The sequence below is a fragment of the Streptomyces sp. NPDC046197 genome (assembly GCF_040646295.1).
GTDB lineage: Bacteria > Actinomycetota > Actinomycetes > Streptomycetales > Streptomycetaceae > Streptomyces.
Genome location: NZ_JBEYZY010000026.1, coordinates 1 through 104680, shown reverse-complemented (window position 1 = coordinate 104680; position 104680 = coordinate 1). Strand labels below are relative to the sequence as shown.

The window sequence follows — 104680 nt, the reverse complement described above, 5'->3', positions numbered from 1 at the left end:
TCGCTGCTGCACTGGACCCGGCGCATGATCGAGATCCGCAAGCAGAACCCCGCCTTCGGCCTCGGCTCCTACACCGAACTGCAGTCCTCCAACCCGACGGTCATCGCCTTCCTGCGCGAGTACAAGGACGATCTCGTGCTCTGCGTGAACAACTTCTCCCGGTTCGCCCAGCCCACCGAGCTGGACCTGGGGGAGTTCCAGGGACGGCATCCGGTGGAGCTCTTCGGCGGGGTCCGCTTTCCGGCCATCGGGGAACTTCCCTACCTGCTGACCCTGGCGGGACACGGCTTCTACTGGTTCCGGCTCCGCAAGGACGCCGCCTAGTTACCCCGGGGCGGGTCGGTTTCTTGAGGCCCGCCCCGGGGCACGCGTCAGTCACACCCGACCAGCGATTGGACGCGACGCCATGTCGGAAGCCGTCACACGCTCTGTCACCACAGGCCCCGGCCTCCTCGCGTCACTGGATCCCCTGCTGCACGAGTGGCTGCCGCGACAGCGCTGGTTCGCGGGCAAGGGCCGCCCGGTCACGGGATTCTCCCTGGTGGCGGAGACCGAGCTGCTCCCGCTGGAGGGGAAGCTGGGCCTGTACCACCTGATGGTGCGCGCCCACCAGCCGCTCGCCTCCGTCCAGGGCACCGTCCCGCACCCCGGCGACTGCTACCAGCTGCTCATAGGCGTGCGCGAGGCGCTGCCGCCACGGCTGGCGCCCGCGCTGATCGGCCACGTACAGCGGGGGCCACTCGCCGGACACACGGTGTACGACGCCCTGTACGACTCCCGGCCCGCCGAGGTGATCCTGGAGGCGCTGCGCACCCAGGCACGCATCGGCGGGCTGCGCTTCGAACGGCGGGAAGAGATACGCCCGGACCTGGTGCCGCGCGTGGTGACCGCCGAGCAGTCCAATTCGTCGGTCGTCTACGGCGATACGTTCATCCTCAAACTCCTGCGCCGCGTCCTGCCCGGGATCAACCCCGACCTGGAGCTTCCCCTTGCCCTGGCCCGGGAGGGCTGCTCCCGGGTGCCCCCGCCGACCGCGTGGATCATGGCCGACCCCGACCTGGGCGCCGACGAGTCGTACCTGCTCGGCGTGCTGCAGCCCTTTGTGCAGGGCGCCTGCGACGGCTGGGAGCTGGCGCTGCGCGAGCTGGCCAAGGGCGAGGACTTCAGCGCCGGGGCGCGGGCGCTCGGCCGCGCCACGGCCGAGGTGCACACCGCGCTGGCTCGCGCGCTGCCCACCGTCACGCTGGGGCACACGCAGATGCAGTCGCTGGTGGCCGGCATGGCCGAGCGGCTGGAGGCGGCCGCGCAGGCGGTGCCCTCGCTGGGTCCCTACGTCCCCGGGCTGCGCTCCGCGTTCGAGGCGCTGGCCGACCTGGCCGCCGAGGGCCAGACCTGGACCGCGCAGCGCATCCACGGCGACCTGCACCTCGGCCAGTGCCTGCGCTCCCCGTCCGGGGAGTGGTGGCTGATCGACTTCGAGGGCGAGCCGGCCAAACCGCTGGCGGAGCGGCGGATGGCGCAGCCGGTGGAACGCGACGTCGCCGGGATGCTGCGCTCCTTCGACTACGCGGCGCACTCGGCCGGCGGTCCACCGGCGCCGGAATGGGCCGCGGCCTGCCGGGCCGCCTACTGCACCGGATACGCCGAGGTCAGCGAGTACGACCCGCGGACCGACCCGGTGCTTCTGCGGGCCTACGAGACGGACAAGGCGATCTACGAGGTCCTCTACGAGGCCCGGCACCGGCCCGACTGGCTCCCGGTGCCGCTGTCCGCGGTGCGCCGCCTGGCCGGCTCCGAACCGGCCTGACCCCTCTCCACCTCACCTGACCTGCGCCGAGGAGGCTCCACCCGTGACCCCCCGCCCCCCGTCCAGCGGTTCGGATCCGAAGAAGACGCCCGAGAACCCGGGCGCCGGGCAGCCGACGGCCCCGCAGCAGAAGAGCGCCGCGAGGAATACGGCGAAGAAGGCGGCCGAGAAGACCATGGAGAAGGCGGCGGCGAAGGCCGCGAAAGCCGCCAGGAGCGCGAAGAAGGCCGCGAAGAAGGCGGCACCCGCGGACCAGCCGGCCGCCGGGGAAACGGCCGCGAAGTCGGCCATGAAGCGCTCCGCGGCCAAGGCGGCCGTGACGAGGAAGGCGACCACGAAGACCGCCGACGCGCCGAAGGCGACCGCGAAGAAGGCCGTCGCGAAGAAGACGACCGCCAAGAAGGCACCGGCGAGGAAGGCCGCCGCCGAGAAGGCCGCACCGCCCCCAACTGCCGCCGAGAAGGCAGTGGCACCCTCGACCGCCGCCGACATGCCCGCACCGGCGTCCGCCGAGGCAACCGCGCCCGAGGTGGCGGCCGCGTCCAGGGCTGCCGCCTTCTCGGCGCCCGAACCGGTCACGCCCGCAGCGGGGAGTGCGGCCGAGGTGTTCCCATCGTCCGGCGCCGAGGTGGTCGCAGCCGAGCCGGCGGCCGCGTCCGGGACCGCCGGGCCCGCGGCGTCCGGGCCGACGGCCCCATTCGAAACACTCGTAACCCCCGCCCCCGAACCGACGCCCGCGGCCGAAACACCCGCACCCCCCGCCCCCGAGCCGGTCACGGCCGGGACGCTGGAGGTGGCCGTCTCGCCCGCTGCCGACGCCGGTGATCGTGAGCGGCTGCTCAACGGCACGCACCACGAGCCGCACTCCGTGCTGGGTGCGCATCCCGTGCCCGGCGGTGTCGCCTTCCGCGCCTTCCGGCCGTACGCGCTGTCCGTCACCGTCTTCACCGGGAACCTGCGGGCCGAGCTGCACGACGACGGGGAGGGTTTCTTCTCGGGACTGCTGCCGCTGCGCGAGGTCCCGGCGTACCGGCTTCAGGTGGCGTACGAGGGGACGGAGCAGCACACCGAGGACGCCTACCGCTTCCTGCCCACGCTCGGCGAGCTGGACCTGCATCTGATCGGCGAGGGCCGGCACGAGCGGCTGTGGCAGGCGCTGGGCGCCCATCCGATGACCCACCAGGGCGTGCGGGGCACCCGTTTCGCGGTGTGGGCGCCCAACGCCCGGGGCGTGCGCGTGGCGGGCACCTTCAACTTCTGGGACGGCACCGGTTTCCCGATGCGCTCGCTCGGCTCCTCCGGGGTGTGGGAGCTGTTCGTGCCCGGCATCGGCGAGGGCGAGCTGTACAAGTTCGACATCACCCGCCCGGACGGGTCCAGGACCCTGCGCGCCGACCCGATGGCCCGGCGCACCGAGGCGCCGCCCGCAACGTCCTCCGTCATCGACGCCTCCCACCACGCATGGCACGACGAGGAGTGGCTGGCCCGCCGGGCAAAGAGGCCGGCGCACGAGGCGCCGTTCTCGGTGTACGAGGTCCATCTGCCGTCCTGGCGACCGGGACTGACCTACCGTCAGCTGGCCGAGCAGCTCCCGGCCTACGTCAAGGAGCTCGGTTTCACCCACGTGGAGCTGATGCCGGTCGCGGAGCACCCCTTCGGTGGCTCCTGGGGCTACCAGGTCACCGGCTTCTACGCGCCCACGGCCCGGCTGGGCACTCCGGACGACTTCAAGTACCTCGTCGACGCCCTGCACCGGGCCGGGATCGGCGTGCTGATGGACTGGGTGCCGGCGCACTTCCCGCGCGACGAGTGGGCGCTGGCCGAGTTCGACGGTCGTCCCCTGTACGAGCACGCGGACCCGCTGCGCGCCGCGCATCCGGACTGGGGCACGCTGGAGTTCGACTTCGGCCGGCCGGAGGTGCGCAACTTCCTGGTCGCCAACGCCCTGTACTGGTGCGAGGAGTTCCACATCGACGGCCTGCGGGTGGACGCCGTGGCCTCCATGCTCTACCTCGACTACTCGCGCGAGCCGGGCCAGTGGACCCCGAACGAGTACGGCGGCCGGGAGAACCTGGACGCGGTGGCGTTTCTGCAGGAGATGAACGCGACCCTGTACCGCCGGGTGCCGGGCGTGGTGACCGTCGCCGAGGAGTCGACGGCCTGGGACGGGGTCACCCGCGCCACCCACCACCGGGGGCCGAGCGGCTTCGGCGGTCTCGGCTTCGGACTGAAGTGGAACATGGGCTGGATGCACGACTCGCTGCAGTACATGAGCCACGAGCCCGTTCACCGCTCCTACCACCACCACGAGATGACCTTCTCGATGGTGTACGCCTACAGCGAGAACTACGTCCTGCCCATCTCCCACGACGAGGTGGTGCACGGCAAGGGCTCGCTGGTGTCGAAGATGCCCGGCGACTGGTGGCAGCAGCGCGCCAACCTGCGCGCCTACCTCGGCTTCATGTGGTCCCACCCGGGCAAGCAACTGCTCTTCATGGGTCAGGAGTTCGCCCAGGGGGCCGAGTGGTCCGAGGCGCACGGTCCGGACTGGTGGCTGCTCGACCCGGCGTACGGGGCGGCGGCCGACCACCGGGGCGTGCGGAACCTGGTCGGTGACCTCAACGCCGTCTACCGGGCCACCCCGGCCCTGTGGGCGCGCGACATCCACCCCGACGGCTTCCAGTGGATCGTGGGGGACGCGGCGGACGACAACGTCTTCGCGTTCCTGCGCTTCGACGCCGAGGGCACCCCGCTGCTGGCGGTCTCCCACTTCTCCCCCGTCGTCCGCCACGACTACCGCCTCGGCGTCCCCGCCGACGTCCCGGCCTGGCTGGAGGTCCTCAACACCGACGATGCCCGCTACGGCGGCAGCGACGTGGTGCACCCGCACCCGGTCAAGCCGGAGCCCCAGGGCTGGCACGGCCGCCCGGCGAGCATCCGGCTGACCCTGCCGCCCCTGGCCACGGTCTGGCTGCGACCGGCCTAGGGAGCGTCGCGGACCCGGGGTGATCCGAACGACACTCCCTGGGCGACACTCCCTAGGACAGACCCTGGGCGAGGGTGTCCGCCAGCGCCTTCGGGAGGTCCCCGCAGTGGAGCACGCCCAGCCGCTGCGTGGCGCGGGTCAGGGCCACGTAGAGGTCGCTGGTGCCGTAGCGGCCGGGCTCGACCACGAGGACGGAGTCGAACTCCAGGCCCTTGGCCTGGCGCGGGTCCAGGAGGACGACCGCGCGGGTGAGGTCGGGCTCCGCTCCGGCCGTGACCCCGTCCAGCCGGGCCGCCAGGCGTCGGTGCAGGTCGCGCGGGGCGATCACCGCGAGGCGGCCCTCGGCCGGGGTGAGCTCCTGCACCGCCTCGGCCACGGCGCCGGGGAGGTCGTCGGTGGCGCGCGCCCAGGGCTTCACGCCCGTCGAGCGGACCGAGCTCGGCGGCTCGAACGCGGGGTGCTCGGCACGGACCACGGCCGCCGCCACGTCCATGATCTCCGCCGGGGTGCGGTAGTTGACGCCGAGGCGGGTGTGCTCCCAGCGGTCCTCCACGTACGGCTGGAGGATGTCCGCCCAGGAACCGACACCGGCCGCTTCCGCGGTCTGCGCGGGGTCGCCGACCAGGGTCATCGAGCGGGTCGGGCTGCGCCGCATCAGCAGCCGCCACGCCATCGGCGACAGCTCCTGCGCCTCGTCGACGATGATGTGCCCGAACGCCCAGCTGCGGTCCGCGGCCGCCCGTTCGGCCGCGCTGCGGTGGTCCGCCTCCTCGTGACGCTCGGCGAACCGCTCGGCGTCGATGATGTCGTGCGCGGACAACACCTCCGAGGCCTCCGGGTCGTCCTCCTCCTTGTCCTCGAACTCGTAGGTCCGCGAGGCGAAGGACACCTCCAGCACGCCCTGCGCGTACGACACCTGTTCCGCGCGTTCGCGTTCCGCGCGGGCGCGGGCCGTCCGGTCGTCCTCGCCGAGCAGTTCGGCCGCCTCGTCGAGCAGGGGCACGTCGGCCGTGGTCCACGCCCGTGTCACCGGGCGGCGGATGGCGGCCGCGTCCTCGTCGGACACGTACCCCGCCGGATCGGCGAGGAAGTCGGCGACCAGCCGCTGCGGGGTGAGCCGGGGCCACAACTGGTCGATGGCGGACCAGACTTCACGGTTCTCGGCGAGCTCGTCGCGGATCTGGGTGATGTCGCTCGCGTCGAGCAGGTTCGAGCCGTCGTAGGGGTCGGTGCCGATGCGCTCGGCGAACAGGTCGGTGAGCGTGTTCAGGATGTGGCCCTCGAAGTGTTCGCGGGCCGCGTTGTGCGGCAGCCCGGCCGCGCGCGTGCGCTCCCGGGCGACGTTGACCAGGCCGTCGTCGAGCATGAGGACCTCGCGGTCGTGCTCGATGGCGATCACCGGGTCGGGCAGCGCCTGCCGGTCGCGTACGACGGCGGCGAGCACGTCGGCCATCTCCGCGCGGCCCTTCACGGCGGCCGCCTCGGGGGTGTCGGCGGCGGTGGCCCGCACACCGGGATACAGCTCGCCGACGGTCGCCAGCAGTACGCCGGTCTCGCCGAGGGAGGGCAGCACCTCGCCGATGTAGCCGAGGAAGGCCGGGTTGGGGCCGACGATGAGGACGGCGCGCTTGGCGAGCAGTTCGCGGTACTCGTAGAGGAGGTAGGCCGCCCGGTGCAGGGCGACCGCGGTCTTGCCGGTGCCGGGGCCGCCCTCGACCACCAGTACGCCGCGGTACGGCGCCCGGATGATGCGGTCCTGGTCGGCCTGGATGGTCTGCACGATGTCGCTCATGCGGCCGGTGCGGGCGGAGTTCAGCGCGGCGAGCAGCACCGCGTCGCCGGTCGGGTCCTCGTGGCCGGTCCGGGTGGCGTCGCCGAGGTCGAGGATCTCGTCGTGCAGGTGGGTGACCCGGCGGCCGTCGGTCGAGATGTGCCGGCGCCGCCGCAGCCCCATCGGTGTGTGGCCGGTGGCCAGGTAGAAGGGGCGGGCGACGTCGGCCCGCCAGTCGATGAGGATCGGCGTGCGGTTGGGATCGTCGGCGCGCAGGCCGATGCGGCCGATGTGGTGACTCGACCCGGAGGTGAGGTCGATGCGGCCGAAGCAGAGCGAGCCGTCCACGGCGTTCAGCGCGGCGAGCAGCCCCGAGCGCTCGGCGACGAGGATGTCCCGCTCCAGCCTGGCCTGCATGGGCTTGTCGCCCTGCGCGAGCGCGTCCGCGACGGACGCCTCGGTGTCCCCGCGCAACGCGTCCACGCGCCGGTACAGCCCGTCGAAGAATTCCTGTTCCTGACGCAATTCACCGTCTGGAAAATCGGTGTTTGACAATTCCGCTCCCGGCCGGATATACTGTGCCCACTGAACTTCTTTGCGACTCAATTCACTTGAAGTCGCGAACCACCGAATATACGCAAGGAAATCCCCCGAGCGCAATTGCTCGGGGGATTTCTGCGTATGCGGGTTCGGATACGGGTCCGATACGGGTCCGGTTACAGCACGTCGGAGACTTCCTCCAGCAGGCGCCGCTTGGGCCGGGCGCCCACCATCGCCTTCACCGGCTCGCCGCCCCTGAAGACCATGAAGGTCGGCATCGACAGCACTTTGTACGCGTTCGTGGTCTCCGGGTTGGTGTCCACGTCCAGCTGGACCACCTTCAGCCGGTCGCCCTCCTCGAAGGCGAGGGCGCTGAGCACCGGCCCCATCTGGCGGCACGGCGGACACCAGTCGGCGGTGAACTCCACCAGCACCGGAAGATCGGAGTCGAGCACCTCCGCCCCGAAGTCCGCGTCCGTCACCTCGGCCACACCCACCAGTGACTTGGTCACCGTTCCTGCCCTCCCAGCTCGCACAGGGGTTCCGGACCGCCCGGAACCAGCGCATCGGCGGCCAGCTCGGCGCGCGCCCGCTCGGCCCTCGCCAGCTGCGCTCCGACCTGCGTGCGCACCGCGCGCAACTCGCCGATCAGCGCGTCGAGCCCGGCCAGCTTGCGCCGGTAGACCGCGAGGGACGCCGGGCACGAGTCCCCTTCCGGGTGCCCGGCCCGCAGGCACTCCACGAAGGGCCGGGTCTCCTCCAGGTCGAACCCGAAGTCCTGCAGCGTTCTGATCTGCCGCAGGAGCTTGAGGTCGCGCTCGTCGTAGGTGCGGTACCCGTTGGTGTCGCGCCGTGCGGGCAGCAGGCCCCGTGCCTCGTAGTACCGCAGCGTCCGGGTCGTGGTCCCGGCCCGCGCGGCCAGCTCGCCGATTCGCATGCGTACGAAGGTAGGCCTTGACGCCGACGTCAGGGCAAGGACGGCGCGCGCTGACGTCCATGCCGTCTAGACGGCCGTCCCGGCGGACTCCTCGACCTCCAGCAGTGAGGCGCTGCGGCGTTCCTCGTCGAAGGCCTTGCGGCCGCCGCGCAGGCCGAACAGGCGCTTGGCGATGGCGATGTAGAGGACCGCGAGGACGTTGAGGACCAGGGTGGCGATCTTCAGCCCGCTGACGTGTTCGGTGAGTTCGTAGATCTCCAGCGGCAGGAAGGCGGCGGTGGCGATCACCGTCAGGTACTCCGCCCAGCGCTTGGCGTACCACAGGCCGCCCGCCTCGACGAGCTCGATCAGCGCGTACGCCAGCAGCAGCCCGGCGACCAGCAGCAGCGTGGAGTGCTTGTAGCCGAAGGTCTTCTGGATGGTGCCGACCACGGGTGAGTGGTCCAGGTCGTAGTGGAAGTGCCGGAAGACCGGGCGGAAGACGTCCAGGTACTCGTTGAACAGCCGCCGCACCGCGTCCTGGCTGTTGCTGAACTTCCACACCGCCACCGCGACCAGCACGATGAACACCCCGCGCACGGCCCGCTCGATCGCCAGGAACCGCAGGATGAACAGGTCCCGCAGCACCTTCCCGCGCGGCACCAGCGGGGCCTCGGCGGCCGGCCCCGTACCGTGCGGCTCGCCGAGCACGAAGTCGCCGCAGCGCAGGCACCGCCACGCCTCGCCGAGGGCGGTCTCCGCGTGCAGCCGGAGCCGCAGCCGGGGGTCGTCCGGCGCGTAGGTCACATGCCCCTGGCGCGCGCAGTGCCGCCGGTCCCAGTCGATCTTCATCCCCCGTGCCTCCATCTGCACATCCATGCGTACGAGCGTGCCGTACCTGTCGATCCGGCACGGCACGCTAGTGCATGCGGCGGGGAAACGGTGCCGAGGGGTCCGTCAGCGCGTCCCGCTGCCCGCCAGTTCCCTGGCCTCCTCGATCTCCTCCGCCGCCGCGGCCTCCCGGCGCGGCAGCAGCAGCGCGACCAGGACGGTGCCCACGCCGAGGATCACCGCGCCGACCAGGCTGGTGTGGGCGACCGCGTCGGAGAAGGAGGAACCGACCGCTTCCTTCATCTGCTGGGCGCCCTGGGCCAGTTGACCGGCCTGGGCCTTCAGCTGGGCGGCCTGGTGCGGGTCGCTGGTGTGGGCCGCCTGCCCGGCGAGCTGCCGGGCCTTGGCGCCGATGCCCTGCGCGACCTGGTAGCCGGCGCCGACCGAGTCCCGGGCGGTGGACAGCGCGCTCGCCGGGAGCCTGCTGCCGGCGGTGGCGTCGGAGAGATGGTCGGAGTACGACGTGGACAGCAGCGAGCCGAGGATGGCGATGCCGAGCGAGCCGCCCAGCTCCAGCGAGGTGTCGTTGACCGCGCCGCCGACGCCGAGCTCGGACTCCGGGAAGGCGCCCATGATGGCGTCGGTGCAGGGCGACAGGGCCAGGCCGATCGCCAGGCCCAGGATCACCAGCGGCGCCACGAAGTCGCCGTACGAGGACGAGGCGTCCACCCGGGTCAGCAGCGCCAGCGCCGCGGTGCCGCCGACCATGCCCGAGCCGACCGTCCACTTCATGCCGACGCGCGGGGTGAGGTAGCCGGTCAGCGCCGAGCCCACGAAGACGGCGCCGGCCAGCGGCAGCATGCGCAGACCGGTCTGCAGGGCGTCGTAGCCGAGGACGAACTGCAGGTGCTGGGTGAGGTAGTAGAAGGCGCCGAAGACGGCCAGGAAGAAGAGGGCGACGGCGAGGTTGGAGCCCGCGAAACGGCGGTGGGCGAAGCGGCGTACGTCGAGGACCGGGCGCGGGTGGCGCAGCTCCCACACGACGAAGGCCACCAGGCCCGCACCCGCGACGGCCGCGGCGGTGACCGCCCTGGTGTGCCAGCCGAAGTGCGGCCCCTCGATGATCATGTAGACCAGTGCACCGATCCAGACCACCGACAGCAGGCCGCCGACGTAGTCGATCCGGTCGTGGTGGGCGGCCTTCGACGGCGGGACCAGGACGAAGGCGGCGACCAGGGCGGCGGCGGCGATCGGTACGTTGATCAGGAAGGTCGAGGACCAGCCGTGGTCCTTCAGGAGCGCGCCCGCGACGACCGGACCGGCCGCGATGGCGAGCCCGGCGGTGGCCGTCCACAGGGTGATCGCCTTGGCCCGCTCGCCGCGCGGGAAGGTGGCGGCCAGCAGGGAGAGCGTGGCGGGCATGATCAGCGCCGCACCGAGGCCCATGACCGCGCGGGCCGCGATCACCGTGGCGGCGCTGTCGGCGAGGTAGCCGAAGACGGCCCCGCCGCCGAACACGACGAGCCCCAGCACCAGCGCCCCGCGACGGCTGTACTTGTCGCCGATGGCGCCCAGCAGCAGCATCAGCGCGGCGTACGGGACGGTGTAACCGTCGATCACCCACTGCAGGTCGGCGCTGGACAGGCCGAGGTCGCGGGTCATGTCCGGCGCGGCGACCGTGAGGGCGGTGTTCGCCATCACGATGATCAGCAGGCTCAGGCAGAGCACCAGGAGCGCCCACCAGCGCCGGGGGTAGGGGCGGTCCATCCTTTCGACCGGTTCGTTCAGGACGAGTCGCATGGCTTCGGGTCGCCTTCCTCACTGACGTGCGCGACGGTACTTGCACAACGGCGTGCAGTTGCACAACCATGTGCAATGTACGGCCGCTGCACAGCACTGTGCAAGTCAAGGAGGTGACGGCCTTGCGCAGGAACCGGAGGCCCGACCGCGGGGGCGTGCAGAATGGCAGCCATGACCACGGGTAACACCACGCGCGCAGACGCCAACCGGCGCCGCATCCTCGATGTCGCCCTCGCCGAGCTGCTGCGCGACCCCGACGCGTCCATGGACCAGATCGCGCGCGCCGCCGGTGTCGTGCGGCGGACGGTCTACGGGCACTTCCCCAGCCGCGAAGCGCTGATCAGCACGCTCGTCGACGACGCGGTGCAGGCGCTGTCCGCCGCGCACGCGGCGGGCCGCAAGGATGTCGGGGACCCGGCGGAGGCCGTGGCGCGCTCGGTGCTGGCGGTCTGGGAGATCGCCGACCGCTACCGGCTGCTGGTCGCGCTCGCCCAGCGCACGGTCACCATGCAGGGCATCCGCGAACGTCTCGCACCGGTCCGGGCGAGCGCCGTCGAGCTCCTCCAGCGCGGCCTGGACGAGGGTGCCTTCACCTCCCCGTTGCCCGCGCCGGCTCTGGCGTACGTACACGAACAGATGCTGTTCGCGCTGATGGAGGCGGTGAACGACGGCCTGCTGGCAGCACGGGAGGCGGGCCGCTCCGCCGCGGTCACGGTACTGACCGCGGCGGGCGTGCCCGCCTCCCTGGCGGCGGCGCTGGTGGCGAAGCTCAGCCACTGAGGCGCGGCCCGTCTCCCACCGGCTCACACCCGGTGGCCGACTGGTGTGTGCCGGGTGCCCGGCCCGGGTTCAGGCGGGGCCGGGCACCCGGAGTACGGGGGCGCAACGCCAGGCGTGGAGCGCCTCTTCGGGGCCAGGCGCAAAGCGCCCCTTCGGGCGGCCTGGGCCGGCCTCAGGCCAGCGCGGCGCTGTGCTCCTTCTCGCCGTCCCCGCGCTGCTCGGGCACCTCGGTGCCGGTGCCGGTCTGCTCGGGGTCGTCGAGCAGCGTCGTCTCGTCGAAGGGCAGCTCACCGGCGAGCACCCGGCGGACCCGGTCCGCGTCGATCTCCCTGGTCCAGGTGCCGATCAGGACCGTGGCGACGGCATTGCCCGCGAAGTTCGTCAGCGCGCGGGCCTCGCTCATGAAGCGGTCGATACCGACGATGAGCCCTACGCCGTCGACCAGGGCCGGCTTGTGGGACTGCAGGGCACCGGCGAGGGTGGCGAGCCCGGCCCCCGTGACGCCGGCGGCGCCCTTGGAGGCGATCATCATGAACAGCAGCAGGGTGATCTGCTGGCCGATGGAGAGCGGCTGGTCCATGGCGTCGGCGATGAACAGCGAGGCCATCGTCAGGTAGATCATGGTGCCGTCGAGGTTGAAGGAGTAACCGGTCGGCACGGTGATACCGACGACCGGGCGGCTGACGCCCAGGTGCTCCATCTTGGCGATGAGCCTCGGCAGCGCCGACTCGGACGACGACGTGGACAGGATCAGCAGGAACTCGCGGGCCAGGTACTTCAGCAGCTGGAAGATGTTGACCTTGGCCACCAGCCGGGTCAGCGCGCCCAGCACGACGATCACGAACAGCAGGCAGGTGACGTAGAAGCCGACCATGATCGTGGCGAGTGCCTTGAGGGCGTCCATGCCCGTCTCACCGACCACGGCGGCCATGGCACCGAAGGCGCCGACCGGGGCGGCCCACATGATCATGGCGAGGATGCGGAAGACCAGCCGCTGGATGTGCTCGACCCCGCGCAGGATCGGCTCGCCCCTGCGGCCCATGGCCTGCAGCGCGAACCCGACGAGCAGGGCGACCAGCAGCGTCTGGAGGACCTGGCCCTCGGTGAAGGCCGAGACGAGGGTTTTGGGGATGATTCCGAGCACGAAGTCGACCGGGCCCTCACTGGCGGTCTGCGCCTGGGCGTGGCCCACACCCTTCACGGCCTCGGTGAGGTGCATACCGCTGCCGGGGTGTACGAGGTTGCCCACCACCAGGCCGATGGCCAGGGCGACGAAGGACATGGCGACGAAGTAGACGAGCGCCAGACCGCCCACCTTGCCGACCTTCGCGGCCTTGCGCACCGAACCCACGCCGAGCACGATCGTGCAGAAGATGATCGGCGAGATCATCATCTTGATCAGGTTCACGAAGCCGGTGCCGAGGGGCTTGAGCTCCTTGGCGAAGTCGGGCGCGGCGAAGCCGACCGCGATGCCGAGGAGCACCGCGGCGATCACGGCGATGTAGAGATAGTGCGTGCGGTCCCGCTTGGCGGGGGATGTGGCAGGTGCCGTAGCGGCTGGGCTGGTCACGGCGGCCCTCCTTGACGACGTCGTCGGCATCACCGGCGTGCGGCTCACGTCCGGGGGATGGGAATGCCGTGACTATCTCCCGCCGTGTGAGGGCGGTCACCCTTCCGTTCATTGAGTTCACGCTCGGGGCTTGTCCGGAGAGGCACACTGACGGCATGCGCATACCCGCCCTCCCCAGACCGCGCAGCCTGGCCGGCCAGCTGTTCGCCATGCAGGCCGTCCTGCTCGCGCTCGTCGTGGCGGGGTACGCGCTGTTCAGTTACGTCAGCGACCAGAAGCAGGCCGAGGAGGCGGCGGGCCGCCAGGCCACGGCGGTGGCCCGCTCGATCGCCGACGCCCCGTCGGTACGGGCGGCGATCCACACGTCCGACCCCACCGCGCAGCTCCAGCCGTACGCGCTGAAGGTCCAGAGGGACACCGGGGTCGACTTCGTCACGATCATGAACCCCGAGGGCATCCGCTGGACGCACCCGGACCCGCAACAGATCGGCAAGCGCTTCCTCGGCACCATCTCCCGGGCCCGGAAGGGCGGGACCTTCACCGAGACCTACACCGGCACCCTCGGCGCGTCCGTCCGCGCGGTCACGCCCGTCGCGGACAACGGCCGCATCATCGGCCTGGTGAGCGCCGGCATCAAGGTGCAGGCGATCAGCCGGCGGGTCCAGGACCAGGTCACGGCGCTGCTCGGGGTCGCCGCCGGGGTCCTCGCGCTGGGCGCGATCGGCACGTACGTCATCAACGCCCAGCTGCGCCGTCACACCCACGGCATGAACGCCGGCGAGCTCAGCCGCATGCACGACTACCACCAGGCCGCGCTGCACGCCGTGCGCGAGGGCCTGCTGATGCTGGACGCCCAGTACCGGGTGGCCCTCATCAACGACGGCGGAAGAGAACTGCTGGGCGTGGAGCGCGAGGAGGACGTGGTGGGCAGGTCGGTGGCGGACCTCGGCCTCCCGGCCCCGCTGACCGGCGCGCTGCTGGCGTCGGAGCCCCGGGTGGACGAGGTGCACCTGACGGCGTCCCGGGTCCTGGTGGTGAACACCTCGCCGGTGTCGGGCGGAGAGCACCGGGGAACGGTGGTGACCTTGCGCGATGTCACCGAACTCCAGTCCCTGATGGGCGAGCTGGACTCCGAGCGCGGCTTCACACAGGCGCTGCGCTCGCAGGCGCACGAGGCGGCGAACCGGTTGCACACCGTGGTGTCCCTGATCGAGCTGGGCCGTGCCCAGCAGGCCGTGGAGTTCGCGACCGCGGAGCTGGAGCTGGCCCAGGCGCTGACCGACCAGGTCGTCTCGGCGGTGAGCGAGCCGGTGCTGGCCGCGCTGCTGCTCGGCAAGACGGCGCAGGCCCACGAGCGCGGCGTGGAGCTGGTGGTGTCCGAGGACAGCGGCCTGGACGACGGGCTGCTGCCGAAGACCCTCCCGGCCCGGGACCTGGTGACCATCCTCGGCAACCTCATCGACAACGCGGTGGACGCGGCGCAGGGCAGTGCCCGGGCCCGGGTGGCGGTGACGGCCCGCACGGAGGGGCGGGAACTGGTGCTGCGCGTGGCGGACACCGGGTCGGGCGTGGACCCGGCCCATGCCGACCTGGTGTTCCGGCGCGGCTTCTCGACCAAGCCGGCCGGCCCCGGCGGACGGGGCCTGGGGCTGGCGCTCGTGCGGCAGGCGGTGCACCGCCAGCAGGGGACGCTGGCGGTGGCGGAGGCCGAGGGCGGCGGGGCGGTGTTCGAGGTGCGGTTGCCGCTGGGGGACGGGCCACCGGACCGGGTCGCACCCCGGGCCGGGTCCCGAGGCGACCTGGGCGGAGGCGACGCATGACGGACGCTCGGCCCATCCGCGTCCTGGTGGTGGAGGACGACCCGGTCGCGGCGGACGCACATGTGATGTACGTCGGCCGGGTGCCCGGCTTCACGGCCGTCGGTACGGCGCACACCGGAGCGGAGGCGCGGCGCATGCTGGACCGCACCCCGGTCGACCTGCTGCTGCTCGATCTGCACCTGCCGGACGTCCACGGCCTGCAGCTGGCCCGTTCGCTGCGGGCCGCCGGTCACCACGCGGATGTCATCGCGGTGACCTCGGCGCGGGACCTGGCCGTCGTCCGCGAGGGGGTGTCGCTGGGAGTGGTCCAGTACGTCCTGAAGCCGTTCACCTTCGCGACCCTGCGGGACCGGCTGGTGCGGTACGCCGAGTTCCACGCCGCGGTCGGCGAGGCGAGCGGGCAGGACGAGGTGGACCGGGCGCTGGCGACCCTGCGGGCGCCGGGACCGGCCGCGCTGCCGAAGGGGCTGAGTGCGCCGACGCTGGAGCGGGTCACCGTGGCGCTGCGGGACTGCGCCGACGGCATGACGGCGACCCAGGTCGCCGAGGCGGTCGGCATCTCACGGATCACGGCCCGGCGCTATCTGGAGCACCTGGTCGACGCCGGCCGCGCGGCGCGCAGACCCCAGTACGGGACTGTGGGGCGGCCCGAGTTGCAGTACCGGTGGGTGCGGGGGCGGTGAATCCGCCGCAGACGCATTGACCTGACTAGACCACTCCACTTACGTTCACACGGCAACCGTCCCGGCCACAGCGAAGTGCGCCCGTAGGAGGTCGTGCCCGTGCGCCCCACCGCCGCTCGATCCCGGTCAACCGCCTTCCTTCTCACGCTCGTTGCCTTGACCTCCGCCGCTCCCGCACTCACCGGCTGCGGCAGCGGATCCGGCAGCGGCCCGAACACGCTGAAGGTCTCCTTCAAGGAGTCCACGGACAACTCGATCCACGTCATGGACGACTATCTCGCCGCCGTGAAGAAGCAGTTCGAGAAGGAGAACCCCGGCAAGAAGGTCCGGCTGGTCCCCATCAAGGCCCCGGACTCGGAGTACTACACCAAGCTCCAGCAGATGCTCCGCTCCCCCAAGACCGCTCCCGACCTGGTCTACGAGGACACCTTCCTCATCAACTCGGACATCACCAGCGGGTACTTGAAGCCCCTCGACCCCTACCTCGCCAAGTGGCGGGACTGGGACCAGTTCATCGGCACGGCCAGGTCCGCCGCCCAGGGCGAGGACGGCAGAACGTACGGGGTGCCGGACGGCACGGACACCCGGGGCCTGTGGTTCGACAAGCGGGTCTTCGAGAAGGCCGGTCTGCCCGCCGACTGGCAGCCGAGGACCTGGGACGACATCCTGGCCGCCGCCCGCACCATCAAGCAGAAGGTCCCCCACGTCACACCTCTGAACGTCTACACCGGCAAACCCGCCGGCGAGGCCGCCACGATGCAGGGTTTCGAGATGCTGCTGTACGGCACGGGCGACGGCACGTCCGATCCCCTGTACGACAAGGCGTCCAGGAAGTGGATCGCGGGCAGCCAGGCCTTCAAGGACGCCCTGGCCTTCGTACGGACGGTGTACAAGGAGAAGCTCGGCCCTGACGTCTCCGACGCCCTCGACCCCAACTTCGCCACGCGCGTCCGCGGGGAGCTCCTCCCGCAGGGCAGGCTCGGTATCGACCTCGACGGCTCCTGGCTGCCCCAGGACTGGCTGCCGGGCAGCGGACACCAGTGGCCGACGTGGTCGCAGGAGCTCGGCCTCGCGTACATGCCCACCCAGCACGGCCAGGCGCCGGGCAAGGTCAGCATGTCCGGCGGCTGGACCTGGGCGGTCCCGGCCAAGGCGGCCCACCCCGGCCTCGCCTTCGACTTCATCAAGGCGATGCAGACCAAGGCCGCTGCCGAGAAGTGGTACATCGCCAACTCCGGCATCGCGGTGCGCAAGGACGTCGCGGCCGACCCCTCGTACATCAAGGCGCAACCGGGCATCAAGTTCTTCACCGATCTGGTGGCCAGCACCCACTACCGCCCGGCCTACCCGGCGTACCCGAAGGTCTCCACCGCCATCCAGGAGGCCATGGAGGGCGTGACGACCGGCGACAGGTCGGTGGACCAGGCCGCGAGCGGCTACGCCGACGCCCTCAAGTCGGCCACGGACAACCAGGTCGTCGAGAAGTGAACGGCGGCGTCCGCCCATGACCGCCGCCGTGCCCCACCGGCCGGGCACCGACGTGCGCGGCACGTCCCCGGGCCCGGCGGCCCGACCGCCCGCGGCGCCGGCAGCCGAACGCCCCCTCATGCGCTCCCTCGCCCGCGCCCTGCCCGTGGCCCCCGCCCTGGTCCTGCTGCTGCTCTTCCTGGCCGGACCGATCGCCTACTGCGCCTACATCGCCTTCACCGACCTGCAGTTGACCGGCCAGGCCCACTCGTCCTTCGTCGGCCCGGCCAACTTCCGAACGGCCTTCCACGACCCGGCGTTCCGCAACGCGGTCTGGCTCACGCTGGTGTTCACGGTGGTGTCCTCCCTGCTCGGGCAGAACACGCTCGGACTGGCCCTGGCCCTGCTCATGCGGCGCGCCTCCAAGCCGGTCCGCACCCTGACGGGCGGGATCGTGATCACCGCCTGGGTGCTTCCGGAGGTCGTCGCCGGCTTTCTGCTCTACGCCTTCTTCCGGCGCGAGGGCACCCTGAACGCGATCCTCCACTGGCTGCATCTGCCCACCCAGAACTGGCTGTTCACGCTGCCCATCCTGGCCGTGTCGTTCGCGAACGTCTGGCGGGGGACGGCCTTCTCGATGCTCGTCTACTCGGCGGCCCTGGGCGAGATCCCCCAGGAGATCACCGAGGCCGCGGAGGTCGACGGGGCGGGCGGCCCTCGCCGGCTGTGGCACATCACGCTGCCGATGATCCGCCGCTCCATCGGCACGAACCTCATGCTCAACACCCTTCAGACGCTCTCCGTCTTCGGGCTGATCTGGGTGATGACGCGCGGCGGTCCCGGCAACCGCAGCCAGACCCTGCCGCTGTTCATGTACGAACAGGCCTTCCAGAACAGCATGATCGGGTACGGGACCGCGGTGGCCCTCCTGCTGCTCCTGGTCGGCTCCCTGTTCTCCCTGGTGTACCTGCGCCTGCTGCGGACGGAGGTCTGAGAACGCCATGGCGCTCACGCTCGCCTCACGCCGCACCACCCGGCGCCTGGCCGCGGACGCGGGCCTGCTGGTCGCGGCGGTCGCCTTCGTCCTGCCGCTGGCCTGGGTGGTGCTCTCCTCCCTCGATCCGCACGCGGACCTGCGGGTGAAGGCCCCCGACGGACTCACCCTGGGCAACTTCCGCGCGATCCTCGACCAGGACGTCACCTTCACGCCGCTGCTCAACAGCCTGATCCTGTGCGGCGGGGGCACCGCGCTGACCGTGGTGTGCGCGGCGCTCGCGGCCTACCCGCTGTCCCGATTCCGTTCCCGTCTCAACCGCCCGTTCCTGCTGACCGTCCTGTTCGCGACGAGCCTGCCGATCACGGCGGTCATGGTGCCGGTGTACGCGCTGTTCGTGCGGGTGAACCTGATCGACACCCTGCAGGGCACCATCCTCTTCTTCGCGGCGTCCCAGCTCCCCTTCGCCATCTGGCTGATGAAGAACTTCATGGACGGCGTGCCGAAGGAGCTGGAGGAGGCCGCCTGGACGGACGGCGCGTCCGCCCTGCAGTCGCTCGTGCGGATCGTGCTGCCGCTGATGGGGCCGGGTGTGGCGGTGGTGACCGTCTTCTCGTTCGTGATGATGTGGGGCAACTTCTTCGTCCCCTTCATGCTGCTGCTCAGCCCGGACCAGATGCCGGCGTCGGTGAGCATCAACGAGTTCTTCGGCAACCGGGGGATGGTGGCGTACGGTCAGCTGGCGGCGTTCTCGATCGTCTACTCGACGCCGGTGGTCCTGCTGTACGTGCTGATCGCCCGGCGGCTGGGGGGAGGATTCGCACTGGGCGGAGCGGTCAAGGGATGAGACCTCCACAACGGTGGGTTCGCACTCCCCGAACTGACCGCCCTCGCGGGCGTGTCGTGGCGTTCCCGGGTGAACTGACCGGCAGGCCGCGGACCCGTCCCTGCCCGACTCGGTCGCCGTCACCGGACGCGAGGCCGGGCTCGCCGAGCTGCTGCGCAGCGCGGTCGGCACCGCGGCGCGGGCCGTGACTTCCTGGACCGCATCGTCGACCACTTCTGGTCGAGGGTCCGCACACCGGCGTGGCCGCCGCCCGGGAGCAGCGGCTGGAAGAAGCGGCTAGAAGACCGACTCCGCCTCGTCCATCCGGTCCTTCGGCACCGTCTTGAGCTCGGTCACCGCGTCCGCCAGCGGCACCATCACGATGTCGGTGCCGCGCAGGGCGGTCATGTGGCCGAAGTCGCCGCGGTGCGCGGCCTCCACCGCGTGCCAGCCGAAGCGGGTGGCGAGGACGCGGTCGTACGCGGTCGGGGTACCGCCGCGCTGGACGTGGCCGAGGATGACGGGCTTGGCCTCCTTGCCGAGCCGCCGCTCCAGCTCGAACGCCAGCGCGGTGCCGATGCCCTGGAAGCGCTCGTGACCGAACTTGTCGATCTCGCCGTGGCCGTAGTCCATGGTGCCCTCGGCCGGGTGGGCGCCCTCGGCGACACAGATCACCGCGAACTTCTTGTGGCGCGAGAAGCGCTCCTCGACCATCTTGACCAGGTCGGCCGGGTCGAACGGGCGCTCGGGCAGGCAGATGCCGTGGGCACCGGCCGCCATGCCGGACTCCAGGGCGATCCAGCCCGCGTGGCGGCCCATGACCTCGACGACCATCACCCGCTGGTGGGACTCGGCCGTGGTCTTCAGCCGGTCCATGGCCTCGGTGGCCACGCCCACCGCGGTGTCGAAGCCGAAGGTGCGGTCCGTGGAGGAGATGTCGTTGTCGATGGTCTTGGGCACGCCCACCACCGGCAGCCCGGCGTCCGACAGCATGCGCGCCGCGGTCAGCGTGCCCTCGCCGCCGATCGGGATCAGCGCGTCGATACCGAACCGGTGGATCATGTCGGAGGCGTTCTCGCAGGCCTCGCGCAGCCGGTCGCGCTCCAGCCGGGAGGAGCCGAGGATGGTGCCGCCCAGGGCCAGGATGCCGCCCACCGCGTTCAGGTCCAGGCTGCGGTAACGGCCGTCCAGCAGGCCCGCGTAGCCGTCCTCGAAGCCGATGACCTCGTCGCCGTACATGGCGACCGCTCGGTGCACGACCGACCGGATCACCGCGTTCAGCCCCGGACAGTCGCCGCCTGCCGTGAGAACTCCGATACGCATCGTGCTGTGTCTCCTGCTCACTGTTGACGCCGGTGATCCTGTCCGATTGTTTCACGTCCCCCGGACGGGCGTCGCCGCCGCCGGGTCAGCCGCATCCCGGCTCCGGTCGCTTCCCGTACTGACGGGCGCCTTATCTACCCTCAGAGGTATTGTCAAGAGGGTTCAGCTCACCTCGGTGGGCGATTTTTGTGACCGCCGCAGCAGCCGACGACGACCAAGGCCCCGACGAACCCCGACGGACACCCGACGAACCCCCGCCGAACCCCCGACGAAACGGAGAGCGCGCGTGACCCGCAGCGTGTACGTGACCGGCATCGACCGCGGCGACGGCCGCCAGGTCGTCGAGCTGGGAGTCATGGAACTCCTGACCCGGCAGGTCGACCGGGTGGGCGTCTTCCGTCCCCTCGTCCACGACGGGCCCGACCGCCTCTTCGAACTGCTGCGGGCCCGCTACCGGCTCTCCCAGGACCCGGCGACCGTCTACGGCCTGGACTACCAGCAGGCCTCGGCCCTGCAGGCCGAGCAGGGCACGGACGAGCTGGTGTCGGCCCTCGTCGACCGCTTCCACCTGGTCACCCGCGACTACGACGTGGTCCTCGTCCTCGGCACCGACTTCGCCGCCACCCAGCTCCCGGACGAGCTGTCCCTCAACGCCCGGCTGGCCAACGAGTTCGGCGCCTCCGTGATTCCGGTGGTGGGCGGGCGCAAGCAGACCACCGAGTCGGTGCTCGCCGAGACCCGCAACGCCTACCGCGCCTACGACGGCCTCGGCTGCGACGTCCTCGCCATGGTCACCAACCGGGTGGCCCGCGAGGACCGGGACGAGATCGCCGGGCGGCTGGCCGACCGGCTGCCGGTGCCCTGCTACGTCCTCCCGGACGAGCCCGCGCTGTCCGCGCCCACGGTCGCGCAGATCACCCACACCCTCGGCGGCAAGGTCCTGCTCGGCGACGACTCGGGGCTGGCCCGGGACGCGCTCGACTTCGTCTTCGGCGGCGCCATGCTGCCGAACCTCCTCAACGCCCTCACCCCGGGCTGCCTGGTGGTCACCCCGGGCGACCGCGCCGACCTGGTCGTCGGCTCGCTCGCCGCGCACAGCGCCGGCACCCCGCCGATAGCCGGCGTGCTGCTCACCCTGGACGAGGTGCCGAGCGAGGAGATCCTCACCCTCGCCGCCCGCCTCGCCCCGGGCACCCCGGTCGTCTCGGTGTCCGGCAACAGCTTCCCCACCGCCGAGCGGCTGTTCTCCCTCGAGGGCAAGCTGAACGCGGCCACCCCGCGCAAGGCGGAGACCGCGCTCGGCCTGTTCGAGCGGTATGTCGACACGGCCGGTCTCAACAAACGCGTCTCCGCGCCGAGCAGCGACCGGGTCACCCCGATGATGTTCGAGCACAAGCTCCTCGAGCAGGCCCGCTCCGACCGGCGGCGGGTCGTGCTGCCGGAGGGCACCGAGGAGCGCGTGCTGCACGCGGCCGGGGTGCTGCTGCGCCGGGGCGTGTGCGACCTGACCCTGCTCGGTCCGGTGGACCGGATCCGCAAGTCGGCCGCGGACCTCGGCATCGACCTCGGCGACACCCAGCTGATCGACCCGGCCGTCTCCGAGCTGCGCGACTCCTTCGCCCAGAAGTACGCGAAGCTGCGCGCCCACAAGGGCATCACGGTCGAGATGGCCTACGACGTCGTCTCGGACGTGAACTACTTCGGCACCCTGATGGTCCAGGAGGGCCTCGCCGACGGCATGGTGTCGGGATCGGTGCACTCGACGGCGGCGACGATCCGGCCGGCCTTCGAGATCATCAGGACCAGGCCGGACTCCTCGATCGTCTCGTCCGTCTTCTTCATGTGCCTGGCCGACAAGGTGCTGGTCTACGGCGACTGCGCGGTCAATCCCGACCCGGACACCGAGCAGCTGGCCGACATCGCCGTGCAGTCGGCGTCGACGGCCGCGCGCTTCGGCGTGGAGCCGCGGATCGCGATGCTGTCGTACTCCACCGGTACCTCCGGCTCGGGCGCCGACGTCGACAAGGTGCGGGAGGCGACCGAGCTGGCGCGCCTGCGCCGCCCGGACCTGAAGATCGAGGGGCCCATCCAGTACGACGCCGCGGTGGAGCCGTCGGTCGCCGCCACGAAGCTGCCGGACTCCGAGGTCGCCGGGCAGGCCAGCGTGCTGATCTTCCCCGACCTCAACACCGGCAACAACACCTACAAGGCCGTGCAGCGCTCGGCCGGCGCCATCGCGGTCGGGCCGGTCATGCAGGGCCTGCGCAAGCCGGTCAACGACCTGTCCCGCGGCGCCCTCGTCCAGGACATCGTCAACACCGTCGCCATCACGGCGATCCAGGCCCAGACGCCCGCCAACTGACGTCGTACAGAGAGCTTTCGAACACCGTGAACGCGACCCGCGTCCTTGTCCTGAACTCCGGCTCCTCGTCGGTGAAGTACCAGCTGCTCGACATGCGCGACGCCCGTCGGCTCGCCGTCGGCCTGGTCGAGCGCATCGGTGAGCAGACGTCCCGGTTGAGGCACACGTGCCTGACCACGGGCGACGTCCGCGAACAGAGCGGGCCGATCGCCGACCACGACGCCGCGCTCAAGGCGGTCGCCGATGAGCTCGCCAAGGACGGCATCGGCCTGGACTCCCCCGAGCTGGTCGCGATCGGCCACCGGGTGGTGCACGGCGGCATGTTCTTCACCGACCCCACGGTCGTCGACGACGCCGTACTCACCGAGATCGAGCGGCTGATCCCCGTCGCGCCGCTGCACAACCCGGCCAACCTCACCGGCATCCGCACGGCCATGACACTGCGCCCGGACCTGCCGCAGGTCGCCGTCTTCGACACCGCGTTCCACACGACGATGCCGGAGTCCGCGGCGCGCTACGCGATCGAGACGAAGGTCGCGGACCGGCACCGCATCCGGCGCTACGGCTTCCACGGCACCTCGCACGCCTACGTCTCCCGGGCGACCGCGGACCTGCTGGGCAGGAGGCCGGAGGAGGTCAACGTCATCGTGCTGCATCTGGGCAACGGGGCGTCCGCCTCGGCGGTCCGGGGCGGACGGTGCGTGGACACCTCCATGGGGCTGACGCCTTTGGAGGGGCTGGTCATGGGTACGCGATCGGGTGATATGGACCCCGCCGTCATCTTCCATTTGCAGCGTGTTGGCGGAATGTCCATGGATGAGATCGACACTCTTCTCAACAAGAGGAGCGGTCTGTTCGGTCTGTGCGGCGACAACGACATGCGGGAGATTCAGCGTCGGATCGACGAGGGCGACGACGAGGCGCGGCTCGCCTTCGAGATCTACATCCATCGGCTGAAGAAGTACATCGGTGCCTACTACGCGGTACTTGGCAGGGTGGACGCGGTGGCCTTCACGGCCGGCGTCGGCGAGAACGCGGCGCCGGTGCGCGCGGCCTCGATCGCGGGCCTGGAGGGGCTGGGCCTGGCGGTCGACCCGGAGCTGAACGCCGTACGAGGCGACCGGGCCAGGCTGATCTCACCGAGGGACGCGCGGGTCGCGGTCGCCGTGGTCCCGACGGACGAGGAAATGGAGATCGCCAGGCAGACCTATGCACTCGTCGGAAAGGGCGGCACGGACAACTGAGGAATTCGACGGCACTCGCCTGAGCGCGAACCCGCCCATTTGTATCTTCCGCCAGACGGAATATTCCGCAGCGAAACAAACCGATAGGATCGCCCCATGCGCCGTTCGAAAATCGTCTGCACCCTCGGCCCCGCGGTCGACTCCCACGAGATGCTCGTCACCCTGATCGAGGCCGGCATGAACGTGGCCCGCTTCAACTTCAGCCACGGCACGCACGCCGAGCACCAGGGGCGGTACGACCGCGTCCGCGCCGCGTCCAAGGAGACCGGCCGGGCCGTCGGAGTCCTCGCCGACCTGCAGGGACCGAAGATCCGTCTGGAGACCTTCGCCGAGGGTCCGGTCGAGCTGGAGCGGGGTGACGAGTTCGTCATCACCATCGAGGACGTCCCGGGCGACAAGCACATCTGCGGCACGACGTACAAGGGACTGCCGGGTGACGTCTCGCGCGGCGACCAGATCCTGATCAACGACGGCAACGTCGAGCTGAAGGTCCTGGACGTCGAGGGCCCGCGGGTGAAGACGATCGTCATCGAGGGCGGCGTGGTCTCCGACCACAAGGGCATCAACCTGCCCGGCACGGCGGTGAACGTCCCCGCGCTGTCCGAGAAGGACATCGAGGACCTGCGGTTCGCGCTGCGCATGGGCTGCGACCTGGTCGCCCTGTCCTTCGTCCGGGACGCCAAGGACGTCGCCGACGTCCACCGCGTGATGGACGAGGAGGGCCGCCGGGTCCCGGTCATCGCCAAGGTGGAGAAGCCGCAGGCGGTGGAGAACATGGAGGACGTCGTGATGGCGTTCGACGGCGTGATGGTCGCCCGCGGCGACCTGGCCGTCGAGTACCCGCTCGAAAAGGTCCCCATGGTGCAGAAGCGCCTGATCGAGCTGTGCCGGCGCAACGCCAAGCCGGTGATCGTGGCGACCCAGATGATGGAGTCGATGATCACCAACTCCCGTCCGACCCGCGCCGAGGCCTCGGACGTGGCCAACGCGATCCTCGACGGCGCCGACGCGGTCATGCTGTCGGCCGAGTCCAGCGTGGGCGCGTACCCGATCGAGACCGTCAAGACGATGTCGAAGATCGTCCAGGCGGCCGAGGAGGAACTGCTGTCCAAGGGCCTGCAGCCGCTGGTGCCGGGCAAGAAGCCCCGCACGCAGGGCGGTTCGGTGGCCCGTGCGGCCTGCGAGATCGCGGACTTCCTCGGCGGCAAGGGTCTGGTGGCCTTCACCCAGTCCGGAGACACGGCCCGCCGGCTCTCCCGCTACCGGGCGTCCCAGCCCATCCTGGCCTTCACCACCGACGAGGGCACCCGCAACCAGCTCACGCTGAGCTGGGGCGTGGAGCCGCACGTCGTGCCGCTCGTCGCCAGCACCGACGAGATGGTCGAGCTGGTGGACCAGGAGCTCGTCAAGCTCAACCGGTTCATCCCCGGTGACACCGTCGTCATCACCGCCGGCTCGCCCCCCGGCGTCCCCGGCACCACCAACATGGTGCGGGTGCACCACCTGGGCGGCACCGGCCGCGACTGACCGGCAGCGGGGCCGCGACCGGCGCCGCGGACCGTCCCGTACGGCGCTGAGGGCGCCCCCTGCGCGGCAGGGGGCGCCCTCAGTCCTGCGGCTCCCGAACGGGCTTGAAGAGGCGTTCAGCCGGTGGTGTACACGTGCATGCCGGGCACGTGCAGGTCTCCGCCGAACTGGCCCGCCTGGACCACCCTGACCTTCGTGAAGTAGATCAGCGGGATGTTCAGCGGCGGCGGGTTGTCCGGGCTGAACGTCACGGGGATCAGTCCGAGCAGGTTGCCGGAGATGCTCTCGGTGTACATCACCGTGTCGCCGTTGCGGATCGTGGACGTCGACCCGGGGGCCGCCTGCACGTGGTACGTCTTGCCGGACTGCGGGTCCTTCACCGTCTGGTGCAGGTCACCGATGTCCGTACCGGCCGAGATGACGTACTTCAGGACCTTCTTGACGGTGCCGTTGGCGGTGCGCACCTCGACGACGCCCTTGTAGTCGGCGCCCTTCAGCAACAGCGAGCTGGCGTCGAGGTACCAGGGGTCGTCCGCGAGGGGCACCTTGTTGTCGACGCCGCCCTGCGCGTCGGTGGCCGCCGGGCAGTCCTTGGAGGCCGTGGTCGAGCTCGCGGACGGGCTGGGCGACGCGGTGGCCGCGCCGGCGGCGTCCGCGACCTTCTTGGTGGTGTCCTCCGCCGCCTTGGACGCCGTGTCGGTCGTGCCCTTGACCGTGTCCTTGACCGTCCCGGTGACCTGGCCGGCCGTGTTCTTGACGGTGTCCGACGCGCTCTTGCCCGAGGAGCCGGAGGAGCTGTCCTTGGCCGAACCGCCGCTGCTCGCGCCGTCCTTGCTCGCGGTCGCGGAGGGCGCGGCGGACGGCGTCGACGAACCGGACCCGGAGCCCGGCTTGGAGCCGCCGGTGAGGATGCTCCCGATCGTGTCCCCGATCGTGTGGAGCAGGCCGCCGCCGCTGCTCGCGGACGCCGAGGGGGTCGCGGTGGAGGTGTCGCCGCCGGAGCCCGAGGAGCCCGCGGACCCGGAGGAACCCGATGCACCCTGAGCCGCGGTGGAGGACGGCTTGGGCTCGGCCGTGGCCTTGTCGCCGGAACCTGAATCCGGCGAAGAGGTCTTGTCCGGGGACGTGCTCTGCGGGGCGGAGGTCGCCGACGGGGTCGGCTCCGCCGTGCTGTCCTTGCCGTCCTTGGCGGAGTCGCTCGCGGAGGCGGACGGCGTGGGCGAGGCCGAGGCCTTGTCCTTGGAGCCGTCCAGCGCCGCCACGCAGTTCTTGTACTCGTCGGCCGTCAGGCTCTTGGCGGTCGGGGTCGAGGAACTGTTGTTGTCGGCGAGGGCCAGCGAGGACGTGAATCCCATTCCCATGAGGACCGCCGTCGGCATCGCCGCCATGGCTATCGCCTTGCCGGCCGGCATGTGGAACCTGGTGAACAGCGGCTTCTTGGGTGCCGCATGGCGCGGCCCGGTTCTCACACGGGACTCGTCCACATCAGTCCCGTGGGTCACCTCGTCAGCCGGCACTGTGCCTCCCGTTCGCCCCGTTCGCCGGGCTCGTTCCTGACAGGTCGTTCGACTCGCTCACCGCGTCCGTCGCCTTGTCGAGGCGGGTCCCGGGAGAACCGCCCTCGCCCGGGGCGGCCTCCTCGGCGCCCTCGGCCGCCGGAGGCAGGCCCGGCGCCCAGGCCACGGCCATCGCACCGCCGACGAGCGCGAACAGGAAGCCGATGACGAAGCCGCCGAAGTTGGAGACGGGGATGGACACCAGGCCCAGCAGGATCGCCGCGACACCCGCGAAGACCCGGATGTGCGTCTGGAACCAGAGGCTGATGCCCAGGACGACGAGCAGCACGCCGATGATCAGGGACCCGGCTCCCGCGGTGGTGGCCATCGCCAGGGTCAGATGGCCGACCTGGAGATGCGCGTACGGGAAGTACATGATCGGCAAGCCGGCGAGCAGGACGAACAGACCGGCCCAGAACGGACGCGTGCCCCGCCAGGCGCGGAACTGCAGCCTCCGGCGGGTGAACTGGCCGGCTACGGCAGGAGTCTCGGCGCTCATGGAAAACAGCTCCCTGGTGCGGCGTTGCTGTGGTGAGGGGTGGTACTTCGTGGTGTGGGGGGTGTGTGAAGACGTGCGCGGAAGGTGGAACGGGCGGGGGCGCCATCGGCTCCCCCGCCCGTCACCGAGTGCCTAGTAGCACTCGTGCGAACCCGTCTGCAGCGACATCTTCAGGCCGCTGAGCTTGAAGGTTCCGGCCGTGGTCGCCCAGGCCGTCTGCTTCACGTCGGTCAGCGTGGCCGAGTCGGCCTGCTGGGCGAACCCGTAGGGGTTGGCCTGCTCGCCGTTGCCCTTCATGCCCGGACCCTTGTTGGCGTCCTTGGCGGCAACACCGATGTCGATGTTGTTGAAGGTGGCGTCGGCGTTGAGGTCGGAGACGTCGATGTAGAGGTTGTCGGCCTCTACCGGCTTGTCACCGCCCGCCTTCAGCACCAGGCTGACCGAGCCGAAGAACGGCACGTTCGGCGTGACGACCGACTGGCACATGTTGTTGATCGTGGCGCTCTTGAACGACGAGACCGCGACCGGGTGAGCCGTCTTCTGGCCGTCGAGGGTGTACCCCGAGTCGATCGCGCCGTACTGCGCGAAACCGTTGCCGACGAGCTTGTCAGCCGTCACCTTGAACGACTGGCCGGACACACTGAACGACGCGGCGAGGGCACCCTGCGCCAGGGCCACGCCTATCGCTGCCGTGGCGGCCACGCTGGGCACCATGACCACAGCGAACCGCTTCCATCTGGTCCCGCCACGCACCTGGGACTCCATGTTTCCTCCTTCTCGGACGTACATCTCCTGGTCTCGGCTCGCCTCCGGACGGCGGCTCAGCCGGGCAGGGATGGGAGAAGTGCTACGTCCTCGGGAAGGAGAGCGCCCGCGCTCGGTGGCGCGAACCGCGCCCGAATCACCGGCGATCACCCCCGAGCGACAACCACTGGTCGCGCCTGACACGCATCACGCACAACCCTGCTGGACAGGCTTCGCCGGGAGACGAAGACCCCCCTGTCCAAGAGCCGACGCCACTGCCGTCGGCTCTGCTCGGTGGGGACCCAGACACTCCGCGGCCCGACCGGCTGTCGGGGTACGGGAATGGACCGAGCGTCGCCGATCGTGGTGCATTCTCGCCGCCCGCACAAGGGGGTTCGTTACTCACTAGTAACGGCCGGATAACCGGGAAACGACTCGCCGGTCTCGGACGACGACGCTCGGTGGCAACTTGGGGCAGGACAAAACTATTGATACTTGGACGGATCCTGACAGGAAATCGCCCGCGACTTACTCGCAGTAACAGCGGCCGCGATTACCAAGATTTGGTAAAGCGCGGCCGCACTGACGCCTCGGTGGCAAATCTTTCACTCGGGCACCACATGCCCTGGCGTTTAGGAACTGGTCAGGACCGGGTCTCCACCGCGGTTCAGAACAGCGCCCGTGCCAACGCCCGGCGCGCGCCCGTCACCCGCGGGTCCTCGGCGCCGACGACCTCGAAGAGTTCCAGCAGCCGCAGCCGCGCCGCGTCCCGGTCCTCACCCGCCGTACGCCGCACGGTCTCGATGAGCCGGCCGAACGCGTCCTCCACGTGCCCGCCCACCAGGTCCAGGTCGGCGGCGGCGATCTGCGCCGGTACGTCGGTGGGCTTGTCGGCGGCCTCCTTGCGCACCTGCTGCGCGTCCAGTCCCTGCACCCGCTGGATCAACTCGGCCTGCGCGAGGCCGAGTTTGGCCTCGGGGTTGGTGGGGTCGTCGACCAGGACGTTCTTGTACGCCTGGATGGCGCCGCCCATGTCGCCCGCGTCCAGGGCCTGCGCGGCCGCGTTCAGCAACGCGTCGTAGGGACCGGCCGCGGCGGCGGTGTCGACGGGCGGGCCGCCCGGCTCCGCGTCCAGGTCGACGCTCAGGCCGGTCAGCCCGAAGCGCTGCTCGGCCACCTGCACCAGCTGGTCCAGGGTCTCCCGGATCTGCGTCTCCGGGGCGGCTCCCTGGAACAGCGGCAGGGCCTGGCCCGCGACCACCGCGAAGACCGCCGGAATCCCCTGGATCCCGAACTGCTGCATCAGGAGCTGGTTGGCGTCGACGTCGATCTTGGCGAGGAGGAAGCGCCCGCCGTACTCGACGGCCAGCCGCTCCAGGACCGGGCTCAGCTGCTTGCAGGGCTGACACCACTCGGCCCAGAAGTCGATGACGACGGGCACCTCGGCGGAGCGCTGCAGGACGTCGCGTTCGAAGGAGGCCTCGTCGACGTCGATGACCAGGTCGGCCGGGGAGATCGCCCCCGTGCCGCCCTGCCGGGCCGCTTGGGCGCGCGCCTGCTCCGCCTTCGCCTTGGCCTCCTGGGCCGCCTTCACCGCGGCGAGGTCGACGACACCGCTCATGGACATGTTCCGTGGCTGCATGCGTCTATCCTCCCCCGTTCTGCGCGCGTGTGTGAAAAGCGCTGTGAAACCCGGGCGGCGTGTGCGGTCGTCCGGTGCGGTCGTAAGGCGCAGTCGGCCCGTCCGGTCCTCCCGGCTGGCGTCTGTGCGGTCGTCTGTGCGGTCGTCTGTGCGGTTCGGCGCCTGGTCCCCACCGGGCGCCGGGTGGTCCTGCTGCGGGTCGTGCGGTGCGTGCGTGTCGTGTTGCGTGGTCGTCGCTCGCGCATGCCGGTCGCCACGACGATGGGCTCGTCGCGGATGCGTGCGGGCATGCTTTCGATACGACTCGTAGCGTAATGGCACCGGGTGCCTCGGCGAAACCACGCGTCGGTGATCTCCCTCACGACCACACAGGAACCGCCGGTTATGGTCGTGGGATGCAGAGCCGCACCCCCGCCGCCCGTGCCGGCCGGCCGCGCAGCGCCGCCGCGGACACCGCGATCCTGGCCGCGACGCGGGCGGCTCTGGTCGAACTGGGCTGGTCGAAGCTCACCCTGGGAGACGTGGCAGCCCGCGCAGGTGTTGCGAAGACGACGGTGTACCGCCGGTGGGCGGGCAAGAACGAACTGGTCGTGGACGCCGTCGCCACCCTCTTCGACGAGCTGGAACTCCCGGACCTGGGCAGTCTGCGGGCCGACGTGGAAGGGGTGGTGCTGCAGTTCGCCGCCCTGCTGGAGCAGCCCGCGACCAAGACCGCCCTGATGGCGGTGGTCGCCGAGGCCACCCACGACGAGCCACTGCGGCAGCGGATCCGCGAGGCGATCGTCGACCGGCAGAAGCGTCTGGTGGTCGAGGGGCGCCGACGGGCCCAGGGCCGCGGCGAGATTCCCGCCGACGAGAGCGACCCCGCGCCGCAGATCGACCTGATCTTCGATGTCATCGCCGGCGCGGTGGTGCACCGCACCCTTGTCTCCTGCGAGGCGATCGACGGCGACTGGGCGTCCCGCTTCACCGCACTGCTGCTCGGCGGGCTGGCCGGGGCGGGCGCCTGACCGCGGCGCACGGCTCCCCGGAGTACCTGGTCGACAGGCAGGCAGGCGGGCACGGCGGGACGGGCCGGCGGAAGTGACCGCCGGCCCGTGTCGCGTCCGGTGTCAGAAGCCCGCGGGCTCCGTGTACACGCCCCACTCGCCGCGCAGCGCGTCGCAGATCTCGCCCAGCGTCGCCTCGGCGCGGACGGCGTCCAGCATCGGCCCGATCATGTTGGCGCCGGAGCGTGCGGCCTCCAGCATGACATCCAGCGCGGAGCGCACCGCGGCCTCGTCCCGGCCGGTCTTGCGCCGCCCGAGCTCCAGGACCTGCTCCCGCTCCACCTCGTGGCTGACCCGCAGGATCTCCAGGTCCCCGGTCACGGACCCGGTGTTGACGTTGACGCCGACCACCTTCTTGTCGCCCTTCTCCAGGGCCTGCTGGTAGCGGAACGCGGACTCGGCGATCTCACCCGTGAACCAGCCGTCCTCGATGCCCCGCAGGATGCCGGAGGTGATCGGCCCGATCGGGTGCCGGCCGTCGGGGTGGGCCCTCAGGCCCCGCTCCCTGATCTGCTCGAAGATCTTCTCCGCGTCCGCCTCGATCCGGTCCGTGAGCTGCTCGACGTACCACGAACCACCCAGCGGATCGGCCACGTTGCCGACCCCGGTCTCCTCCATCAGCACCTGCTGCGTGCGCAGGGCGATCTCGGCCGCCTGCTCGCTCGGCAGCGCGAGGGTCTCGTCCAGGGCGTTGGTGTGCAGGGAGTTGGTCCCGCCCAGCACCGCCGCCAGCGCCTCCACGGCCGTCCGCACCACGTTGTTGTACGGCTGCTGCGCGGTCAGCGAGACACCGGCGGTCTGCGTGTGGAAGCGCAGCCACTGCGCCTTCTCGGTCTTCGCGCCGTAGACGTCCCGCATCCACCGCGCCCAGATGCGGCGCGCGGCGCGGAACTTGGCGATCTCCTCGAAGAAGTCGACGTGCGCGTCGAAGAAGAAGGACAGGCCCGGGGCGAAGACGTCCACGTCCAGGCCGCGGCTGAGCCCGAGTTCGACGTAGCCGAAGCCGTCCGCCAGGGTGTACGCGAGTTCCTGCGCGGCCGTCGCGCCGGCCTCGCGGATGTGGTAGCCGGACACCGACAGCGGCTTGTACGCGGGGATGCGGGCCGCGCAGTACTCCATCAGGTCGCCGATCAGCCGCAGGTGCGGCTCGGGCTGGAAGAGCCACTCCTTCTGGGCGATGTACTCCTTGAAGATGTCGGTCTGCAGCGTGCCGTTGAGCACGGAGGTGTCCACGCCCTGGCGCTCGGCGGCGACCAGGTACATGCAGAACACCGGCACCGCCGGGCCGCTGATCGTCATCGACGTGGTGACGTCACCGAGGGGGATGTCCTTGAACAGGACGTCCATGTCGGCCGCCGAGTCGATGGCCACCCCGCAGTGCCCGACCTCGCCCAGCGAGCGCGGGTCGTCGGAGTCGCGGCCCATCAGCGTCGGCATGTCGAAGGCGACCGACAGCCCGCCCCCGCCCGCCGCCAGGATCATCTTGTACCGCTCGTTGGTCTGCTCGGCGTTCCCGAACCCGGCGAACTGCCGGATGGTCCAGGTGCGGCCCCGGTAGCCGGTGGGATACAGCCCGCGCGTGAAGGGGTACTCCCCGGGCCAGCCGATCCGCTCGAAGCCCTCGTACCTGTCCCCGGGGCGGGGTCCGTACACCGGCTCCACGGGATCGCCGGAGAGCGTGGTGAAGTCTGCGTCGCGCTTGCGCGCGGCGTCGTACCGGGCCTGCCAGCGGCGGCGGCCCTCATCGATGGCGTCTGCGTCCATACCATCGAATTTACTTGGACGTCCTAGTAAATGTCGATGGCGACCGCCGTACGGACCCTCGTACGGCGGTGGAACCAGGGGGTGTCGTTCGGAACGACACCCCCCTAGGCCTCGGCGACCGCCGGAGCGGGGTCGGCGGCCCGGGCCTGGAGCTCGTGGCTGATCCTGCGCTCCACGAAGAACGCGGCGGTCGGGACGGTCCCGGCCAGCAGGACCCACAGCTGCTTGCCGACCGGCCACTTCGCCTTGGAGCCGAGGTCGAAGGCGAAGACCAGGTAGACGACGTACAGCCAGCCGTGGGCGATGGCGACGACCCGGGTGAAGTCGGCGGCACCGCTGATGTCCAGCCCGTACTTTGCGATCATGCTCAGGCACAGCAGCACCAGCAGCACACCGGTGACGTAGGCCATGACGCGGTAGCGGGTCAGCACGCTCTTCTTCATGCCGTCGAGCGTAACCGCCCGTTCCGGGAGATCTTGCCCCGGGTCACTCCTCGTCGAAGTCGTGCGCGGCGATCCGCAGCGGCCGCAGCATCGCGAAGATCTCCGCGCACTCCTCGGAGTCGTACGCCCCGAGCCCGAAGTCCATCGCCATCAGGTCGCGGGTGGCCGCCTCGACGACCTCGCGGCCCTTGCCGGTGATGACGGCGAGCGTGCCGCGCCCGTCGTTGGGGTTGGGCCGCTTGTCGACCAGACCGGACCTGACCAGCCGGTCCACCGTGTTCGTCACGGACGTGGGGTGCACCATGAGCCGCTCACCGATCTTGGACATCGGCAGCTCGCCGGCCTTGGAGAAGGTGAGCAGCACGAGGGCCTCGTACCGCGCGAACGTCAGCCCGTACGGCTTGACCACCGCGTCGACCTCGGCCAGGAGGATCTGGTGCGCACGCATGATCGAGGTGATCGCGGCCATGGAGGGCACGTTTCCCCAGCGCCGCTTCCAGAGCTCGTCGGCGCGGGCGATGGGGTCGAAGGGGAGACTGAGGGGCTTCGGCACGGCATCAGACCCTACCCGCCGGTCATATCGTGGTCAGCCCCGTCTCGCCTTTCGGTCCGCGGATTGCCGGACACCGGCGGCCCGGAGCGCCGGACGCCGCGTCCGCCCGGGGACGGGACGGAGGCCCGCCGCCCGAGCCGGCCGGTCAGCCGGCCAGGTGGCGCTCCACCGTCTCCACCTTGGAGGTGAGGCCGTCGGTCACGCCGGGGCGGATGTCCGCCTTGAGGACCAGGGAAACGCGCGGCGCGCGTGCCTCGACCGCGGCGACGGCGCGCCTGACCACGTCCATGACCTGGTCCCACTCGCCCTCGACGGAGGTGAACATCGCGTCGGTGCGGTGCGGCAGGCCGGACTCACGGACGACCCGGACGGCGTCGGCGACGTACTCCCCCACGTCCTCGCCGACGCCCAGCGGCGTCACGGAGAAGGCGACGATCATACGTTCACGACCCCTTCCCGGCGGGCGCGGGACGCGATCACCGCGTCCTCGGCGGCGCGCTTGAGCTTGCGCTCGGCGAAGAAGCCGCCGGTGGGCAGGACGGAGAGGACGAAGTAGAGGGCGGCGGTCTTCGGCGACCACTTGGTGCGGTTCCAGGCGTCGGCCCAGAAGAGCACGTACAGGATGAACAGGACGCCGTGGATCGAGCCCATCACGGGCACCGCGTTGAAGTCCGTGGTCCGCTTCAGCACCGAGCAGACCAGCAGGAGCAGGAAGGAGACGGCCTCCGGGGCGGAGACCAGGCGGAGGCGGCGGAGGGCGGTGGCGGTCTTGATGTCCACGGAGGTCACCTTCGGTGGGAGAGACGCTGGAGACGCGGGCCGTTTGTGAACGCAGGCACAAACGCCCGTCCATTGTGGCAAACCACCACCCGGCCGCCCGAAGGGGGGCCGGATGAGCACCCGGGCCGCCCGAAGGGGGGCCGGATCAGCACCCGGGGCCCGGCGCGGGCCGGATGCTCACCCGCGGCGAGGTGCCGTGCCGGGCACCGTGGACCCGGGGTGATCCGAACGAACCCCCTAAGGGTCCTGTCAGGGGTCTCTCCGCCCACGGGATCTGTCCGCGGGGGCGGTCCGCCGCTACCTTCGCTCCGTGGCGATGTTCCGACTTCAGAGCAGCAAGGTGCTCGCCGTCGACATGACCGGGGACGCCGTGAAGGCGAAGAACGGCTCGATGGTCGCGTACGACGGGCAGATGGCCTTCAAGAAGCTCACCGGCGGCGGTGAGGGGCTGCGCGGCATGGTGACCCGGCGGCTCACCGGCGAGCAGATGACCGTGATGGAGGTGCGTGGGCACGGGACCTGCTGGTTCGCCGACCGCGCCGCCGAGATCAACCTCGTGAGTCTTCAGGGGGACAAGCTGTACGTCGAGTCGAGCAATCTGCTGGCGACGGACGCGGGGCTGCACACCGGCACCACGTTCACGGGTCTGCGCGGCGCCTCGCAGGGCAACGGACTGTTCACGACGACCGTCGAGGGCCGCGGGCAGGCGGCGATCATGTCGGACGGGCCGGCGGTGGTGCTGCGGGTGAGCCCCCAGTTCCCGTTGATCGTCGATCCGGGGGCGTACATCGCGCACCAGGGGAACGTCCGGCAGTCCTTCCAGTCCGGTGTGACGTTCCGCACGTTCCTCGGGGAGGGCGGCGGCGAGGCCTTCCAGATCCGGTTCGAGGGGGACGGACTGGTGTACGTCCAGCCGAGCGAGCGGAACACCATCGCGGGGGACGTGTGAGATGGCCTTCCGTGAGATCAACTCCAAAATGGTCGAGGCGACGGTCGTGCCCGGGCAGCGCCTGTTCAGTCAGCGGGGCGCCATGCTCGCGTACAAGGGCGACGTCTCCTTCACCCCGAACATCCAGGGCGGCCAGGGCGGTCTGATGTCGATGATCGGGCGCCGGGTCGCCGGTGAGGCGACCCCCCTGATGAGCGTGGAGGGCAGCGGCACCGTCTTCTTCGGGCACGGCGGCCACCACGTCCACGTCATCCACCTCACCGGCGACACCCTGTACGTGGAGGCGGACCGCCTGCTCGCCTTCGAGGGCACGCTCCAGCAGGGCACGATGTTCCTCGGCTCGCAGGGCGGGGTCATGGGCATGGTCCGCGGCCAGGTGACGGGCCAGGGGCTGTTCACGACCACCCTCAAGGGACACGGCTCGGTGGCCGTGATGGCGCACGGCGGCGTCTTCGAGCTCCCGATCACCCCGCAGCGGCCGGTCCATGTCGACCCGCAGGCGTACGTCGCCCATCACGGCGACGTCCGCAACAAACTGTCGGCGGCCCTGGGCTGGCGCGACATGGTGGGGCGCGGCTCCGGCGAGGCGTTCCAGCTGGAGCTGAGCGGCAACGGTGTGGTCTACGTCCAGGCCTCGGAGGAGAAGCTGTGAACGCATACGGGGGCGCCGGGCCCGTGGTGTACGACCCCATGACCCTGCCGGCCGACGACAACGTCAACAAGTACACCTTCTGCGCGGAGCTCAAGGGGAGCCAGTGGTTCCTGCAGAAGGGGAAGATGATCGCCTACTACGGGGCGATGGAGTTCAACGGCGTCGGGCACGGCCGACTGGACCGTCTGGTGCGTACCTCGTTCCATTCGCCACTGCACGCGAGCGACTGGGTCGTGGCCGAGGGCTCGGGCAAGATGCTGCTCGCCGACCGGGCCTTCGATGTCAATTCCTACGACCTGGACGACGGCAATTTGACCATTCGCTCCGGCAACCTGCTCGCTTTTCAGCCAACTCTTGCACTCAAGCAGTCGATCGTGCCGGGCTTCCTCACACTCATCGGAACCGGGAAGTTCGTGGCCGCATCTAACGGGCCGGTGGTGTTCATGGAACCCCCGATCCGGGTGGACCCGCAGGCACTCGTCGGGTGGGCCGACTGCCCCTCCCCGTGCCATCACTACGACCACGGGTACATGGCAGGCGTATTGGGCGGTCTACGTGCGATGACGGGCCTCGGCGGGGCCTCCGGGGAGGAGCATCAGTTCGAGTTCGTGGGAGCCGGCACAGTGCTGCTGCAGTCGACCGAAACCCTGATGGCCGAGCAGGCCACGGGGATGGTCCCCCACGAGCCGGGGGTACCCGGCGGCGGAACGGTGTCCGGAAGCCACGGACAGCAGCCGGGGACACCGCGCCTTCCCGGACAGCTGGGAGACCTCCAGCGTCGCTTCGGGCTGTGAGCGGTAGTCTGCGGAGTGTGACATCGAACGCGTGCGCACAGTCACACCACCCTCACTAGTTCGCCTTTCAACTTTTTAGGTAGACTTCATTCATGGAGACCGAGACGGCCACGCGCTGGCTGACCGATGCGGAGCAGTGCGCCTGGCGCACCCACCTGGAGGTCAACAGGCTGTTGACGTACCAGCTCGAAAAAGACCTGCAGCCGTTCGGCCTGACAATGAACGACTACGAGATCCTGGTGAATCTCTCCGAGTCGGAGGACGTACGGATGCGGATGAGCGACCTGGCGTCCGCCACCCTCCAGTCCAAGAGCCGCCTCTCGCACCAGATCACCCGCATGGAGAACGCGAACCTGGTGCGCCGCGAGAACTGCGAGTCCGACCGCCGTGGGCTGTACGCGGTCCTCACCGAGCACGGCATGGAGACCATGCGCAAGGTCGCGCCGCACCATGTGGCGTCGGTGCGCAGACATTTCATCGACCTGCTGTCGCCCGAGGCGCTGACCGAGCTGGACAAGGCCCTCAAGCCGATCGCCGAGCATCTGCGGGGGCAGCGGGGACGCCCGTAGGCACGCCCACGGCGCGCGCGGCCGCGAAGGACGCACAAGCGGCGGGCGGAGCCCGGACGGGCTCCGCCCGCCGCTTGTGCGGGAACCGACGCCGACTACCCAACGCTCACGCCTGCGTCAGACCCGCCACCAGCTCGTCGGCCGCGCGGTAGGGGTCCAGCTCGCCCGCCACGATCCGCTCCGCCAGAGCGCCCAGGCGGCGATCGCCGTGCAGGTCGCCGATCCGTTCCCGCAGCGCCGTCACGGCGATGGTCTCCACCTCGCGGGACGCCCGGGCCAGTCGGCGCTCGGCCAGCACACCCCGCTCCTCCATCCAGGCCCGGTGCTTCTCCAGGGCCTCCACGACCTCGTCGACGCCCTCGCCGCGCGCGGCCACCGTCTTGACGATCGGCGGGCGCCAGTCGCCCGGGCCGCGGGACTCGCCGAGGCCCAGCATGTGGTTCAGCTCGCGGGCGGTCGCGTCCGCGCCGTCCCGGTCCGCCTTGTTGACGACGTACACGTCGCCGATCTCCAGGATTCCGGCCTTGGCCGCCTGGATGCCGTCCCCCATGCCGGGGGCGAGGAGGACGACGCAGGTGTCCGCCTGGGAGGCGATCTCCACCTCCGACTGGCCGACACCGACGGTCTCGACCAGGATCACGTCGCAGCCCGCCGCGTCCAGCACGCGGATCGCCTGCGGGGCGGCCCAGGCGAGGCCGCCCAGGTGGCCGCGGGTGGCCATGGAGCGGATGTACACGCCGGGGTCGGAGGCGTGCTCCGACATGCGCACCCGGTCGCCGAGCAGCGCGCCGCCGGAGAAGGGCGAGGACGGGTCGACGGCCAGGACGCCGACCCGCCTGCCCTGCTTGCGGTACGCCGTCACCAGCGCCGAGGTGGACGTCGACTTGCCGACGCCGGGGGACCCGGTCAGGCCCACGACATAGGCGTTGCCGGTCAGCGGCGCCAGTGTCGCCATGACCTCCCTGAGCTGCGGGGACGCCCCCTCCACCAGGGAGATCAGCCGGGCCACGGCCCGCGGCCGGCCGTCCCTGGCCTGGGCCACCAGAGAGGAGACGTCCTGCATCACAGCTCCGTTCACGAGAAGAGGTCGGTCAAAGGGAGGCTTACGCCTTCGGTACCCGCACGATCAGCGCGTCACCCTGGCCGCCACCACCGCACAGCGCGGCCGCGCCGACACCGCCGCCGCGGCGCTTGAGCTCCAGCGCCAGGTGCAGCACCAGCCGGGCGCCGGACATCCCGATCGGGTGACCCAGGGCGATCGCACCGCCGTTCACGTTCACCTTTTCAGCGGAGACGCCGAGGTCCTTCATTGACTGCACGGCCACGGCGGCGAAGGCCTCGTTGATCTCGATGAGATCCAGGTCCGAGACCTCCAGCCCCTCCTTCTTCAGGGCGTGCTGGATCGCGTTCGACGGCTGCGACTGCAGGGAGTTGTCGGGGCCGGCCACGTTGCCGTGGGCGCCGATCTCGGCGATCCAGTCCAGGCCGAGCTCCTGCGCCTTGGCCTTGCTCATCACGACCACGGCCGCCGCACCGTCCGAGATCTGCGAGGCGGACCCGGCCGTGATCGTGCCGTCCTTGGCGAACGCCGGGCGCAGCTTGCCCAGGCCCTCGGCCGTGGTCTCGCCGCGGATGCCCTCGTCCTTGCTGAACAGGACCGGGTCGCCCTTGCGCTGCGGGATCTCCACCGGAGTGATCTCGGCCTCGAAGACGCCGTTCTTCTGCGCGGCGGCGGCGCGCTGGTGGGACAGGGCGGCGATCTCGTCCTGCTCCGCGCGGCCGATGCCGAGGCGGGTGTTGTGCTTCTCGGTGGACTCGCCCATGGCGATGCCCTCGAAGGAGTCGGTCAGGCCGTCGTGGGCCATCGCGTCGAGCAGTTCCACCGCGCCGTACTTGTAGCCCTCGCGGGACTTGGGCAGCAGGTGGGGGGCGTTCGTCATGGACTCCTGGCCGCCCGCCACGACCACGTCGAACTCGCCCGCGCGGATCAGCTGGTCGGCCAGCGCGATCGCGTCGAGGCCGGACAGGCACACCTTGTTGATGGTGAGCGCCGGAACGCTCATCGGGATACCGGCCTTGACCGCGGCCTGACGTGCGGGAATCTGCCCCGCACCGGCCTGCAGCACCTGACCCATGATCACGTACTGCACCTGGTCGCCCCCGATCCCCGCACGGTCGAGGGCGGCCTTGATCGCGAAGCCGCCGAGGTCGGCTCCCGAGAAGGACTTCAACGAGCCCAGCAGCCGTCCCATGGGCGTCCGTGCGCCCGCGACGATCACAGAGCTGTTCGTTCCAGAAGACATGAGCTGCGATCCCCTTACCGGCCTGCACAGCCGAGGAGTGAACGAGGGTTTACTTCGAATGTACTGAGGGGTGGTCCGCCCCGTCACCGGGCCGTCGGTGTGATCGCGCGCACGTTGCGTAACCACCCGATGAGCGCTGCACTGAATCCATGCTGACGCGAATCGACCACATCGGGATCGCCTGCCACGACCTCGACGCCACCGTCGAGTTCTACCGGGCCACCTACGGTTTCGAGGTGTTCCACACCGAGGTCAACGAGGAGCAGGGCGTGCGCGAGGCCATGCTCAAGATCAACGACACGTCCGACGGCGGGGCCTCCTACCTGCAGCTTCTCGAGCCGACCCGGGAGGACTCCACCGTCGCGAAGTGGCTGGCCAAGAACGGGGAGGGGGTGCACCACATCGCCTTCGGTACGGCGGATGTCGACGGTGACGCGGCCGCCATTGGCGACAAGGGCGTACGCGTTCTGTACGACGAGCCGCGACGCGGCTCCATGGGGTCACGGATCACCTTCCTGCACCCCAAGGATTGTCACGGTGTCCTGACAGAACTGGTCACTTCGGCGCCTGTTGAGTCGCCTGAGCACTGACCCTCGTACATAAGGGCCGGTAGGGTTGGGGGCGGTCGTCCCTGACGCAGGGGCGACCGCATTCCGGGGTCCGGGTTTCGGGGGACGAGGGCGGGCGACAGCCCGTGCTCCGCCGTTGATCTGACACCATTCCCCGGGGGCCCCGTTCGGCGGATGGACGGAGCTCGTTGGAGAAGCTTGCGACCAGGGGACGGATGGGACCGCGGAGTGCGGGGCTACGAACGCCAGGAGCGAGAGCCGGCGGCTGACGTCGACCACCTCTCTCGGTTCGAGGCCGAGATGGAGCGGCTGAAGACCGAGCGGGAAAAGGCGATCCAGCACGCCGAGGACCTCGGCTACCAGGTCGAGGTGCTGCGCGCCAAGCTGCACGAGGCGCGCCGCACCATCATGTCCCGGCCCGCCTACGACAGCGCCGACATCGGCTATCAGGCCGAACAGCTGCTGCGCAACGCGCAGATGCAGGCCGACCAGATTCGCGCCGACGCCGAGCGCGAGCTGAGCCAGGCCCGGGCACAGACCCAGCGCATCCTCCAGGAGCACGCCGAGCAGGCCGCGCGCCTGCAGGCCGAGCTGCACGCCGAGGCCGTCTCCCGCCGCCAGCAGCTCGACCAGGAGCTCGCCGAGCGCCGGCAGACCGTCGAGTCGCACGTCAACGAGAACGTGGCGTGGGCCGAGCAGCTGCGGGCCCGCACCGAGCAGCAGGCCCGCCGCCTCCTCGACGAGTCCCGCGCCGAGACCGAGCAGGCCATGGCCGCCGCCCGCGCCGAGGCCGAGCGGCTCACCGCAGAGGCCCGGCAGCGGCTGCAGAACGAGGCCGAGTCGGCCCGCGCCGAGGCCGAGCAGATCCTGCGCCGCGCCCGCGCCGACGCCGAGCGGCTGCTCAACGCGGCCTCCACCCAGGCGCAGGAGGCCACCGACCACGCGGAGCAGCTGCGCACCTCCACCGCCACCGAGTCGGACACCGCCCGGCGCCAGTCCGCCGAGCTGAGCCGGGCCGCCGAGCAGCGCATGGCGGAGGCCGAGACGGCGCTGCGCGAGGCGCGCGCCGAGGCGGAGAAGCTGGTCACCGAGGCCAAGGAGGCCGCGTCCAAGGCGCTCTCCAGTGCCGAGTCCACCAACGAGCAGCGCACGCGTACGGCCAAGGAGCAGGTCGCCCGGCTGGTCGAGGAGGCCACCAAGGAGGCCGAGAACACCAGGTCCGAGGCCGAGCAGCTGGTCGCGGACGCCCGTGCCGAGGCCGAGAAGATCGTCGCGGAGGCGGCCGAGAAGGCCCGCACCCTCACCGCCGAGGAGAGCGCGACCCAGCTGTCCAAGGCCGCCAAGACCGCCGAGGACGTCCTGAACAAGGCGTCCGAGGAGGCCAAGAACACCACCAAGGCCGCGGCCGAGGAGGCCGAGCGGATCCGCCGGGAGGCCGAGGCCGAGGCGGACCGGCTGCGCGGCGAGGCGCACGACATCGCCGAGCAGCTCAAGGGCGCGGCCAAGGACGACACCAAGGAGTACCGCGCCAAGACGGTCGAGCTGCAGGAGGAGGCCCGCCGGCTGCGCGGCGAGGCCGAGCAGCTGCGTGCCGACGCGGTCGCCGAGGGCGAGAAGATCCGCGCCGAGGCCCGGCGCGAGGCCGTGGCGCAGATCGAGGAGGCGGCGAAGTCCGCCGAGGAGCTGCTGGCCAAGGCCAAGGCCGACGCCGACGAACTGCGCGGCACCGCCCAGACCGACAGCGAGAAGGTCCGCACCGAGGCCATCGAGCGCGCCACCACGCTGCGCCGGCAGGCCGAGGAGACGCTGGAGCGGACCCGCAAGGAGGCCGAGCGGCACCGCGCGGAGGCCGCCGAGCAGGTCGAGGCGGCCCAGGCGGACGCCGAGCGGGCCGCGCGCGAACTGCGCGAGGAGACCGAGCGGGCGGTGGCGGCCCGGCAGGCGGAGGCCGCCGAGGAGCTGACGCGGCTGCACACCGAGGCCGAACAGCGCCTCGCCGCCGCCGAGCAGGCGCTGACCGACGCCCGTGCGGAGGCCGCGCGCATCCGCCGCGAGGCGGCCGAGGAGACCGACCGGCTGCGCGCCGAGGCCACCGAGCGCATCCGCACCCTCCAGCAGCAGGCGGAGGCCGAGGCGGAGCGCCTGCGCACCGAGGCCGCCTCGGACGCCTCCGCCTCCCGCGCCGAGGGCGAGTCCATCGCCGTACGGCTGCGGTCGGAGGCCGCGGCCGAGGCCGAGCGGCTCAAGGCCGAGGCCCAGGACACCGCCGACCGGGTCCGCGCGGAGGCGCAGGCCGCCGCCGAGCGCCTCGGCACCGAGGCCTCCGAGACGCTGGCCGCCGCCCAGGAGGAGGCCGCCCGGCGCCGCCGCGAGGCCGAGGAACTCCTCGGCGCCGCACGCCAGGAGGCCGACCAGGAGCGCGAGCGGGCCCGCGAGCAGAGCGAGGAACTGCTGGCCGTGGCTCGGGGCCGCGTGGAGGAGGCGCAGGCCGAGGCCACCCGTCTGGTCGAGGAGGCCGACCGGCGCGCCACCGAGATGGTGTCGGCCGCCGAGCAGCACGCCCAGCAGGTGCGGGACTCCGTCGCCGGGCTGCACGAGCAGGCGCAGGAGGAGATCACCGGTCTGCGCTCCGCCGCCGAGCACGCGGCGGACCGTACCCGGCGGGAGGCCGAGGAGGAGTCGGACCGGGTCCGCGCGGACGCCTACGCGGAGCGGGAACGGGCGAGCGAGGACGCGGGCCGGCTGCGGCGCGAGGCGCACGAGGAGGCGGAGGCCGCCAAGGCGCTCGCGGAACGCACGGTGTCCGAGGCGATCGCGGAGGCCGACCGGGCCCGCGCGGAAGCCGCCGAGCACGCCCAGCGGGTGCGCACCGAGGCCTCCGACACCATCGCGCAGGCCGACCAGGACGCCACGCGCACGCGTGCCGAGGCCCGCGAGGACGCCAACCGCATCCGGTCGGACGCGGCGACGCAGGCGGACACGCTCATCAGCGAGGCCCGCGCCGAGGCGGAGCGGCTGCAGTCGGAGACGATCGCCGAGGCCGATCGGCTGACTTCGGAGACCGCCGCGGAGGCCGACCGGGTCCGGGCCGAGTCCGTCGCCAAGGCCGAGAAGCTGATCTCGGACGCCACCGGGGACGCGGAGCGGCTGCGCGCCGAGGCCGCCGAGACCGTCGGCTCCGCACAGCAGCACGCCGAGCGGACCCGCGCCGAGGCCGAGCGTGTCCGGACCGAGGCCGCGGCGGAGGCGGAGCGTGTCGTGTCGAGCGCCCGCGAGGAGGCCGAGCGGACGCTGGACGAGGTCCGCAGGGAGGCCAACAAGCGGCGCTCGGAGGCGGCCGAGCAGGTCGACAAGCTCATCACCGAGACCACGGCCGAGGCCGACAAACTGCTCACCGAGGCACAGCAGAGCGCGGTCAAGGCCAAGGCGGATGCCGAGGCCCAGGCGGACACGATGGTGGGCGCGGCCCGCCGGGAGGCCGACCGGATCCTGTCCGAGTCGACCGTCGAGGGCAACACGCTGGTGGAGAAGGCGCGTACGGACGCGGACGAGCTGCTCGTGGGCGCCCGCCGGGACGCCACCGCGATCCGGGAGCGCGCCGAGGAGCTGCGCGAGCGCATCACCGCCGAGATCGAGGATCTGCACGAGCGCGCCCGGCGCGAGGCGGCGGAGACCATGAAGTCGACCGGCGACCGGTGCGACGCCCTCATCAAGGCCGCCGAGGAGCAGCTGGCCAAGGCGCAGGCCAAGGCGAAGGAGATCGTCTCGGAGGCGAACTCCGAGGCGGGCAAGGTGCGTATCGCCGCGGTCAAGAAGGCCGAGGGGCTCCTGAAGGAGGCCGAGCAGAAGAAGGCGACGCTGGTCAAGGAGGCCGAGGAGCTCAAGGCCGAGGCAATCCGCGAGGCCAGGCGCACCGTCGAGGAGGGCAAGCGGGAGCTGGAGGTCCTGGTGCGCCGCCGGGAGGACATCAATGCCGAGATCTCGCGTGTCCAGGACGTCCTGGAGGCGTTGGAGTCCTTCGAGGCCCCGTCGTCCGGAAAGGACGGGGGCGTCAAGGCGGGAGCGACGGTGGGGGCACCCCGATCGGGTGGCAAGTCGTCAGAGAGCTAGCCAGAAGGGGGCATTCCGGGTTGTCTGGGGGCTTTGACCAACTATTTGGCAAGCCATCCGACGGTCAGCCACTCAAAAGAGGTGTCATTCTCCAGATCAAACACGTATCCGCTCGATGACACACCGCTTCGGCCCCTAGGATTCCCCCTATCACCTCACCGGTCTCATTCGACAGGAACCCCATGAGCGACACTTCCCCCTACGGCTTCGAGCTTGTGCGGCGTGGGTACGACCGCGCTCAGGTGGACGAACGTATCTCCAAGCTCGTCTCCGACCGTGACAGTGCTCTGTCCCGCATCACCGCTCTGGAGAAGCGCATCGAGGAGCTCCACCTCGAAACGCAGAACGCCCAGGCCCAGATCACCGACGCGGAGCCGTCGTACGCGGGTCTCGGCGCGCGGGTCGAGAAGATCCTCCGCCTCGCCGAGGAAGAGGCCAAGGATCTGCGTGAGGAGGCCCGGCGCGCGGCCGAGCAGCACCGCGAACTCGCCGAGTCGGCGTCCCAGCAGGTCCGCAACGACGCCGAGGCCTTCGCCGCGGAGCGCAAGGCCAAGGCCGAGGACGAGGGCGTCCGGATCGTCGAGAAGGCCAAGAGTGACGCCTCTCAGCTGCGGGCCGAGGCGCAGAAGGACGCGCAGTCCAAGCGCGAGGAGGCCGACGCCCTCTTCGAGGAGACCCGCGCCAAGGCCGCACAGGCCGCCGCCGACTTCGAGACGAACCTCGCCAAGCGCCGCGAGCAGTCCGAGCGCGACCTGGCCTCCCGCCAGGCCAAGGCCGAGAAGCGCCTCGCCGAGATCGAGCACCGCGCCGAGCAGCTGCGCCTGGAGGCCGAGAAGCTGCGCACCGACGCCGAGCGCCGCGCCCGCCAGACGGTGGAGACGGCCCAGCGCCAGGCCGAGGACATCGTGGCCGACGCCAACGCCAAGGCCGACCGCATCCGTTCGGAGTCCGAGCGCGAGCTCGCCGCGCTGACCAACCGCCGCGACTCGATCAACGCCCAGCTGACGAACGTGCGCGAGATGCTGGCGACCCTCACCGGTGCCGCGGTGGCCGCCGCGGGCACGCCGGCCGAGGACGAGCCGATCTCCCGTGGCGTTCCGGCCCAGCAGTCCCGGTAACGCCGGGAGCAACGGCCGCTGAACATTCGCGGAGCCCTCCGCCACTGAAGTGGCGGAGGGCTTTGTGCCGTTTTAGCGTGGCCGCATGATCGCGCTGGAGGGGCTGACGAAGCGGTACGGCGAGAAGCTGGCGGTCGACAACCTCACCTTCACCGTCAGACCGGGCACCGTCACGGGCTTCCTCGGGCCCAACGGCGCCGGCAAGTCCACCACCATGCGGATGATCCTCGGCCTGGACCACCCCACCGCCGGAGACGTCCGCATCGACGGCCGGCACTACGACGAGCTGACGGACCCGCTGACGTACATCGGTGCCCTGCTCGACGCCAAGGCCGTGCACGGCGGGCGCAGCGCCCTCAACCACCTGCTGTGCCTGGCCCAGAGCAACGGCATCGCGAAGAGCCGGGTGCACGAGGTGCTGGACGTCGTCGGCCTGACCGCGGTCGCCGGGAAGAAGGCGAAGGGGTTCTCGCTCGGCATGAGCCAGCGGCTCGGCATCGCCGCCGCACTGCTCGGCGACCCGCAGATCCTGATGTTCGACGAGCCGGTCAACGGCCTCGACCCCGAGGGCATCCACTGGATCCGCAGCCTGATGAAGTCCCTGGCCGCCCAGGGCCGTACGGTCTTCGTCTCCTCGCATCTGATGAGCGAGATGGCGCTGACCGCCGACCACCTCGTCGTCATCGGCCAGGGCCGGCTGCTGGCCGACACCTCCATGGCCGACTTCATCGAGCGGAACTCCCGGATCTACGTACGGATCCGCACCCCGCAGCGGGAGCGGCTCCTCGACGTGCTGCACAGGGCCGGGATCACGGCCGTGCAGACCGGCGGCGGGCTGCTGGAGGTCGACGGCGGCAAGGCCGAGCACATCGGTGAGCTGGCCGCCCAGCACCATGTCGTGCTGCACGAGCTGAGCACCCAGCAGTCCTCGCTGGAGGAGGCCTTCATGCGGCTCACCGCCGGGTCGGTGGAGTACCACGCGCACGCGGACACGCCAACCGGGCGGCCGTGGGGCGTCGACTGGAAGACGAAGGGCTGAGCCATGGCGACGACCCAGGTCATCAGGTCGGAGTGGACGAAGATCCGGTCCGTGGCATCCACCGTGTGGACGCTGTCCCTCGCCGGCGTGGTCACCATCGCCCTCGGCATGCTGATCTCGGCCCTGTCGCGCAACGAGTTCGGCGACATGAGCGCGCGGGAGCGGCTCTCCTTCGACCCCACCTACGTCAGTTTCGCGGGCATGGCGCTCGGGCAGCTCGCGATGATCGTGTTCGGGGTGCTGGTGGTGTCCAACGAGTACAGCACGGGCATGATCCGCACCTCGCTGGCCGCGGTCCCGCGGCGCGGTGTCTTCCTGTCCGGGAAGGTGGCGGTCGCGACCGGCCTCGCCCTCGTGGTCGGCATGGCCACCAGCTTCGCCGCCTTCTTCCTGGGCCAGGCGATGCTCGGCTCGCTGCGGACCTCGCTCGGCAGTCCCGGTGTCCTGCGCGCGGTCATCGGCGGCGGCCTGTACATGACCCTCATCGCGATGTTCTCCATGGGAGTCGCCGCGATGCTGCGCTCGCCGATGCTCTCGCTCGGCATCCTGATGCCGTTCTTCTTCCTGATCTCCAACATCCTGGGCAACGTCTCGGCGACCAAGAAGGTCGGCCAGTACCTGCCCGACCAGGCGGGCAGCCGGATCATGCGGGTGGTTCCCCGGATCGGCGACGGCACTCCGTACGGGCCCTGGGGCGGCCTCGGGATCATGGTGCTGTGGGTGGTCGCGTCACTCGCCGGCGGGTATGTGCTGATGAAGAAGCGGGACGCCCAGTGAAGAGACGGGACGCCCAGGATCCCCGGGACAGCGCACCCGGGGCCTGCCCGGCGCGACTGCGGACCCCGTGAGGTGGCCGGATGCTTTTACTCTCTCTTGGGCGGAACCGTGAGCTCCCGGATATCCTCCTAACCCTTACGGGGGCCTGTGCCCCGCTGTCCTGAACCTTTCGATGGGTGCGGAGCATGATCGAGGCAGTCGGCCTGACCAAGCGCTATGGCGACAAGACAGCCGTGCACAACCTCTCCTTCCAGGTACGGCCGGGAGCCGTCACCGGCTTCCTCGGGCCGAACGGCTCGGGCAAGTCGACGACCATGCGGATGATCCTCGGCCTGGACAACCCCACCACGGGCACGGTGACGATCGGCGGCTACCCCTATCGCAAGCTGCCCAACGCCCCCCGCCAGGTCGGCGCCCTGCTGGACGCCAAGGCCGTGCACGGCGGCCGGTCCGCCCGCAGCCACCTGCTGAGCCTGGCGCAGCTGTCGGGCATCCCGGCCCGGCGGGTCGACGAGGTCCTCGGGGTCGTCGGCCTGCAGGACGTGGCCAAGAAGCGCTCGAAGGGCTTCTCGCTCGGCATGGGCCAGCGGCTCGGCATCGCCGCGGCGCTGCTCGGCGACCCGCAGGTGCTGCTGTTCGACGAGCCGGTCAACGGTCTCGACCCCGAGGGCATCCTCTGGGTGCGGAACCTGATGAAGTCCCTCGCGGCGGAGGGACGGACCGTGTTCGTCTCCAGTCACCTCATGAGCGAGATGGCGCTGACCGCCGACCACCTGATCGTGATCGGGCGCGGGCAGCTGCTCGCCGACATGAGTGTGACGGACTTCATCTCCGCCAACTCCGCGGACTTCGCCCGCGTCCGCACCCCCGACACCGACCCGCAGCAGCGGGAGAAGCTGACGTCCGCGCTGACCGAGGCGGGCGGGCACGTGCTGCCCGAGCAGGACGGCGCGCTGCGGGTGACCGGACTGCCGCTCCCCCGGATCAGCGACCTCGCGTACGAGACCGACGTACGCCTGTGGGAGCTGTCGCCGCACCAGGCCTCGCTGGAGGAGGCGTACATGCGGATGACGCAGGCGGCCGTCGACTACCGCTCGACCACCGACCAGAAGGCGGGCCTGATGCAGCCCCTCCCGCCGGGCGCCCAGCCGCCGATGCCGGTACCGGGCCAGGGCCAGCCCGGCTGGTACGCGCCGCCGCCGCCCCAGCAGGGCGGCCGGCCGTTCGCGATGCCCGAGGGACGGCCCGCGGGGCCGTACGGCGCCCCGGCCGCGCCCGCGGGGCAGGCGCACGGCGCGCAGGCGAACCCGTACGCACAGCCGGCCGCACAGCCGGCGCCCGAGCCGCCGCAGGTGCCCGCACAGCAGAGCGGCACCCCGCAGGGCACGCCCGCGGCCCCGGCGCCGGCCGCCGTGCCGCCGCAGGCCGGCGCCCCCGAGCAGCCGCCCGCGAAGCCCGCCGCCCCCGCCCCTGCCGCCGACTCCACCAAGCCCGAGGACGCCCGATGAGCACGCCCCAGCCCCCCATGTCGCAGGCAGCGCCGGCCTGGCAGGCGGCGTCCGGTGCCGCGTTCCCCACCTACACCTCGCCGATCCCGGTCGTGCGCACGCACCTCGGGCACGCCCTCGCCTCGGAGTGGACCAAGATCCGGTCGGTGCGCTCCACGATGTGGACGCTGGGCGTGTTCGTCCTGCTCGTCGTCGGCATCGGTCTGCTGGTCGGCGCGCTGGTCGGCGCCAACTCCTCGGACTCCGACCTGTCCCACCAGAACCCGCTGTCCTTCGGCGTCTTCGGGCTGCTGCTCGGCAGCATCTGCATCATCACACTCGGCGTGCTGACCACGGCCTCGGAGTACGGCACCGGCATGATCCGGACCACGATGGTCGCCTGTCCCACCCGCACACGGGTGCTGGCCGCCAAGGCGATCGTGTTCTTCGCGCTCGCGTTCTCCGTCACGCTGGTCTCGGTCGCCCTGGTCGCGTTCGCCGACGTGGCCATGCTGGACGGCGCCAGGCACCCGTCCGGCGGGGAGTGGCTGAAGGGCACGCTCGGAGTGTCGCTCTACATCGCGCTGCTGGGGCTGCTCTCGCTCGTCGTGGGCTCGATCATCCGGCACTCGGCCGGTGCCATCACCCTCATGATCGGCCTGGTGCTGGCCCCGCTGGTGATCGCGCTGTTCATGTTCACGCAGTCGCTGGAGAAGGTGCGCACCGCCCTGTTCGAGTACTCCATCCCGAACCAGCTCGGCGTCTTCTACGCCAACTCCCTGAGCTCGTCCGGCCCGTCGGGCTGGGACCCGGTGTGGATCATCCTGGGCGTCACGGCCGTCGCCTTCGGCGGCGCCTGGGCGCTGCTGGAGAAGCGGGACGTCTAGGGGGGCCTCAGAACCTCGGCGCGTTACGGGACCGCTGCACCCTGATGGTGCGGCGGTCCTTGGCGTTCCAGCACGCCTTGTGCCAGTGCCGGCGGTCGTCGACGCCCGCGTGCTCGGGCCAGGCCACCACGTGCGGCACCCCGGAGGGGATCACCTGGTCGCATCCCGGGCAGCGGTACGTCTTGCCCTGCGCGCCGGCGCCCGCGACATGACGCACACTCCAGTCCTCGCCCTGCCAGCTCTCCGTGGACTGCCAGCCGCCGTAGCGGCCGCCGGAGTCGGCCTCGGCGCTCCGGCCGGACGGGGCGGAGTCTTTCGCAGCCTTGGGTCGGTTGCGACGCGGGGACACAGGACACCTCACGGAGCTATACAGGATGCACGGGCCTCGTCCAGCCTACGCGGCCGCCACGGGGGTACGCGTAGGGCGCTGATCCCCACAAGTTCCCCTGCCGGGGACCCATTCCCCAGACAATCCGCAAATCTCTTCGCCAGGCCGTGTCCTCGGCACGTGTCGCGCGGTTATGCCCGGTGGGGGAGCTCCGTGTCGGAGCCAAGGAAGCAGGAAATGCAATGCGCGTTGGAAGTTTTGTGCTGGCGGCCCAGTTTCCCGGTCAGGGCCAGGGGGAGGCACTGCACCGGGCGGTCCGTTCGGCCGAGGTGTCCGAGGAGGCCGGGCTCGACGCGGTCTGGCTGGCCGAGCACCACTTCGTGCCGTACGGGACCTGTCCGTCGGCGGTCACCCTGGCCGCGCTGCTGCTGGGCCGTACCCGCCGCATCCGGGTGGGCACGGCGGTGAGCGTACTGCCCACCGCGCACCCGGTCGCGCTCGGTGAGCAGGCCGCGCTGCTCCACGTGACCAGCGGCGGACGGTTCACGCTGGGCGTGGGCCGCGGCGGGCCCTGGGTCGACCTGGAGGTGTTCGGCACCGGTCTTGAGGCGTACGAGAAGGACTTCCCGGAATCACTCGATCTGCTGGTTCGCTGGCTGCGCGAGGCGACCGTGTCCGCTTCGGGGGAACGATTCACCTTCCGTGAGGTCCCTGTCGTCCCCCGCCCCTCGGAGGCGCTGACGGAGGTACCGGGACCCGAGGTCGTCGTCGCCTGCACCTCCCCGGCGAGCGTGCGGCTGGCCGGAGAGCGCGGACTGCCCATGCTGCTCGGGATGCACGTCGGGGACGAGGAGAAGGCGGAGATGATCGCCCTGTGGCGCAGCTGCGCACGTGCGGCGCGGCGGCCGGCCGAGGAGATCCGCGAGGCCGCCCATGTCTCGGCCGGCGTGTGCCAGATCGCGGACCGGCGCACCGACGCGGTGGAGACCCTGCTGAAGGCGATGCCGGGCTGGCTGAAACAGGGGCTGGACGCACATGTCACGGTGGACGGGCGCGATCGCCGGATGCGCGACCCGCTGGCGTACACCGAACTGCTCTGCGGACTGCACCCGGTGGGCACCCCGCGCCTGTGCGCGGACCGGCTGGCGGCGACCTCCGAGCGGACCGGCATCACCCGCTTCGCCCTGCTCGTCGAGGGCTCGGGGGACCTGGCCGCCACGGAGGAGAACCTGCGGCGGCTCGGCGCCGAGGTGCTCCCCCACCTCCGCTGAGCCGGCCGCGTCGCGGGATGGCTTGCCGCTCCACCGGTCCATGCACCTCCCGCGGAAGGAGCGGCAAGCAAGCGACCTACCGCGTCAGCAGTCCCGAAGCTCCGGCGACTGGTTGAGCAGCTGGCTGCGCACCGACGTGAAGCGGGCCAGCGTCTCGTCGGCCGAGGCGTCCAGCGGGAACACCGCCACCCGGTGGCAGTTCTGGAAGGCCAGCCGCACACCGAAGTGCCGCTGCAGCGCACCGCGTATGGCGTCACTCGCGAGCGCACGCAGCAGCTGACCGCGCGCCTGCTCGTCCGGCGGGGGCGTCTGGTTGTCGGCGAACCGGCCGCCGTCAACCTTCAGCTGGGCCACCAGGGAGCTGATCATCTCCCATGCGTAGGGCAGGGAGGTCCGGACGCAGTCGACGAAATCGGCTTCGTCGACCTCGCCTCGCTCGGCCTGTTGGAGTAGGGCCGGTGAGACGTCGAGCGACATGGGTACTCCTCTCGCACCCCCGAACAGCAGGGGTTGCCGGACAGGTAGAGGAGTTCGCGATATCGAACACGCTGCGTACACACATCGCGACCTCCCGTTCCCTACGGTAGGCAACAGAACGAGGGCCCACCAGGAGAATGCACGTACAGGCAGGTCGAGTTGGGCACACAATCGGCCACGAGTGAACACGGGTTATCCAGGGAAAAATGGGGCGGTCCACAGGTCGCCGACGCATGGCCGTACCCGTGGGCTGCCTTGGGCGAATCGCGCACACCGCGCCGCGTCGAGTAGCGTTGCCGACCATGCGTCTCGTCATTGCCCGATGCTCCGTCGACTACGCGGGCCGGCTCACCGCCCACCTTCCGTCGGCGCCCCGTCTGATCCTCGTGAAGGCGGACGGCAGCGTCTCGATCCACGCGGACGACCGTGCCTACAAGCCGCTGAACTGGATGTCGCCGCCGTGCGCGCTCAAGGAGGGCTCCGGTGACGAAGAGGGTGTGTGGACCGTCACCAACAAGGCGGGCGAGAAGCTCATCATTACGATGGAGGAGATCCTCCACGACTCCACGCACGAACTCGGCGTGGACCCGGGGCTGATCAAGGACGGCGTGGAAGCGCACCTGCAGGAGCTGCTCGCCGACCGCATCGAGACGCTGGGCGAGGGCTACACGCTCATCCGGCGCGAGTACATGACGGCCATCGGCCCGGTGGACATCCTGTGCCGGGACGCCGACGGCCGGACCGTCGCGGTGGAGATCAAGCGCCGCGGCGAGATCGACGGGGTGGAGCAACTGACGCGCTATCTGGAGCTGTTGAACCGCGATCCCCATCTCGCCCCGGTCCGCGGCATCTTCGCGGCCCAGGAGATCAAGCCGCAGGCCCGCGTGCTGGCGACGGACCGCGGGATCGGCTGCCAGGTCCTGGACTACGACGCACTGCGCGGCATCGAGGACGACAAACTCCGGTTGTTCTGACACGGCTGCACGACGCAGGGGGCCGGGTCCGTTTCCAACGGGCCCGGCCCCCTTTGCGTCGGCGGGATCAGATCACCGCGCCCGAGCTGCCCCCGGAGGGCGCACCGCTGCTCGCCGGGGCGCCTGCCGAGCTGCTGGACGCTGCGGGGGCGCCGGCCGACTTCGACGTGCCGGGCGAGGCCGGGCCGCTGGCCGAGTCGGACGTCGTCGGCTTCGACGAAGACTGCGATACCGAAGGGGACGATGTCGGCGTCGGCGATGCGGACTTCGAAGGCGAGGTCGAAGGCGTCGGAGGCTTCGTGGAGGTCGTCGGCTTCGACGTCGGCGACTTGGACGGTGGCTTCGACGGCGAGTGCGACGAACCGCCGCCGCCCGGCCCCTTCGTCCCGGTCGGGTCGTCGGAGGGCCTGCCGTCGTCCGACGGCGATGCCGCGTTGCCCGTCGAGCCGTGCGTGCCGTTGGGACCCGGGGCGCTCGGGCGGCTGGTCGCCGTTCCGGTGTCGCCGTTGCCGGCCTTCTGCGGCGTGTCCGCGCCGAGGCCGCCGCCGTCCGCGTCCTGGCTGGCGGACGGGTTGACGTCGACCTTGTCGGAGGGGTTGTTGGCGTCGTTGTGGGAGGTGGCGCCGAGCGTCACCACCGTGCCGAGAACGGCGGCGAGCAGCGCACCCGCGCCGACCGCCACGAGGTTGCGCCGCGCGATGCCCTTGATGCCCACCCGCTGCTTCGGCGTGGCCCCCGGCGAACCCGACGCCCCCGAGAACCCCGCCGACGACGTGCCCGCCGCCGTGGACCGGTACGTCACCAGGGTCGAGTCGTCGCCGACCGGCGGGAGCGAGAAGGGCGCGAGGATGCCGCCGGGAGGCGATGCCGACTCCTCGGTGCGGGCGTCCGGCACCTCCTCGCCCGCGGTGGGGCCGACGCCCGGCAGCGTGCCGAAGCCGGACGCCGCGCCGATGCCCGCCGTGGTGCCGGAGCGGTCGGCGACCAGGGCGAGGGCACGGCGGCCGGCGACGGTGCCGCGCTTGTCGGAGAGCGCGCCGCGCAGGCCGATGGAGGCCTCCAGTTCGGCACGCGCCCGGTCCAGCCGGCCGCCGCAGAGCGCGAGGATGCCCAACTCGTGGTGGAAGTAGGCCTGCTCGCCGACCACTCCGGCGAGCCGGGCGGCCTCGGCGCCGAAGCGCAGCGCCCGGTCCCAGGCGTTCCAGTGCAGTCCGGCGGCGAAGGCGGGTACGGCCGTGCGGGCGAGCTGCACGGCGGTGCTCTCCTCGTCCTCGCCGACCGGCGTGATCCCCGCCACCAGGACGCCCAGGGCGGCGAGCACGGCGTCCGCCTCGGCGCACACCCTCTCGGGCGTCACCGAAGGGTGTCCGGCCCACCAGGCGTAGTGCTGGGCGGCGGTGCGGGCCTGGGCTTCGGCGTCCTCTCCGTATCCGACGGCCTCCAGCTGGGTCAGCACCCCGGCGGCGAGCCGGTAGCGGGAGCCGACGGGCGACACCAGGCCGCAGCTCGCCAGCTCCCCGAGCGCGGCGTCCGCGTGGGTGTCGCCGACCAGCGCCGGCAGGTGCGCCTGGTGCGGCACCTCGCCGCCGAGGGCGACGGCGAACCGCAGGGTGGCGCGGGCGGAGGAGCTCAGCCGGGAGGCGAGCAGCGGAGCGGGCGCGGCGGCCTCGCCCAGCGAGGGCAGCGGTACGTCGTCACCGGCGCCGTCGTCGAGGGGCGTGCCGGGGGCACCTCCCTGCTCGAGCGAAGCCGAGAGCTTGGGAAAGGCCGGCGCGTCCTCGAAGACGCCGAACTCCTCGACCGCGTTGGTGGTGGCCCGCAGTTCGTCGCGCCGGACCAGCAGCGCGCCGGCCTGGACGAACCGCAGCGGCAGGCCCTCGGACTCGAACCAGAGGTCGCCGGCCCAGTTGGCCTCCTCCTCGGTGAGGACGCGGCCCACGGCGCGCTCAAGGATCTCCACCCCGCCCGGCCGGTCCAGCCCGCTGAGGAAGACCTCCTCGATGGCTGAGTCGGCGGACGGCGCGGGTACGTCCGGGGTCGCGCTGATCAGGAAGGCGCACTCGGGGGTGGCGTCGAGCAGTTCGTCGAGGGCGCTCCCGCCGAACTCGATGTCGTCCAGCACGACGACCGCGCCGATCTCCCGGACGAGTTCGAGCAGCTCCTCGTGGCCGGGCCGGTGCAGGGGCGCGTCGTAGACCGCGCGGAAGAGGTCGTGGAGCAGGTCGCTCGTGGTGCGGCGGAACCCGGTGAGGCGGACGACGCCGTCGGGGGCGAGGTCCGAGCAGTCGTCGGCGACCAGGTCCAGCAGGCTGGTGCGGCCGGAACCGCCGGGACCGGTGAGGCGCACCGAGCGGCCGCGGGCGAGCAGCCGTACCAGCCGCTCGCGCTCGTCCTGCCGTTCGAGGAGCGGCAGCGCGGGCCGCGCCGGACCGGGCGGCACGGGCGGCCGGCCCGCGCGGTCCTTGTCTGCGCGCTCCGCCGCGGTGTGCTTCCGCGGCCGGCCGGGGCGGTCTCCGGGCGGGCAGACCTCGATCTCGCTGCCGTCGACCGGGTTGACGGTGAGCAGGAAGTCGCCGGCGACGAGCTGAACCGTGCGGGCCAGTGCCGGTGCGTGCGGTGCGAAGTCGGATACGAGGGAATCCCTGGGCGGGCGCCGGCTCGGCGTGTGGCCGTCGCCGTCGTGGTCCCTGTCCTCGGGCTCCCGGATGATCGGGTCCATAGGTGCAAGCCCCCCAAAAGCGTCGTGTGCTCTTCCAGCCCCTCCCGGCCTTGCTGCACACCGCGCAGTCGCTTCTGGTCCGGGCCCGCTTGAGGGTTGCTTGGGAGCGGGCGACCGAACCCTAAACCTTCGCACAGTATCTACGACAGCCCGGGGTACTGCGCCGTCCGAAGCGTCACAGTCTCGTGAGGATTGCACGCGACGTACGTTTCGGCGACGTGCGCCCGGGTCTCCCGCGTCGCCCGGTTCACACCCGTACGGACGCCATGCACGGGCGGCCCGGTGCGGTCGTCCCTGCGGTGGGGTTCACACGCGGGGCACGGCGGGGCTCACACGCGGGGCAGGGACTCCACGCCGATGCCGCCCTCGATGGCCAGGATCCGGTGCAGCCGGGTGGCCACCAGCAGGCGCTGCATCTGCGGCGGCACGCCGCGCAGCACCAGCCGTCGGCCGCGGCGGCCGGCCCGACGGTGGGCGCCCATGATGACGCCCAGTCCGGTGGCGTCCCAGGAGTCGAGTTCGGACAGGTCCAGCACCAGGTCGCCGGCGCCGTCGTCGACGGCCGAGTGCAGGACCGTACGGGCGTCCGCCGCGCTGCGGACGTCGAGGCGGCCCCCGACGACCAGCTCGGCGTGGTCGCCCCTGATGTACATATGCGCTCCCCGTGAGTGCGGTGGCGTACTCCATGACGGTGGCTGTGCAACGTCTGACTGCCTGGGTGGCAGGACGGTTGCTGTTTGTAGGCGATCCGATACCGAATTCACCCTGACGGGTGACGCCGCCGGGGCTGGTGCGGTCTCAGTGCTTGTAGAAGCCCTGCCCGCTCTTGCGCCCGATGTCACCGGCGTCAACCATCCGGCGCATCAGCTCCGGCGGGGCGAACTTCTCGTCCTGGGTCTCGGTGTAGATGTTGCTGGTGGCGTGCAGCAGGATGTCCACGCCGGTCAGGTCCGCGGTGGCGAGCGGGCCCATGGCGTGGCCGAAGCCCAGCCTGCAGGCCAGGTCGATGTCCTCGGCGGTGGCGACGCCCGACTCGTACAGCTTCGTCGCCTCGACGACGAGGGCCGAGATGAGGCGGGTCGTCACGAAGCCGGCGACGTCCCGGTTGACCACGATGCAGGTCTTGCCGACGGACTCGGCGAACTCCCGCGCCCTGGCGAGCGTTTCGTCGCTGGTCTTGTAGCCGCGGACGAGCTCGACGAGCTGCATCATCGGCACCGGCGAGAAGAAGTGCACGCCGACGACCCGCTCCGGGCGCTCCGTCGCGGCCGCGATCTTGGTGATCGGGATGGCGGAGGTGTTGGAGGCGAGCACGGTGTCCTCGCGCACGATCTTGTCGAGGGTGCGGAAGATCTCGTGCTTGACGTCGAGCTTCTCGAAGACGGCCTCGACGACGACGTCGGCGTCGGCGGCCGCGTCAAGGTCGGTCGTCGCGGTGATGCGGGCGAGGGCGGCCTCGGCGTCGTCCGCCTGGAGCTTGCCCTTGCCGACGAACTTGTCGTAGGAGGCCTTGATGCCGTCGGTGCCGCGCTTCAGTGCCTCGTCGGTGACGTCCCGCAGAACGACGTCCCAGCCCGCCTGCGCGGCGACCTGGGCGATGCCGGACCCCATGAGACCGGCCCCGATGACGGCGAGCTTCCGTGCCACTCCGACTCCCCTTTTGAACGACTGCACGAGCGCTTGAACGACTGGCTGAGCGCTTACACGCTGTTTACGTGTGCCTCTCGGCGGACACTAGCGCCCGGACGGGGCTGTGTGACCGGTAAGTAATGCGCGTCACGTCTCAATTGACGGACATCACACCGGCAGGCGTCACTGGGCGCCCCGGACGGCGTAGTTGAGCACCTTTTCGCTCAACAGGTCCTCGATGTCGTCCAGGAGCACGAGTACCTCTCGTGACACTTCGACCGGTTTGCGCCCCGCGACCATCTCACGGCCGATGGTGACGAAGACGGTCTGGTGCACCCAGCAGATCTGACCGGCCATCAGGCCGGGCAGGGGATCGCCCGCGGCGGCGCCCGTCTCCTCGCGCAGGGCGGCTTCCAGGTTGTCGTGGATCTCCTGTTGCAGACTCCACAGGCGGGAGCGCAGCGGGGGCGCCTCGTGGATGACCCGCATGAAACGGTCGTATCCCTCCATCAGCCCCACCCTGGGCGAGACCGCCTCGACCTCCTCGCGCAGCTCGCGCAGCACCGCGCGCGCGGCCGACTCACCCGCGTCCCGGCCGCGCACCCAGCGTGCCAGCCGGTCGGCGACGCCCGCGGAGCGGTCGAAGAAGAGGTCCTCCTTGGCCGGGAAGTAGTTGTAGACGGTGTTCACGGAGACGTCGGCGGCCTCGGCGACGTCCGCGATCGTCACCGGGACGAAGCCGCGCTCCAGGAACAGTCCGGTGGCCGTGTCCGAGATGCGCTGCCTGGTCTCGCGCTTCTTCCGCTCCCTGAGCCCCTCTGCCATGCGCCCATCGTAGATCCGGATCACCGATCACTGGTGCTCCCCAAAACTTGGTGGCATTGCAAAATTGGTGCGCCTCTGTTTTTCTGGGGTCATGACCATCATCAGTACGGCCGGACTGGCCCGTACCTTCCAGACCAGGCGCGGTGCGGTGGAGGCCGTGCGCGGTATCGACCTCACCGTCCGCGAGGGCGAGATCCTGGGCTTCCTGGGCCCCAACGGAGCCGGCAAGACGACCACGCTCCGGATGCTCACCACCCTGCTGAAGCCGACCGGCGGCGCGGCCACTGTCGCGGGCCGCGACCTGGCGACGGAACCTGCCGCGGTACGGCGGGTGTGCGGCTATGTGGCCCAGTCGGGCGGGGTCGATCCCCGCATCACGGTGGCCGAGGAACTGGTCACCCAGGGCCGCCTCTACGGGCTGACGAGGGCTCAGGCACATGGACGTGCACGGGAGTTGGCCCGTGACCTGGACCTGACGGACCTGCTCGACCGGATGACGGGCGCGCTCTCCGGCGGCCAGCGGCGCCGCCTGGACATCGCCATGGCGCTCACCCACCGCCCGAAGGTGCTGTTCCTCGACGAGCCGACGACCGGCCTGGACCCCGGCAGCCGCGCGGACCTCTGGGATCTGATCCGCCGGCTGCGCGACGAGCACGGCACCACGGTGTTCCTGACCACCCACTACCTCGACGAGGCCGACGCACTCTCCGACCGGCTGGTGATCGTCGACCGGGGCGTGGTCGTGGCGGACGGCACTCCGAGCGCGCTCAAGCTCCGCCACGGCGGGTCGATCGACGCCTCGCTCCAGGACACCTTCCTCGCGATCACCGGCCGCGGCCCGGCCCCGGCCGACGCCGCCCCCGTCGCCGTATGAGGCCCCCCTCCCCCTCCATCGGGCAAGCCCCTCACCCCTCCGACAGGCAGAGAGATGCTCCTCCACGACACCGCACTGATCTACGGGCGCTATCTGCGCCAGTCCCTGCGCTCCCGCTTCGCACTGCTCTTCGGCGTGCTGATGCCGCTGCTGTACCTGATGTTCTTCGGCCCCCTGCTCACGCACCTGCCGCTCGGCGCGCAGGGCACTTCCTGGCAGGTCCTGGTTCCCGGTCTGCTGCTGCAACTCGGCCTCTTCGGAGCCGCGTTCGCGGGGTTCGCCGTCATCATCGAGAACGGTCAGGGGGTGGTGGAGCGGATGCGGGTCACCCCGGTCAGCCGCCTCGCCCTGCTGCTCGGCCGCGTGCTGCGCGACGCCACGGTCTTCGTCTTCCAGGCGGTGCTGCTGGTGCTGGCGGCGGTGGCGATGGGTCTACGTGCGCCGCTGCCCGGGGTGCTGATCGGCTTCGCCTTCGTCGCACTGCTCACGGTCTCGCTGGGCTCGCTGTCGTACGCGCTGGCGATGAAGATCCGCACCCCGCAGGAGTTCGGCCCGACGGTCAACGCGCTGACCATGCCGTCCATGCTCCTGTCGGGCCTCATGCTGCCGATGACCCTCGCACCGGCCTGGCTGGACGTGCTCTCCCGCCTCACCCCGTTGCGCTATCTGGTGGACGCGGTGCGGGACGCCTACGTCGGCTCGTACGCGACGGCGCACATGCTCTACGGCGTGCTGGTGGCCGTCGGCTTCGCCGCGGCGGCCGTGACGGTGGGCACACGGGTGTTCCGGACGTCCGGAGCGTAACTACGCTGGTCCCATGGTCAATCTGACGCGCATCTACACCAGGACCGGCGACCAGGGCACGACGGCCCTGGGCGACATGAGCCGGGTCGCCAAGACCGATCTGCGTATCGCCGCGTACGCCGACGCCAACGAGGCGAACGCGGTGATCGGCACGGCGATCGCGCTGGGCAACCTCGACGAGGAGATCGTCAAGGTCCTCACCCGCGTCCAGAACGACCTGTTCGACGTGGGTGCGGACCTCTCCACGCCGGTGGTGGAGAACCCGCAGTTCCCGCCGCTGCGGGTCGAGCAGTTCTACGTCGACCGCCTGGAGGCGGACTGCGACCGCTTCAACGAGCAGTTGGAGAAGCTGCGGTCCTTCATCCTCCCGGGCGGCACGCCGGGTGCCGCGCTGCTGCACCAGGCGTGCACGGTGGTGCGGCGGGCGGAGCGCTCGACGTGGGCGGCCCTCGAGGTGCACGGCGAGGTGATGAACCCGCTCACCGCGACCTATCTCAACCGCCTGTCCGACCTGCTGTTCATCCTCGCCCGGACCGCGAACAAGGAGCCCGGGGACGTGCTGTGGGTACCGGGCGGGGAACGCTGAGGCGCGCTCCCCGCGCCGGTCAGCGGTCCGTGTCTTCCTGGGCCGCGTTCGAGTCCGCCGCCGCGGCGGCGGACTCGGCGGCGTCCACCTTCTGCTTCATCTGCGCATAGCCCGAGGACGTCTGCGCGGCCCCCGAGGGCGTCGCCGAGGGCGCCGTGGCGGAGGACGTCCCGCCCCCGTGCCCGGTGCAGCCCGCGGTGAGCCCGACGACCAGGGCCACCGCGGCCACCGTCAGCGGCAGGGCCGGAACCCGGCGCATCAGCCCGCCGCCTTCCCGTCGCCGTTGTCCTTGCACCAGGTTCCAACGGCGGCCAGGTCCTTCTGCCGCTGCTGGAGGTTGGTCACCAGCGACTTGCGGAAGTCCAGACGGTCCTGGAGATAGGTGGCGATCTCCGTGTGGCCGGCCTTCTTCGCGTTGTCCACCCGCTGCTGGAGCCGGGCGATCGAACCGCGCGTGCCGGCCCCGGCCTCCAGCCGCTTCAGGGCCCGGTCGATGCGCTGGTCGATCTTCGGCACCCGCTTGCACAACGCCTTGGCGCCGTCACCGGCCGGCCCGGCGGCGGGCGTGCTGTCGGCCGCGGCCGCCCCCGTGGTGCCCGCGAGGACGGCCGTCACCGCGAGCCCCGCGAGCAGCGTGCGCGTCAGTCGTCGTCCGTTCATCTGTCTCTCCTCCGTTCCCGGACGGTCTCGTCGTCCGCCCGATGCGACGGAGGTTAAGGGCCGTCTTTGGGGAAACTCTGTGACCGGTTTGCCCCGGCTGTACCGATCAGCCAGTCCCGCCGCCCGGGGAGCGCACCGCCCCCGGACGGCAACCACACCTCGAAGCGCGCCCCGCCGCCGTCGGGTGAGTCCGTCACCCGGACGCCGCCCCGGTGCAGCGCCGCCTGCTGGGCGACCAGGGTGAGGCCGAGTCCGGAGCCCGCGCTGTCCGCGCCCCGCTGGAACCGCTCGAAGATCCGGCCCCGGGCGTCGGGCGGCACCCCCGGCCCCCGGTCGTCCACGATGATCAGGACCTGGTCCCCGGCGCCCCGCAGACCCACCGCCACGCTCGCCCGGCCCTGTGCGTCACGGCCGTGGGCCAGGGCGTTGCCCAGCAGGTTGTCCAGCAGCAGCCGCAGGCCCGGCTCCCAGCCGTGCACGGTGAGCCCGGGTGCCGCGTCCAGGGTGATCCGCGCGTCCGGGGCACGGCGCCGGGCCTCGGCCACGGCCGCGTCGGCGACGTCGGACACGTCGACGGTCCCCAGCGCCTCCGCCTCGACCAGGTCCCCGCGCCCGAGCTCGCGCAGCATCACCAGCAGACCGAGGAGCCGGGCGTGTTCGTGCCGCAGGTCGGCCAGGACCTCGGTGCGGTCCGGCTCGGGCAGCCGGGGGTGGTCGGCGAGGATGTCGAGGTTGGTGCCCATGCTCATCAGCGGGGTGCGCAGTTCGTGCGCGGCCGCGGCGGAGAAGGAGCGGGCCGTGTCCAGGGCCTCGGCGGTGCGGGCGGCCTGTTCGTCGTAGCGGGCGAGGACGGTCCGTACGGTGGCCGCCAGCTCGTCGACCTCGCTCACCCCGGTCCGCTCGTGCTCCAGCCGGGCGCTGCTGGTGCGCGGGTCCAGGCCGGCGGTGCGGCGGGTGAGGCGGCGCAGCGGGGCGCTCGCGCCGGTCACCAGGCCCCAGGCGAGCAGGCCGGACAGGGGCGCGGCGAGCAGTGCCGTGAAGATCACCCGGCGCCGGACGAGCCGGAGTTGTGCGCGGTCCACGGTGTCGGGTGAGAAGACCCACAGGGTGCCGGAAAAGCCGGGGCCCTGGACCGGCCGGGACAGCGCGCGCCAGCTGCGGCCGCCGGCGCGGACGGTGACCGGTACGCCGGCCTGCGCGGGCAGCGCCACCGCGGCGGCGGGCTGCGGACCGCCGCTGAAGGTGACGCCGGGCCCGACGACCCGTACGCCGACGTCCAGGGCCGCGGTGAACAGCTGCCGTTCCCTGGTGTCGGCCGCTTTGGAGCGGTTGTTGTGCGTGGCCCGCAGCAGGGCACGGGCGTCCGGGGCCACGGCCGCGGCCCGTCGGCGCAGGTGGTCGTCCTCCGCGCGGTGCAGGTCGCGGCCGACCAGGTTCAGCAGCAGCCAGCCGGAGGCCAGCACCAGCAGCGGGACGGTGCAGCCCACGGCGAGCCCGATGCGGGCCGAGAGCCTCACGGCGCGTCCCGCAGGACGAAGCCCACGCCGCGCACGGTGTGGATCAGCCGGCTGCGGCCGTCCGCCTCCAGCTTGCGGCGCAGATAGCTGACGAAGGTGTCGACGGCGTCGGTGCGCACGTCGAAGTCGTAGCCCCACACACGTTCCAGGAGCTGGTCGCGGCTGAGGACCAGCCCGGTGTTGCGGACGAGCACCTCCAGCAGTTCGAACTCGCGACGGGTCAGCTCCAGGGGCCGGCCGTCGCGTTCGGCGGTGCGGGCCGCCGGGTCGATGACCAGGTCCGCCACCCGCAGCACCTCCCGGCCGTCCGGGGGCCGACGGCGCAGCAGCGCGTGCAGCCGCAATACCAGTTCCTGCAGCGCGAACGGCTTGACCAGGTAGTCGTCGCCGCCCGCCTGGAGCCCGGCGATGCGGTCGGCGGTCTCGTCGAGCGCGGAGAGCATGAGCACGGGCAGGTCCTGGCCCTGCGCGCGGAGCCGGGTGCACAGCTCGATGCCGGTCATGCCGGGCATCGACACATCGAGCACCAGCACGTCCGGCGGTGTCCGGCCGATGGCGGCCAGCGCCTCGGGGCCGCTGCCGGCGGTGCGCACCGCGAAGCCGCTCAGCCTCAGTCCGCGCTCCAGGGACCGGCGGATCGCCGCGTCGTCGTCCACGACCAGGACCGCGCCGGGGCGCGCCGTGTCACTCATGCACCCTCCTCATCGCCCGGTCAGCGTACGGCCCTCCTCCTCGCGTGCAGCGGCCGCGGGGGCTTTCTTGGGGAAGAGCAGATACGTCAGCGCGATCAGCCCGTGGATCCCGGCGATGCGCAGCGCCGTCCACTGCCAGGACCGCAGCGGTCCGGCACCGGCCGTGTCACCGACGTACCAGACCGCCACCTGGAGCAGCGCCAGCGCGACGGTCGAGGCGAGCAGCGTGCGCAGCCACAGCCGGCCCTCGTGTTTCGCGCGTGCCCGGCCGTACTCGGGTGGCTTCGCAGGGCGCGGGGCACCTGTCAGGCGGTGGGCGGCGTGGCCGTCGAGCCAGCGGATCGTGCGGTGCCCGTAGGCCACGGTGAAGCCGATGTACAGCGCCGCCATGCCGTGCTCCCAGCCCGGCTTCGCGCCGTTCCTCAGGTCGATCGCCGTCACGGCGAAGAGCACCAGCTCCAGCAGCGGCTCGCACAGCAGCAGCAATACGCTCGTACGGCGCCACTTCAGCAGGTAGCGGACGGCCAGCCCTGTCACCAGCAGGACCCAGAAGCCGACTTCGCAGGCGATGATCAGTCCGACGATCACGTTCGCGCCTCCCCTTTGTCCTCTCCTTTGTCCTCTCCCGCCCAGGCTCGCGTCCGGGGGCGGACGATTCGTCGTCGGCGGTGACGATGTCGCGGTACATCGAAAGATGCAGTTCCGGACCCTTCCCGGGGAGCACGCGAAGGCAGGGATCCGCCGTGTTGGATGGGGGGCATGGCCGTACGACTCCCCCGCCCGCACCGCGACGACGTGCGCATCGCCGTGGGCGGGCTGCTCGGCGGGCTGCTGCTGTGGGCGCTCGGCATCAGTCCCCGGCGTCCCGGGGACCCCGTGGTGCTGTGGCCGGCGCACTGGGCCGTGCTGGTTCCGCTCGTCGTGACGGCCGGCTGTGAACTGCTGCGCCGCACCCGGCCCAAGGCGGCCCTGCTGCTCGGCACCGCCGCAGTGAGCGCCGACACGATGACCGTGGGCAGCCTGGTCACCGTCGTGTTGTTCACCGACCTGATGTACGCGGCGGTCCTGTACGGCACCGACGCCTCCGCCCGGCGGCTGCCCTGGGTGACCGGGCTGCTCACGGTGATCGGGGCGGTGGTGCCCGTCGCGGTCTGGCGCGATCCGCGGGGGCTGCTGATCGGCGCCGGTGTCGGTGTGGTCGCGCTCGCGCCCGCGGCCACCGGCTGGGTGGTACGCAACCACCGGGACGCGGCCGAGGCCGCCCGGCTGCGCGCCGAACAGACCGCGCTGCTGGCCGAGATGGACCGCACGCAGGCCGTCACCGCCGAACGGGCCCGGATGGCCCGTGAGTTGCACGACCTGGTCGCCAACCACCTGTCGGCGATCGCCATTCACGCCACGGCCGCGCTCTCCCTCGGCGACCCGAAGACCTCGCAGGAGTCCCTGACCGTCATCCGCCACAACAGCGTCGAGGGGCTCGCCGAGATGCGCCGGCTCATCGGGATCCTGCGCGACGGCGCCGCCGACCGGGCCCCGGCCGCGACCCCCACCCTGGACGGCCTGGGGACCTTGGCGGACGGCGCCCGCGCCAACGGCCTGGACGTCACCCTCGACACCGACCACCGCGAGGTCCCGGCGCCCGTCGAACTCGCCGCCTACCGCATCGTGCAGGAGTCGCTGACCAACGCCCTCAAGCACGCGCGCCCGGGCCGCGTGAGCGTCTCGCTCACCGAGCGCGACGGCGTCCTGGACGTGCGGGTGACCAGCCCCTACGGCCACCGGGGCGGGCCGCGCGCGCCCGGCTCGGGGGCCGGTCTGGTCGGGATGCGGGAGCGTGCCGCGCTGCTGGGCGGCACGTTCGACGCCGGTCCCGAGGGAGCGTTGTGGACCGTGCGCGCCACCCTGCCCCTCGCCGAAGGCACCGGGCGCCCCACAAGCACCGAAGGAGATCCCGCATGATCCGTGTCCTCGTCGCCGAGGACCAGTCCGCCGTCCGCGCCGGACTCGTCCTGATCCTGCGCAGCGCGCCCGGCATCGAGGTGGTCGGCGAGGCGGCGGACGGCGAGCAGGCGGTGGCGCTGGCCCGCCGGCTGCGGCCGGATCTGGTGCTGATGGATGTGCAGATGCCGCGCCTGGACGGGGTGTCCGCGACCCGGCAGGTGGTCGGCGAGGGACTCGCCGACGTGCTGGTGCTGACCACCTTCGACCTCGACGAGTACGTCTTCGGGGCGCTGCGGGCGGGCGCGTCGGGCTTTCTGCTCAAGAACGCCGAGGCGAAGGATCTCGTGGAGGCGGTGCGCACGGTGGCGCGCGGGGAGGGCGTCGTCGCCCCGGCCGTCACCCGGCGGCTGATCGCCGAGTTCGCCGCCGGGCCCGTGCCGGAGAAGAGGGCCGATCCGGCCGTCCTGGACGGGCTGACCCGGCGGGAGCGCGAGGTGCTGTCCTGTCTCGGGGACGGGCTGTCCAACGCGGAGATCGCCGGCCGCCTGGACATGGCGGAGGCCACCGTGAAGACGCACGTCAGCCGTCTCCTCGGAAAGCTGGGGCTGCGCAGCCGGGTCCAAGCCGCCGTGCTGGTGCGGGAGTTGGGGATCTAGCACGCACCCCGGAGGGGTGGTCCAGACCTATTGACCTATGGTCCAGACCTTTCTATTCTCGCGGCACTGCGGGCGTGATGGCTCAGTCATGCCCCCGACAACAATGCGCGCCCGGTGGGCGCACCTCACAGAGGAGGCGCAGCATGCGCTTCAGACACAGAGCCGCGGCAGGGTTCGCGACCCTGTTGCTTCCCCTCGCCGGCCTGGTCGGCCTCGCGGGCCCCGCCCAGGCCGCGACGACCGCGACGGCCACCTACGTCAAGACCCAGGACTGGGGCACCGGCTTCGAAGGCAAGTGGACGGTGCGGAACACCGGCACCACGACCATCAACTCCTGGACGATCGAATGGGACTTCCCCTCCGGTACGTCCGTCACCTCGGCCTGGGACGCGGACGTCACGTCCTTGGGCACCCACTGGACCGCCAAGAACAAGTCCTACAACGGCACGCTCGCCCCGGGCGCCTCCGTCTCCTTCGGCTTCAACGGCGCCGGCTCCGGCTCACCGGGCAACTGCCGGCTCAACGGTGCCGGTTGTGACGGCGGACCGACCGTGCCGGGCGACAACCCGCCCTCCGCGCCGGGCACCCCGACCGCCTCCGGCATCACCGACACCTCGGTCCGGCTGTCCTGGACCCCGGCCACCGACGACAAGGGCGTCAAGAACTACGACGTCCTGCGAGACGGGCGGACGGTGGCGACCGTCACCACCACCTCGTACACCGACACCGGTCTGACCGCGGGCAGCGACTACTCCTACACCGTCCAGGCCCGCGACACTGCCGACCAGACCGGCCCGGTCAGCGGCCCGGTCGCCGTGCACACCACCGGCGGCGGCACCACTCCCCCGCCCGCCGGTGACAAGGTCAGGCTCGGTTACTTCACCGAGTGGGGCATCTACGGCCGCAACTACAACGTCAAGAACCTGGTCACGTCCGGTTCCGCCGCGAGGATCACGCACATCAACTACGCCTTCGGCAACGTCACCGGCGGCAAGTGCGCGATCGGCGACTCCTACGCCGATTACGACAAGGCCTTCACCGCCGACCAGTCCGTCAGCGGCACCGCCGACACCTGGGACCAGCCGCTGCGCGGCAACTTCAATCAGCTGCGTGAGCTGAAGGCCAAGTACCCGAACCTCAAGGTGTTGTGGTCCTTCGGCGGCTGGACCTGGTCCGGCGGTTTCGCGGACGCGGCCAGGGACCCGGCCGGCTTCGCACAGTCCTGCTACGACCTGGTGCACGACCCGCGCTGGGCCGACGTCTTCGACGGCATCGACATCGACTGGGAGTACCCGAACGCCTGCGGCCTGTCCTGCGACACCAGCGGGGCGGCGGCCTTCAAGAACGTGATGGCCGCGCTGCGCGCCAAGTTCGGCTCCTCCGCCCTGGTCACCGCGGCCGTCACCGCCGACGGCTCCTCCGGCGGCAAGATCGAGGCCGCGGACTACGCGGGCGCCTCCGGATACGTCAACTGGTACAACGTGATGACGTACGACTTCTTCGGCGCCTGGGACGCGCAGGGCCCCACCGCCCCGCACTCCCCGCTCACCTCCTACAGCGGCATCCCGAAGGCCGGCTTCACCACGGCCGACGCGATCGCCAAGTACAAGGCGATCGGCGTGCCCGCCAACAAGCTGCTCATCGGCATCGGCCTCTACGGGCGCGGCTGGACCGGCGTCACCCAGGACGCCCCGGGCGGCACGGCCACGGGCCCGGCCGCCGGTACGTACGAGCAGGGTATCGAGGACTACAAGGTGCTCAAGACGTCCTGCCCGGTCACCGGCACCGTCGCGGGCACGGCCTACGCGCACTGCGGCAGCAACTGGTGGTCCTACGACACTCCGTCGACGATCGCCGGGAAGATGAGCTGGGCCAAGTCCCAGGGGCTGGGCGGCGCGTTCTTCTGGGAGTTCAGCGGTGACACCAGCAACGGCGAGCTGGTGAGCGCCATCAACGGCGGGCTGTCGTAAGGCAGTTCGCGGTAGTCAAGCGACGTTGACGCTCCCCCGGACTTCGTCCGGGGACCCCCACCCAACGAGTGGATGGGGCTACGCCACATTCACTCGTTGTCCGGGCGGGGCTGCCTCCAGCCACGCGAGGAAACCGGTCAGCGCGTCTTCGCTCATGGCGAGTTCCAGGCGCGTGCCCCGGTGCAGACAGCTGAGGATCACGGCATCGGAGAGCAGGGCGAGTTCCTCCTCGCCCTCGGGGAGACGGCGGCCGGCCACCTCGATCGCCGAGCGTTCCAGGACGCGGCGCGGGCGGAAAGCGTAGGAGAAGACGCGGAACCACTCCACGCGGTCGCCGCTGTACCGGGCGACGCCGTAGCTCCAGCCCTTGCCGCTGGTGTCGGGATTCTCGGGCACGTCCCAGCGCAGACTGCAGTCGAAGGTGCCGCCCGAACGCTGGATGAGTCTGCGGCGCAGGCCGAAGACGAACAGTCCCACCACCACGAGCGCGATCACGACTCCGCACACAGTCAGAGCGAGGGCCATCGACACCGACCTCCTCGTCTCCTAGGTAATGGAACGGAAAAAACACCCACATCGGCCTCAGCCGCGGCCGGTACCGGATTGCTCCGGTACCGGCCGCGGCTGAGTGACGTCATCACATGCCGCGATGGGCTCAGCGCGCCGCCTGCGCAGCCCGCAGGCGGACGTCCGCGCGCCGCTCGGCGGCGGCGTCGTCCTCCGCCCTGGCCTGCTCGAGCTCGCGCTCCGTGCGCTGGACGTCGATCTCGTCCGAAAGCTCGGCGATCTCTGCCAGCAGCGACAGCTTGTTGTCCGCGAACGAGATGAAACCGCCGTGCACCGCGGCGACGACCGTTGCACCATCACTCGTACGGATGGTCACCGGGCCCGACTCCAGCACACCGAGCAGCGGCTGGTGACCGGGCATGACGCCGATGTCGCCGGACGTGGTGCGCGCGACGACCAGGGTGGCCTCGCCGGACCAGACCTGGCGGTCGGCGGCGACCAGCTCGACATGCAGCTCAGCAGCCAAGGGTGGCTCCTCGGGTCACCACCCGGTGGTATTACCGGGTGTTGGGGTCAATTCTAGTAGGCGTGGATGAGGGGGCGGGACGCGCCCGCCCCCTCACGACTCGAACCGGCGGGTCCGGGTCAGGAGACGCCCAGCTCCTTCGCGTTCTTCTTCAGGTCCTCGAGACCACCGCACATGAAGAACGCCTGCTCCGGGAAGTGGTCGTACTCGCCGTCGCAGATCGCGTTGAACGCGGCGATCGACTCCTCCAGCGGCACGTCCGAACCGTCCACGCCGGTGAACTGCTTGGCGACGTGGGTGTTCTGGGACAGGAAGCGCTCCACGCGACGGGCGCGGTGGACGACGAGCTTGTCCTCCTCGCCGAGCTCGTCGATACCGAGGATCGCGATGATGTCCTGGAGGTCCTTGTACTTCTGCAGGATGCTCTTCACGCGCATGGCCGCGTTGTAGTGGTCCTGCGCGATGTACCGCGGGTCCAGGATCCGGGACGTGGAGTCCAGCGGGTCCACGGCCGGGTAGATGCCCTTCTCGGAGATCGGACGGGACAGAACCGTCGTCGCGTCGAGGTGGGCGAAGGTGGTGGCCGGGGCCGGGTCGGTCAGGTCGTCGGCGGGGACGTAGATCGCCTGCATCGAGGTGATCGAGTGACCGCGGGTGGAGGTGATGCGCTCCTGGAGGAGACCCATCTCGTCGGCCAGGTTCGGCTGGTAACCCACCGCGGACGGCATACGGCCGAGCAGGGTGGAGACCTCGGAACCGGCCTGCGTGAAGCGGAAGATGTTGTCGATGAAGAACAGCACGTCCTGCTTCTGGACGTCGCGGAAGTACTCGGCCATGGTGAGGCCGGCCAGCGCGACGCGCAGACGGGTGCCCGGGGGCTCGTCCATCTGACCGAAGACCAGCGCGGTCTTGTCGATGACGCCCGAGTCGCTCATCTCGTCGATGAGGTCGTTGCCCTCACGGGTGCGCTCACCGACGCCCGCGAACACCGACACACCGTCGTGGTTGTTGGCGACGCGGTAGATCATCTCCTGGATCAGAACGGTCTTGCCGACACCGGCGCCACCGAACAGACCGATCTTGCCGCCCTTGACGTACGGGGTCAGCAGGTCGATGACCTTGATGCCGGTCTCGAACATCTCGGTCTTGGACTCGAGCTGGTCGAAGTTCGGCGCCTTGCGGTGGATCGGCCAGCGCTCGCCGTCGTACTCGGCGTCGACGTTGAGCACGTCACCGATGGTGTTGAAGACCTTGCCCTTGGTGAAGTCACCGACCGGCACCGAGATCGCCGCGCCCGTGTCGGTCACCGTGGACTGGCGGACCAGACCGTCGGTGGGCTGCATGGAGATGGCGCGGACCACGCCGTCACCCAGGTGCTGGGCGACCTCCAGGGTCAGCGTCTTCTTCTCGCCCGCGTTCGCCGGGTCGCTGACCTCGACGTGCAGGGCGTTGTAGATCTCCGGAATCGCGTCGACGGGGAACTCCACGTCGACGACCGGGCCGATGACCCGCGCGACGCGGCCCGTCGCCGTGGCCGTCTCAGCAGTGGTGGTCATTAGTAGTCACTCCCCGCGGTCGCGTCGGCGAGGGCACTCGCGCCACCGACGATCTCGCTGATTTCCTGGGTGATTTCGGCCTGTCGGGCCTGGTTGGCAAGCCGGGAGAGCGTCTCGATGAGCTCACCGGCGTTGTCGGTGGCCGACTTCATCGCACGCCGGGTGGCGGCGTGCTTCGAAGCGGCCGACTGGAGCAGCGCGTTGTAGATACGGCTCTCCACGTACCGCGGCAGCAGGGCGTCGAGGACGTCCTCGGCCGACGGTTCGAAGTCGTACAGCGGGAGGATCTCGCCCTGCGGCTTGGCCTCCTGAGCGACCTCTTCGAGGCTGAGCGGCAGCAGGCGCGCGTCGAGCGCCGTCTGCGTCATCATCGACACGAACTCGGTGAACACGATGTGGAGTTCATCCACACCGCCCTCCTCCGTGTCCTTCTCGATGGCCTCGATGAGCGGCGCCGCGACCCGCTTGGCGTCCGCGTAGGTGGGCTCGTCGGTGAAGCCGGTCCACGACTCCGCGATCTTGCGCTCACGGAAGTTGTAGTGGGCCACACCGCGCCGGCCGACGATGTACACGTCGACCCGCTTGCCCTCGCGCTCCAGCCGCTCGGTCAGCTGCTCCGCCTGCTTGATGGCGTTGGAGTTGAACGCGCCGGCCAGACCACGGTCGCTGGTCAGCAGCAGTACCGCGGACCGGGTGACCGTCTCGGCCTGGGTGGTCAGCGGGTGCTTGGTGTTGGACCCGGTGCCGACCGCCGTGACCGCGCGGGTCAGTTCCTGCGCGTACGGCGTGGAGGCCGCCACCTTGCGCTGCGCCTTGACGACGCGCGAGGCGGCGATCATCTCCATCGCCTTGGTGATCTTCTTGGTCGCGGTGACGGATCGGATGCGACGCTTGTAGACCCGGAGCTGAGCTCCCATGAGTCAGGTCCCTTCCTTACGTCACTTGGCGGCAGCGGCCGGGGTGTCCTCGCCGAGCAGCTTGCCGTCGGAGGTCTCGAACTGCTTCTTGAACTCCGCGATCGCGTCGGCGACGGCCTGCAGGGTGTCGTCGGACATCTTGCCGCCCTCCCTGATGGAGGTCATGAGGCCCTGGTACTTGCGGTGCAGGAACTCCAGGAGCTCGCGCTCGAAGCGGCGGATGTCGGCGACCGGCACGTCGTCCATCTTGCCGGTGGTGCCGGCCCAGACGGAGACGACCTGGTCCTCGGTGGACATGGGCTGGTACTGGTCCTGCTTCAGCAGCTCGACCATGCGCTGACCGCGCTCCAGCTGCGCCTTCGACGCGGCGTCCAGGTCGGAACCGAAGGCGGCGAACGCCTCCAGCTCACGGAACTGGGCGAGGTCCACGCGCAGTCGGCCGGAGACCTGCTTCATCGCCTTGTGCTGCGCGGAACCACCGACTCGGGAGACGGAGATACCGACGTTCAGCGCGGGGCGCTGACCGGCGTTGAACAGGTCCGACTCCAGGAAGCACTGGCCGTCGGTGATGGAGATGACGTTGGTCGGGATGAACGCCGAGACGTCGTTGGCCTTGGTCTCGACGATCGGCAGACCGGTCATCGAACCGGCGCCCATGTCGTCGGAGAGCTTGGCGCAGCGCTCCAGCAGACGGGAGTGCAGGTAGAAGACGTCACCCGGGTAGGCCTCGCGGCCCGGCGGGCGGCGCAGCAGCAGCGACACGGCGCGGTAGGCGTCGGCCTGCTTCGACAGGTCGTCGAAGACGATCAGGACGTGCTTGCCCTGGTACATCCAGTGCTGGCCGATGGCGGAACCGGTGTAGGGCGCCAGGTACTTGAAGCCGGCCGGGTCCGACGCCGGGGCGGCGACGATGGTCGTGTACTCCAGCGCGCCGTTCTCCTCCAGCGCGCGGCGGACCGACGCGATGGTGGAGCCCTTCTGGCCGATGGCGACGTAGATGCAGCGGACCTGCTTCTTCGGGTCGCCCGAGCGCCAGTTGTCACGCTGGTTGATGATGGTGTCGACGGCCAGGGCGGTCTTGCCGGTCTGGCGGTCACCGATGATCAGCTGGCGCTGGCCGCGGCCGATCGGGGTCATGGCGTCGACGGCCTTGTAGCCCGTCTCCATCGGCTCGTGCACCGACTTGCGCTGCATGACCGTGGGGGCCTGCAGCTCGAGGGCGCGGCGGCCCTCGGTCTCGATCTCGCCGAGTCCGTCGATCGGGTTGCCGAGCGGGTCCACCACGCGGCCGAGGTAGCCCTCGCCGACGGCGACGGACAGGACCTCACCGGTGCGGGTGACCGGCTGGCCCTCCTCGATGCCGCTGAACTCGCCGAGGACGATGGCACCGATCTCGCGCTCCTCGAGGTTGAGGGCGAGGCCGAGGGTGCCGTCCTCGAACTTCAGCAGTTCGTTGGCCATGGCCGAGGGCAGGCCCTCGACCTTCGCGATGCCGTCGCCGGCAAGGGTGACCGTACCGACCTCCTCGCGCGAGGCCGCGTCCGGCTTGTACGACTGGACGAAGTTCTCCAGCGCGTCCCGGATCTCCTCCGGCCGGATCGTGAGCTCCGCCATCTGGGTTCCCTGCTCTCCTTGTTGGGCCCGAAGTTTCACTTGGGGGTATTCCACGAGTCGGGGACTCCCCCCAATAAGAGGTGAATCCTCTGCACGGCCCAACCAGGGCCGTCGTGTACGTCTTGCGTGTTGAGTTGCTGCTAGCTCGCCATGCGGCGGGCGGCGTCGTCCAGCCGGTCCGCGATGGAGCCGTTGATGACCTCGTCACCGACCTGCACCCGGATCCCACCGATGACCTCGGGATCCACGTCCAGGTTGAGGTGCATCCGGCGGCCGTACAGCTTCGCGAGTGCGGCACCGAGGCGCTGCTTCTGCGTGTCGCTCAGCGGCACCGCCGAGGTGACGACGGCGACCATGCGGTCCCGGCGCTCGGCGGCCAGCTTGGACAGGGACTCCAGTCCCGCTTCCAGGCTACGTCCCCGCGGCGCGGTTACGAGGCGCGTCACCAGACGCTCGGTGGTCACCTTGGCGCGGCCGCCGAGCAGCCGGTGCAGCAGCTCCGCCTTGGCCGCCGAGCTCGCGGCACGATCGGTCAGTGCGGCGCGCAGCTCGGTGTTCGAGGAGATGATCCGGCCGAAGCGGAACAGCTCGTCCTCGACGTCGTCGAGAGCGTCGGCCTTCTCCGCGGCGGTGAGGTCGGCGATGTTCGCCAGTTCCTCCAGCGCGTCCACCAGGTCGCGGGGCTGCGACCAGCGGGAACGCACCATTCCGGCCACCAGGTCGACGGCCGTGCCGCTGATCTGGGCGCCCAGCAGGCGCTGGACCAGCGTGGCCTTGGCCTCGCCGGGCTGCGCCGGGTCGGTGAGGACCCGGCGCAAGCCGACCTCGCGGTGGAGCAGCGCGGTGACGGCCGCCAGCTCGTCGGCGAGCTGAGCGGCGTCCACGGACGTGGAGTCCGTCAGCGCGTCGAGACGCTCACGTGCGGCTGCCAGTGCCTCGCGGCTCGCTCCGTTCATCGCGTGGCCTCGGCCTTCTCCTCGAGCTCGTCGAGGAAGCGGTCGATCACACGGCTCTGCCGAGCGTGGTCCTCGAGGGACTCGCCGACGAGCTTGGCGGCCAGCTCGGTGGCCAGCCTGCCGACGTCCTGGCGGAGCGCGGCCGCGGCGGCCTTGCGGTCGGCCTCGATCTGAGCGTGACCGGCGGCGATGATCTCCTCACGCTGCCGCTGGCCCTCGGCCCGCATCTCGGCGATGAGCGCGGCGCCCTGCTCCTGCGCCTCCTGACGCAGGCGCGCGGCCTCGTGACGGGCCTCGGCGAGCTGAGCCTTGTACTGCTCAAGGACGCTCTGGGCCTCGGTCTGCGCGGCCTCGGCCTTCTCGATACCGCCTTCGATCGCCTCGCGGCGCTCCTCCAGAACCTTGTTGATGTTCGGGAGGAGCTTCCAGGCGAGGAAAGCGATGACGATGACGAAGGCGAGCGTGCCGATGACGAGCTCGGGGATCGGCGGGAAGAGCGGGTTCTCCTGCTCGGCCGCCGTGATGAGCAGCTGGCTCATGTCAGTGCCTTTCGTCTAGGGGCTTTCGCTGATCGGCGGATCAGGTGCCGTAGACGAACGGCATGACCAGGCCGATGAGGGCGAGCGCCTCACAGAAGGCGAAGCCGAGGATCTGGTTGGCGCGGATCAGGCCGGCGGCCTCGGGCTGACGGGCCAGGGCCTGGGTGCCGTTACCGAAGATGATGCCGACGCCGACGCCGGGGCCGATGGCCGCGAGGCCGTAGCCGAGCGAGCCCAGCGAGCCGTGAACACCGGTGGTGGCGGCGGCGAGGGTCTGGAGAGCGGACATGCCGATTCTTCCTTCTTCTTTACGGACCGGTGGGGGTTGGCCACCGGACGGTCAGAGGGTCTTGGTGCGGGGCGCTCAGTGGTGCTCGGCGAGGGCGCCCTGGATGTAGGTGCACGTCAGGAGGACGAAGACGTACGCCTGCAGTGCCTGGATGAAGAGCTCGAAGGCCGTCATCACGATCGTCATGAGGAAGCTCACGCCGGCGTAGGCGATGCCGATGCCGTTCAGCAGGTACCAGCTGGCGATCGTGAAGAGCAGCAGCAGCGTGTGGCCCGCGAACATGTTGGCGAACAGTCGCACGGCGTGCGTGAAGGGCCGCACCAGCAGGTTCGAGAAGAACTCGATGGTCATGGACAGCGGGAGCACCGCGCCCAGCGACTTGTCGTAGCCCGTGACGTTCTTGAAGAAGCCGACGAAGCCGTGCCGCTTGAAGGTCAGCGAGACCCACAGCACGTAGACGATCAGTGCCAGGACCGCCGGGTACGAGATGATCGCCGTCACCGGGAACTGGGCGACCGGGATGATCGACCAGAGGTTCATCATCCAGATGAAGAAGAACAGCGAGACGATCAGCGGGACGTACTTCTCGCCTTCCTTCTTGCCGAGCGTCTCGTAGACGACCCCGCGGCGGATGAAGTCGTACCCCGCCTCGGCGACCATCTGGAGCTTGCCCGGGACCACCTTCGGCTTGCGGAAGGCCGCCCAGAAGAAGCCGATGACGATGACGGAGCCGAGCAGCGCCAGCAGCATCGTCTTGTTGAAGTACAGGTTGCTGTCCGCGTCGCCCCAGAGGGGCTTGAACAGGAACGAGTGCAGGCCGGGAGCGGGAAAGCCACAGCCGGAGAAGATGTGGCAGTCGGTCTCGAAGGCGAGCACCTGCGTCGGGTCAGCACTCACCGCGGGCTCCTTCAGCGTGGCGCATAGGTACGGCAACCTCGTTGTGTCGGCGCGGCGTGCGGCCGCGGTTCGGCACGGGACTGGTGTTACGGATGTGGGGGCGGCTGTGGGGCATCTCGCCTCGCGTTCGAGCAGGCGTCAGCTCGGATGCCCGCGCCCGCGATGCCGCAGTTGGCACCGGACGATAGCAGGATCTCTCACGCGCCTTTATCCCGGCCCTACCCCTCACGACGAGTGCCCCGTCTTTTCGGGCTTGCCGCCCGCCGAAGACGTGGTGGGATCGGGCTCGACGTAAAGGATCTTGGACTTCATGTGGGCACGCGTCTGCGCCGCGATCCATGCCAGCGTGGCGGCGACCAGCGTGAACGCGAAGGCCTTGGGGTTGAACAGCGTCGTGTGCTTGAACGCGGCCATGAAGATGAACAGCAGCAGGATCTGCGCCCCGTAGAGCATCAGGCCCATCGCCTGGAAAAGATGCGGAAGCGATTTGGCAGTGCGCTGCAGCACGTAGAGGCCGATCCCCATGAAGAGGATCACCACCAGCGCCGCGACGACCGCCCCGATCGCCCCCTTGCCACCGGCGACCACACCGCTCACGACGGCGGCAAGCGCGCCGACGGCGGCAGTGGGCACAGCGGCCTGGGCCAGGATCCGGACGTCATTGGACGGCATGGCGGCAACTCCGCTTTCACAGGGGGCAGGGGTGTCGTCATGGACGAGCGTAGTCCCGGACCGGGAGGTGGAGACCTCGCGCCAAGCGACCGTCGCGTCACGGCCTTCGACTCCATCCGGGGTTCTCGTGAACCGTATCACAAACTATTTGATGAGGTCTTTACCTGGGGGGTGTGCTTGCTGTCACACATGAGAGTGACCGTGCGCGTCTGTGCAGAAGTCGGGCCATCTTGTCTGGTATTAGGGGCCTTTGCACCCCCACGAGTTGGCAACGCTTTAGTCAGATTCTTACCTTGAGCGTCAGCGTGACGTTCCGGCTTTGCGCCCATCCAGGAGACGCGAACGAGGGCCGATGGCCGTTGCTCCGTTGACCCCCGCCACGCCGGCGGGGAGCGGCGCGCGGTGCTCGTGCGTCTCCTCGGCCTCGTTCGCCGCCTGAGCCGTCCCGCTCGCCTCGGCATCGGCGGGCACGGTCGCGGGCGTCGAGGCGCCCGGCGCCGCGGCCGGGCGACGGCGGCGGTAGCGCGGGGGCACGAACTGCTCGGCCCAGCGCGGGGCGCGCGGGGTGAACCGCGGCAGCAGGAGCAGCACCAGCCCGATGAAGCTGAGGAACACGATGCCCAGCACGATCCACATGGACGCCGAGTTGACCGAGTAGGCGAGCGCGCCGAAACCGATCAGCGCCGCCCAGAAGTACATGATCAGTACGGCCCGGCTGTGCGAGTGGCCGATCTCCAGCAGGCGGTGGTGCAGGTGGCCCCGGTCCGCGGCGAACGGCGACTGGCCGCGCCAGGTACGGCGCACCACCGCGAAGAAGAAGTCGGCGGCCGGGATCGCGATGATCGTCAGCGGCATCAGCAGCGGGATGTAGACCGGCACCATCTGGTGAACGGTGTTGCGCTCGGAGCCGGAGAACAGGTTCATCACGTCCGGGTCGAGCTGCCCGGTGACCGAGATCGCGCCGGCCGCCAGCACCAGACCGATGAGCATCGAGCCCGAGTCGCCCATGAAGATCCGCGCGGGATGCATGTTGTGCGGCAGGAAGCCCAGGCACATGCCCATGAGCACGGCCGCGAACAGGGTGGCCGGGGCGGCGGCCTCGATGCCGAACGAGTACCAGATCCGGTACGTGTACATGAAGAACGCGGCCGCCGCGATGCACACCATGCCGGAGGCCAGGCCGTCCAGCCCGTCGACGAAGTTGACCGCGTTGATGGTGATGACGACCAGCGCCACCGTCAGCAGGGTGCCCTGCCACTGGGTCAGCGCCACCGTGCCGACGCCCGGCACCGGCAGCCACAGGATCGTGAGCCCCTGCATGACCATCACGCCGGCGGCGATCATCTGCCCGCCCAGCTTGATCAGGGCGTCGATCTCGAACTTGTCGTCCAGGACACCGATCAGCCAGATCAGCGCAGCGCCGGAGAGCAGCGCCCGCGGCTCGTTCGACTTCTCGAAGACCTCGTTGAGGTTGGTGAGGTGGTCGGCGACCAGCAGCCCGGCACACATGCCGAAGAACATCGCGATCCCGCCGAGCCGTGGAGTGGGCTCCCGGTGCACGTCACGTGCCCGGACCTCCGGCATCGCTCCCGCAACGATCGCGAACTTGCGTACCGGCCCTGTCAGCAGATACGTCACCGCGGCCGTGATGCAGAGCGTCAGCAGGTATTCACGCACGGGCTTCCCCACAGGTCTCGCTGGCCATCTCAGCCCCACACCCTAGCGACGCAGACATATGTATGGGGACTTCCGGGTAGCGACGATGGTTGCACGTGTGGCTGTGCACGACGGTGTGCCTACCCCGCCTCAGCCGGGATACGGCGGAAATCTACCGGTGAGCTCGCGCACGTCCTCACGCGCCCTCGCCCCGTCCACCTCGCCCCGCAGGACCTTGCCGAACAGCACAGCGATCGACTCCATCTCCTGCGGGCCCATGCCCTGCGTGGTCACCGCGGCCGTGCCGAGCCGCAGCCCGCGGGCGTCGGTGTGCGGCAACGCACAGCAGTCGAGGACGATACCGGCGGCGGCCAGCCGCCCGCGCGCGGTGCGCCCGTCGACGCCGAGCGGCGCCGGATCGGCGGTGATCAGGTGGGTGTCGGTCCCGCCGGTGGTGACGGCCAGGCCTTCGGCGGCCAGCCATGCCGCGAGGACACGGGCGTTGGTGACCACCTGATGGGCGTAGCGGCTGAAGTCCGCCATCCCCGCCTCGCCGAACGCGACGGCCTTCGCAGCGATCGTGTGCATCTGGGCGCCGCCCTGGGTGAAGGGGAACACGGCCCGGTCGACTCGGTCGGCCAGCTCGCGCCCGCACAGGATCATTCCGCCGCGCGGGCCGCGCAGCACCTTGTGGGTGGTGGCGCACACCACGTCCGCGTACGGCACGGGGCTGGGGGCCGCTCCCCCGGCGACCAGGCCGATCGGGTGCGCGGCGTCCGCGATGAGGTAGGCACCGGCCTCGTCGGCGACCTCCCGGAAGAAGGCGTACTCGATGTGGCGCGGATAGGCGATGGAGCCGCACACGATCGCCTTGGGCCGGTGCGCGCGGGCCAGGGTGCGCACCTGGTCGCGGTCGACGAGACCGGTCTCGGCGTCCACCCCGTAGCCGACGAAGTCGAACCACCGGCCGGAGAAGTTCGCGGGCGAGCCGTGCGTGAGGTGCCCGCCGTAGGGCAGGCCCAGGGCCAGTACGGTGTCGCCGGGGCGCAGCAGGGCCGCGTACGCCGCCAGGACCGCCGACGAGCCCGAGTGCGGCTGCACGTTGGCGTGCTCGGCGCCGAACAGCCGCCGCGCCCGCTCCATGGCCAGGCGTTCGGCCACGTCGACGATCTCGCAGCCGCCGTGGTGCCGGGCGCCGGGGTAGCCCTCGGCGTACTTGTTGGCGAGCGGCGAGCCGAGCGCGGCGAGCACCGCCGGCGAGGTGAAGTTCTCGGCCGCGATCAGCTGCAGCGTCGTCGCCTGCCGGTCCGCCTCCCCGAGCAGGATGTCGGCCAGTTCGGGATCCTGCCGTCGCAGGACATCGGCCTGGGGGACGGGGATGACCGACATGCTGGGCTCCGGACGGTCGGCGGTGCGGCGTACGTCCCAATGTAGGCCGGTGACCGGGGCGACGCGCGGCTGCCGTGTCCCAGGGAGTACGCCCGCGCCGACGCGGCCGTACGGCCACCGGGCACGCCGGAGAGCGCGCGGCCGTCAGGTCCTCGCGGGTACGCCGGTGAGAGCCGTGACGACCGGGTCCAGCGCCTGGTGTATCTCGTCCCCGATCGCCCGGAAGAACGACAGCGGCGCCCCGTAGGGGTCGTACACCTCGTCCGCCTCGGCGGTCGGCGCCAGCAGCCACCCGCGTAGAGCGGCGGCCGCGCGGACCAGGGCGCGGGCGCGTTCGACCACGCCGTCCTCCACCGGGGGCAGCGTCGCCGGGTCTATCGCCTTCACCAGGCGGGTGAACTCCTTGAGCGTGAAGGTCCGCAGGCCCGCCGAGTGGCCCATGGAGATCACCTGGGCGCGGTGGTCGCGGGTCGCGGTGAGCACCAGGTCGGCCCGGATGACGTGCTCGTCCAGCAGCTCCCGGCCGACGAAGCCGGAGGCGTCCGCGCCGAAGTCGGCCAGCACCGCCTCCGCGTTCGCCTCCATGGGCGCGCCCTCGTGGCCCCAGGTGCCCGCGCTCTCCACCACCAGACCGCTGCCGGGACGCGCCCCGGCACAGCCGGGGACAGGACCGCCGAGCCGGTCCGCGAGGAAATGGCGGGTCAGCCGCTCGGTGATCGGCGAGCGGCACACGTTTCCGGTGCTGACGTGGAGGATGCGGAAGGCGTCGCGGGACAGACCCGGCTCCACCGGGCTCCCCGTCACGTGCCCGTCGCCTATGCCTCGCATGGGGGTACCCCCTGCTCATGGGGGTGCCCCCGCTCGAGCGGAGCCGAGAGCGGGGGACCGGCCGAGAGCCCGGGGGAGTCAGGGGCCGTCAATTCGCCACCTCGAGGTCGGGTACGACCTTGCGCAGCTCGTCCGGCGACAGGGCACCCTCGCGCAGCAGCACGGGCACCCGGCCGGTCACGTCGACGATGGAGGACGGGACGTTGCCGGGGGTGGGGCCGCCGTCCAGGTAGACGGAGACGGAGTCGCCGAGCATCTCCTGCGCGGCGTCGCAGGTCTCCGGGGCGGGGTGGCCGGTGAGGTTGGCGGACGAGACGGCCATCGGGCCTACCTCGGTGAGCAGTTCGATGGCGACCGGGTGCAGCGGCATGCGCACGGCAACCGTGCCCCGGGTGTCACCGAGGTCCCACTGCAGCGACGGCTGGTGGCGGGCGACGAGCGTCAGGGCGCCCGGCCAGAAGGCGTCGACGAGCTCCCAGGCCATCTCGGAGAAGTCCGTGACCAGGCCGTGCAGCGTGTTCGGGGAGCCGATGAGGACGGGCGTGGGCATGTTGCGGCCCCGGCCCTTGGCGGTGAGCAGGTCGGCCACGGCCTCGGAGGAGAACGCGTCGGCGCCGATGCCGTACACGGTGTCGGTCGGCAGCACCACGAGCTCGCCCCGGCGGACGGCGGACGCGGCCTCACGCAGACCCGTCACACGGTCGGTCGCGTCATTGGTGTCGTATCGCCGTGCCATTGTCAGCGGGCCTCCTCGTACGCGTACTGCTGGCTTGAAGTCATGGTGGGGATCACGGCATCGCCTTACGTGCGGTGGCGAACCGCGGCCGGTTGTTGAGGTCGGGGTGGTCGGCGGCGTCGGCCCAGCCCCGCTCCTCGGTGAAGATCCACGGCACCTGTCCGCCCTGGGTGTCGGCGTGCTCGATGACGACGACGCCGCCGGGGCGCAGCAGCCGGTGGGCGGTGCGTTCTATGCCGCGGATGAGGTCCAGTCCGTCCTCGCCGGAGAACAGCGCCATCTCGGGGTCGTAGTCCCGCGCCTCGGGAGCGACGTACTCCCACTCGGTCAGCGGGATGTACGGCGGGTTGGAGATGACCAGGTCCACCTGGCCGTCGAGGTCCGGGAAGGCGGTCAGGGCGTCGCCCTGGCGCAGGTCGACGCGGGACCCCTGCACGTTCTTGCGGGTCCACTGGAGCGCTTCCTCGGACAGCTCCACGGCGTGCACTCGCGAGCGCGGCACCTCCTGGGCGAGGGCCAGCGCGATGGCGCCCGAGCCGGTGCACAGGTCGACGATGCACGGCTCCACGACGTCCATGGCGCGCACGGCGTCTATGGCCCAGCCGACCACGGACTCCGTCTCCGGGCGCGGGACGAACACACCGGGGCCGACCTGGAGCTCCAGATAGCGGAAGTAGGCCCGCCCGGTGATGTGCTGGAGCGGCTCGCGCTGCTCCCGGCGGGCGATGACCTCCCAGTAGCGGGCGTCGAAGTCCGAGTCCTTCACGGCATGCAGCTGGCTCCGCTTGACACCGTGCACGAACGCGGCGAGCTCCTCCGCGTCGTTGCGCGGCGAGGGCACGCCGGCGTCGGCCAGCCGCTGGGTGGCCTGGGCCACCTCCGCGAGCAGCACGCTGCGGGGGCTTGGGGGTCGCCCCCCAAATTCTTGCTGCACGCTGGTCCTCCGGTACTCGTCCTCGTGCTACGTGTGCCTTACGCGGCCGCGAGCTTGGCGGCCGAGTCCGCGTCGACGCAGGCCTGGATCACCGCGTCGAGGTCGCCGTCCAGGACCTGGTCCAGGTTGTACGCCTTGAAGCCGACGCGGTGGTCGGAGATGCGGTTCTCCGGGAAGTTGTAGGTGCGGATCTTCTCGGAGCGGTCGACGGTGCGGACCTGGCTGCGGCGGGCGTCGGCGGCTTCCCGCTCCGCCTCCTCCTGCGCCATGGCGAGCAGCCTGGAGCGCAGGATACGCATCGCCTGCTCCTTGTTCTGCAGCTGGCTCTTCTCGTTCTGGCAGGAGGCGACGACCCCGGTGGGCAGGTGCGTGATGCGCACCGCGGAGTCGGTCGTGTTGACGGACTGGCCGCCGGGCCCGGAAGACCGGTAGACGTCGATACGGAGGTCGTTGGGGTTGATCTCGACGTCGACCTCCTCGGCCTCAGGGGTGACGAGGACACCGGCGGCGGAGGTGTGGATACGGCCCTGGGACTCGGTGGCCGGCACACGCTGCACGCGGTGCACGCCGCCCTCGTACTTCAGGCGGGCCCACACGCCCTGGCCGGGCTCGGTCTGCCCGCGGGTCTTCACGGCGACCTGGACGTCCTTGTAGCCGCCCAGTTCGGACTCGGTGGCGTCGATGACCTCGGTCTTCCAGCCGACGCGCTCGGCGTAGCGCAGGTACATGCGCAGCAGGTCGCCGGCGAACAGGGCGGACTCGTCGCCGCCCGCGCCCGCCTTGATCTCCAGGATGACGTCCTTGTCGTCGCTGGGGTCGCGCGGGATCAGCAGCAGGCGGAGCTTTTCGGTGAGTTCCTCGCGCTGCTTGTCCAGTTCCTTGACCTCGGCGGCGAAGTCCGGGTCGTCGGCGGCCAGTTCGCGCGCGGTCTCGATGTCGTCGCCGGTCTGCCTCCAGGAGCGGTACGTGGCGACGATCGGGGTGAGCTCGGCGTAGCGCTTGTTCAGCTTGCGCGCATTGGCCTGGTCGGCGTGGACCGACGGGTCGGCGAGCTTCTTCTCCAGGTCGGCGTGCTCACCGACCAGTTCCTCGACGGCCTCGAACATCTTTTCGGCTCCTGTACTGCGGGGAAAGGGGAAGGCGGGCGACCAAAAACGCCGGTCCCGGGCACACCCCGGCGAGGGGCGCGGCCGTGGACCGGCGAAATGGGGCTCGCTACTTCTTGGAGCCGGCGGCCTTGCCGAAGCGGGCCTCGAAGCGGGCCACACGGCCACCGGTGTCGAGGATCTTCTGCTTGCCCGTGTAGAACGGGTGGCACTCGGAGCAGACCTCGGCCCGGATGGTGCCGGACTCGATGGTGCTGCGAGTGGTGAACGACGCGCCGCAGGTGCAGCTGACCTGCGTCTCGACGTACGCGGGGTGGATGTCGCGCTTCAAGGTGTCTCCTATGGATCGGGAGGGCGCCGGGTCGCAGCCGCGGGATGCGGACGCGTGAACCGGAGCCGACGTACCAGTCTGCCAGGACTGGGGCCATCCCCCAAAACCGGGGGCCGGGGTCGTCTATTCCCCCCGGCCGTGCGGGCGGGCCCGCGTCCCTTACGAGGCGCTCACGACGCCCTTGGCTTCGCCGGTGGCCGTGCCCTTCGTGGCGCTCGCCGGGATGGGCCGGTCGTTCCTGAGCGCGTTCCACATCAGCTTCGCCTTGGCCTCTTCGATCACGACCCGGTTGGCGTTGCTGCTGTCGTACTGAACCGGCATCGTCACCATGTTCATGTTCGACGAGCTGATGCCCTTCAGTCCGTCGGCGAAGGACATCAGCGAGTTCACCGAGCCGAGGTCGGAGTCGGTGGTGACGGCCTTGGTCGCGGTGTCGGCGAGGTCGTACAGCTTCTTGGGGTTGGTGAACAGGCCGATGTGCTTGACCTGGTTGACCAGTGCCTTGACGAAGGCCTGCTGGAGCTGGATGCGGCCCAGGTCGGAGCCGTCGCCGACGCCGTGCCGGGTGCGCACCAGGCCGAGGGCCTGCTGCCCGTCGAGGGTGTGCGTGCCGGACTTGAGGTCCAGATGGCTGTCCGGGTCGTGGATGTTCCTGGTCGTGGTGACCTGGACGCCGCCGAGCTCGTCGATGAGCTTCTGGAAGCCGCTGAAGTCGACCTCCAGGTAGTGGTCCATACGGATGCCGGTGAGCGCCTCGACGGTCTTGACGGTGCAGGCGGCGCCGCCGGTGGAGTACGCCTCGTTGAACATCACGCCGTGCGCGGCGGGGTGCTTCGTGCCATGGGTGTCGGTGCACACCGGTCGGTCCACGAGGGTGTCGCGCGGGACGGAGACCACGCTGGCCTTCTTGTGTCCCTCGTACACGTGCACGATCATCGCCGTGTCGGAGCGGGCGCTGCCGTCGTCGATCCCGCCACCCAGCTTCTTGTTGCCGCCGGCGCGGGTGTCCGAGCCCAGGACCAGGATGTTCTCGGAGCCGTTGTCGACCTTGGTCGGCCGGTCGGTGCCGAGGGCCTGGTTGATGTCGACCGTCTTGAGGTTGTCGTTGAGCTTGAAGTACACGTAGCCGGCGCCGGTGCCGCCGATCACGACGATCCCCGCAGCGGTCCAGGCCGTGACCCTCAGAGCCCTGCGCCCGCCGGTGGGCGGCTTGCGGCGGCGGCCCTTGGCGCGGCGGCTGGGGTTCGTCAGGCCGGTCTCTCCCGGTATCGCGGGGTCCGGCGTGCTCTCGGCAGGCATGCGCTCCTCGGTTCTCGTATACGGTCGGCTACCCCCTGCTTCCAGGGTCAGGCCCGGTCCGCCCAGACCGGCACGTACCGCACCATCGTCGCTCGTACGGTCAGACGGGGGAACTCGGGAAAGGGTTGCACAACGCACGGTGGCCGCCACGTGCACGAATGGACACGCCCCGTGTCCCTGTCCACCGTCGCGGCCCGGCTCACCTGCGGTTTCAAGAGGCCGGGACGGACCACACCAAGTCGGTACCGACCGCAACACCTGTGGCAAAGGTCTCGCCCGGCCCGCGCAGACGAAGAGGCCGCCCCCGTGACCGGAGGCGGCCTCGGCGCACCGGTCAGGGGGCGCGGACGCAGCAGAGCGCCTAGTCGCCGTTGCCCGGCGCCGGGGTCGTCTTCTGGATCTGCATCAGGAACTCGACGTTCGACTTGGTCTGCTTCATCTTGTCGAGGAGCAGCTCGATCGCCTGCTGCTGGTCGAGCGCGTGCAGCACCCGGCGCAGCTTCCAGACGACGCCCAGCTCCTCGGCGCCGAGCAGGATCTCTTCCTTACGGGTACCGGACGCGTCCACGTCCACCGCCGGGAAGATGCGCTTGTCGGCGAGCTTCCGGTCGAGCTTGAGCTCCATGTTGCCGGTGCCCTTGAACTCCTCGAAGATCACCTCGTCCATGCGGGACCCGGTGTCCACCAGGGCGGTGGCGAGGATGGTCAGCGAACCGCCGTCCTCGATGTTGCGGGCCGCACCGAAGAAGCGCTTCGGCGGGTACAGGGCGGTCGAGTCGACACCACCGGACAGGATGCGGCCGGAGGCCGGGGCGGCGAGGTTGTACGCACGGCCCAGACGCGTGATCGAGTCGAGCAGCACGACCACGTCGTGACCCAGCTCCACCAGGCGCTTGGCGCGCTCGATGGCGAGCTCGGCGACCGTGGTGTGGTCCTCGGCCGGGCGGTCGAAGGTCGAGGAGATGACCTCGCCCTTGACCGACCGCTGCATGTCGGTGACCTCTTCCGGACGCTCGTCGACGAGGACGACCATCAGGTGGCACTCGGGGTTGTTGTGGGTGATCGCGTTGGCGATCGCCTGCATGATCATGGTCTTGCCGGTCTTCGGCGGGGCCACGATCAGACCGCGCTGACCCTTACCGATCGGCGAGACCAGGTCGATGATGCGGGTGGTGAGGACGCCGGGGTCCGTCTCCAGGCGCAGGCGGTCCTGCGGGTACAGCGGGGTCAGCTTGTTGAACTCCGGGCGGCCACGGCCGTGTTCGGGCGCCATGCCGTTGACGGAGTCCAGCCGGACCAGCGCGTTGAACTTCTCGCGCCGCTCGCCGTCCTTGGGCTGGCGGACCGCGCCGGTGACGTGGTCGCCCTTGCGCAGGCCGTTCTTGCGGACCTGGGCGAGGGAGACGTACACGTCGTTCGGACCCGGCAGGTAGCCCGAGGTACGGATGAAGGCGTAGTTGTCGAGGATGTCGAGGATGCCCGCGACCGGGATCAGGACGTCGTCCTCGGCGATCTGCGGCTCGGAGACGTCGTCGCGGCCACGGCGGCCACGGCGGTCCCGGTAGCGGCCGCGACGGCCCCGGCGGCCGCCCTCGAAGTCGTCGTCGTCCTGCGGACCGGCGTTGCGGTCCTGACGGCCGCCGCCCTGCTGCTGGTTCTGCTGCTGGCGCTGGCCGCCCTGGCCCTGCTGCTGGTCGTCGCCCTTGCCGCGGCGGTCGCGGTCGCGGTCACGGTCACGGCCGCGCTCACGGCGGTCGCGGCGGCGGCCCTCGCCGCCGTCACCGGCGTCGCCCTTGACCTCGGCCTGCTGCTGCGGCTGGGCGGGCGTCTCGGCCTTCGGCTCGCTCTTCGCCTCGGCGGCGACCGTCTCGGGGCTGCCCGCCTCGGCGGTGGCGCGGCGCCGGCGGCGCTCGGCCGGGGCGTCTTCGCTGGCCGGCTGACCGGGGATCTCGATCTGCTGCTGGGACACGGCCTTGTCCGCGGGGGCCTCGGCCGTCTTCTTCTCCGCGGCGGAGGCGTCGTCACCCGTACGGGCGCGGGAGGTCGAGCGGCGCTTCGGCTTCGTCTCGGTGGCGTCCCCGGCGGCGGACTCGGCCTTGGCGGCGGGGGCACCTCCCCCAGCGCCTCCGGCCTGGGCGGTACCCCCGGCCTGCGCCTCCTTGATGACCTCGATCAGCTGGCTCTTGCGCATACGCGCCGTGCCCCTGATGCCAAGGCCCGATGCGACCTGCTGCAGCTCGGCCAGCACCATGCCCTCGAGGCCGGTACCGCGGCGCCGCCGGGAGCCGGCACCAGTGGCAGGCGCGGAGGCGTCCGTGGCGGGCGCGGCAGCGGTCTCCTCGACACGTGCGCCCATCAGATCGGTGGTGTCGCTCACGAAGGGTCCTTCCCTGGAGCGGACGTCGGCCTGTCTGGCTCGGCGACCGGTTGTGCTGTCCGGCGAGGTCCTTGCTCTATGGACCGTGCCGGGGCGGTGGTCCGCCAAAGCGGCGGAAGAGATATCTGGTGATGGCGCTTCCACCAGCCGTGGCACCCAGTGTCACGTGGCGTGGTCGCACCGATTCCGGAGCGTGTCCGCCGGACCGCTCAGTGTCCGCGTACGACGTACTGCCCAGGTACGGCGTACACCACACAGTGCGGCTTGGGGGGCTCCCGGAAGAATGTCTGTCCCGGACGGGGACACGAGGCACCTCGCCATGGTGGGGTCGGGTGCAGACTTGAGGTTAACACTACCGGATCCAACAAACATTCCCCCTCTCCAAATCCGGCAAGCGCACGTTTTTAATCCACACTGGGAGCCGCGAGCGGCAGCACGCTCGCTCCCTGCAGGTCGAGACTCAGCCGGTTGGCGGCCCAGTCCTTGCCCGCCAGCTGCTCCACCTTGTCCGCGGTGCCCGCGTCCACCAGTGCCATCACGGTGGGTCCGGCGCCGGAGATCACCGCGGGGATGCCGTCCGCGCGCAGCCGTTCCACCAGCGCCGCGCTCTCCGGCATGGCCGGGGCGCGGTACTCCTGGTGGAGACGGTCCTCGGTGGCGGGCAGCAGCAGTTCGGGGCGCCGGGTGAGGGCTTCGACGAGCAGCGCGGCGCGGCCCGCGTTGACGGCGGCGTCGACGTGCGGCACGGTGCGCGGGAGCAGGCCGCGTGCGGTTTCGGTGAGGACCGGCTTTCCGGGCACGAAAACCACCGGAACGATGGAATCGGAGGGCTCCATCGCGATCGCCCGGGCGGCACCGCGCTCCATCCAGGACAGGGTGAAGCCGCCCAGCAGACAGGCCGCCACGTTGTCGGGGTGGCCCTCGATCTCGGTGGCCAGTTCGAGCAGGGCCGTGTCGTCGAGCTTGGCCTCGCCACCTATGGTCACGGCGCGGGCGGCGACGATGCCGGCGCAGATGGCGGCGGACGAGGAGCCGAGGCCGCGGCCGTGCGGGATGCGGTTGGCGCAGACGATCTCCAGGCCGCGCGGCTGTCCGCCGAGGACGTCGAAGGCGGTGCGCAAGGAACGTACGAGAAGGTGGCTTTCGTCGCGCGGCAGCGTCTCGCTGCCCTCGCCCGCGATGTCGATGTGCAGCCCGGAGTCGGCCACCCTGACGACCACGTCGTCGTAGAGCCCCAGCGCAAGGCCCAGGGCGTCGAAGCCCGGGCCGAGGTTGGCGCTGGTGGCGGGAACGCGCACCCGTACGGCGGCGGCGCGGAAGGCTGGACCGGCCATCGCTCGATGACTCTCCTTGAACTGCGTGACTGTCGAAGACATTCGATGGGAACGGGAGGACCCTCAGGCCGCAAAGACGGCGCGGCACCGCGCCATACGCGAGGGCATATGCGGCGGGCGGGTTCAGTACAGCCTATCGAAGGAAGGTTCTGTGGCGACATAGGGCGCACAGGAGGCGCACGATGCGTGTCGTAAGCCCCCTGTGCACCCCTCCCGAAGGTCCCACCATGAGGACGCTCCGGGAGGTCGCCCGGTTGCGCGACCAGGGGCGACCGGGTGCGCGGCCGCAGCAGGGCGGCGGGCGAAGCGCCCGGCAGCCGCCGGGTGGCGGGGCTGCCGGATGCCGTGGGGTGGCCCGTGGCGCAAGGCGTCCGGCACGCCCGGTGCCGCCGGGCGTCCGGCCCTCGTGGCGTGGCCTGCGCGGAGTTCCTCGGAGGCCGCGAAACGCCCTGCCCAGGGCTCCTCGGAGGCCGCGGGACGCCCTGCCCCGGGCTCCTCGGATGCCGTGGCGCGGGGCCGCCGCCCGAGCGTCTCGGCCGCCGCCGTACGGCCTGACCGGCGCCCGGATGCCGTAGCCCGGCCTGGCCGCGAGCCGGGCGATGCCGTAACCCGGCCCGACCGGGCGCCCCGAGCCGTGGCGCGGCCCGACCGGGCTCCTCTCTCTGCCGCCGGATCAGCCCAGGCCGAGGCGCTCCGCCGCCGTCGCCGCGTCGACCGGGACGGTGACCGGCTGCGGGGCGCCGGCCACGGCCCAGTCGGGGTCCTTCAGGCCGTTGCCGGTGACGGTGCACACGATGCGCTGGCCCGGGTCCACCCTGCCCTGCTCGGCGGCCTTCAGCAGACCGGCGACGGACGCGGCGGACGCCGGCTCGACGAAGACACCCTCCTGCGCGGCCAACAGACGGTAGGCCCGCAGGATTTCACGGTCCGTCACCTCGTCGATGACGCCGCCGGACTCGTCCCGCGCGGCGAGGGCGTACGTCCAGGACGCGGGGTTGCCGATGCGGATCGCGGTGGCGATGGTCGACGGGTCCTTGACCACCTCGCCGCGCACGATCGGTGCACTGCCGGAGGCCTGGAAGCCCCACATGCGCGGAGTGCGCCCGGCGACGCCGTCGGCGGCGTACTCCTGGTAGCCCTTCCAGTAGGCCGTGATGTTGCCCGCGTTGCCGACCGGCAGGACGTGGATGTCGGGCGCGTCACCGAGCATGTCGACGATTTCGAAGGCGGCCGTCTTCTGGCCCTCGATGCGCACCGGATTGACCGAATTGACCAGCGCGACGGGGTAGTTGTCGCTGAGCGCGCGGGCGAGGGTGAGGCAGTCGTCGAAGTTGCCGTCGACCTGGAGGATCTTCGCGCCGTGCACGAGGGCCTGGCCCATCTTGCCGAGCGCGATCTTGCCCTGCGGCACGAGAACGGCCGAAACCATGCCGGCCCGTACGGCGTAGGCGGCCGCGGACGCGGAGGTGTTGCCGGTCGAGGCACAGATGACGGCCTTGGCACCCTCCTCCTTGGCCTTGCTGATGGCCATGGTCATGCCGCGGTCCTTGAAGGACCCGGTCGGGTTCGCGCCCTCGACCTTGAGGTGGACCTCGCAGCCGGTGCGCTCGGAGAGCACCTGCGCGGGCACGAGGGGCGTGCCACCCTCCCGGAGCGTCACGACCGGCGTGCTGTCGGACACCGGCAGCCTGTCCCGGTACTCCTCGATGATTCCGCGCCACTGGTGGGTCATTGCTGGTTACTCTCCTTCAACCCGCATGATGCTGGCGACACCCCGCACGGTGTCGAGGCTGCGCAGCGCCTCGACGGTCCCGTTCAGGGAGGCGTCGGACGCACGGTGGGTGACGACGACGAGGGAGGCCTCGCCGTCCTTGCCCTGCTGGCGAACAGTGTCGATCGAGACCCCGTGCTCGGCGAACACGGTGGCCACCTGGGCGAGGACGCCCGGTTTGTCGGCGACGTCGAGGCTGATGTGGTACCGCGTGACTACATCGCCCATGGGTGACACTGGCAGGGCGGCATACGCCGACTCGCCGGGCCCGGTGGCCGCGCTGAGCCGGTTGCGGCACACGGCGACGAGGTCACCGAGCACGGCGGAGGCGGTCGGCGAACCGCCGGCGCCCGGCCCGTAGAACATGAGCTGTCCCGCCGCGTCCGACTCGACGAACACGGCGTTGTACGCGCCGCGCACCGAGGCCAGCGGGTGGCTGAGCGGAATCATCGCGGGGTGCACGCGCGCGGTGACGGACCCGCCGTCCTGCGCCCGCTCGCAGATGGCGAGCAGCTTGATGGTGCAGCCCATCTCCTTGGCGGAGGCGAAGTCGGCGGCGGTGACCTCGGTCATGCCCTCGCGGTAGACGTCGTCGAGCCGTACGCGCGTGTGGAAGGCGATTCCGGCGAGGATGGCGGCCTTGGCGGCGGCGTCGAAGCCCTCGACGTCGGCGGTGGGGTCGGCCTCCGCGTACCCGAGCGCGGTGGCCTCGTCGAGGGCCTCCTGGTAACCGGCCCCCGTCGAGTCCATCTTGTCGAGGATGAAGTTGGTGGTGCCGTTGACGATGCCGAGCACCCGGTTGACCTTGTCACCGGCGAGCGACTCGCGCAGCGGCCGGATCAGCGGAATGGCACCGGCGACGGCGGCCTCGTAGTACAGATCCCGGCCGTTCCCCTCGGCCGCCGCGTGCAGGGCGGCCCCGTCCTGGGCGAGCAGGGCCTTGTTGGCGGAGACGACCGACGCCCCGTGCTCGAAGGCGGTGGTGATGAGCGTCCGGGCGGGCTCGATACCACCGATGACCTCCACCACGACGTCGATGTCGCCACGTTTGACCAGGGCGGTGGCGTCGGTGGTGACGAGGGCCGGATCGATGCCCTCACGCACCTTGGAGGGCCGGCGTACGGCCACCCCCGCGAGCTCCACGGGGGCGCCGATGCGGGCGGCGAGGTCGTCGGCGTGCGTCGTCATGATGCGCGCCACCTCTGAGCCGACAACCCCACAGCCCAGCAGCGCCACCTTCAGCGGACGCGTACGCATCATCCGACCTCGTTTCCTCATACCGGCTACGGTTGGACCAGTCTCACTCAACGAACGGGAGTTTCTGCCCTTTGTCCGGATCGTGAGACGTTTATTTCATTTTGGCAGGGGCGGAAGACAGGAGATCTTTCGGCGCCGTTCCTGGCCTCGCGTGTTTTGACGGGGATGTGCCGTTTGGGCCCCCGTTGGGGGATGCGGAGACCGGTCCCCCCGACAGGGAGACCGTCGCGCACGATGCAGCAGACCCATTCTGCGGAGGCCTTCCCGTCGAGGCCGGCCCGCATGACGGGGAGCCCGGCCCATGGTGGCCGTCGCAGAGGCCGCCCACAACGGGAGGGCCGTCCCTTCGCACAGCGGGAAGGCCGCGCCCCTCCACACAACGGGAAGGCCGCCCCCTCCCACAACGGGAAGGCCGCCCCCACCACACAACGGGAAGGACGCCCCCACCCACAACGGGAAGGCCGCCCCCTCCCACAACGGGAAGGCCGCCCCCACCACACAACGGGAAGGCCGCCCGGCGCCACGGGAGGCCGGGCCGCGGAGGCCATCGCGTAGAGACCCCACGCCGCGGAGGCCGTCCGCGCGTCGCGGAGGGCGCCCCGCGGCAGCCGTACCGCACAACGCGGAAGCCGTACCGCGACAGCCGTACCGCACAACGCGGAAGCCGCCCCGCACAACGCGCTGCCCCGCGCCAGCCGTCCCGTGCCACGCGGAGGTGGCCGGTGGCCGGCGGCCGTCATCCGACGTCCAGACGCAGGAGATCCTCCTCCGTCTCGCGGCGGAGGATGACCCGGGCCTTCCCGTCGCCGACGGCGACGACCGGCGGGCGCAGCGCGTGGTTGTAGTTGCTCGCCATGGACCGGCAGTAGGCACCGGTGGCCGGTACGGCGATGAGGTCGCCGGGCGCCAGGTCGGCGGGCAGGAACGCGTCCTTCACCACGATGTCACCGCTCTCGCAGTGCTTGCCGACGACCCGGACGAGCATCGGCTCGGCGTCGGACGTCCGGGAGACGAGGGCGACGCTGTACTCGGCGTCGTAGAGAGCGGTCCGGATGTTGTCGGACATGCCGCCGTCGACGGAGACGTACGTGCGCAGCCCGTCGAGGGGCTTGACGGTCCCGACCTCGTAGAGCGTGAACGTGGTGGGCCCGACGACGGCCCGCCCCGGCTCGACGGAGATACGGGGAGTACGCAGCCGGGCGGCGTCGCACTCCCGGCTGACGATCTCGGTCAGCGCCTTGGCGATCTCGTGGGGCTCACGGGGATCGTCGTCGCTGGTGTAGGCGATGCCGAGACCTCCGCCGAGGTCGACCTCGGGGAGTTCGATCCCGTGCTCGTCGCGAACGTCCTTGAGCAGCCCGACCACACGATGTGCGGCGACCTCGAACCCGGACATGTCGAAGATCTGCGACCCGATGTGGGAGTGGATCCCGATCAGCTCCAGCCCGTCCAGCTGCAGGGCACGCCGTACGGCCTCGGCGGCCTGTCCCCCGGCGAGCGGGATGCCGAACTTCTGGTCCTCGTGCGCGGTGGCGATGAACTCGTGGGTGTGCGCCTCGACGCCGACCGTGACCCGGATCTGGACCCGCTGCCGCTTGCCGAGGGAGGAGGCGATGTGCGCGACCCGCACGATCTCCTGGAAGGAGTCGAGGACGATCCGCCCGACACCGGCCTCTATGGCCCGGGTGATCTCCCCGGTGGACTTGTTGTTGCCGTGGAAGGCGATGCGGTCGGCGGGCATCCCGGCGGACAGGGCGGTGGCGAGCTCGGTGCCGGAGCAGACGTCGAGATTCAGCCCCTCTTCGTGCAGCCACCGCACGACGGCGCGGGAGAGGAACGCCTTCCCGGCGTAGAAGACGTCGGCGTCGTGCCCGAACGCGGTACGCCAGGCGCGGGCGCGGGAGCGGAAGTCGGCCTCGTCGAGGACGTAGGCAGGGGTGCCGAACTCCTCGGCGAGCCGCGTGACGGGGATGCCGCCGACGGTCGCGACGCCGTCCTCGTCACGGGTGACGCTCTGGGCCCAGACCTTCGGGTCGAGGGTGTTCAGGTCGGCGGGCGGCGCGGAGTAGTGCCCCTCGGGGAGGACATCGGCGTGACGGGGCCCGGCGGGATGTGCGGAACGGCTCATGTCGGTGTGGCTCTCTCTGGCTCTCTCAGAGGTGGTCGGGTGCGTCGATGCCGAGCAGGGACAGGCCGCCGGCCAGCACCGTCCCGGCGGCTTCGGCAAGGGCGAGCCGGGCACGGTGGGCGGCCGAGGGTTTCTCCTCACCGCGCGGAAGGACGGTGGCGAGAAAGGGCGGCACGGCATCGGCGACGGTGACGAGGTGCCGGGCGAGACGATCCGGGGCGCGGTTCGCTGCCGCTTGGGCGAGGACGCGGGGGTGGTCGGCGAGGGCGGTGAGGAGGGTGACGGTTGCCGACTCGGGGCCGGAGGTGTGGCCCGGCTCGGGGAAGAAGCCGAGGTCGGCGGCGTTCCGGAGGATAGCCCGGGTGCGGGCGTGGGCGTACCGGACGCGGAAGAGGGGGTTGCTCTCCCGCTGGACGAGGTGGTGATCGTCGATGCGGGGCCGATCGTGGGCGGCGGGATGGAGCAGGGCCCATCGGGCGGCGTCGCGACCGAGCGGAAGGGGATCGGCAGGGGCGGGGACGGGCCGGATGTTGACGTCGAGGGGGGCGGGGGCCCCGGGCCGTCCAGCAGCCTCCACCCGGGCTCCGAGCACGGTCTCCCACTCGGGCGGGGGCGGGCCCTCACAACTGGTACGGACGAGGGCGCCCTGGGACCGGAGGAGCCGGGCGACGGTGTCCATGACGACGACGGAGCGGACCTCGCGGGCACAGTGAAGCTGGAAGCGCTCGCCGGTGGGCTGGTCGGCGTGCCCGTACTGCGGGCCGCGCAGCAGGATCTCGTCTACGAGCCGAGTGGAAGCGGCGCCGACGTCACGAAGGCTGATGTTGAGAAAACCGGGCCCGGTGACGGAGACGTCGCCGATACCGTCGAGGGCGACGAGGTGCGCCCGGAGGACCTCGGCCACGCGCTGGGCCGGCTGCCCGGCCGAGCGGGCCAGCTGAAGGGCGACGTTCGTGGCGTAGTCGCCACACCCTCCCGGCCCGGGAACGGTGACCACGACCCGCTCCGGCACGCTCACCCCCAGCTCCCCCTCGTCGACAGCACGGCGCACCGCGCGCAGCACGGTACGGGAGAGCTCGACGGGGGTCACGGGACAAGCGTAGGGGAGGAGGGGGGTGGGTAGGCGAGCCGGTTTGGCAAGGGGTCCGGGATGTGGACGGCGGGTCGCCGAGGCCGGGGGCGGTGGGCGCACTCGGCCATTGCCCAACCAGCAGGGAGAGGCACCGGGGGCCGGAAGCCGCGCTGGGGACTGGGAGACGGGGACTGGGGACCGGGAAGCGCGGACCGGGAAGCGCGGACCGGGAGCGCGGACCGGGTAACGGGAACCAGGAACCGAGAGGCACGGACCGGGAGCGCGGACCGGGTAACGGGAACCTGGAACCGAGAGGCACGGACCGGGAGCGCGGACCGGGTAACGGGAACCTGGGACAGCGGGCCGGGGACCGAAAACGAACTGGGGACAGGCGGACGGAAACCGCGCGGCACCGACGGACGATCAACCGCCGGTATGCCCGGCCCGCTCGGCCTCCCCCGGCGCACCACTCCCCTGCCCGTCGATCAACTCCCGCACAAGCCGGACGAGTTCGGCAGGCTCGAAGGGCTTCGCCAGAAAGGCATCGACGCCGACATCAAGCCCGGCGTCGACCTCGTACTGCGTGCAGGCGCTGATGATGGCGAGGGGAAGATCACGAGTGCGGGGATCGGCACGGAGCCGCGCGGCAGTCCTGAGCCCGTCGAGCCGCGGCATGACGACATCGAGGGTGACGACATCGGGCCGCACCTGATGCACGACATCCAGACACTCGGCACCATCGGCCGCGGTCACGACCTCGATACCCTCCAGCTCGAGATTGACCCTGATCAGCTGCCGGATGACCTTGTTGTCGTCCACAACAAGCACCCGCCCCGAAGCGCCTGGCACAACTCGAGAGTAGGTCGGGCCCAGCCATCGCGTCCCGGTTTTCCCCACTTCCAACCCGGCCGAGCGACGCCACCCCCACCCACACGGCACCGCCGGGAAAACGTTCATGACCACCCCGCCAGAGCTGGTAGTGTTCTACCCGTCGCCGCGCAGAGAACGCGCCCGACCCGCCCCCGTAGCTCAGGGGATAGAGCAACGGCCTCCGGAGCCGTGTGCGCAGGTTCGAATCCTGCCGGGGGCACTCGCCGAGGATCAGCAAAAATCAAGCGCTGACCAGGGCGGATGCCGACAGAAGAGGGCGGGAGTCAGTCTCACTGACTCCCGCCCTCTCTCGTTGTCTCTCATTGTTCGCGACACACCTCCGACACACCCGCGAACCCAGTTGCTCGCTGGCCCGTGCTGCCCTGTCGTGCTGCCCGCCCTGACGAGATCTGGAAGATACGAGACCGACACGAAGCCCCACTGCTACGCTGCCGGACGGCAAGCGCGTAATGCCACCCGCCGTCAGCTCCCACGCAGTAGGCGATCACGGGTCAAGGCCCCAGCGGGCCCGCGTTCCCTTTGACTGAGTGTGCATCCAGCAACAGGGCGGGCATGGCGTGGGCGGGGCCTGCCAGACTGCGAGAACACGATGCCAAAGCGCCAGTCCCGCTCAGCCAACCTGGCCCGCCAGATCCAGAACGCCACTGGCCTCCGCTACACCGACGCCCTGAAGATGTGCGCTCCCACCCCGAGCTGGATCGCCCTTGCCGACGAACTTCGGGCGGTGGGCCTCATCGGGGCAGCCACATCCCTGACCAGCGTCGCCTCATCTGCGCGGAGGCCAGCGCCTGGTACGAGGCGTACGGCGCGATCGAGAACGCCTACTACGAGACCGACTATGCACGGGTGAAGAGGGCGAACACTGTGTGCGGGGATGCAGCCGAGGCTGCGCTTCGCCGTGCAGGGTTCGAGACGCACTCCTTCGGCACGGATGCGGAGGTGTATCACGCCGCTTTCATCGCCCTGTCAAAGGCTGGAACTATCCATGACGGCCGGCCCCTCGCACGTGCCGCGCTCGGCGTCCTCAGCCCAGACCCGCTGCGGTGCTCCGACGTGATTCGCACCCGTGGCCGCGCTCCCTTCACCTACGAGACCGCCATCTCCCTTACGGGTCCCGAGACACGCCTTGCCATGGCCGCTCGTCATGCCGCGCGCGCGATGGCCGCCGCATCTGCCGTCAGGTTCAGCGGAGACTAGCAGTGGCGCAAAGCCGCCAGCCTCATGGTGGAGGCCGTCTGGTACATGAGCGTGGCCGCTGGGCTCCCACCGCTGCACAACCGTCGCGCATACCAGGATTTCTATTCGTCCTACATGGACGGCTCCCTCCCCACAAAGTCCTGAGCCCTGCAGCGAAGGCACAGACGGCACAGGGATCGGAAGCCGTGTGCCGGGAGCGCTGAGAGACAAGAGAAGAGGGGCGGGGAGTCAGTGAGACTGACTCCCCGCCCGGTCGCACTGGCATCGGGCGGCCGGCTCCTGCGCTCTTCTGCAGCATGGCCATCACGTGCGCCGGCCCGGGTGCCCGGACGCAGCTAGTGCTGTGACCGGAAAGGTTCACCGGCTCGCGACGACCAGCACGGCAATTCGCCGCGTTGCCGCAAGGAGAAGGACCTACGCCCCCCTCCTGGCGCAGGTCCTTCTCCTTGCTGCGGCGCGTTATGCCTGCGTACCCGCCTTGCGACGGCGCACGATGATCAGCGCACCGGCGCCGGCGACGACGGCCGCGCCACCGACCAGACCGATGACGGGAAGCGCGGAGCTGGAACCGGTGGAGGCGAGGCTGCCGGTCGGCGGGATCTCCTTGACGCCGCCCTGCGGCTCCTTGCCACCGACGGGCGCGGTGTGATTCTTGCCGGGCTTGGCCTGACCGGGGTTGTCGTTGCTGCTGCCCGGCTTGAGGACGGTGAACTCGTAGGAGTCGAACGAGGTGCGCTCGCAGATCTTCTCGGGGTCGAAGTAACTGCCGAAACCCAGGCTGAAGGCGTCGCCCGCGGGGGCCTTCGCGGTGATGTCGACGCGCAGCTGGATGTCGACCGTCTGCTTGGGGCCGAGCGGTGTCTCACCGAAGTAGACACCGTTGCCGAACTTGTCCGCGACGGACTCCCACTTCTTGGACTGGGGGTTGAAGTACTCGAGCCGCGCGTAGGTGATCAGCCAGTCCTTCTCGTTCTCGCTCATCGAGTCGTTGTCGATGACGGCCAGCCACCGCACCTGGCCGAGGGACTGGTCGCTGTGGTTGGCCGCGGTGAGCTTGAAGGTGTGCCAGCCGCTGCCGGCGACGATCTTGCCGGGCAGGCCGGAGACCGTCATGGTCAGCTTGGAGTTGGGGTCGACCTGGCGGTCGTCCGCGGTGCAGGGCGTCGGTTGGACACTGGGAAGCGCCGGCTGGCTCGGCGACTGCGACACGGAGGCGGAGGCGGAGGCGGAGGCGGAGGCGGGGGCCTTGCTCGCCTGGCTCAACGCGGTGGCCGAGCTGGAGGCGGGCGTGCTGCTCGGCGTGGTGACCGCCGACGCGCTGCTGCTCGGAGTGGACGCGGGCGTCGACGCGGGTGCCGAGGAGCTCGGCGAGCCGCTGGGCGTCCCCTCGGCAAAGGCAGCCGGAGCCGACAGCAGAGCCAGGGGGGCTATGACAGCCGTCGCGGCTGCCGCTGCCATGGCACGGCGAAGCTTCATGAAGACCTCGGGAAGTCCAGGCGTACTGCGACGGCGCAGTACGAACGGTGGGTGAGGCCTCCGCGTGTGGGGCGCGGGTGTGGCCCGTGGTTCTGATGGTGCGACACAGGAAGCGTGCAAATGGTTGCACTGATCTTCACATCATTTTTATATGGCGTGCATCACATGGGAGTTCGTCCGGTGTGCGGGCCGCAACCGTTTGACCCAGCCTTGTGCATTTCTCTGTTTTCCGCCGGCCGGCCCCGGGCGGGCGGACAGGTTGTCCAGAAGCGCCTCGCGATCAACGGTCATGGCGCGGCTCAAGTCCCGCGGGGCCCTTCGCCTGCCTGTCCCTTCGGACCCGCACACTGGGCCACCCCCGAACCCGTCCGGCGCACGATCTGCTGCAGCTTCCGCCCCTCCTGGTCAGTCAGCCTGCGCACACGGACAGGGTCAGCTACCCCACACCCCCCAGCAGTCGCACGGACTTCTCCGGATACCCAACCGCCGGAATCACGAACCCGGCCAACCTTCCCGGTCAGAGCACTAGTTGCCGGCGGGAGGGAGAACCTTGACGTCTTCAGAGTCGATGTCCCACTGAACGCCTTGCGCCAGTGCGCCGGTACCGACGGAGGTGGCTGGCGGAGCGGGGAACGGGTCTGATGATCCAGTGGCTCCTGCCGGGATCATCGGCACTGTGACCGTGCGGCGGACGTTGGTCGGTCCGGCGACTCGAGGGCTGAACTCAAGGGTGATCCGGTATGCATGCGGCGCGTCGTCGCTGTTGTGCAGGCCGGTGAAGCGGCAGGTGAAATTTCCACCGAAGTCCAAGGTGTTCCTAGGGGAACCGCAGTCGACTGCCGGCACCGTATCCAGAAGATCGTCACCTGAGTACGGTGGAGGAGTGATGATTGGCGCGGCGGCCTCGTTGGCAACCTTGGCCTCGAGCGCGTCTTTACAGCCCGATTCCCAGGCCGTGTGTTGGTCTTCATATGCAGCGTACGACTTGCTCACGTCGGCGTTCGATATTGCGTTGCTGCATTCAGTCCTGGCGGTCGCGTCCATCCCCTCAGGAACACTGGCCCAGCCGAGGGAAAGCAGGTTTCCACCCATCCGGTAGCCCGCAGCATAGGCGACCTGAGCCCGGGCTTGCAGCGAGTTCGTCGGCGAGGGAATTGCCGCGATGTGCTGCCCAGGATCATGCACCGCCGATTGTGATGTGGCGCATCCGGTGACCAGAGCCAGAAGAGGCGCAATCCCTGCAAACCCTGCAAGGGTTCTGTACTGCAACGTGTCATCCTTTTAGCTGTGTTCAGTACCTGATGGCACGCCAACTTCCCCAGATGAGCCGAGCATCGGCGGGCCGATTGTGACGCCGCTGAGGCTCTGACGCACCAGGAAGCTCCCGGACGACGAAGCATCCGGGAACCGCTGAGCGGGGCGCGTATGGAGTCGACTATGGGTTGCTGAGTAGGACGCAGCACCGATCAGCGCAGCATCGTAGAAGCTGGCTCTGGGAGGGTCCGGGTGTTGTCGCTGCGGTTTCGCTTACTGCCCGAGCCGCCAGACAAATTCTCCCTGGCTATTCTGAACGGTCACCGTGGCCATCGCCGTACTCCCATCCTGCGCAGTGACGACGCACTGGAAGCTCTCACCCGTTCGGACAGTCACCGATGACGGGCACTGGACCGTAACCGCAGTCCCCGTCTGCTGCTGTACGCCCTGCTCGATCTGTCTTTGGACGGCGCTCGTGTCCATCGACACTCCGAGCGTATTCCCAATAATGCCGGCGCCGCCGAGAGATACCAGGAACGTCACGCACCACACGATCGGGATCGCATAGCTCTGGCGAAGCCGGCCTTGGCGCTGGAACAGGTATACGGGAACAAGGAGAGCTGCCAGAGCAGCGGGCAACTCGTGACCGGCCGCGCGCACGCGGCGGTGATCAGCCAGCGCCAGACTGACGTTAACGCCGATGGCGACGAGGACGGCTAGCGCAGCTTGGGGCCCGCTAGCCATCCCCGTGGCTGCCAGAAGGCCGTCAAGGAGAACAAGGAGTAGCGGAGCGAAAGCCAGTGTCCAAGCGAAGGAGTTGTCTACGGCCATCGGTGGCATCGACGGTCCCGTGAACGGGGTGTATGGGGGCGGGGGCGGGAACTGGGGAGGAGGCGGAGATTGAGGTCCAGCCTGCTCTGACGTAGGGCAATGCTGTGCCTGTTCCTCTGGCGCCGGTCTCCAGCCGTTGGCCTGACCTGTCATGTCCCCTCCCCTGTGTAGAACCCGTGAAGATCCCGGGCGGGGCAAATCTAGTACAGGGTGGCGACTGTTTGCATAGACCACTTATTTGTTTTTTGGGCACTTCTTTGCCTCGGGTCCAGCTTGCGCTTGATTGGCAGCCGCCAGGGATCGGTTGACTGATGGATATCGAAGGTCGGCAAAGCTGGTGAACAACTCATTCGAGGGCAAGCACTCCATAAAGTCACTATTTAGGACACGAGGTGAGTTTCATCGCCGTCTTCCTCCAGCGCTCGCGCAATCTTGGCGTTGGCGGCTTCCTCATGGCCGTCGATGCAGCCGTGATACCGGCGATGGATCACCTCGGGGGAGTTACCGACTCTGCGGGCTACCTCAGCAATGGGCACCCCGGCGTTCAACCATCGCGTGATGCACGCGTGTCGCAGGTCGTACGGCCGCCCTGCCAGTGGCGAATCGGCTCGTTCAGGCGGCAGGGCATACTCCCGCGCTTCCTCCCACACCCGCCAGTAGGTGGATGAGCCGACCACTCCTCCACGCTCATTACCGAACACTCGGCCCTCCTTCGCGGTCCCAAACTGCTGCAGGTGAGCTCGAAGGATCCCAACAAGCACGGGCGGGATAGGGACCGGCCGGTCCGTCGACGCCTCGCGGGCTTTCAGGCCCCGGCGATCGTGCCGCTCGCCGGAGTCCGTCCACTGCTTGCCGGAGACGGGGCGTGTCTCTCGCAGCGTGAGTGTGCCCCAACCCGTCCCCGGCAGGTGGCAGTCAGACCGTCTCAGTCCCACCGCCTCAGCGGGCCGCAGTCCTGCGTAGTACAGGACCGCGTAGAAAGCCGCCAGGCGCCGTCCGCGGCAGCGATCCCATGACCCGACGTAGGAGACTGCCGTGAGCAACTGCCGGGCCTGTACGGCGTTCACGAGGACGCGGCGGTCTACTACGTCGTTGGAGCCGACGTGCTTCCGGCGGACGCGCTGTAGCGGGTTCTCCGGGAGCTCCCCCGCGACCACAGCCTGTTCGAGGGCGGTGTTCAGAGCGCGGCGGCGCCGCTTGTACGTGTCGCCCGCGGCTGGGGTACCGTCCAGCTTGTAGCTGAGGCGGTACAGCACGTCCCCGAACACCTCGGGGTCGGCCAGATCACCCAACGGCCGGTCGGCCGTCGTGACCCAGCCGTATGCGGCCTTGAGTTCGGCCGGCGGGTCTTCCCCCGCGTTCGCGGGCACGATCCCCCACCGAAAGGCCAGCCGAAGGGACTCATCCTCAGGAACTCCATCCCCGCGCTTAACCACGGCGAGCGTCACGGCCGCAAGGCCGTCCGCCATGCCCTCACGGGTCTTGGCTGCGCTCGTGCGCCACCGCCCGGCCACGTACTTCCGGCAGAACTCAAACCACCGCAACGGCGGCGCGGCGTCCCCTGCCTCGGCAGCTTCGGCCGCCGCGCGTACCTCGGACTCCGGCAGTCCAGATTCGATCTGGAACGCTTCACCGCGCCGGTTCATGGCCTGCCACAGCTCGGACCGTCGGCTCTCGGCAAGAGCCGACGTGGTGAACGTCTCGCCGTGCACTCGCCCTGCGACCACCCACCGAAGGCGCCACGGGCGGGACTGGCGCCCGGTCTTGGTCACCTTCCACAGCTTGACGTCGAAGGAGTAGCCCGGCCGGGCCGACCCGCGACGGCTCCCGGCCGGGGTGTCATTCTCGGTGCTCACGCAGCGTCCTCCCGCTCCGCGAGCCAACGCTCGTACTCCGACCGCCGGATCCGCACGTCGCCGTTCGGGAGCTTGATCGCGCGGGGTCCCTTCCCGAGCTGGCGCCACCGGTAGAAGGTCGACGGAGCGACCTTCAGATCAGCGATGACCTCCTTGACGGTCATCTTCTCGTCCCGCGTCCGGGCGCTCATTTCGCCATCCCTTCGGCTTCGTCCGCACCGGACAGGCCGGACAGCTCCAATTCCGACTGTCCGGGGTCTTCGCGCTGGTCAAAGGTGGTAACCGGACAGCCGGACAGTGCGGACACCTCTTGGGCGCCCTGCGTCCGGGTTCCGGTGTCCGGGTAGTACCGGCCGCCGGCGTCCTTGCTGAGCTGTCCGGCGTCGGCCATGCGGTTGCAGGTGCGGCGGATCGTGTCGAGGTCGACGTGCGGCAGGTCGCCCGCCATGTCCTTGGGCTTGGCGCCGGGGTGGGCGCGGACGTACCGCAGGATCGCGGCGCGAGTGTCGCTGACTGTGTGGTCGGAGACCGGGCCGTCCAGCAGGTGCCATGCGCCGGAGGCGGGTTGGAAGCTGAGGGCGTACTCGGCTTCGTCCACATCGCGGCCGGTGACGTGCAGGATGCCGTCCGCCTGCCCACGGGCGCGCTTCAGCACGAGCGTGGCGTCTGCGGCTCCGGCGATGCCGTTGGTGCCGGAGACCTCGGTCAGGAAGTCCTCGGAGCCTGCCTTGCGGACGTGGTGGACGAGGACGACGGCCACGCCGTAGTGGTCGGCGAGCCGCTTGGCGTAGCCGACAGCGACATAGTCCGCGTCATACGCCGATACGCCGGCCGGGGCCTGGCCGCGCATCTTGGCGAACACGTCGATGACGACCATGCGGGCGTCGGGGTTGCGCTCCAGCCACTGGGCGATGGCCTCCATGCCGCCCTGGGGGAAGGGCGGGCATTCGGTGACCAGGGTCAGACCGGCGGGGGCCGGCTCTCCTCCGAGGATCTTGCCCATGCGGGTCTGCAGACGGCGCGGGGTGTCTTCCAGGGCGAGGTAGAGCACCGGCCCGCTCTGGACGGGCACGGAGTCGAACGCCGTGCCGCCGGCCGCGACCGACAGGCCCAGTCCGAGGGAGAGCCAGGACTTGCCGACCTTGGGCGGTCCGGCGAGCACGTTGACGCCTTCGGCGAGGATGCCGGGCACGGCCCATTTCGGCTCGGGGAAGTGCGCGGCCATGAGCTGATCGGCCGTCCATGCCGTCCGTGGGCGCTCCCGCTTCGGCGGCGCGATGGGGGGCGCCTCGGGGTCGCTGGGCACGGAGTACAGGTGCAGGGGCGGGATGGGGTTGGTGGTCATGCTGCGACCGTCCGGGGGCGACGTGCTCCGGCACGCAGGCCGGAGGCGATGGTGCGCCGTGCCTCGCGCTCGCCCTGGCCGACTTGGAGCGCGGCCGTCAGGAGCCAGCCGGTGACGTCGGCTTCGCTCAGCTCGCCTCCGGCAACGAGCTGTCCGAGGGCGACCGCGGCGATGTAGAGGCTGTTGTTGTGCTCGTGTGAGCCGGAGCCGGTGACCCGCTGCACTTCCCCGTTGATCGCGGAGCGGAGGAACGCGGTGCGCCGTCCGTGACCGGTGAGGGCGACCGTGACGGGTGTCTGCGGGGGCAGCGGGGCCGGGCGCAGGAGTTCGGCTTGCCAGTCCGGCAGGGGCGCCACGGGGCCGTGGTGGGTGACCTCGTACGGGTGTCCGCCGAAGGTGCTGCCCGCGCCGACCACGAGTCCGCCCCACGCACGGGTGTCGACCTTCCAGCCCAGCCCGCGAGCACTGTCCCCGGCGGTGTTGCGCAGAGGCTCGCCCTCGGGTGCGAGAAAGTACAGGTGCGTGCCGCCGCTCCACGTGCGGACCGTGTAGGTGTCGGCGGGGAAGGGCTGGCCGTGGCGCTCGTCCTCGAAGATCATGGCCCCAACGTCGTGCTTTACCGGGCAGGTCCACGGACTGCCCGACGCGCAGGAAGCTTACGGGGCCATGATCACTCGCGCCGAAGCAGCTCCCGGCCAAAGTCGCTACGCCGCCCGCGTGGGCAACTAGATCGGCCGCCTGGTCAGGCAGAAGGGATGACCGGCCGGGTCTGCGAGAACCCGCCACCTGTCGTCACCCGGTTGATGTTCAGGCTTGGCCGCGCCCAACTTCAACAACAGGGCCTCAGCCTCATCGAGGTCGTCCACTGCGAAGTCGAGGTGGAGTTGTTGCGGCACGGTCTGATCGGGCCAGCACGGAGCCTGATAGTCATCGACCCGTTGGAAGCCGATGAAGAGCCCATCGTCGCCATTGAGCCCAACGAAGTCACCGTTGGACTTGGGGTGCAGCTCAAGCCCGGTGGCCCGCCGATAGAACGCGGCCAGCGCCTCCGGGTCAGGGCAGTCGAGTGTTATCGCCGTCAGCTTCATCTGCAGTGACATCGTCACACCATAGTGAGAATCACTTCAATGACCGCTCCGATGACGCCCGACGATCACTTTCCGGGGCCGTCCCCGGGCCGTCCGAGGGGGCACAACGACGACCAACGCTGACAACCAGGGACAGCTAAGTCGCAGGTCGCAGCGTTGATCGATAACCCGGCCGCAGGTCAGGAGCCCGGCCCTTCACTTCTTCGGCTACTGATCGCATCCCAGCCCACCGACCGCGCGATCAAGGTTACCGAGGCATGCCACAAACGTGCCAGATCGAGCGGGGAACGAGGGGGAATGACGGTGCCTCGCAACCGAACCAAACGAGATCGACCCCCGGCCAAACGTGCTGGTCAGGGGCCGATTCCCACGAGCGTGGCGGCGCCAGGAATCGAACCTGGGAAGGCGAAGCCGGCAGATTTACAGCGGGCTCAGTTCATCTCCTACAAGCTGCGGCTTTCCGTTTGCCCGCCGTTGTCGGGGGACACCTGGGGGAAGCAGAACTAGTGCCCCGGCAGGCAACGTTCGCCCGTCAAGGAGTGACGTCCGGTGCGTGCTCTCGGCGTGCCGGCCGGAAGTCCTCGTACTGGACGTACT

General features: G+C 70.5%; 96 protein-coding genes, 1 tRNA gene and 1 pseudogene. 34 read left to right on the top strand and 64 right to left on the bottom strand.

What is annotated here, in order from left to right; all coding sequences use genetic code 11:
- Nucleotides 1-324: alpha-glucosidase C-terminal domain-containing protein (locus tag AB0A61_RS29970; protein ID WP_361298988.1), on the top strand; the 324-nt coding region annotated here is incomplete at its 5' end.
- An 82-nt stretch (nt 325-406) separates the two neighbouring features.
- Nucleotides 407-1807 (top strand): maltokinase, encoded by a 1401-nt coding sequence (locus tag AB0A61_RS29965; RefSeq protein WP_361298985.1) that lies wholly within the window; start codon nt 407-409, stop codon nt 1805-1807.
- Between the two features lie 12 nt (nt 1808-1819).
- On the opposite strand, the gene AB0A61_RS29960 is transcribed toward AB0A61_RS29965, so the two are convergent.
- Complete coding sequence (locus AB0A61_RS29960) at nt 1820-2386, bottom strand: hypothetical protein (protein ID WP_361298982.1); 567 nt, start codon at nt 2384-2386, stop codon at nt 1820-1822.
- 25 nt (nt 2387-2411) lie between these two features.
- On the opposite strand from AB0A61_RS29960, the gene glgB reads away from it, so the two are divergent.
- Nucleotides 2412-4793 (top strand): 1,4-alpha-glucan branching enzyme, encoded by a 2382-nt coding sequence (gene glgB, locus AB0A61_RS29955; protein WP_361298979.1) that lies wholly within the window; start codon nt 2412-2414, stop codon nt 4791-4793.
- Nucleotides 4794-4845: 52 nt separating this feature from the next.
- Here the strand turns inward: glgB and AB0A61_RS29950 are convergent, their stop codons facing one another.
- The 5 genes from AB0A61_RS29950 to AB0A61_RS29930 form a co-directional block, all read right to left on the bottom strand.
- Nucleotides 4846-7089, bottom strand: coding sequence for an ATP-dependent DNA helicase (locus AB0A61_RS29950; protein ID WP_361298976.1), 2244 nt, complete (start codon nt 7087-7089; stop codon nt 4846-4848).
- 191 nt (nt 7090-7280) lie between these two features.
- On the bottom strand, nt 7281-7595 hold the full coding sequence (locus AB0A61_RS29945) for a thioredoxin domain-containing protein (RefSeq protein ID WP_361299003.1): 315 nt from the start codon (nt 7593-7595) through the stop codon (nt 7281-7283).
- A 17-nt stretch (nt 7596-7612) separates the two neighbouring features.
- Nucleotides 7613-8041 carry a MerR family transcriptional regulator gene (locus AB0A61_RS29940; protein ID WP_361298973.1) on the bottom strand — a complete coding sequence of 143 codons (429 nt, stop codon included), beginning with the start codon at nt 8039-8041 and terminating at the stop codon, nt 7613-7615.
- Between the two features lie 66 nt (nt 8042-8107).
- The gene (locus tag AB0A61_RS29935; protein ID WP_361299000.1) at nt 8108-8872 is read right to left on the bottom strand and encodes a DUF2127 domain-containing protein; all 765 of its coding nucleotides are present in this window, start codon (nt 8870-8872) and stop codon (nt 8108-8110) included.
- A 105-nt stretch (nt 8873-8977) separates the two neighbouring features.
- Nucleotides 8978-10651, bottom strand: coding sequence for an MFS transporter (locus AB0A61_RS29930; protein WP_361298970.1), 1674 nt, complete (start codon nt 10649-10651; stop codon nt 8978-8980).
- 162 nt (nt 10652-10813) lie between these two features.
- On the opposite strand from AB0A61_RS29930, the gene AB0A61_RS29925 reads away from it, so the two are divergent.
- Nucleotides 10814-11431 carry a TetR/AcrR family transcriptional regulator gene (locus AB0A61_RS29925; protein WP_361298968.1) on the top strand — a complete coding sequence of 206 codons (618 nt, stop codon included), beginning with the start codon at nt 10814-10816 and terminating at the stop codon, nt 11429-11431.
- Nucleotides 11432-11603: 172 nt separating this feature from the next.
- Here AB0A61_RS29925 and AB0A61_RS29920 read toward each other — a convergent pair whose 3' ends face one another.
- Nucleotides 11604-13031: a cation:dicarboxylase symporter family transporter gene (locus AB0A61_RS29920; RefSeq protein ID WP_361298997.1), complete on the bottom strand. Its 1428-nt coding sequence runs from the start codon at nt 13029-13031 to the stop codon at nt 11604-11606.
- Nucleotides 13032-13156: 125 nt separating this feature from the next.
- Here AB0A61_RS29920 and AB0A61_RS29915 point away from each other — a divergent pair, with 125 nt between their 5' ends.
- From AB0A61_RS29915 to AB0A61_RS29895, 5 genes are all read left to right on the top strand, one after another.
- Nucleotides 13157-14821: a sensor histidine kinase gene (locus AB0A61_RS29915; RefSeq protein ID WP_361298966.1), complete on the top strand. Its 1665-nt coding sequence runs from the start codon at nt 13157-13159 to the stop codon at nt 14819-14821.
- The gene (locus AB0A61_RS29910; protein ID WP_361298964.1) at nt 14818-15504 is read left to right on the top strand and encodes a response regulator; all 687 of its coding nucleotides are present in this window, start codon (nt 14818-14820) and stop codon (nt 15502-15504) included. The genes AB0A61_RS29915 and AB0A61_RS29910 overlap by 4 nt, the downstream gene beginning before the upstream one ends.
- A 93-nt stretch (nt 15505-15597) precedes the next feature.
- Nucleotides 15598-16992 carry an extracellular solute-binding protein gene (locus tag AB0A61_RS29905; protein WP_361298962.1) on the top strand — a complete coding sequence of 465 codons (1395 nt, stop codon included), beginning with the start codon at nt 15598-15600 and terminating at the stop codon, nt 16990-16992.
- A gap of 118 nt (nt 16993-17110) precedes the next feature.
- Nucleotides 17111-17965 (top strand): sugar ABC transporter permease, encoded by an 855-nt coding sequence (locus tag AB0A61_RS29900; protein ID WP_361298994.1) that lies wholly within the window; start codon nt 17111-17113, stop codon nt 17963-17965.
- A gap of 7 nt (nt 17966-17972) precedes the next feature.
- On the top strand, nt 17973-18812 hold the full coding sequence (locus tag AB0A61_RS29895; RefSeq protein ID WP_361298959.1) for a carbohydrate ABC transporter permease: 840 nt from the start codon (nt 17973-17975) through the stop codon (nt 18810-18812).
- A gap of 276 nt (nt 18813-19088) precedes the next feature.
- Here AB0A61_RS29895 and AB0A61_RS29890 read toward each other — a convergent pair whose 3' ends face one another.
- Nucleotides 19089-20114: an ATP-dependent 6-phosphofructokinase gene (locus AB0A61_RS29890; RefSeq protein WP_361298956.1), complete on the bottom strand. Its 1026-nt coding sequence runs from the start codon at nt 20112-20114 to the stop codon at nt 19089-19091.
- Between the two features lie 286 nt (nt 20115-20400).
- Here AB0A61_RS29890 and pta point away from each other — a divergent pair, with 286 nt between their 5' ends.
- From pta to pyk, 3 genes are all read left to right on the top strand, one after another.
- Nucleotides 20401-22476, top strand: a complete 2076-nt coding sequence (gene pta / locus AB0A61_RS29885) for a phosphate acetyltransferase (protein ID WP_361298953.1) — start codon at nt 20401-20403, stop codon at nt 22474-22476.
- Between the two features lie 26 nt (nt 22477-22502).
- On the top strand, nt 22503-23720 hold the full coding sequence (locus tag AB0A61_RS29880; RefSeq protein ID WP_361298950.1) for an acetate kinase: 1218 nt from the start codon (nt 22503-22505) through the stop codon (nt 23718-23720).
- Nucleotides 23721-23816: 96 nt separating this feature from the next.
- Nucleotides 23817-25247 (top strand): pyruvate kinase, encoded by a 1431-nt coding sequence (gene pyk, locus AB0A61_RS29875; protein ID WP_361298947.1) that lies wholly within the window; start codon nt 23817-23819, stop codon nt 25245-25247.
- A gap of 116 nt (nt 25248-25363) precedes the next feature.
- On the opposite strand, the gene AB0A61_RS29870 is transcribed toward pyk, so the two are convergent.
- The 4 genes from AB0A61_RS29870 to AB0A61_RS29855 form a co-directional block, all read right to left on the bottom strand.
- Nucleotides 25364-26764 (bottom strand): hypothetical protein, encoded by a 1401-nt coding sequence (locus tag AB0A61_RS29870; RefSeq protein ID WP_361298944.1) that lies wholly within the window; start codon nt 26762-26764, stop codon nt 25364-25366.
- Nucleotides 26754-27302 (bottom strand): DUF6114 domain-containing protein, encoded by a 549-nt coding sequence (locus tag AB0A61_RS29865; protein WP_361298941.1) that lies wholly within the window; start codon nt 27300-27302, stop codon nt 26754-26756. The genes AB0A61_RS29870 and AB0A61_RS29865 overlap by 11 nt, the downstream gene beginning before the upstream one ends.
- Before the next feature lie 132 nt (nt 27303-27434).
- Nucleotides 27435-28067 carry a DUF6230 family protein gene (locus AB0A61_RS29860; RefSeq protein ID WP_361298938.1) on the bottom strand — a complete coding sequence of 211 codons (633 nt, stop codon included), beginning with the start codon at nt 28065-28067 and terminating at the stop codon, nt 27435-27437.
- Between the two features lie 646 nt (nt 28068-28713).
- Nucleotides 28714-29688, bottom strand: coding sequence for a tetratricopeptide repeat protein (locus AB0A61_RS29855; protein WP_361298935.1), 975 nt, complete (start codon nt 29686-29688; stop codon nt 28714-28716).
- Between the two features lie 395 nt (nt 29689-30083).
- On the opposite strand from AB0A61_RS29855, the gene AB0A61_RS29850 reads away from it, so the two are divergent.
- Nucleotides 30084-30698, top strand: coding sequence for a TetR/AcrR family transcriptional regulator (locus AB0A61_RS29850; protein WP_361298932.1), 615 nt, complete (start codon nt 30084-30086; stop codon nt 30696-30698).
- A gap of 102 nt (nt 30699-30800) precedes the next feature.
- Here AB0A61_RS29850 and AB0A61_RS29845 read toward each other — a convergent pair whose 3' ends face one another.
- From AB0A61_RS29845 to AB0A61_RS29825, 5 genes are all read right to left on the bottom strand, one after another.
- Nucleotides 30801-32501, bottom strand: coding sequence for a methylmalonyl-CoA mutase family protein (locus AB0A61_RS29845; protein ID WP_361298929.1), 1701 nt, complete (start codon nt 32499-32501; stop codon nt 30801-30803).
- Between the two features lie 104 nt (nt 32502-32605).
- Nucleotides 32606-32944 carry a DUF3817 domain-containing protein gene (locus tag AB0A61_RS29840; protein ID WP_361298926.1) on the bottom strand — a complete coding sequence of 113 codons (339 nt, stop codon included), beginning with the start codon at nt 32942-32944 and terminating at the stop codon, nt 32606-32608.
- Between the two features lie 43 nt (nt 32945-32987).
- Nucleotides 32988-33497, bottom strand: a complete 510-nt coding sequence (locus AB0A61_RS29835) for a MarR family transcriptional regulator (RefSeq protein WP_361298923.1) — start codon at nt 33495-33497, stop codon at nt 32988-32990.
- Between the two features lie 145 nt (nt 33498-33642).
- The gene (locus tag AB0A61_RS29830) at nt 33643-33936 is read right to left on the bottom strand and encodes an MTH1187 family thiamine-binding protein (RefSeq protein WP_361298920.1); all 294 of its coding nucleotides are present in this window, start codon (nt 33934-33936) and stop codon (nt 33643-33645) included.
- The gene (locus AB0A61_RS29825) at nt 33933-34277 is read right to left on the bottom strand and encodes a DUF3817 domain-containing protein (protein ID WP_361298917.1); all 345 of its coding nucleotides are present in this window, start codon (nt 34275-34277) and stop codon (nt 33933-33935) included. Before AB0A61_RS29825 ends, AB0A61_RS29830 begins: the two co-directional genes overlap by 4 nt.
- A gap of 316 nt (nt 34278-34593) precedes the next feature.
- On the opposite strand from AB0A61_RS29825, the gene AB0A61_RS29820 reads away from it, so the two are divergent.
- The 4 genes from AB0A61_RS29820 (at nt 34594) to AB0A61_RS29805 (ending at nt 37241) form a co-directional block, all read left to right on the top strand.
- On the top strand, nt 34594-35226 hold the full coding sequence (locus AB0A61_RS29820) for an AIM24 family protein (RefSeq protein ID WP_361298991.1): 633 nt from the start codon (nt 34594-34596) through the stop codon (nt 35224-35226).
- A 1-nt stretch (nt 35227) separates the two neighbouring features.
- The gene (locus tag AB0A61_RS29815; RefSeq protein ID WP_361298914.1) at nt 35228-35878 is read left to right on the top strand and encodes an AIM24 family protein; all 651 of its coding nucleotides are present in this window, start codon (nt 35228-35230) and stop codon (nt 35876-35878) included.
- A complete protein-coding gene (locus AB0A61_RS29810) occupies nt 35875-36672 on the top strand; it encodes an AIM24 family protein (RefSeq protein WP_361298911.1) in 798 nt (265 codons plus the stop codon). The genes AB0A61_RS29815 and AB0A61_RS29810 overlap by 4 nt, the downstream gene beginning before the upstream one ends.
- 92 nt (nt 36673-36764) lie before the next feature.
- Nucleotides 36765-37241 (top strand): MarR family transcriptional regulator, encoded by a 477-nt coding sequence (locus AB0A61_RS29805; protein WP_361298908.1) that lies wholly within the window; start codon nt 36765-36767, stop codon nt 37239-37241.
- Between the two features lie 106 nt (nt 37242-37347).
- Here AB0A61_RS29805 and meaB read toward each other — a convergent pair whose 3' ends face one another.
- Complete coding sequence (meaB, locus tag AB0A61_RS29800) at nt 37348-38304, bottom strand: methylmalonyl Co-A mutase-associated GTPase MeaB (RefSeq protein WP_361298905.1); 957 nt, start codon at nt 38302-38304, stop codon at nt 37348-37350.
- 40 nt (nt 38305-38344) lie between these two features.
- Nucleotides 38345-39544, bottom strand: coding sequence for an acetyl-CoA C-acetyltransferase (locus tag AB0A61_RS29795; protein ID WP_361298902.1), 1200 nt, complete (start codon nt 39542-39544; stop codon nt 38345-38347).
- 149 nt (nt 39545-39693) lie between these two features.
- Between AB0A61_RS29795 and mce the strand changes: the two genes are divergently transcribed.
- The 7 genes from mce (at nt 39694) to AB0A61_RS29760 (ending at nt 49531) form a co-directional block, all read left to right on the top strand.
- The gene (gene mce / locus AB0A61_RS29790; protein WP_361298899.1) at nt 39694-40134 is read left to right on the top strand and encodes a methylmalonyl-CoA epimerase; all 441 of its coding nucleotides are present in this window, start codon (nt 39694-39696) and stop codon (nt 40132-40134) included.
- Between the two features lie 207 nt (nt 40135-40341).
- Nucleotides 40342-44223 carry a polarized growth protein Scy gene (gene scy / locus AB0A61_RS29785; RefSeq protein WP_361298896.1) on the top strand — a complete coding sequence of 1294 codons (3882 nt, stop codon included), beginning with the start codon at nt 40342-40344 and terminating at the stop codon, nt 44221-44223.
- Between the two features lie 182 nt (nt 44224-44405).
- Nucleotides 44406-45341 (top strand): cellulose-binding protein, encoded by a 936-nt coding sequence (locus AB0A61_RS29780; RefSeq protein ID WP_361298893.1) that lies wholly within the window; start codon nt 44406-44408, stop codon nt 45339-45341.
- An 85-nt stretch (nt 45342-45426) separates the two neighbouring features.
- A complete protein-coding gene (locus AB0A61_RS29775; RefSeq protein ID WP_361298890.1) occupies nt 45427-46380 on the top strand; it encodes an ABC transporter ATP-binding protein in 954 nt (317 codons plus the stop codon).
- 3 nt (nt 46381-46383) lie between these two features.
- On the top strand, nt 46384-47157 hold the full coding sequence (locus tag AB0A61_RS29770) for an ABC transporter permease (protein WP_361298887.1): 774 nt from the start codon (nt 46384-46386) through the stop codon (nt 47155-47157).
- A gap of 185 nt (nt 47158-47342) precedes the next feature.
- Nucleotides 47343-48665: an ABC transporter ATP-binding protein gene (locus AB0A61_RS29765; protein ID WP_361298884.1), complete on the top strand. Its 1323-nt coding sequence runs from the start codon at nt 47343-47345 to the stop codon at nt 48663-48665.
- The gene (locus tag AB0A61_RS29760; protein WP_361298881.1) at nt 48662-49531 is read left to right on the top strand and encodes an ABC transporter permease; all 870 of its coding nucleotides are present in this window, start codon (nt 48662-48664) and stop codon (nt 49529-49531) included. The genes AB0A61_RS29765 and AB0A61_RS29760 overlap by 4 nt, the downstream gene beginning before the upstream one ends.
- Before the next feature lie 7 nt (nt 49532-49538).
- On the opposite strand, the gene AB0A61_RS29755 is transcribed toward AB0A61_RS29760, so the two are convergent.
- A complete protein-coding gene (locus AB0A61_RS29755) occupies nt 49539-49880 on the bottom strand; it encodes an ATP/GTP-binding protein (protein ID WP_361298878.1) in 342 nt (113 codons plus the stop codon).
- A gap of 221 nt (nt 49881-50101) precedes the next feature.
- On the opposite strand from AB0A61_RS29755, the gene AB0A61_RS29750 reads away from it, so the two are divergent.
- Nucleotides 50102-51130, top strand: a complete 1029-nt coding sequence (locus AB0A61_RS29750; protein ID WP_361298875.1) for an LLM class flavin-dependent oxidoreductase — start codon at nt 50102-50104, stop codon at nt 51128-51130.
- 84 nt (nt 51131-51214) lie between these two features.
- Here the strand turns inward: AB0A61_RS29750 and AB0A61_RS29745 are convergent, their stop codons facing one another.
- The gene (locus tag AB0A61_RS29745) at nt 51215-51607 is read right to left on the bottom strand and encodes an SCO5389 family protein (protein WP_361298872.1); all 393 of its coding nucleotides are present in this window, start codon (nt 51605-51607) and stop codon (nt 51215-51217) included.
- Nucleotides 51608-51909: 302 nt separating this feature from the next.
- Here AB0A61_RS29745 and nucS point away from each other — a divergent pair, with 302 nt between their 5' ends.
- Nucleotides 51910-52581 (top strand): endonuclease NucS, encoded by a 672-nt coding sequence (nucS, locus tag AB0A61_RS29740; protein ID WP_361298869.1) that lies wholly within the window; start codon nt 51910-51912, stop codon nt 52579-52581.
- Between the two features lie 67 nt (nt 52582-52648).
- On the opposite strand, the gene AB0A61_RS29735 is transcribed toward nucS, so the two are convergent.
- From AB0A61_RS29735 to AB0A61_RS29720, 4 genes are all read right to left on the bottom strand, one after another.
- On the bottom strand, nt 52649-55300 hold the full coding sequence (locus AB0A61_RS29735) for an ATP-binding protein (protein WP_361298866.1): 2652 nt from the start codon (nt 55298-55300) through the stop codon (nt 52649-52651).
- 329 nt (nt 55301-55629) lie between these two features.
- On the bottom strand, nt 55630-55953 hold the full coding sequence (locus tag AB0A61_RS29730) for an STAS domain-containing protein (RefSeq protein WP_361298863.1): 324 nt from the start codon (nt 55951-55953) through the stop codon (nt 55630-55632).
- A gap of 145 nt (nt 55954-56098) precedes the next feature.
- Nucleotides 56099-56947, bottom strand: coding sequence for a 3-hydroxyacyl-CoA dehydrogenase family protein (locus tag AB0A61_RS29725; RefSeq protein ID WP_361298861.1), 849 nt, complete (start codon nt 56945-56947; stop codon nt 56099-56101).
- 165 nt (nt 56948-57112) lie between these two features.
- Nucleotides 57113-57754, bottom strand: a complete 642-nt coding sequence (locus AB0A61_RS29720) for a TetR/AcrR family transcriptional regulator (protein ID WP_361298858.1) — start codon at nt 57752-57754, stop codon at nt 57113-57115.
- 91 nt (nt 57755-57845) lie between these two features.
- Here AB0A61_RS29720 and AB0A61_RS29715 point away from each other — a divergent pair, with 91 nt between their 5' ends.
- The 3 genes from AB0A61_RS29715 to AB0A61_RS29705 are packed head-to-tail and all read left to right on the top strand — an operon-like array spanning nt 57846 to nt 60018.
- The gene (locus AB0A61_RS29715; RefSeq protein WP_361298855.1) at nt 57846-58628 is read left to right on the top strand and encodes an ATP-binding cassette domain-containing protein; all 783 of its coding nucleotides are present in this window, start codon (nt 57846-57848) and stop codon (nt 58626-58628) included.
- 54 nt (nt 58629-58682) lie between these two features.
- Nucleotides 58683-59432 carry an ABC transporter permease gene (locus tag AB0A61_RS29710; RefSeq protein WP_361298852.1) on the top strand — a complete coding sequence of 250 codons (750 nt, stop codon included), beginning with the start codon at nt 58683-58685 and terminating at the stop codon, nt 59430-59432.
- A 13-nt stretch (nt 59433-59445) separates the two neighbouring features.
- Nucleotides 59446-60018 carry a cob(I)yrinic acid a,c-diamide adenosyltransferase gene (locus AB0A61_RS29705; protein WP_361298848.1) on the top strand — a complete coding sequence of 191 codons (573 nt, stop codon included), beginning with the start codon at nt 59446-59448 and terminating at the stop codon, nt 60016-60018.
- Nucleotides 60019-60037: 19 nt separating this feature from the next.
- On the opposite strand, the gene AB0A61_RS29700 is transcribed toward AB0A61_RS29705, so the two are convergent.
- The 5 genes from AB0A61_RS29700 to AB0A61_RS29680 are packed head-to-tail and all read right to left on the bottom strand — an operon-like array spanning nt 60038 to nt 63475.
- Nucleotides 60038-60277: a hypothetical protein gene (locus AB0A61_RS29700; RefSeq protein WP_361298845.1), complete on the bottom strand. Its 240-nt coding sequence runs from the start codon at nt 60275-60277 to the stop codon at nt 60038-60040.
- Nucleotides 60277-60678 (bottom strand): hypothetical protein, encoded by a 402-nt coding sequence (locus AB0A61_RS29695; protein WP_361298842.1) that lies wholly within the window; start codon nt 60676-60678, stop codon nt 60277-60279. The genes AB0A61_RS29700 and AB0A61_RS29695 overlap by 1 nt, the downstream gene beginning before the upstream one ends.
- A 53-nt stretch (nt 60679-60731) precedes the next feature.
- Nucleotides 60732-62195 (bottom strand): HAMP domain-containing sensor histidine kinase, encoded by a 1464-nt coding sequence (locus AB0A61_RS29690; RefSeq protein WP_361298839.1) that lies wholly within the window; start codon nt 62193-62195, stop codon nt 60732-60734.
- Nucleotides 62192-62887 (bottom strand): response regulator transcription factor, encoded by a 696-nt coding sequence (locus AB0A61_RS29685; protein ID WP_361298836.1) that lies wholly within the window; start codon nt 62885-62887, stop codon nt 62192-62194. The genes AB0A61_RS29690 and AB0A61_RS29685 overlap by 4 nt, the downstream gene beginning before the upstream one ends.
- 9 nt (nt 62888-62896) lie before the next feature.
- A complete protein-coding gene (locus AB0A61_RS29680; RefSeq protein ID WP_361298833.1) occupies nt 62897-63475 on the bottom strand; it encodes a hypothetical protein in 579 nt (192 codons plus the stop codon).
- A gap of 171 nt (nt 63476-63646) precedes the next feature.
- On the opposite strand from AB0A61_RS29680, the gene AB0A61_RS29675 reads away from it, so the two are divergent.
- The 3 genes from AB0A61_RS29675 to AB0A61_RS29665 all read left to right on the top strand — a co-directional run bounded on the left by AB0A61_RS29675 (nt 63647) and on the right by AB0A61_RS29665 (nt 67454).
- Nucleotides 63647-64846 (top strand): histidine kinase, encoded by a 1200-nt coding sequence (locus AB0A61_RS29675; protein WP_361298830.1) that lies wholly within the window; start codon nt 63647-63649, stop codon nt 64844-64846.
- On the top strand, nt 64843-65484 hold the full coding sequence (locus AB0A61_RS29670; RefSeq protein ID WP_361298827.1) for a response regulator transcription factor: 642 nt from the start codon (nt 64843-64845) through the stop codon (nt 65482-65484). The genes AB0A61_RS29675 and AB0A61_RS29670 overlap by 4 nt, the downstream gene beginning before the upstream one ends.
- A gap of 143 nt (nt 65485-65627) precedes the next feature.
- Nucleotides 65628-67454 (top strand): glycoside hydrolase family 18 chitinase, encoded by a 1827-nt coding sequence (locus AB0A61_RS29665; RefSeq protein ID WP_361298824.1) that lies wholly within the window; start codon nt 65628-65630, stop codon nt 67452-67454.
- A 78-nt stretch (nt 67455-67532) separates the two neighbouring features.
- Here the strand turns inward: AB0A61_RS29665 and AB0A61_RS29660 are convergent, their stop codons facing one another.
- The 25 genes from AB0A61_RS29660 to AB0A61_RS29540 all read right to left on the bottom strand — a co-directional run bounded on the left by AB0A61_RS29660 (nt 67533) and on the right by AB0A61_RS29540 (nt 95102).
- A complete protein-coding gene (locus AB0A61_RS29660) occupies nt 67533-67979 on the bottom strand; it encodes a DUF2550 domain-containing protein (protein ID WP_361298821.1) in 447 nt (148 codons plus the stop codon).
- 130 nt (nt 67980-68109) lie between these two features.
- Complete coding sequence (locus AB0A61_RS29655; RefSeq protein WP_361298818.1) at nt 68110-68487, bottom strand: F0F1 ATP synthase subunit epsilon; 378 nt, start codon at nt 68485-68487, stop codon at nt 68110-68112.
- Between the two features lie 119 nt (nt 68488-68606).
- Complete coding sequence (gene atpD / locus AB0A61_RS29650) at nt 68607-70043, bottom strand: F0F1 ATP synthase subunit beta (protein ID WP_361298815.1); 1437 nt, start codon at nt 70041-70043, stop codon at nt 68607-68609.
- Nucleotides 70043-70960: a F0F1 ATP synthase subunit gamma gene (locus AB0A61_RS29645; protein ID WP_361298812.1), complete on the bottom strand. Its 918-nt coding sequence runs from the start codon at nt 70958-70960 to the stop codon at nt 70043-70045. The genes atpD and AB0A61_RS29645 overlap by 1 nt, the downstream gene beginning before the upstream one ends.
- Before the next feature lie 21 nt (nt 70961-70981).
- Entirely contained in the window at nt 70982-72574 is a 1593-nt protein-coding gene (gene atpA / locus AB0A61_RS29640) for a F0F1 ATP synthase subunit alpha (RefSeq protein WP_361298809.1), read from the bottom strand.
- A gap of 140 nt (nt 72575-72714) precedes the next feature.
- On the bottom strand, nt 72715-73530 hold the full coding sequence (locus AB0A61_RS29635; protein ID WP_361298806.1) for a F0F1 ATP synthase subunit delta: 816 nt from the start codon (nt 73528-73530) through the stop codon (nt 72715-72717).
- Complete coding sequence (locus tag AB0A61_RS29630) at nt 73527-74069, bottom strand: F0F1 ATP synthase subunit B (RefSeq protein ID WP_361298803.1); 543 nt, start codon at nt 74067-74069, stop codon at nt 73527-73529. Before AB0A61_RS29630 ends, AB0A61_RS29635 begins: the two co-directional genes overlap by 4 nt.
- A 40-nt stretch (nt 74070-74109) precedes the next feature.
- Entirely contained in the window at nt 74110-74358 is a 249-nt protein-coding gene (locus AB0A61_RS29625; protein WP_361298800.1) for a F0F1 ATP synthase subunit C, read from the bottom strand.
- Nucleotides 74359-74433: 75 nt separating this feature from the next.
- Nucleotides 74434-75255, bottom strand: coding sequence for a F0F1 ATP synthase subunit A (gene atpB, locus AB0A61_RS29620; protein WP_361298797.1), 822 nt, complete (start codon nt 75253-75255; stop codon nt 74434-74436).
- A 225-nt stretch (nt 75256-75480) separates the two neighbouring features.
- Entirely contained in the window at nt 75481-75927 is a 447-nt protein-coding gene (locus AB0A61_RS29615; protein ID WP_361298794.1) for a hypothetical protein, read from the bottom strand.
- A 300-nt stretch (nt 75928-76227) separates the two neighbouring features.
- Nucleotides 76228-77604 (bottom strand): MraY family glycosyltransferase, encoded by a 1377-nt coding sequence (locus AB0A61_RS29610; protein WP_361298791.1) that lies wholly within the window; start codon nt 77602-77604, stop codon nt 76228-76230.
- A 129-nt stretch (nt 77605-77733) separates the two neighbouring features.
- Nucleotides 77734-78972: a serine hydroxymethyltransferase gene (gene glyA / locus AB0A61_RS29605; RefSeq protein ID WP_361298788.1), complete on the bottom strand. Its 1239-nt coding sequence runs from the start codon at nt 78970-78972 to the stop codon at nt 77734-77736.
- Nucleotides 78973-79116: 144 nt separating this feature from the next.
- On the bottom strand, nt 79117-79800 hold the full coding sequence (locus tag AB0A61_RS29600) for a protein-tyrosine-phosphatase (RefSeq protein WP_361298785.1): 684 nt from the start codon (nt 79798-79800) through the stop codon (nt 79117-79119).
- 88 nt (nt 79801-79888) lie between these two features.
- Nucleotides 79889-80536 carry an L-threonylcarbamoyladenylate synthase gene (locus tag AB0A61_RS29595; RefSeq protein WP_361298782.1) on the bottom strand — a complete coding sequence of 216 codons (648 nt, stop codon included), beginning with the start codon at nt 80534-80536 and terminating at the stop codon, nt 79889-79891.
- Between the two features lie 52 nt (nt 80537-80588).
- Nucleotides 80589-81428: a peptide chain release factor N(5)-glutamine methyltransferase gene (gene prmC / locus AB0A61_RS29590; RefSeq protein ID WP_361298779.1), complete on the bottom strand. Its 840-nt coding sequence runs from the start codon at nt 81426-81428 to the stop codon at nt 80589-80591.
- 80 nt (nt 81429-81508) lie between these two features.
- Nucleotides 81509-82576: a peptide chain release factor 1 gene (prfA, locus tag AB0A61_RS29585; protein ID WP_361298776.1), complete on the bottom strand. Its 1068-nt coding sequence runs from the start codon at nt 82574-82576 to the stop codon at nt 81509-81511.
- Between the two features lie 109 nt (nt 82577-82685).
- Entirely contained in the window at nt 82686-82907 is a 222-nt protein-coding gene (gene rpmE / locus AB0A61_RS29580) for a 50S ribosomal protein L31 (protein ID WP_030740744.1), read from the bottom strand.
- A 159-nt stretch (nt 82908-83066) separates the two neighbouring features.
- Nucleotides 83067-84206: an LCP family protein gene (locus AB0A61_RS29575; RefSeq protein ID WP_361298773.1), complete on the bottom strand. Its 1140-nt coding sequence runs from the start codon at nt 84204-84206 to the stop codon at nt 83067-83069.
- 361 nt (nt 84207-84567) lie between these two features.
- Nucleotides 84568-86583: a transcription termination factor Rho gene (gene rho, locus AB0A61_RS29570; protein ID WP_361298770.1), complete on the bottom strand. Its 2016-nt coding sequence runs from the start codon at nt 86581-86583 to the stop codon at nt 84568-84570.
- A gap of 404 nt (nt 86584-86987) precedes the next feature.
- Nucleotides 86988-87917 (bottom strand): homoserine kinase, encoded by a 930-nt coding sequence (gene thrB, locus AB0A61_RS29565; RefSeq protein ID WP_361298767.1) that lies wholly within the window; start codon nt 87915-87917, stop codon nt 86988-86990.
- A gap of 673 nt (nt 87918-88590) precedes the next feature.
- Nucleotides 88591-89649, bottom strand: coding sequence for a threonine synthase (gene thrC / locus AB0A61_RS29560; RefSeq protein WP_361298764.1), 1059 nt, complete (start codon nt 89647-89649; stop codon nt 88591-88593).
- 6 nt (nt 89650-89655) lie between these two features.
- On the bottom strand, nt 89656-90948 hold the full coding sequence (locus AB0A61_RS29555) for a homoserine dehydrogenase (RefSeq protein WP_361298761.1): 1293 nt from the start codon (nt 90946-90948) through the stop codon (nt 89656-89658).
- Nucleotides 90949-91681: 733 nt separating this feature from the next.
- A complete protein-coding gene (gene lysA, locus AB0A61_RS29550; RefSeq protein ID WP_361298758.1) occupies nt 91682-93073 on the bottom strand; it encodes a diaminopimelate decarboxylase in 1392 nt (463 codons plus the stop codon).
- A gap of 25 nt (nt 93074-93098) precedes the next feature.
- Nucleotides 93099-94163, bottom strand: coding sequence for an ArgS-related anticodon-binding protein NrtL (gene nrtL / locus AB0A61_RS29545; RefSeq protein ID WP_361298755.1), 1065 nt, complete (start codon nt 94161-94163; stop codon nt 93099-93101).
- Nucleotides 94164-94568: 405 nt separating this feature from the next.
- Nucleotides 94569-95102: a response regulator gene (locus AB0A61_RS29540; RefSeq protein WP_361298752.1), complete on the bottom strand. Its 534-nt coding sequence runs from the start codon at nt 95100-95102 to the stop codon at nt 94569-94571.
- A gap of 61 nt (nt 95103-95163) precedes the next feature.
- Between AB0A61_RS29540 and AB0A61_RS29535 the strand changes: the two genes are divergently transcribed.
- A tRNA-Arg gene (locus AB0A61_RS29535) sits at nt 95164-95235 on the top strand.
- A 1457-nt stretch (nt 95236-96692) separates the two neighbouring features.
- Here the strand turns inward: AB0A61_RS29535 and AB0A61_RS29530 are convergent.
- Entirely contained in the window at nt 96693-97346 is a 654-nt protein-coding gene (locus AB0A61_RS29530; RefSeq protein WP_361298749.1) for an LPXTG cell wall anchor domain-containing protein, read from the bottom strand.
- Here AB0A61_RS29530 and AB0A61_RS29525 point away from each other — a divergent pair.
- Nucleotides 97345-97764, top strand: a complete 420-nt coding sequence (locus AB0A61_RS29525; protein ID WP_361298746.1) for a hypothetical protein — start codon at nt 97345-97347, stop codon at nt 97762-97764. The two genes, AB0A61_RS29530 and AB0A61_RS29525, sit on opposite strands and share 2 nt — an antisense overlap.
- A 470-nt stretch (nt 97765-98234) precedes the next feature.
- Here the strand turns inward: AB0A61_RS29525 and AB0A61_RS29520 are convergent, their stop codons facing one another.
- From AB0A61_RS29520 to AB0A61_RS29485, 8 genes and pseudogenes are all read right to left on the bottom strand, one after another.
- The gene (locus AB0A61_RS29520; protein ID WP_361298743.1) at nt 98235-98978 is read right to left on the bottom strand and encodes a hypothetical protein; all 744 of its coding nucleotides are present in this window, start codon (nt 98976-98978) and stop codon (nt 98235-98237) included.
- 258 nt (nt 98979-99236) lie between these two features.
- Nucleotides 99237-99794 (bottom strand): DUF4333 domain-containing protein, encoded by a 558-nt coding sequence (locus tag AB0A61_RS29515; protein WP_361298741.1) that lies wholly within the window; start codon nt 99792-99794, stop codon nt 99237-99239.
- 380 nt (nt 99795-100174) lie between these two features.
- Nucleotides 100175-101650, bottom strand: coding sequence for a tyrosine-type recombinase/integrase (locus tag AB0A61_RS29510; protein ID WP_361298738.1), 1476 nt, complete (start codon nt 101648-101650; stop codon nt 100175-100177).
- Nucleotides 101647-101841: a helix-turn-helix domain-containing protein gene (locus AB0A61_RS29505; RefSeq protein ID WP_111004752.1), complete on the bottom strand. Its 195-nt coding sequence runs from the start codon at nt 101839-101841 to the stop codon at nt 101647-101649. The genes AB0A61_RS29510 and AB0A61_RS29505 overlap by 4 nt, the downstream gene beginning before the upstream one ends.
- Nucleotides 101838-102995: an AAA family ATPase gene (locus AB0A61_RS29500; protein ID WP_361298735.1), complete on the bottom strand. Its 1158-nt coding sequence runs from the start codon at nt 102993-102995 to the stop codon at nt 101838-101840. The genes AB0A61_RS29505 and AB0A61_RS29500 overlap by 4 nt, the downstream gene beginning before the upstream one ends.
- Nucleotides 102992-103594: a bifunctional DNA primase/polymerase gene (locus AB0A61_RS29495; protein WP_361298733.1), complete on the bottom strand. Its 603-nt coding sequence runs from the start codon at nt 103592-103594 to the stop codon at nt 102992-102994. Before AB0A61_RS29495 ends, AB0A61_RS29500 begins: the two co-directional genes overlap by 4 nt.
- Before the next feature lie 126 nt (nt 103595-103720).
- Nucleotides 103721-104095: a VOC family protein gene (locus AB0A61_RS29490; protein WP_361298730.1), complete on the bottom strand. Its 375-nt coding sequence runs from the start codon at nt 104093-104095 to the stop codon at nt 103721-103723.
- A 364-nt stretch (nt 104096-104459) separates the two neighbouring features.
- A pseudogene (locus AB0A61_RS29485) lies at nt 104460-104556 on the bottom strand.
- Nucleotides 104557-104680: the final 124 nt, after the last annotated feature.

Excerpts from the sequence above, each read along its gene's own strand:
- AB0A61_RS29965 (WP_361298985.1), top strand. The coding sequence starts at position 407 with ATGTCGGAAGCCGTCACACGCTCTGTCACCACAGGCCCCGGCCTCCTC.
- AB0A61_RS29940 (WP_361298973.1), bottom strand. The coding sequence starts at position 8,041 with ATGCGAATCGGCGAGCTGGCCGCGCGGGCCGGGACCACGACCCGGACG.
- AB0A61_RS29935 (WP_361299000.1), bottom strand. The coding sequence starts at position 8,872 with ATGAAGATCGACTGGGACCGGCGGCACTGCGCGCGCCAGGGGCATGTG.
- AB0A61_RS29930 (WP_361298970.1), bottom strand. The coding sequence starts at position 10,651 with ATGCGACTCGTCCTGAACGAACCGGTCGAAAGGATGGACCGCCCCTAC.
- AB0A61_RS29925 (WP_361298968.1), top strand. The coding sequence starts at position 10,814 with ATGGCAGCCATGACCACGGGTAACACCACGCGCGCAGACGCCAACCGG.
- AB0A61_RS29920 (WP_361298997.1), bottom strand. The coding sequence starts at position 13,031 with ATGCCGACGACGTCGTCAAGGAGGGCCGCCGTGACCAGCCCAGCCGCT.
- AB0A61_RS29915 (WP_361298966.1), top strand. The coding sequence starts at position 13,157 with ATGCGCATACCCGCCCTCCCCAGACCGCGCAGCCTGGCCGGCCAGCTG.
- AB0A61_RS29910 (WP_361298964.1), top strand. The coding sequence starts at position 14,818 with ATGACGGACGCTCGGCCCATCCGCGTCCTGGTGGTGGAGGACGACCCG.
- AB0A61_RS29900 (WP_361298994.1), top strand. The coding sequence starts at position 17,111 with ATGCGCTCCCTCGCCCGCGCCCTGCCCGTGGCCCCCGCCCTGGTCCTG.
- AB0A61_RS29895 (WP_361298959.1), top strand. The coding sequence starts at position 17,973 with ATGGCGCTCACGCTCGCCTCACGCCGCACCACCCGGCGCCTGGCCGCG.
- AB0A61_RS29890 (WP_361298956.1), bottom strand. The coding sequence starts at position 20,114 with ATGCGTATCGGAGTTCTCACGGCAGGCGGCGACTGTCCGGGGCTGAAC.
- pyk (WP_361298947.1), top strand. The coding sequence starts at position 23,817 with ATGCGCCGTTCGAAAATCGTCTGCACCCTCGGCCCCGCGGTCGACTCC.
- AB0A61_RS29865 (WP_361298941.1), bottom strand. The coding sequence starts at position 27,302 with ATGAGCGCCGAGACTCCTGCCGTAGCCGGCCAGTTCACCCGCCGGAGG.
- AB0A61_RS29860 (WP_361298938.1), bottom strand. The coding sequence starts at position 28,067 with ATGGAGTCCCAGGTGCGTGGCGGGACCAGATGGAAGCGGTTCGCTGTG.
- AB0A61_RS29855 (WP_361298935.1), bottom strand. The coding sequence starts at position 29,688 with ATGCAGCCACGGAACATGTCCATGAGCGGTGTCGTCGACCTCGCCGCG.
- AB0A61_RS29850 (WP_361298932.1), top strand. The coding sequence starts at position 30,084 with ATGCAGAGCCGCACCCCCGCCGCCCGTGCCGGCCGGCCGCGCAGCGCC.
- AB0A61_RS29845 (WP_361298929.1), bottom strand. The coding sequence starts at position 32,501 with ATGGACGCAGACGCCATCGATGAGGGCCGCCGCCGCTGGCAGGCCCGG.
- AB0A61_RS29840 (WP_361298926.1), bottom strand. The coding sequence starts at position 32,944 with ATGAAGAAGAGCGTGCTGACCCGCTACCGCGTCATGGCCTACGTCACC.
- AB0A61_RS29830 (WP_361298920.1), bottom strand. The coding sequence starts at position 33,936 with ATGATCGTCGCCTTCTCCGTGACGCCGCTGGGCGTCGGCGAGGACGTG.
- AB0A61_RS29820 (WP_361298991.1), top strand. The coding sequence starts at position 34,594 with ATGTTCCGACTTCAGAGCAGCAAGGTGCTCGCCGTCGACATGACCGGG.
- AB0A61_RS29815 (WP_361298914.1), top strand. The coding sequence starts at position 35,228 with ATGGCCTTCCGTGAGATCAACTCCAAAATGGTCGAGGCGACGGTCGTG.
- AB0A61_RS29805 (WP_361298908.1), top strand. The coding sequence starts at position 36,765 with ATGGAGACCGAGACGGCCACGCGCTGGCTGACCGATGCGGAGCAGTGC.
- meaB (WP_361298905.1), bottom strand. The coding sequence starts at position 38,304 with ATGCAGGACGTCTCCTCTCTGGTGGCCCAGGCCAGGGACGGCCGGCCG.
- AB0A61_RS29795 (WP_361298902.1), bottom strand. The coding sequence starts at position 39,544 with ATGTCTTCTGGAACGAACAGCTCTGTGATCGTCGCGGGCGCACGGACG.
- mce (WP_361298899.1), top strand. The coding sequence starts at position 39,694 with ATGCTGACGCGAATCGACCACATCGGGATCGCCTGCCACGACCTCGAC.
- AB0A61_RS29780 (WP_361298893.1), top strand. The coding sequence starts at position 44,406 with ATGAGCGACACTTCCCCCTACGGCTTCGAGCTTGTGCGGCGTGGGTAC.
- AB0A61_RS29775 (WP_361298890.1), top strand. The coding sequence starts at position 45,427 with ATGATCGCGCTGGAGGGGCTGACGAAGCGGTACGGCGAGAAGCTGGCG.
- AB0A61_RS29770 (WP_361298887.1), top strand. The coding sequence starts at position 46,384 with ATGGCGACGACCCAGGTCATCAGGTCGGAGTGGACGAAGATCCGGTCC.
- AB0A61_RS29765 (WP_361298884.1), top strand. The coding sequence starts at position 47,343 with ATGATCGAGGCAGTCGGCCTGACCAAGCGCTATGGCGACAAGACAGCC.
- AB0A61_RS29760 (WP_361298881.1), top strand. The coding sequence starts at position 48,662 with ATGAGCACGCCCCAGCCCCCCATGTCGCAGGCAGCGCCGGCCTGGCAG.
- AB0A61_RS29750 (WP_361298875.1), top strand. The coding sequence starts at position 50,102 with ATGCGCGTTGGAAGTTTTGTGCTGGCGGCCCAGTTTCCCGGTCAGGGC.
- AB0A61_RS29745 (WP_361298872.1), bottom strand. The coding sequence starts at position 51,607 with ATGTCGCTCGACGTCTCACCGGCCCTACTCCAACAGGCCGAGCGAGGC.
- nucS (WP_361298869.1), top strand. The coding sequence starts at position 51,910 with ATGCGTCTCGTCATTGCCCGATGCTCCGTCGACTACGCGGGCCGGCTC.
- AB0A61_RS29735 (WP_361298866.1), bottom strand. The coding sequence starts at position 55,300 with ATGGACCCGATCATCCGGGAGCCCGAGGACAGGGACCACGACGGCGAC.
- AB0A61_RS29730 (WP_361298863.1), bottom strand. The coding sequence starts at position 55,953 with ATGTACATCAGGGGCGACCACGCCGAGCTGGTCGTCGGGGGCCGCCTC.
- AB0A61_RS29720 (WP_361298858.1), bottom strand. The coding sequence starts at position 57,754 with ATGGCAGAGGGGCTCAGGGAGCGGAAGAAGCGCGAGACCAGGCAGCGC.
- AB0A61_RS29715 (WP_361298855.1), top strand. The coding sequence starts at position 57,846 with ATGACCATCATCAGTACGGCCGGACTGGCCCGTACCTTCCAGACCAGG.
- AB0A61_RS29710 (WP_361298852.1), top strand. The coding sequence starts at position 58,683 with ATGCTCCTCCACGACACCGCACTGATCTACGGGCGCTATCTGCGCCAG.
- AB0A61_RS29705 (WP_361298848.1), top strand. The coding sequence starts at position 59,446 with ATGGTCAATCTGACGCGCATCTACACCAGGACCGGCGACCAGGGCACG.
- AB0A61_RS29700 (WP_361298845.1), bottom strand. The coding sequence starts at position 60,277 with ATGCGCCGGGTTCCGGCCCTGCCGCTGACGGTGGCCGCGGTGGCCCTG.
- AB0A61_RS29695 (WP_361298842.1), bottom strand. The coding sequence starts at position 60,678 with ATGAACGGACGACGACTGACGCGCACGCTGCTCGCGGGGCTCGCGGTG.
- AB0A61_RS29685 (WP_361298836.1), bottom strand. The coding sequence starts at position 62,887 with ATGAGTGACACGGCGCGCCCCGGCGCGGTCCTGGTCGTGGACGACGAC.
- AB0A61_RS29675 (WP_361298830.1), top strand. The coding sequence starts at position 63,647 with ATGGCCGTACGACTCCCCCGCCCGCACCGCGACGACGTGCGCATCGCC.
- AB0A61_RS29670 (WP_361298827.1), top strand. The coding sequence starts at position 64,843 with ATGATCCGTGTCCTCGTCGCCGAGGACCAGTCCGCCGTCCGCGCCGGA.
- AB0A61_RS29665 (WP_361298824.1), top strand. The coding sequence starts at position 65,628 with ATGCGCTTCAGACACAGAGCCGCGGCAGGGTTCGCGACCCTGTTGCTT.
- AB0A61_RS29660 (WP_361298821.1), bottom strand. The coding sequence starts at position 67,979 with ATGGCCCTCGCTCTGACTGTGTGCGGAGTCGTGATCGCGCTCGTGGTG.
- atpD (WP_361298815.1), bottom strand. The coding sequence starts at position 70,043 with ATGACCACCACTGCTGAGACGGCCACGGCGACGGGCCGCGTCGCGCGG.
- AB0A61_RS29645 (WP_361298812.1), bottom strand. The coding sequence starts at position 70,960 with ATGGGAGCTCAGCTCCGGGTCTACAAGCGTCGCATCCGATCCGTCACC.
- atpA (WP_361298809.1), bottom strand. The coding sequence starts at position 72,574 with ATGGCGGAGCTCACGATCCGGCCGGAGGAGATCCGGGACGCGCTGGAG.
- AB0A61_RS29635 (WP_361298806.1), bottom strand. The coding sequence starts at position 73,530 with ATGAACGGAGCGAGCCGCGAGGCACTGGCAGCCGCACGTGAGCGTCTC.
- AB0A61_RS29630 (WP_361298803.1), bottom strand. The coding sequence starts at position 74,069 with ATGAGCCAGCTGCTCATCACGGCGGCCGAGCAGGAGAACCCGCTCTTC.
- AB0A61_RS29625 (WP_361298800.1), bottom strand. The coding sequence starts at position 74,358 with ATGTCCGCTCTCCAGACCCTCGCCGCCGCCACCACCGGTGTTCACGGC.
- AB0A61_RS29615 (WP_361298794.1), bottom strand. The coding sequence starts at position 75,927 with ATGCCGTCCAATGACGTCCGGATCCTGGCCCAGGCCGCTGTGCCCACT.
- glyA (WP_361298788.1), bottom strand. The coding sequence starts at position 78,972 with ATGTCGGTCATCCCCGTCCCCCAGGCCGATGTCCTGCGACGGCAGGAT.
- AB0A61_RS29600 (WP_361298785.1), bottom strand. The coding sequence starts at position 79,800 with ATGCGAGGCATAGGCGACGGGCACGTGACGGGGAGCCCGGTGGAGCCG.
- AB0A61_RS29595 (WP_361298782.1), bottom strand. The coding sequence starts at position 80,536 with ATGGCACGGCGATACGACACCAATGACGCGACCGACCGTGTGACGGGT.
- prfA (WP_361298776.1), bottom strand. The coding sequence starts at position 82,576 with ATGTTCGAGGCCGTCGAGGAACTGGTCGGTGAGCACGCCGACCTGGAG.
- AB0A61_RS29575 (WP_361298773.1), bottom strand. The coding sequence starts at position 84,206 with ATGCCTGCCGAGAGCACGCCGGACCCCGCGATACCGGGAGAGACCGGC.
- thrB (WP_361298767.1), bottom strand. The coding sequence starts at position 87,917 with ATGGCCGGTCCAGCCTTCCGCGCCGCCGCCGTACGGGTGCGCGTTCCC.
- thrC (WP_361298764.1), bottom strand. The coding sequence starts at position 89,649 with ATGACCCACCAGTGGCGCGGAATCATCGAGGAGTACCGGGACAGGCTG.
- AB0A61_RS29555 (WP_361298761.1), bottom strand. The coding sequence starts at position 90,948 with ATGATGCGTACGCGTCCGCTGAAGGTGGCGCTGCTGGGCTGTGGGGTT.
- lysA (WP_361298758.1), bottom strand. The coding sequence starts at position 93,073 with ATGAGCCGTTCCGCACATCCCGCCGGGCCCCGTCACGCCGATGTCCTC.
- AB0A61_RS29540 (WP_361298752.1), bottom strand. The coding sequence starts at position 95,102 with ATGAACGTTTTCCCGGCGGTGCCGTGTGGGTGGGGGTGGCGTCGCTCG.
- AB0A61_RS29525 (WP_361298746.1), top strand. The coding sequence starts at position 97,345 with ATGGTCAGCTTGGAGTTGGGGTCGACCTGGCGGTCGTCCGCGGTGCAG.
- AB0A61_RS29530 (WP_361298749.1), bottom strand. The coding sequence starts at position 97,346 with ATGACGGTCTCCGGCCTGCCCGGCAAGATCGTCGCCGGCAGCGGCTGG.
- AB0A61_RS29515 (WP_361298741.1), bottom strand. The coding sequence starts at position 99,794 with ATGGCCGTAGACAACTCCTTCGCTTGGACACTGGCTTTCGCTCCGCTA.
- AB0A61_RS29505 (WP_111004752.1), bottom strand. The coding sequence starts at position 101,841 with ATGAGCGCCCGGACGCGGGACGAGAAGATGACCGTCAAGGAGGTCATC.
- AB0A61_RS29500 (WP_361298735.1), bottom strand. The coding sequence starts at position 102,995 with ATGACCACCAACCCCATCCCGCCCCTGCACCTGTACTCCGTGCCCAGC.
- AB0A61_RS29495 (WP_361298733.1), bottom strand. The coding sequence starts at position 103,594 with ATGATCTTCGAGGACGAGCGCCACGGCCAGCCCTTCCCCGCCGACACC.
- AB0A61_RS29490 (WP_361298730.1), bottom strand. The coding sequence starts at position 104,095 with ATGTCACTGCAGATGAAGCTGACGGCGATAACACTCGACTGCCCTGAC.